This window comes from Streptomyces sp. LaPpAH-108 (assembly GCF_000373625.1).
Classification (GTDB): Bacteria; Actinomycetota; Actinomycetes; order Streptomycetales; family Streptomycetaceae; genus Streptomyces.
Genome location: NZ_KB891987.1, coordinates 1124162 through 1237496 on the forward strand (window position 1 = coordinate 1124162; position 113335 = coordinate 1237496).

General features: G+C 71.6%; 109 protein-coding genes, 5 tRNA genes, 1 pseudogene and 1 riboswitch (1 of these 116 only partly in view). Of the genes and pseudogenes, 78 read left to right on the forward strand and 37 right to left on the reverse strand.

Features of this window, described 5'->3' with window-relative positions; genetic code table 11:
- The 4 genes and pseudogenes from B079_RS35730 to B079_RS0105120 form a co-directional block, all read right to left on the reverse strand.
- Positions 1-131: pseudogene (locus tag B079_RS35730) on the reverse strand (ATP/GTP-binding protein); the annotation flags it as partial.
- On the reverse strand, positions 112-510 hold the full coding sequence (locus B079_RS0105110; protein WP_018544705.1) for a DUF742 domain-containing protein: 399 nt from the start codon (positions 508-510) through the stop codon (positions 112-114). The pseudogene B079_RS35730 and the gene B079_RS0105110, both read right to left, overlap by 20 nt.
- Before the next feature lie 110 nt (positions 511-620).
- Positions 621-1034: a roadblock/LC7 domain-containing protein gene (locus B079_RS0105115; RefSeq protein ID WP_018544706.1), complete on the reverse strand. Its 414-nt coding sequence runs from the start codon at positions 1032-1034 to the stop codon at positions 621-623.
- 9 nt (positions 1035-1043) lie between these two features.
- Complete coding sequence (locus B079_RS0105120) at positions 1044-4961, reverse strand: nitrate- and nitrite sensing domain-containing protein (protein ID WP_026248375.1); 3918 nt, start codon at positions 4959-4961, stop codon at positions 1044-1046.
- Between the two features lie 585 nt (positions 4962-5546).
- Here B079_RS0105120 and B079_RS0105125 point away from each other — a divergent pair.
- The 9 genes from B079_RS0105125 to B079_RS0105165 all read left to right on the forward strand — a co-directional run bounded on the left by B079_RS0105125 (position 5547) and on the right by B079_RS0105165 (position 9848).
- The gene (locus B079_RS0105125) at positions 5547-5729 is read left to right on the forward strand and encodes a hypothetical protein (protein ID WP_026248376.1); all 183 of its coding nucleotides are present in this window, start codon (positions 5547-5549) and stop codon (positions 5727-5729) included.
- A gap of 422 nt (positions 5730-6151) precedes the next feature.
- A complete protein-coding gene (locus tag B079_RS0105130; protein WP_018544709.1) occupies positions 6152-6937 on the forward strand; it encodes a fumarylacetoacetate hydrolase family protein in 786 nt (261 codons plus the stop codon).
- On the forward strand, positions 6930-8411 hold the full coding sequence (gltX, locus tag B079_RS0105135) for a glutamate--tRNA ligase (RefSeq protein WP_078495834.1): 1482 nt from the start codon (positions 6930-6932) through the stop codon (positions 8409-8411). The genes B079_RS0105130 and gltX overlap by 8 nt, the downstream gene beginning before the upstream one ends.
- A 108-nt stretch (positions 8412-8519) precedes the next feature.
- Entirely contained in the window at positions 8520-9191 is a 672-nt protein-coding gene (locus tag B079_RS0105140; protein ID WP_018544711.1) for a DUF4241 domain-containing protein, read from the forward strand.
- A 180-nt stretch (positions 9192-9371) separates the two neighbouring features.
- Positions 9372-9443: transfer RNA gene (locus B079_RS0105145), tRNA-Gln, on the forward strand.
- 38 nt (positions 9444-9481) lie between these two features.
- Positions 9482-9554: transfer RNA gene (locus B079_RS0105150), tRNA-Glu, on the forward strand.
- Between the two features lie 28 nt (positions 9555-9582).
- Positions 9583-9655 (forward strand) — tRNA-Glu (locus tag B079_RS0105155).
- 20 nt (positions 9656-9675) lie between these two features.
- Positions 9676-9747, forward strand: a tRNA-Gln gene (locus tag B079_RS0105160).
- Between the two features lie 28 nt (positions 9748-9775).
- Positions 9776-9848 (forward strand) — tRNA-Glu (locus B079_RS0105165).
- 80 nt (positions 9849-9928) lie between these two features.
- On the opposite strand, the gene B079_RS0105170 is transcribed toward B079_RS0105165, so the two are convergent.
- Positions 9929-10573: a MerR family transcriptional regulator gene (locus B079_RS0105170; protein WP_018544712.1), complete on the reverse strand. Its 645-nt coding sequence runs from the start codon at positions 10571-10573 to the stop codon at positions 9929-9931.
- Positions 10574-10717: 144 nt separating this feature from the next.
- Here B079_RS0105170 and B079_RS0105175 point away from each other — a divergent pair, with 144 nt between their 5' ends.
- Positions 10718-11218: a DUF4188 domain-containing protein gene (locus B079_RS0105175; protein WP_018544713.1), complete on the forward strand. Its 501-nt coding sequence runs from the start codon at positions 10718-10720 to the stop codon at positions 11216-11218.
- A gap of 85 nt (positions 11219-11303) precedes the next feature.
- Here B079_RS0105175 and ndgR read toward each other — a convergent pair whose 3' ends face one another.
- Positions 11304-12020 (reverse strand): IclR family transcriptional regulator NdgR, encoded by a 717-nt coding sequence (gene ndgR, locus B079_RS0105180; protein ID WP_018544714.1) that lies wholly within the window; start codon positions 12018-12020, stop codon positions 11304-11306.
- A gap of 196 nt (positions 12021-12216) precedes the next feature.
- Here ndgR and leuC point away from each other — a divergent pair, with 196 nt between their 5' ends.
- The 4 genes from leuC (at position 12217) to B079_RS0105200 (ending at position 15519) form a co-directional block, all read left to right on the forward strand.
- Entirely contained in the window at positions 12217-13647 is a 1431-nt protein-coding gene (gene leuC / locus B079_RS0105185; protein WP_018544715.1) for a 3-isopropylmalate dehydratase large subunit, read from the forward strand.
- 19 nt (positions 13648-13666) lie between these two features.
- On the forward strand, positions 13667-14260 hold the full coding sequence (leuD, locus tag B079_RS0105190) for a 3-isopropylmalate dehydratase small subunit (protein WP_018544716.1): 594 nt from the start codon (positions 13667-13669) through the stop codon (positions 14258-14260).
- A 265-nt stretch (positions 14261-14525) separates the two neighbouring features.
- A complete protein-coding gene (locus tag B079_RS0105195) occupies positions 14526-14756 on the forward strand; it encodes a hypothetical protein (protein WP_018544717.1) in 231 nt (76 codons plus the stop codon).
- A 139-nt stretch (positions 14757-14895) separates the two neighbouring features.
- Positions 14896-15519, forward strand: coding sequence for an HU family DNA-binding protein (locus tag B079_RS0105200; RefSeq protein WP_018544718.1), 624 nt, complete (start codon positions 14896-14898; stop codon positions 15517-15519).
- A gap of 135 nt (positions 15520-15654) precedes the next feature.
- Here the strand turns inward: B079_RS0105200 and B079_RS0105205 are convergent, their stop codons facing one another.
- Both B079_RS0105205 and cofC read right to left on the reverse strand, forming a co-directional pair.
- On the reverse strand, positions 15655-15876 hold the full coding sequence (locus tag B079_RS0105205; RefSeq protein ID WP_018544719.1) for a hypothetical protein: 222 nt from the start codon (positions 15874-15876) through the stop codon (positions 15655-15657).
- Between the two features lie 9 nt (positions 15877-15885).
- Positions 15886-16536 (reverse strand): 2-phospho-L-lactate guanylyltransferase, encoded by a 651-nt coding sequence (gene cofC / locus B079_RS0105210; RefSeq protein WP_018544720.1) that lies wholly within the window; start codon positions 16534-16536, stop codon positions 15886-15888.
- Positions 16537-16756: 220 nt separating this feature from the next.
- Here cofC and B079_RS0105215 point away from each other — a divergent pair, with 220 nt between their 5' ends.
- From B079_RS0105215 to B079_RS0105225, 3 genes are all read left to right on the forward strand, one after another.
- On the forward strand, positions 16757-17572 hold the full coding sequence (locus B079_RS0105215) for a lysophospholipid acyltransferase family protein (protein WP_018544721.1): 816 nt from the start codon (positions 16757-16759) through the stop codon (positions 17570-17572).
- Positions 17569-18579, forward strand: coding sequence for an NAD(P)H-dependent glycerol-3-phosphate dehydrogenase (locus tag B079_RS0105220; RefSeq protein WP_018544722.1), 1011 nt, complete (start codon positions 17569-17571; stop codon positions 18577-18579). The genes B079_RS0105215 and B079_RS0105220 overlap by 4 nt, the downstream gene beginning before the upstream one ends.
- 72 nt (positions 18580-18651) lie before the next feature.
- Positions 18652-19812 carry a D-alanine--D-alanine ligase family protein gene (locus B079_RS0105225; RefSeq protein ID WP_018544723.1) on the forward strand — a complete coding sequence of 387 codons (1161 nt, stop codon included), beginning with the start codon at positions 18652-18654 and terminating at the stop codon, positions 19810-19812.
- Between the two features lie 7 nt (positions 19813-19819).
- On the opposite strand, the gene B079_RS0105230 is transcribed toward B079_RS0105225, so the two are convergent.
- Together B079_RS0105230 and B079_RS0105235 are read right to left on the reverse strand one after the other, a co-directional pair.
- A complete protein-coding gene (locus B079_RS0105230; RefSeq protein ID WP_018544724.1) occupies positions 19820-20338 on the reverse strand; it encodes a DUF3515 domain-containing protein in 519 nt (172 codons plus the stop codon).
- Positions 20339-20358: 20 nt separating this feature from the next.
- Positions 20359-20592, reverse strand: a complete 234-nt coding sequence (locus B079_RS0105235) for an Lrp/AsnC family transcriptional regulator (RefSeq protein WP_018544725.1) — start codon at positions 20590-20592, stop codon at positions 20359-20361.
- 221 nt (positions 20593-20813) lie between these two features.
- Between B079_RS0105235 and B079_RS0105240 the strand changes: the two genes are divergently transcribed.
- Together B079_RS0105240 and thiD are read left to right on the forward strand one after the other, a co-directional pair.
- Positions 20814-21779 carry a thiamine-phosphate kinase gene (locus B079_RS0105240; protein WP_026248377.1) on the forward strand — a complete coding sequence of 322 codons (966 nt, stop codon included), beginning with the start codon at positions 20814-20816 and terminating at the stop codon, positions 21777-21779.
- 11 nt (positions 21780-21790) lie between these two features.
- A complete protein-coding gene (gene thiD / locus B079_RS0105245) occupies positions 21791-22576 on the forward strand; it encodes a bifunctional hydroxymethylpyrimidine kinase/phosphomethylpyrimidine kinase (protein WP_026248378.1) in 786 nt (261 codons plus the stop codon).
- Between the two features lie 136 nt (positions 22577-22712).
- Here the strand turns inward: thiD and rpmB are convergent, their stop codons facing one another.
- Complete coding sequence (gene rpmB / locus B079_RS33640; protein WP_004924906.1) at positions 22713-22898, reverse strand: 50S ribosomal protein L28; 186 nt, start codon at positions 22896-22898, stop codon at positions 22713-22715.
- Between the two features lie 261 nt (positions 22899-23159).
- Here rpmB and B079_RS0105255 point away from each other — a divergent pair, with 261 nt between their 5' ends.
- Entirely contained in the window at positions 23160-24887 is a 1728-nt protein-coding gene (locus B079_RS0105255; RefSeq protein WP_018544729.1) for a DAK2 domain-containing protein, read from the forward strand.
- A gap of 28 nt (positions 24888-24915) precedes the next feature.
- On the opposite strand, the gene B079_RS0105260 is transcribed toward B079_RS0105255, so the two are convergent.
- Positions 24916-27843, reverse strand: a complete 2928-nt coding sequence (locus B079_RS0105260) for a hypothetical protein (protein WP_051095001.1) — start codon at positions 27841-27843, stop codon at positions 24916-24918.
- Positions 27844-27881: 38 nt separating this feature from the next.
- Positions 27882-29711 (reverse strand): HSP90 family protein, encoded by a 1830-nt coding sequence (locus B079_RS0105265; RefSeq protein WP_018544731.1) that lies wholly within the window; start codon positions 29709-29711, stop codon positions 27882-27884.
- Positions 29712-29958: 247 nt separating this feature from the next.
- Between B079_RS0105265 and B079_RS0105270 the strand changes: the two genes are divergently transcribed.
- From B079_RS0105270 to mutM, 8 genes are all read left to right on the forward strand, one after another.
- The gene (locus B079_RS0105270) at positions 29959-33171 is read left to right on the forward strand and encodes a helicase-related protein (protein WP_026248379.1); all 3213 of its coding nucleotides are present in this window, start codon (positions 29959-29961) and stop codon (positions 33169-33171) included.
- 129 nt (positions 33172-33300) lie between these two features.
- Positions 33301-33888, forward strand: coding sequence for a 16S rRNA (guanine(966)-N(2))-methyltransferase RsmD (rsmD, locus tag B079_RS0105275; RefSeq protein WP_018544733.1), 588 nt, complete (start codon positions 33301-33303; stop codon positions 33886-33888).
- A gap of 26 nt (positions 33889-33914) precedes the next feature.
- Entirely contained in the window at positions 33915-34394 is a 480-nt protein-coding gene (gene coaD, locus B079_RS0105280) for a pantetheine-phosphate adenylyltransferase (RefSeq protein WP_018544734.1), read from the forward strand.
- A 153-nt stretch (positions 34395-34547) separates the two neighbouring features.
- A complete protein-coding gene (locus B079_RS0105285) occupies positions 34548-35687 on the forward strand; it encodes an ATP synthase F0 subunit B (RefSeq protein ID WP_018544735.1) in 1140 nt (379 codons plus the stop codon).
- A 143-nt stretch (positions 35688-35830) separates the two neighbouring features.
- Positions 35831-36475, forward strand: coding sequence for a YceD family protein (locus tag B079_RS0105290; RefSeq protein ID WP_018544736.1), 645 nt, complete (start codon positions 35831-35833; stop codon positions 36473-36475).
- A gap of 2 nt (positions 36476-36477) precedes the next feature.
- A complete protein-coding gene (gene rpmF, locus B079_RS0105295; protein ID WP_003951102.1) occupies positions 36478-36651 on the forward strand; it encodes a 50S ribosomal protein L32 in 174 nt (57 codons plus the stop codon).
- A gap of 7 nt (positions 36652-36658) precedes the next feature.
- Positions 36659-37543 carry a ribonuclease III gene (rnc, locus tag B079_RS0105300; protein WP_234016740.1) on the forward strand — a complete coding sequence of 295 codons (885 nt, stop codon included), beginning with the start codon at positions 36659-36661 and terminating at the stop codon, positions 37541-37543.
- 93 nt (positions 37544-37636) lie between these two features.
- The gene (gene mutM, locus B079_RS0105305; RefSeq protein ID WP_018544738.1) at positions 37637-38497 is read left to right on the forward strand and encodes a bifunctional DNA-formamidopyrimidine glycosylase/DNA-(apurinic or apyrimidinic site) lyase; all 861 of its coding nucleotides are present in this window, start codon (positions 37637-37639) and stop codon (positions 38495-38497) included.
- Here mutM and B079_RS0105310 read toward each other — a convergent pair.
- From B079_RS0105310 to B079_RS0105320, 3 genes are all read right to left on the reverse strand, one after another.
- The gene (locus tag B079_RS0105310; RefSeq protein ID WP_037801275.1) at positions 38470-38883 is read right to left on the reverse strand and encodes a winged helix-turn-helix transcriptional regulator; all 414 of its coding nucleotides are present in this window, start codon (positions 38881-38883) and stop codon (positions 38470-38472) included. The two genes, mutM and B079_RS0105310, sit on opposite strands and share 28 nt — an antisense overlap.
- Positions 38884-38969: 86 nt before the next feature.
- Positions 38970-39254 (reverse strand): hypothetical protein, encoded by a 285-nt coding sequence (locus tag B079_RS0105315; protein WP_234016741.1) that lies wholly within the window; start codon positions 39252-39254, stop codon positions 38970-38972.
- A gap of 65 nt (positions 39255-39319) precedes the next feature.
- Positions 39320-40348, reverse strand: a complete 1029-nt coding sequence (locus B079_RS0105320; protein WP_018544741.1) for a CAP domain-containing protein — start codon at positions 40346-40348, stop codon at positions 39320-39322.
- A gap of 205 nt (positions 40349-40553) precedes the next feature.
- Here B079_RS0105320 and B079_RS0105325 point away from each other — a divergent pair, with 205 nt between their 5' ends.
- From B079_RS0105325 to B079_RS0105340, 4 genes are all read left to right on the forward strand, one after another.
- Entirely contained in the window at positions 40554-40835 is a 282-nt protein-coding gene (locus B079_RS0105325; protein ID WP_026248381.1) for an acylphosphatase, read from the forward strand.
- Positions 40836-41212: 377 nt separating this feature from the next.
- The gene (locus tag B079_RS0105330) at positions 41213-41416 is read left to right on the forward strand and encodes a hypothetical protein (RefSeq protein WP_018544743.1); all 204 of its coding nucleotides are present in this window, start codon (positions 41213-41215) and stop codon (positions 41414-41416) included.
- A 250-nt stretch (positions 41417-41666) separates the two neighbouring features.
- Positions 41667-45380 (forward strand): AAA family ATPase, encoded by a 3714-nt coding sequence (locus B079_RS0105335; protein ID WP_018544744.1) that lies wholly within the window; start codon positions 41667-41669, stop codon positions 45378-45380.
- Positions 45381-45607: 227 nt separating this feature from the next.
- Positions 45608-47026: a sugar porter family MFS transporter gene (locus B079_RS0105340; protein ID WP_018544745.1), complete on the forward strand. Its 1419-nt coding sequence runs from the start codon at positions 45608-45610 to the stop codon at positions 47024-47026.
- A gap of 1027 nt (positions 47027-48053) precedes the next feature.
- Here the strand turns inward: B079_RS0105340 and B079_RS0105345 are convergent.
- Both B079_RS0105345 and B079_RS0105350 read right to left on the reverse strand, forming a co-directional pair.
- Complete coding sequence (locus tag B079_RS0105345) at positions 48054-48566, reverse strand: hypothetical protein (RefSeq protein ID WP_018544746.1); 513 nt, start codon at positions 48564-48566, stop codon at positions 48054-48056.
- A 40-nt stretch (positions 48567-48606) separates the two neighbouring features.
- Entirely contained in the window at positions 48607-50073 is a 1467-nt protein-coding gene (locus B079_RS0105350) for a cytosine permease (RefSeq protein WP_018544747.1), read from the reverse strand.
- Between the two features lie 180 nt (positions 50074-50253).
- Between B079_RS0105350 and ftsY the strand changes: the two genes are divergently transcribed.
- A complete protein-coding gene (gene ftsY, locus B079_RS0105355) occupies positions 50254-51462 on the forward strand; it encodes a signal recognition particle-docking protein FtsY (protein WP_026248383.1) in 1209 nt (402 codons plus the stop codon).
- 132 nt (positions 51463-51594) lie between these two features.
- On the opposite strand, the gene B079_RS0105360 is transcribed toward ftsY, so the two are convergent.
- Positions 51595-52257 carry a bifunctional DNA primase/polymerase gene (locus B079_RS0105360; RefSeq protein ID WP_018544749.1) on the reverse strand — a complete coding sequence of 221 codons (663 nt, stop codon included), beginning with the start codon at positions 52255-52257 and terminating at the stop codon, positions 51595-51597.
- Between the two features lie 454 nt (positions 52258-52711).
- Here B079_RS0105360 and B079_RS0105365 point away from each other — a divergent pair, with 454 nt between their 5' ends.
- The 5 genes from B079_RS0105365 (at position 52712) to ffh (ending at position 60347) form a co-directional block, all read left to right on the forward strand.
- Entirely contained in the window at positions 52712-54190 is a 1479-nt protein-coding gene (locus tag B079_RS0105365) for a hypothetical protein (RefSeq protein WP_018544750.1), read from the forward strand.
- Between the two features lie 334 nt (positions 54191-54524).
- Positions 54525-55859, forward strand: coding sequence for an ammonium transporter (locus tag B079_RS0105370; RefSeq protein ID WP_018544751.1), 1335 nt, complete (start codon positions 54525-54527; stop codon positions 55857-55859).
- Complete coding sequence (locus B079_RS0105375) at positions 55856-56194, forward strand: P-II family nitrogen regulator (RefSeq protein ID WP_018544752.1); 339 nt, start codon at positions 55856-55858, stop codon at positions 56192-56194. The genes B079_RS0105370 and B079_RS0105375 overlap by 4 nt, the downstream gene beginning before the upstream one ends.
- A 27-nt stretch (positions 56195-56221) precedes the next feature.
- The gene (locus B079_RS0105380; RefSeq protein WP_018544753.1) at positions 56222-58693 is read left to right on the forward strand and encodes a [protein-PII] uridylyltransferase; all 2472 of its coding nucleotides are present in this window, start codon (positions 56222-56224) and stop codon (positions 58691-58693) included.
- A gap of 100 nt (positions 58694-58793) precedes the next feature.
- Complete coding sequence (gene ffh, locus B079_RS0105385; protein WP_018544754.1) at positions 58794-60347, forward strand: signal recognition particle protein; 1554 nt, start codon at positions 58794-58796, stop codon at positions 60345-60347.
- Between the two features lie 76 nt (positions 60348-60423).
- Here the strand turns inward: ffh and B079_RS0105390 are convergent, their stop codons facing one another.
- The gene (locus B079_RS0105390) at positions 60424-61302 is read right to left on the reverse strand and encodes an SAM-dependent methyltransferase (protein WP_086022320.1); all 879 of its coding nucleotides are present in this window, start codon (positions 61300-61302) and stop codon (positions 60424-60426) included.
- Between the two features lie 394 nt (positions 61303-61696).
- Between B079_RS0105390 and B079_RS0105395 the strand changes: the two genes are divergently transcribed.
- The 17 genes from B079_RS0105395 to B079_RS0105475 all read left to right on the forward strand — a co-directional run bounded on the left by B079_RS0105395 (position 61697) and on the right by B079_RS0105475 (position 74932).
- Positions 61697-62296, forward strand: coding sequence for a hypothetical protein (locus tag B079_RS0105395; protein ID WP_018544756.1), 600 nt, complete (start codon positions 61697-61699; stop codon positions 62294-62296).
- 444 nt (positions 62297-62740) lie between these two features.
- Entirely contained in the window at positions 62741-63160 is a 420-nt protein-coding gene (rpsP, locus tag B079_RS0105400) for a 30S ribosomal protein S16 (protein ID WP_018544757.1), read from the forward strand.
- Positions 63161-63165: 5 nt separating this feature from the next.
- Positions 63166-63405 carry an RNA-binding protein gene (locus tag B079_RS0105405; protein WP_005479813.1) on the forward strand — a complete coding sequence of 80 codons (240 nt, stop codon included), beginning with the start codon at positions 63166-63168 and terminating at the stop codon, positions 63403-63405.
- 83 nt (positions 63406-63488) lie between these two features.
- The gene (gene rimM / locus B079_RS0105410) at positions 63489-64034 is read left to right on the forward strand and encodes a ribosome maturation factor RimM (RefSeq protein ID WP_018544758.1); all 546 of its coding nucleotides are present in this window, start codon (positions 63489-63491) and stop codon (positions 64032-64034) included.
- The gene (gene trmD, locus B079_RS0105415) at positions 64031-64864 is read left to right on the forward strand and encodes a tRNA (guanosine(37)-N1)-methyltransferase TrmD (protein WP_018544759.1); all 834 of its coding nucleotides are present in this window, start codon (positions 64031-64033) and stop codon (positions 64862-64864) included. The genes rimM and trmD overlap by 4 nt, the downstream gene beginning before the upstream one ends.
- A gap of 136 nt (positions 64865-65000) precedes the next feature.
- Positions 65001-65351, forward strand: coding sequence for a 50S ribosomal protein L19 (rplS, locus tag B079_RS0105420; protein ID WP_018544760.1), 351 nt, complete (start codon positions 65001-65003; stop codon positions 65349-65351).
- 45 nt (positions 65352-65396) lie between these two features.
- Positions 65397-66092 carry a signal peptidase I gene (gene lepB / locus B079_RS0105425; protein WP_018544761.1) on the forward strand — a complete coding sequence of 232 codons (696 nt, stop codon included), beginning with the start codon at positions 65397-65399 and terminating at the stop codon, positions 66090-66092.
- Positions 66085-67194, forward strand: coding sequence for a signal peptidase I (lepB, locus tag B079_RS0105430; RefSeq protein WP_026248384.1), 1110 nt, complete (start codon positions 66085-66087; stop codon positions 67192-67194). Before lepB (B079_RS0105425) ends, lepB (B079_RS0105430) begins: the two co-directional genes overlap by 8 nt.
- Positions 67160-67927, forward strand: coding sequence for a signal peptidase I (gene lepB / locus B079_RS31365; protein ID WP_234016742.1), 768 nt, complete (start codon positions 67160-67162; stop codon positions 67925-67927). The genes lepB (B079_RS0105430) and lepB (B079_RS31365) overlap by 35 nt, the downstream gene beginning before the upstream one ends.
- Before the next feature lie 194 nt (positions 67928-68121).
- Positions 68122-68871, forward strand: coding sequence for a signal peptidase I (lepB, locus tag B079_RS0105440; protein ID WP_018544764.1), 750 nt, complete (start codon positions 68122-68124; stop codon positions 68869-68871).
- A complete protein-coding gene (locus tag B079_RS0105445) occupies positions 68861-69403 on the forward strand; it encodes an NUDIX hydrolase (protein ID WP_037801114.1) in 543 nt (180 codons plus the stop codon). The genes lepB (B079_RS0105440) and B079_RS0105445 overlap by 11 nt, the downstream gene beginning before the upstream one ends.
- A 53-nt stretch (positions 69404-69456) precedes the next feature.
- The gene (locus tag B079_RS0105450) at positions 69457-69765 is read left to right on the forward strand and encodes a DUF2469 domain-containing protein (RefSeq protein ID WP_018544766.1); all 309 of its coding nucleotides are present in this window, start codon (positions 69457-69459) and stop codon (positions 69763-69765) included.
- A 118-nt stretch (positions 69766-69883) separates the two neighbouring features.
- Positions 69884-70249 (forward strand): YraN family protein, encoded by a 366-nt coding sequence (locus B079_RS0105455; RefSeq protein ID WP_018544767.1) that lies wholly within the window; start codon positions 69884-69886, stop codon positions 70247-70249.
- A 1-nt stretch (position 70250) separates the two neighbouring features.
- Positions 70251-71876, forward strand: a complete 1626-nt coding sequence (locus B079_RS0105460; RefSeq protein WP_018544768.1) for a YifB family Mg chelatase-like AAA ATPase — start codon at positions 70251-70253, stop codon at positions 71874-71876.
- A gap of 53 nt (positions 71877-71929) precedes the next feature.
- Complete coding sequence (gene dprA, locus B079_RS0105465; RefSeq protein ID WP_018544769.1) at positions 71930-73102, forward strand: DNA-processing protein DprA; 1173 nt, start codon at positions 71930-71932, stop codon at positions 73100-73102.
- 365 nt (positions 73103-73467) lie between these two features.
- A complete protein-coding gene (whiG, locus tag B079_RS0105470) occupies positions 73468-74310 on the forward strand; it encodes an RNA polymerase sigma factor WhiG (protein WP_018544770.1) in 843 nt (280 codons plus the stop codon).
- 64 nt (positions 74311-74374) lie between these two features.
- Positions 74375-74932, forward strand: coding sequence for a TetR/AcrR family transcriptional regulator (locus tag B079_RS0105475; RefSeq protein WP_018544771.1), 558 nt, complete (start codon positions 74375-74377; stop codon positions 74930-74932).
- Between the two features lie 18 nt (positions 74933-74950).
- Here B079_RS0105475 and B079_RS0105480 read toward each other — a convergent pair whose 3' ends face one another.
- Positions 74951-75532 (reverse strand): M23 family metallopeptidase, encoded by a 582-nt coding sequence (locus B079_RS0105480; RefSeq protein ID WP_037801119.1) that lies wholly within the window; start codon positions 75530-75532, stop codon positions 74951-74953.
- A 270-nt stretch (positions 75533-75802) separates the two neighbouring features.
- Here B079_RS0105480 and rpsB point away from each other — a divergent pair, with 270 nt between their 5' ends.
- From rpsB to B079_RS0105505, 5 genes are all read left to right on the forward strand, one after another.
- Positions 75803-76684, forward strand: coding sequence for a 30S ribosomal protein S2 (gene rpsB, locus B079_RS0105485; RefSeq protein WP_018544773.1), 882 nt, complete (start codon positions 75803-75805; stop codon positions 76682-76684).
- A 149-nt stretch (positions 76685-76833) separates the two neighbouring features.
- Positions 76834-77670 carry a translation elongation factor Ts gene (gene tsf / locus B079_RS0105490; protein ID WP_018544774.1) on the forward strand — a complete coding sequence of 279 codons (837 nt, stop codon included), beginning with the start codon at positions 76834-76836 and terminating at the stop codon, positions 77668-77670.
- Between the two features lie 188 nt (positions 77671-77858).
- Positions 77859-78617: a UMP kinase gene (gene pyrH, locus B079_RS0105495; RefSeq protein WP_018544775.1), complete on the forward strand. Its 759-nt coding sequence runs from the start codon at positions 77859-77861 to the stop codon at positions 78615-78617.
- A 179-nt stretch (positions 78618-78796) separates the two neighbouring features.
- Positions 78797-79354, forward strand: a complete 558-nt coding sequence (gene frr / locus B079_RS0105500) for a ribosome recycling factor (protein WP_026248385.1) — start codon at positions 78797-78799, stop codon at positions 79352-79354.
- Positions 79354-80376: a phosphatidate cytidylyltransferase gene (locus B079_RS0105505; RefSeq protein WP_037801120.1), complete on the forward strand. Its 1023-nt coding sequence runs from the start codon at positions 79354-79356 to the stop codon at positions 80374-80376. Before frr ends, B079_RS0105505 begins: the two co-directional genes overlap by 1 nt.
- A 119-nt stretch (positions 80377-80495) precedes the next feature.
- Here the strand turns inward: B079_RS0105505 and B079_RS0105510 are convergent, their stop codons facing one another.
- From B079_RS0105510 to B079_RS0105520, 3 genes are all read right to left on the reverse strand, one after another.
- Positions 80496-81332, reverse strand: coding sequence for a protein kinase (locus B079_RS0105510; protein ID WP_026248386.1), 837 nt, complete (start codon positions 81330-81332; stop codon positions 80496-80498).
- A gap of 71 nt (positions 81333-81403) precedes the next feature.
- Complete coding sequence (locus B079_RS0105515) at positions 81404-81847, reverse strand: glycine-rich domain-containing protein (RefSeq protein ID WP_018544779.1); 444 nt, start codon at positions 81845-81847, stop codon at positions 81404-81406.
- A 61-nt stretch (positions 81848-81908) separates the two neighbouring features.
- Entirely contained in the window at positions 81909-82139 is a 231-nt protein-coding gene (locus tag B079_RS0105520; protein ID WP_234016743.1) for a hypothetical protein, read from the reverse strand.
- A gap of 119 nt (positions 82140-82258) precedes the next feature.
- Between B079_RS0105520 and B079_RS0105525 the strand changes: the two genes are divergently transcribed.
- Positions 82259-83002 (forward strand): helix-turn-helix domain-containing protein, encoded by a 744-nt coding sequence (locus B079_RS0105525; protein ID WP_018544781.1) that lies wholly within the window; start codon positions 82259-82261, stop codon positions 83000-83002.
- 2 nt (positions 83003-83004) lie between these two features.
- Positions 83005-83475 (forward strand): NUDIX domain-containing protein, encoded by a 471-nt coding sequence (locus B079_RS0105530; RefSeq protein WP_026248387.1) that lies wholly within the window; start codon positions 83005-83007, stop codon positions 83473-83475.
- A gap of 420 nt (positions 83476-83895) precedes the next feature.
- Here B079_RS0105530 and B079_RS33645 read toward each other — a convergent pair whose 3' ends face one another.
- A complete protein-coding gene (locus B079_RS33645) occupies positions 83896-84900 on the reverse strand; it encodes a pentapeptide repeat-containing protein (RefSeq protein ID WP_158684942.1) in 1005 nt (334 codons plus the stop codon).
- Positions 84901-85079: 179 nt separating this feature from the next.
- Between B079_RS33645 and rlmN the strand changes: the two genes are divergently transcribed.
- The 4 genes from rlmN to B079_RS0105550 all read left to right on the forward strand — a co-directional run bounded on the left by rlmN (position 85080) and on the right by B079_RS0105550 (position 90210).
- Positions 85080-86186 (forward strand): 23S rRNA (adenine(2503)-C(2))-methyltransferase RlmN, encoded by a 1107-nt coding sequence (gene rlmN, locus B079_RS0105535; RefSeq protein ID WP_018544783.1) that lies wholly within the window; start codon positions 85080-85082, stop codon positions 86184-86186.
- 68 nt (positions 86187-86254) lie between these two features.
- A riboswitch (TPP riboswitch) is annotated at positions 86255-86363 on the forward strand.
- An 84-nt stretch (positions 86364-86447) separates the two neighbouring features.
- Positions 86448-87530 (forward strand): thiamine ABC transporter substrate-binding protein, encoded by a 1083-nt coding sequence (locus tag B079_RS0105540; protein ID WP_018544784.1) that lies wholly within the window; start codon positions 86448-86450, stop codon positions 87528-87530.
- A 56-nt stretch (positions 87531-87586) separates the two neighbouring features.
- On the forward strand, positions 87587-89188 hold the full coding sequence (locus tag B079_RS0105545; protein WP_018544785.1) for an ABC transporter permease: 1602 nt from the start codon (positions 87587-87589) through the stop codon (positions 89186-89188).
- Entirely contained in the window at positions 89188-90210 is a 1023-nt protein-coding gene (locus tag B079_RS0105550) for an ABC transporter ATP-binding protein (RefSeq protein ID WP_018544786.1), read from the forward strand. Before B079_RS0105545 ends, B079_RS0105550 begins: the two co-directional genes overlap by 1 nt.
- Before the next feature lie 110 nt (positions 90211-90320).
- Here B079_RS0105550 and B079_RS0105555 read toward each other — a convergent pair whose 3' ends face one another.
- From B079_RS0105555 to B079_RS0105585, 7 genes are all read right to left on the reverse strand, one after another.
- The gene (locus B079_RS0105555) at positions 90321-91025 is read right to left on the reverse strand and encodes an LAETG motif-containing sortase-dependent surface protein (protein ID WP_037801121.1); all 705 of its coding nucleotides are present in this window, start codon (positions 91023-91025) and stop codon (positions 90321-90323) included.
- A gap of 210 nt (positions 91026-91235) precedes the next feature.
- On the reverse strand, positions 91236-91793 hold the full coding sequence (locus B079_RS0105560; protein WP_018544788.1) for a chloramphenicol phosphotransferase CPT family protein: 558 nt from the start codon (positions 91791-91793) through the stop codon (positions 91236-91238).
- Positions 91794-91815: 22 nt separating this feature from the next.
- Positions 91816-92223 carry a VOC family protein gene (locus tag B079_RS0105565; RefSeq protein ID WP_018544789.1) on the reverse strand — a complete coding sequence of 136 codons (408 nt, stop codon included), beginning with the start codon at positions 92221-92223 and terminating at the stop codon, positions 91816-91818.
- A 95-nt stretch (positions 92224-92318) separates the two neighbouring features.
- Complete coding sequence (locus B079_RS0105570; protein ID WP_018544790.1) at positions 92319-93599, reverse strand: hypothetical protein; 1281 nt, start codon at positions 93597-93599, stop codon at positions 92319-92321.
- Positions 93581-94321, reverse strand: coding sequence for an ABC transporter ATP-binding protein (locus B079_RS0105575; RefSeq protein WP_026248388.1), 741 nt, complete (start codon positions 94319-94321; stop codon positions 93581-93583). The genes B079_RS0105570 and B079_RS0105575 overlap by 19 nt, the downstream gene beginning before the upstream one ends.
- Before the next feature lie 205 nt (positions 94322-94526).
- Complete coding sequence (locus B079_RS0105580; RefSeq protein ID WP_018544792.1) at positions 94527-95891, reverse strand: aspartate aminotransferase family protein; 1365 nt, start codon at positions 95889-95891, stop codon at positions 94527-94529.
- 2 nt (positions 95892-95893) lie between these two features.
- Positions 95894-96412: an Lrp/AsnC family transcriptional regulator gene (locus B079_RS0105585; RefSeq protein WP_026248389.1), complete on the reverse strand. Its 519-nt coding sequence runs from the start codon at positions 96410-96412 to the stop codon at positions 95894-95896.
- A gap of 166 nt (positions 96413-96578) precedes the next feature.
- On the opposite strand from B079_RS0105585, the gene B079_RS0105590 reads away from it, so the two are divergent.
- Entirely contained in the window at positions 96579-98018 is a 1440-nt protein-coding gene (locus tag B079_RS0105590; protein ID WP_018544794.1) for a gamma-aminobutyraldehyde dehydrogenase, read from the forward strand.
- Between the two features lie 152 nt (positions 98019-98170).
- Positions 98171-99364, forward strand: coding sequence for an ABC transporter substrate-binding protein (locus B079_RS0105595; protein WP_026248390.1), 1194 nt, complete (start codon positions 98171-98173; stop codon positions 99362-99364).
- A 6-nt stretch (positions 99365-99370) separates the two neighbouring features.
- Here B079_RS0105595 and B079_RS0105600 read toward each other — a convergent pair whose 3' ends face one another.
- The 3 genes from B079_RS0105600 to B079_RS31370 all read right to left on the reverse strand — a co-directional run bounded on the left by B079_RS0105600 (position 99371) and on the right by B079_RS31370 (position 101750).
- Complete coding sequence (locus tag B079_RS0105600) at positions 99371-99916, reverse strand: sigma-70 family RNA polymerase sigma factor (protein WP_018544796.1); 546 nt, start codon at positions 99914-99916, stop codon at positions 99371-99373.
- 170 nt (positions 99917-100086) lie between these two features.
- Positions 100087-100935 carry a hypothetical protein gene (locus B079_RS0105605; RefSeq protein WP_158684943.1) on the reverse strand — a complete coding sequence of 283 codons (849 nt, stop codon included), beginning with the start codon at positions 100933-100935 and terminating at the stop codon, positions 100087-100089.
- Positions 100936-100946: 11 nt separating this feature from the next.
- Positions 100947-101750 (reverse strand): lytic transglycosylase domain-containing protein, encoded by an 804-nt coding sequence (locus B079_RS31370; RefSeq protein WP_018544797.1) that lies wholly within the window; start codon positions 101748-101750, stop codon positions 100947-100949.
- Positions 101751-102003: 253 nt separating this feature from the next.
- Here B079_RS31370 and B079_RS0105615 point away from each other — a divergent pair, with 253 nt between their 5' ends.
- From B079_RS0105615 to B079_RS0105650, 8 genes are all read left to right on the forward strand, one after another.
- Positions 102004-102567 (forward strand): hypothetical protein, encoded by a 564-nt coding sequence (locus B079_RS0105615; RefSeq protein WP_018544798.1) that lies wholly within the window; start codon positions 102004-102006, stop codon positions 102565-102567.
- Positions 102564-102848: a hypothetical protein gene (locus tag B079_RS0105620; RefSeq protein WP_018544799.1), complete on the forward strand. Its 285-nt coding sequence runs from the start codon at positions 102564-102566 to the stop codon at positions 102846-102848. Before B079_RS0105615 ends, B079_RS0105620 begins: the two co-directional genes overlap by 4 nt.
- Before the next feature lie 79 nt (positions 102849-102927).
- Positions 102928-103215: a hypothetical protein gene (locus B079_RS0105625; RefSeq protein ID WP_018544800.1), complete on the forward strand. Its 288-nt coding sequence runs from the start codon at positions 102928-102930 to the stop codon at positions 103213-103215.
- A gap of 49 nt (positions 103216-103264) precedes the next feature.
- Complete coding sequence (locus tag B079_RS0105630; RefSeq protein WP_018544801.1) at positions 103265-104032, forward strand: hypothetical protein; 768 nt, start codon at positions 103265-103267, stop codon at positions 104030-104032.
- A complete protein-coding gene (locus tag B079_RS0105635) occupies positions 104029-105309 on the forward strand; it encodes a hypothetical protein (RefSeq protein ID WP_018544802.1) in 1281 nt (426 codons plus the stop codon). The genes B079_RS0105630 and B079_RS0105635 overlap by 4 nt, the downstream gene beginning before the upstream one ends.
- A 41-nt stretch (positions 105310-105350) precedes the next feature.
- Positions 105351-106844, forward strand: a complete 1494-nt coding sequence (locus B079_RS0105640) for an SCO6880 family protein (protein ID WP_018544803.1) — start codon at positions 105351-105353, stop codon at positions 106842-106844.
- Entirely contained in the window at positions 106841-108604 is a 1764-nt protein-coding gene (locus B079_RS31375; RefSeq protein ID WP_018544804.1) for an ATP/GTP-binding protein, read from the forward strand. The genes B079_RS0105640 and B079_RS31375 overlap by 4 nt, the downstream gene beginning before the upstream one ends.
- Entirely contained in the window at positions 108592-110424 is a 1833-nt protein-coding gene (locus B079_RS0105650; RefSeq protein ID WP_018544805.1) for a type IV secretory system conjugative DNA transfer family protein, read from the forward strand. Before B079_RS31375 ends, B079_RS0105650 begins: the two co-directional genes overlap by 13 nt.
- Here the strand turns inward: B079_RS0105650 and B079_RS31380 are convergent.
- Both B079_RS31380 and B079_RS0105660 read right to left on the reverse strand, forming a co-directional pair.
- Complete coding sequence (locus B079_RS31380; RefSeq protein WP_018544806.1) at positions 110315-111559, reverse strand: DUF418 domain-containing protein; 1245 nt, start codon at positions 111557-111559, stop codon at positions 110315-110317. The genes B079_RS0105650 and B079_RS31380 overlap by 110 nt on opposite strands.
- Positions 111556-111948 carry a hypothetical protein gene (locus tag B079_RS0105660; RefSeq protein WP_018544807.1) on the reverse strand — a complete coding sequence of 131 codons (393 nt, stop codon included), beginning with the start codon at positions 111946-111948 and terminating at the stop codon, positions 111556-111558. Before B079_RS0105660 ends, B079_RS31380 begins: the two co-directional genes overlap by 4 nt.
- A gap of 200 nt (positions 111949-112148) precedes the next feature.
- Between B079_RS0105660 and B079_RS0105665 the strand changes: the two genes are divergently transcribed.
- The gene (locus B079_RS0105665; RefSeq protein ID WP_018544808.1) at positions 112149-113150 is read left to right on the forward strand and encodes a C40 family peptidase; all 1002 of its coding nucleotides are present in this window, start codon (positions 112149-112151) and stop codon (positions 113148-113150) included.
- Between the two features lie 59 nt (positions 113151-113209).
- A protein-coding gene (locus B079_RS0105670; RefSeq protein ID WP_018544809.1) for a DUF4913 domain-containing protein crosses the window boundary here: on the forward strand, positions 113210-113335 show its beginning. The gene runs 336 nt beyond the window's last position; only the first 126 of its 462 coding nucleotides appear in the window; the start codon lies at positions 113210-113212; the stop codon falls past the right edge of the window.

Sequence of the window (113335 nt, forward strand, 5' to 3'; positions counted from 1 at the left end):
GCCTCGGTACGCAGCGGGTTGATCTCCGAGACGGCGCCCACGAACGTGGTCTTGCCCACGCCGAAGCCGCCCGCCACCACGATCTTCGCGGAGGTCGTGGCCCGCCCTCCGTCAGAGCTTGCGAAGTCCACTGAGCACCCTTTCGAGCAGCGTCACATCGGGAGCGCCGCCGTTGTTCTCGTCGCCACCCGGCTGGTGGATGGCGACCAGGCCGGCCTCGGCGAGGTCGGCGACCAGAATCCGGGCCACACCGAGCGGCATGGCCAGGAGCGCGGACACTTCCGCGACCGACTTCACCTCGACGCACAGCTGGCAGATGCGCTGGTGCTCCGGGAGCAGTCCCATGAGCGCTGCCGGGTCGGCCGTCGTGCTGATCAGCGCCTCGATGGCGAGCTGATAGCGCGGCCGAGTCCGGCCGCCGGTCATCGCGTACGGACGTACCAGCGGCTGGTCCCCCTCGTCGCCGTACGACTCCGCGTACGGATCATGAGAGGCGGTGGGCGGGGTCATGAATCCTCCGGGCGGGACAGCAGTTGGTCAGTCGTGCCGTCTGACGGGGCCGGTGGGGGGATTGTGGCGGCCGGACGGTTGTTTTGTGAGGTGGGTGGTGCCGGGGCGGGTCAGTGGAGCAGACTGCCTTGTAGTTCGGCGCGCAGATCCGGGGTGAGTACCGCACCCGCGCGGTCGACGAGCAGCGCCATCTCGTAGCCGACGAGACCGATGTCGCACTCGGGGTGGGCCAGGACTGCCAGGGACGACCCGTCCGAGACGGACATGAGGAAGAGGAAGCCGCGTTCCATCTCGACGACGGTCTGCGACACGCTGCCGCCCTCGAAGATCCGGGACGCCCCGGCCGTGAGAGAGGTCAGCCCGGAGGCGACCGCCGCCAGCTGGTCGGCGCGGTCACGCGGAAAACCTTCGGACATCGCCAGCAGAAGGCCGTCGGCGGAGACCACCACCGTGTGGGACACCCCTGGGGTGTTGTCCACGAAGTTGGTGATCAACCAGTTCAGGTTCTGTGCCGCCTGGCTCATCGGACTCAACTAACGCTCCTGCTGGTGAGTGGGGCTGGGAAAGCTGCCGGTCTGGCCGTTGCCGGCCTGGCGGCCCTGCGCGATGCCCCGGCGGAGATTGGTCAGCCGGCCACGCACGTCGTCGGGGGAGCGCGAAACCTGCGGACCGGTCTGGTTCTGCTGCTGCTGTGCGGTGCCCGGGACGAGGTTCGCCTTGGGCACGCGACGCGGCAGACCGGAGGTGGTGATGCCACCGGCCGCGGGCTGCCGTACGCGCTCGGCCTGCCGGACGATCTCGTCGTTCGGCGAGGTGCGCCAGGAGCCCGTGGTCGACGAAGGAGAAGCGGGAGCCGCGGAACGCTGCGGAGCCGGAGCCTGGGCGGGCGCCTGCTGAGCGGGCGGGGCCGCCGGAGCGGGGGCCTGCTCGGCCTCCTGCTGGCCGCCACCGTGGAACCAGTTGGTCTCCAGCGTGTCGTACAGCGGGGTACGGCCGTCACCGGCGCCGCCACCGGCCGGGGGCAGCGCCGCCCAGCCCTCGTTCGGCGCCTGGCGCTGCGGGGCGCTCCGGTCGGTCTCGGGGGCCGCCTGGCGCTGCGGGAACTGCGGGCGCTGGGCGCCGAAGTCCCCGTGACCGCCCTGCTGCGGACGCTCGAACTGACCGGTGTGCGGGCCGCTCGCGCCGTGGCTGCCGGGCAGCGCGTGCTGACCGGTGCCGCCCGCGTCGTAACCGCCGCCGTCGTACGCCTGCGGCGCCGCGAACTGGCCGGTGCTCTGCGGGTCCTGGCCGTTCGCCTGGCCGCCGAAGCCGCCGTTCTGCGCGTACGGGTCGTGACCGCCCTGCTGGGCGAACCGGTTGCCCTGCTGGGCGCCGGGACGCTGGAACTGCCCGGTGTTCTGCTGCTCGCCCGCGCCGGGGCGCGCGAACTGACCGCTGTGCTGCTGGTCGTTCATGCCGGGCCGCTGGAACTGGCCCGTGTTCTGCTGCTCATTGGCACCGGGCCGGGCGAACTGACCCGTGTGGTGCTGCGGGTTGCCCGCGCCGGGCCGGGCGAACTGGCCGGTGTGGTGGCCGTCGTTGGCGCCGTACAGATCCTGGCGCGGGAACTCGCCGGTGCCGGACGGGTCGTGCGCGTCGATGCGGGGCATCTCGGCGGTCGCGCCCGGGCCCTGGCGGTCGTCCACGCGCGGCATCCGCGCGGTGTGCGGGGCCTGCTCGTCGTGGCCGCGCGGGGCGTCCATCGCCGCACGGTTCTGCGGGGCGTCGCCCCACTCCGGGCCGCGCTGCTGCGGGTTGCCGCCGGGCAGCTCGGCACGCGGGCCGCCACGCGGCGGCAGCTGGGCCTGACGGCCCTGGCCCTGGTCGGCACCGCCACGCGGGGCGGCCGGACCACGGCCGCCGCCGAAGGCGTCCTGCTGCGGACCGCCGGGGTGCGCGGCCTGGAGACCCTGCGGGCCACCGGGCGCCTGACCGTTCTGACCGCCCGGCGCACCGGCACCGGCGGCCTGACGGCCCTGGAACGCGGCACCGGGGCCCTGCGCTCCGCGTCCGCCACCGGGACGGCCGCCCTGACCGGCTCCGGGCAGCGCCGCGCGCGGGCCCTGGCCCGCACCGACCTGACCGCGCGGCGCGGAGCCGCCGAGAAGTCCGCCACCGGCGGGAGCGCCGCCGAGGGCACCGCCCTGGCCGCCACCGCCCTTGTTCCGGCGAGCCGCAGCGGCACCCGCCGCGGCCTGCGCGGCGGCGGGACCGCCACCGGCGCCGGGGCCACCGGCCTTGCCGGGAGCGGGCTTCTTGCCGCCCTGGGCGACGTCGACGGGCAGCATGACCAGCGCGGTCGTACCACCGGAGTCGGACGGACGCAGCTGGATGCGGATGCCGTGTCGCTGGGACAGCCGGCCGACCACGAACAGACCCATGCGGCGGGAGACGGAGACGTCCACCGTGGGCGGCGCCGCGAGGCGCTCGTTGATCGCGGCCAGGTCCTCGGGGGAGAGACCGATACCGGTGTCGTGGATCTCGATCAGCACGCGGCCGTCGGGCAGCGCGTGACCGGTCACCTTGACCTTGGTCTGCGGGGAGGAGAACGAGGTCGCGTTCTCCAGCAGCTCGGCGAGGAGGTGCACGAGGTCGTTGACGACGCGGCCCGCGACCTGGGTGCTCGGCACCGAGGCCAGCTCGATGCGCTCGTACTGCTCCACCTCGGAGGCGGCGGCACGGAGCACGTCGACGAGCGGGACCGGGCGGGTCCAGCGTCGGCCCGGCTCCTCACCGGCGAGGACGAGCAGGTTCTCACCGTTACGGCGCATACGCGTCGCGAGGTGGTCGAGCTTGAAGAGCGAGGAGAGCTGGTCCGGGTCGGCCTCGCGGGACTCCAGTTCGGAGATGAGCGAGAGCTGACGCTGGATCAGACCCTGGGAGCGGCGCGAGAGGTTGGTGAACATCGCGTTGACGTTGCCCCGCAGCAGGGCCTGCTCGGCGNCCAGCCGGACCGCCTCGCGGTGCACGTCGTCGAAGGCCGCGGCCACCTGGCCGATCTCGTCGCTGGAGTGCACGCCGACGGACTCGACGGAGGTGTCGACGTCCTGCGGGTCGGACTCGGAGAGCTGCTTGACCAGCTCGGGCAGGCGGTCCTGGGCGACGCGGGTGGCGGTCTCCTGGAGGCGGCGCAGCGAGCGGATCATGGAGCGGGCCACGACGAAGGCGCCGACCAGCGAGACGCCGAGCACGAGCAGGATCAGCGCACCGGAGAGGATCGCCTCCTGCTCCGAGGTCGACTTCAGCTCACGGGCCTTCTGCTCCATGTCACCGAGCAGCTCGTGCTCGATGTTCTTCATCTGCTGGAGCTTGTTGGTGCTGTCGTCCAGCCAGTCGAGGTAGGAGCGGTTGGGCAGGTTCGCGAAGCCGTTGGGCGCCAGGGCACGCTTGGCGTACTTGTCGGCCGCCTCGATCTGCGGGCTGTCCCCCTCGATCGGTTCGAGAGTGGCCTCCGCGTCGGAGCCGTCGATCTTGCGGAAGATCTTGAGTTCGGACTGCTCGCTGTCGTAGGCCGACTCGCCGTAGAGGCGGTCGTTCGTGGAGAGCTTGCCCTTGCTGCTGGTGTTGGCGGGCAGCGCGGCGGCGATGACGGCCCGCTGCACCGAGGCGTACTCCTTGGCGCTGGAGAACGCGGACAGCGCGCGGGTGCGCTGGATCATCTCCGGGTTGCTGGTCGCCTCGGCCATGTCCTGGGAGAGGTCGATCAGCTGGGTGATCAGCCGGTGGTACGACTCGATGGTCTGGCTGGAGTTGCCCTCGGTGGTGTACGCGTCGCCGCGCACCTTGTTCAGGGTGTCCAGCTGGGCCACCAGGGCGACCACGGTGTCGCGGACACCCTTGAGGTTGCCGTCCTTGCTGGCCGCGTCGATCTGCTCGGCGGTGTCCTCGAAGTTGGTCTTCGCGCGGTCCGACTTGTCGCGGAAGCCCTTGAGGGTGAAGTTCGAGGCCTTGACGCCGTGCGACATCGGACCGGCGGACTGGTCACGTTCGTCCTGGAGCGCCGCGGCCAGCTCGGTGGCGCGCTGGGTCATCTCCGTCAGCAGCTTCATGTTGTCGAGCTGCTTGATGTTGTCCATCGAGTCGCCGATGCGCAGGCCACCGAGCGTGGTGGCCGCCACGACCGGCAGCGCCAGCAGCGACACCAGCCGGGTCGAGATGCGCCAGTTGCGCATCGCCAACCGCGAACCGGGGCCCTCGACGTCCTTGGCGGGCTTCACCGTCGGCGTCGGGGTCACCGAACCAGGCGTCCCCGACAGCGCGGACGCGCCCGGGCCGCCGGCGCGCTCACCGTTCTCGCCGGACGAGGCCGGAGTCGGGTTCTGGGCGTGCTGGGGCGAGGCACCGCGGCCGGTCCCGCCGTGCGGCTCCGGCTCGGCCGAAGCGCTGCCATCCCTCTTGAAACGTCCCTGCACTAGCGTCGCAACCTCTGGACCAGGCGCCCCTCCGCGCGAACGGCGGGACACGGTGTCGGCGTCTCGGAGAGCGCCCTGAATACGCCCCCCGTGTTGGTCTTGAAGTGACCGGCGCTGGATTCCCCCCTTGTTCGCACCGCCGCGCGGCGCAGTGTTCGCGCCCCCCGCGCCGGCTCGATCCTGCGGCGGTCCGTGGCATTCCAGCACAGTGCCGGATCTCCAACAAGGCACGTACCCCGAGCTGTGACCTAGGTGACAGCACGTGGCGGGTGGGACACGAAGCGTGTGAGTCGATCTCCCGCAAAGCGGGCGCATCCCGGCGAACCACCGACGGCCGACGGGTGTCCCAGTCGCCATGATCAGGAGCGGAATGGTGGCTTCAGATCACCAATGTCCGTTTCGGCATGCCGAATTGACGGTCGGGATTGACCGTTTTGTGCATGAGTAAGTGAGCAAACTCACACGTGATTCAGGCGTCGTTCACCTCGGTGGCGGTGAAACGCATGTTTAGCCTGACGCTTTACAGGATGAGCGGCTCTGCCCACCCGACCGCCCCCCACCACCCGAGGCCACAGGAAGACAACGGTGAAGACGACTCAGATGTTCCAGAAGACCGCCAACCCGCGCCGCACCACGCTGGCGCACCTGGAGGACGCCACCGAGCTGTGGGCGCCCGAGCCGCAGGAGCACACCGGCGAGCTGCCCGCGAGCACCGCCAACCCCCGGCGCACCATCCTGATGGAGCTGCCCGCCTCCGCCGCCGTCTGACGAGAGCCGCGGACCGCGCACTGAGCGCGGCCGGGAAGACCACGCACAGCCGTGTTCTTCCCGGCCGCGCTCAGTCATTTCCGGGCCGCCCCGACGCAGCGGACACGGCTCCGAAAACCGCTAATCCCGCACCCGTGGCCGCGCACCGCATTTTCCCCGCCGCCGACCGGAAAAGCCACGGAATTTCCCCGCGCCCCCGACGCGTACCCCGGACCCGCGTCCCGCCCCCGCCGGGTACGGCCCGGACCGGCGCCCCCTGCGGCCGGTGACCGCTCCCGGCCCGCCGAATTCGCAATTCCCCCGGCCCGCTATTCGGCGCCGATAAACTCCACCGCCGCGGGCCACCGGCGAACACCGTGCCGCCGGAGCGGTTAACCTGGGACGACAGTACGCCGGTTCTCAATGAGAGGCGCAGGAATCCCGTGCGCATCGCCAGGTTCTCCATCGACGGGAACGTAGCCTTCGGCGCGGTCGAGGGCGACAAGCAGGACGAGCTGGTCCTCGACATCATCAAGGGCATCCCGTTCGCCGACCACGAGCTGTCCGGGACCAAGGTCCCGGTGAGCAAGGTCAGGCTGCTCCCGCCGGTGCTCCCCAACAAGGTCGTGGCCTTCGGCCGCAACTACGCCGAGCACGCGAAGGAACTGGGCCACGAGGTGCCCGACGTCCCCTTCGCCTTCCTCAAGCCCTCCACCTCGGTGATCGGCCCGGGCGACGACATCCAGTACCCCTCCTTCACCGAGGACCTCCAGTACGAGGCCGAGCTGGCCGTCGTCATCGGCCGCATGTGCCGCGAGGTGCCCCGCGAGCGCGTCAAGGACGTCATCCTCGGCTACACGTGCGCCAACGACCTCACCGCGCGCGACGTGCAGCGCCGCGAGAAGCAGTGGGCCCGCGCCAAGGGCTTCGACACCGCCTGCCCGCTCGGCCCGTGGATCGAGACGGACATCGATCTCGCGCGCGCCAATGACCTCACCGTGCAGCTCACGGTGAACGGCGAACAGCGGCAGCTCGGCCGCACCAGCGAGATGATCCGTCCCATCGAGGACCTGATCGTCAACATCTCCGAGGCGATGACCCTGCTCCCCGGCGACGTCGTCCTCACCGGCACCCCCGCGGGCGTCGGACCCCTGAACGTCGGCGACGAGGTCGCCGTCACCATCGAAGGCATCGGCACTCTCACCAACAAGGTTGTCAAGCGTGGCTAGCGCACCTGCCCCCGTACGCGTCCGTTTCTGTCCCTCGCCCACCGGTAACCCCCACGTGGGCCTGGTGCGCACCGCCCTGTTCAACTGGGCCTTCGCCCGGCACAACGAGGGCACCCTGGTCTTCCGTATCGAGGACACCGACGCGGCCCGCGACTCCGAGGAGTCGTACAACCAGTTGCTCGACGCCATGCGCTGGCTCGGCTTCGACTGGGACGAGGGCCCGGAGGTCGGCGGCCCGCACGCGCCGTACCGCCAGTCGCAGCGGATGGACCTCTACCAGGACGTCGCGAGCAAGCTCCTGGACGGCGGCTACGCCTACCACTGCTACTGCTCCCAGGACGAGCTGGACACCCGCCGCGAGGCCGCCCGCGCCGCGGGCAAGCCCTCGGGCTACGACGGCCACTGCCGCGACCTCACCGCCGAGCAGGTCGAGGAGTACCGGGCGCAGGGCCGCGAGCCGATCGTCCGCTTCCGGATGCCGGACGAGACGATCACCTTCGACGACCTGGTGCGCGGCGAGATCACCTACCTCCCGGAGAACGTCCCGGACTACGGCATCGTGCGCGCCAACGGCGCCCCGCTGTACACCCTGGTGAACCCGGTCGACGACGCGCTGATGGACATCACCCACGTCCTGCGCGGCGAGGACCTGCTCTCCTCCACCCCGCGCCAGATCGCCCTCTACAAGGCGCTGATGGAGCTGGGCATCGCGCAGCGGATCCCGGCCTTCGGCCACCTGCCGTACGTGATGGGCGAGGGCAACAAGAAGCTCTCCAAGCGCGACCCGGAGTCGTCGCTCAACCTCTACCGCGAGCGCGGCTTCCTGCCCGAGGGTCTGCTCAACTACCTTTCCCTGCTGGGCTGGTCGTTCTCGGCGGACCAGGACATCTTCTCGATCGAGGAGATGGTCGCGGCCTTCGAGATCTCGGACGTGAACCCCAACCCGGCGCGCTTCGACCTGAAGAAGTGCGAGGCGATCAACGCCGACCACATCCGGCTGCTCGACGTGAAGGACTTCACCGAGCGCTGCGCGCCGTGGCTGAAGGCCCCGTTCGCGCCCTGGACGCCGGAGGACTTCGACGAGGCCAAGTGGCAGGCGATCGCCCCGCACGCGCAGACCCGTCTGAAAGTGCTCTCCGAGATCACCGACAACGTCGACTTCCTCTTCCTGCCCGAGCCGGTCTTCGACGAGGCGAGCTGGACCAAGGCGATGAAGGAGGGCTCCGACGCTTTGCTGCGCACCGCCCGCGAGAAGCTGGAGTCCGCGGACTGGACCTCGGCGGAGTCGCTGAAGGAGGCCGTCCTGGCCGCCGGTGAGGCCCACGGCCTCAAGCTCGGCAAGGCCCAGGCCCCGGTCCGGGTGGCGGTCACCGGCCGCACGGTCGGCCTGCCGCTGTTCGAGTCCCTGGAGGTCCTGGGCAAGGACACCACGCTGGCCCGGATCGACGCGGCGCTGGCGAGGCTCGCCGCGTAACGCGCGCCACACCCGGCGAGGGGCGGCATCCGGTCACCGGGTGCCGCCCCTCGCTGTCGGTGGCGGGGCCTACGCTGCGGGAGACTGATCCCGTGGAAAGGCGCCCTCATGCCGATGCCCGCTCGTGACTACACCTGGCTGTTCACCCCCGGAAGCGCGTTCGCGTACGAGGACTCCGGGCCGACCGGTGTGATCCACGTCGTGGACGGCGGGGAGCTGTCGCTGCCCACCGGCCGCGTGGTCGCCTGCGACCCGTTCGTTTATCTGGGCTCCGGCGACGTCGAGCCGTTCACGGTCACGGCCGAGCCGGGCCGCTACCGCGTCGAGGCGGCCGTGGCGACCCTCACCGGGCCCGGCGAGGAGCCCTCGGGCACCCCGCACCTGCGGGTGGCCGCCGCCCGCCTGGTCATACGCGACGAACCGGCCGCCACCTGGGAACCCGCCCTGCTCCCCGGCCAGGACCCCGCCGAACTGGGCGACGACGAGTTCTACGGCTACGGCGTCGACGCGGGCACCGGCTGCTTCTACGACGCGTCCGCCGACGGTGCCTTCCCCACGTGCGAGGGCGACGAGGGACCGCTCTGGGACGCCTTCGAGGACAGCGCGTGGGCCCCGGGGCCGCACCGGGTCGCCTCCCCGGACACCGGCCACGACCTGATCGCCTTCTCCTCCGGCTGGGGCGACGGCGCCTACCCGACCTGGATCGGCCGCAACGACCGGGGCGAGATCACCTGCTTCCTCACGGACTTCTTCGTGGTCCCGGACCCGGCGGCGTCCTGAGTCCGTCCTGGTCCGTCCCGAGCCCCGGCGAACTCCCCGCGCTGGTCCGTGGGGATACCCGTTTTGGAGCCCCGTCCACCTTCGGGTAATGTTCTTCCTGCGCCGAGGGGAACAGGCCGAAAGGCCGGGCCCCCAGCGCACAAACTAGAACAAGATCCCCATCCGGGGCTTGCGTTCCAGTGGCCTATGGTGTAATTGGCAGCACGACTGATTCTGGTTCAGTTAGTCTTGGTTCGAGTCCAGGTAGGCCAGCTCGCAGAGCTCATCTGCACCGCGGATCACATCCGCAAGCCCCCGTTGTGTAGCGGCCTAGCACGCTGCCCTCTCAAGGCAGTAGCGCCGGTTCGAATCCGGTCGGGGGTACTGGTTCCGATCACTCGGAATCGCTAGGGCCCCCGTTGTGTAGCGGCCTAGCACGCCGCCCTCTCAAGGCGGTAGCGCCGGTTCGAATCCGGTCGGGGGTACGACTGGTCTAAACCATCATTGGTCTATGGTGTAATTGGCAGCACGACTGATTCTGGTTCAGTTAGTCTTGGTTCGAGTCCAGGTAGACCAGCTCGGACCTGCGGAAACGCAGAGTCCAGGCCCCCGTTGTGTAGCGGCCTAGCACGCCGCCCTCTCAAGGCGGTAGCGCCGGTTCGAATCCGGTCGGGGGTACGCAGTTCGAAGGCCCTCCACTTCGGTGGGGGGCCTTCGGCGTATCCGGAGGCCCTGCGGGGAGGGCCCCGCGAGCGCCGTCACTTCCCCGTGAACCGGCGCCGCGACTCCTCCGCCTCGGCCAGCCGCCTGAGGCTCAGCAGCACCGGCTCGTACAGCACGGTGAGTGCCACCGCCGCCTCCATCTGCTCCTCCGCCGAGCCGCCGTAGCGCTCCACCAGGTCCAGATCGGAGCCGGCGATGTCGCCCATCGCCCGGCCGTACGGCTCCAAGTCCTCGACGGTGCACGGGTATCCGAGCCGGGTGAGTGCCGCGATCGCGCCCACCAGCATCCCGTAGGCGGGCGCCTCGGCGAGGCCTTCGCCATGACCCCAGCCGAGCCGGCGCACCAGTTCGCCGGCGCGCCGCTCCGCCTCGGCTGCCGCCGGGTCGTCCGCGGCGGGTGCGGGGCCGTGGGGGAGCGCCCAGACGGCGGTGCCCAGGCGCTCGTTGTGGTCGAGGCCCTCGTCCTGGAGCGCGGCGAGCACCTCGCGGGCCGAGGCCACCGTGATGCCGCCCACCTGGATGAGCGCCCGCACCAGACGCAGTCGGCGCAGATGCTCCTCGTCGTACTCCGCCCGGGTCGCCGTGACCCGGCGTCCGGCCGGGAGCAGCCCCTCGCGCAGGTAGTACTTGATCGTGGCCGTGGAGACCCCGCTGCGCTCGCTCAGCTCCGCCAGTCGCATATCCGCCTCGCCTTCGCGCTTCCTCTTGCGCCCTCCGTTGGAGAGTGTCACTATCCAAGCATGGATAGTTCAGCTATCCAATGCGTGCACGGCAAGAAGGACAGGCGAAAGACAGGCGAGACACCGACAGGGAGTGGGGACGTCATGAGCGAGCCGGTCGAGGGGCGTGTGACCGCCGCGGCGGAGGACGAGATCGTCGTCTTCCTCATCGGGCTGCGGATCAACAGCTTCACCGCGCTGCGGAGTTGGGTGCCCGCGGCCCGCGCGATGCGGCCGATGATCAAAGAGCTGGAGCGCGAGAAGGAGAACGGACTGCTGGGATACCAGGCCCTGCTGGGTTTTCCGCGGGTGGTGTACGTCGTGCAGTACTGGGAGTCCAAGGAGAAGCTGCTCGCCTACGCGTCGGCGCCGGACAAGGAGCACCGGCCCGCGTGGGGCGAGTTCAACCGGCGGCTGAGGCAGGGCAGGGGCAAGGTCGGCATCTGGCACGAGACGTACGTCGTACCGGCCGGGTCCTACGAGTCCGTGTACGTGAACATGCCCGCCTTCGGCCTTGGCGCGGCCACGGGTGTCGTGCCGGTGGGGCGGCGGGGCGAGCGTGCGGCCGAGCGGCTCGGCCTGAAGCGGGAGCCGTCGGCGCCGTGAGCGGTGTCCGGTGCGGGGAGGGCCTGCCGCGGCGTTGAGGCGGGCCCTCCCCGGCCGGTCCGGTGGAGAAGGCGGAGGGAAACGGTCAGCCCGAGCGGCGCAGCGCCTCGGAGAGACGGGCGGCGGCGTCGATGACCGCCTGCGCGTGCATCCGGCCGGGGTGGCGGGTCAGGCGCTCGATCGGTCCGGAGACCGAGACGGCGGCCACCACGCGGTTGGAAGGCCCCCGCACCGGCGCCGAGACCGAGGCGACGCCCGGCTCGCGCTCGCCGATGGACTGGGCCCAGCCGCGCCGCCGTACGCCCGACAGGGCCGTCGCCGTGAAGCGGGCGCCCTGGAGGCCCCGGTGCAGCCGCTCCGGCTCTTCCCAGGCCATGAGGATCTGCGCCGAGGAACCGGCCTTCATCGTGAGTGTCGAGCCCACCGGCACCGTGTCCCGCAGTCCGGACAGCCGCTCGGCCGCCGCCACACAGATCCGCATGTCGCCCTGGCGCCGGTAGAGCTGCGCGCTCTCGCCCGTCACGTCCCGCAGATGCGTGAGCACCGGGCCCGCCGTCGCCAGGAGACGGTCCTCACCGGCCGCCGCGGCCAGCTCCGAAAGGCGCGGGCCGAGGATGAACCGGCCCTGCATGTCCCGCGCCACCAGCCGGTGATGTTCCAGAGCCACGGCCAGCCGGTGAGCCGTGGGCCGTGCCAGTCCGGTGGCCCCGACCAGACCCGCGAGGGTGGCCGGACCGGACTCCAGAGCGCTCAGGACAAGGGCCGCCTTGTCCAGAACGCCGACGCCGCTACTGTTGTCCATGAAACGATACTCCCGTCTCACTCTGTGAAACGCAAGTTCAATTTTCTCCGGAACGCGCCACCCTTGAAGCACACGGCGGCCCGCGGACGGCGGGCCCGGTGTCGGACGCTCGTCTGCCCTCAAGATCACGGCGCGGGCGTCGCTTCCTCAGGATCTAGATGTGTCGGCGGGACCGTGGCCGGCCGGAGGGAAAGCGATGGGTAGGACACTCGCGGAGAAGGTCTGGGACGACCATGTCGTCCGGCGCGCCGAGGGCGAGCCCGACCTCCTCTACATCGATCTGCACCTGCTGCACGAGGTGACCAGCCCGCAGGCCTTCGACGGACTGCGCAAGGACGGCCGCCGGGTGCGCCGTCTCGACCTCACCATCGCCACCGAGGACCACAACACCCCGACCCTGGACATCGACAAGCCCATCGCCGACCCGGTCTCCCGGGCCCAGCTGGAGACGCTGCGCAAGAACTGCGCGGAGTTCGGCGTCCGGCTGCACCCGCTCGGCGACGTCGAGCAGGGCGTCGTCCACGTGGTGGGACCGCAGCTGGGCCTGACCCAGCCCGGCACCACCGTCGTCTGCGGCGACTCGCACACCTCCACGCACGGCGCCTTCGGCGCGCTCGCGTTCGGCATCGGCACCTCCCAGGTCGAGCACGTCCTGGCCACCCAGACGCTGCCGATGGCCCGCCCGAAGACGATGGCCATCACCGTCGAGGGCGAACTGCCGGACGGCGTCACCGCCAAGGACCTGATCCTCGCGATCATCGCCCGCATCGGCACCGGCGGCGGCCAGGGCTATGTCCTGGAGTACCGGGGCCCGGCCATCGAGAAGCTCTCGATGGAGGCGCGGATGACCATCTGCAACATGTCCATCGAGGCGGGCGCCCGCGCGGGCATGATCGCCCCCGACGAGACCACCTTCGCTTACCTCGAGGGCCGCGCCCACGCCCCCGAGGGCGCCGACTGGGACGCGGCGGTGGAGTACTGGCGGACCCTGCGCACCGACGAGGACGCGGTCTTCGACGCCGAGGTCGTCATCGACGCCTCCGCGCTCTCCCCGTTCGTCACCTGGGGCACCAACCCCGGCCAGGGAGCGCCCCTTTCGGCGCACGTCCCCGACCCGGCTTCGTACGAAGACGCTTCGGAGCGGTACGCCGCCGAAAAGGCCCTGGAATACATGGGGTTGGCGGCCGGGCAGCCGCTGCGCGACATCCGGGTCGACACCGTCTTCGTAGGTTCCTGCACCAACGGCCGCATCGAGGACCTGCGCTCGGCCGCCGAGATCCTGCAGGGCCGCAAAGTCGCCGACGGCGTACGGATGCTGGTCGTCCCCGGCTCCGCGCGGGTCGGTCTCCAGGCCGTCTCCGAGGGCCTGGACGTGGTCTTCAAGGACGCCGGTGCCGAATGGCGGTACGCGGGTTGCTCGATGTGCCTGGGCATGAACCCCGACCAGCTGGCGCCGGGGGAGCGTTCCGCCTCCACCTCCAACCGCAACTTCGAGGGCAGGCAGGGCAAGGGCGGCCGGACGCACCTGGTCTCGCCGCAGGTCGCCGCCGCCACCGCCGTCCTCGGCCATCTGGCCTCGCCCGCCGACCTGTCCGACGCCACCGCGCCCGCCGGTGCCGGAGTCTGAGAACCGGAGCCCGAACACCATGGAAGCCTTCACCACCCACACCGGCCGGGCCGTACCGCTGCGCCGGAGCAACGTCGACACCGACCAGATCATCCCGGCGCACTGGCTCAAGAAGGTCACCCGCGACGGCTTCGAGGACGGCCTCTTCGAGGCGTGGCGCAAGGACCCCTCCTTCGTCCTCAACCGCCCCGAGCGGCAGGGTGCCACGGTCCTGGTCGCCGGTCCCGACTTCGGCACCGGCTCCTCCCGCGAGCACGCGGTCTGGGCGCTGCAGAACTACGGCTTCAAGACCGTGATCTCCGCCCGCTTCGCCGACATCTTCCGGGGCAACTCGCTGAAGAACGGCCTGCTCACGGTGGTGCTCGACCAGAAGGTCGTGGACGCGCTGTGGGAGCTGACCGAGAGCGACCCGACGGCCGAGATCACCGTCGACCTCGAAGCCCGCGAGGTGCGCGCCGAGGGCGTCACCGCCTCCTTCGAACTGGACGAGAACTCCCGCTGGCGGCTGCTGAACGGCCTCGACGACATCTCCCTCACCCTGCGCGACGAGGACGACATCGCGGCCTACGAGGCGGAGCGTCCCGCCTTCAAGCCCCGGACGCTGCGGGGCTGATCCGCGGCCGTCCGGCAAGACAGGTTTCGGCCACCTCAACGTCCCCTCTGTACCCCCGATCACCACGATTGGGGGTACAGCCATGTCCGGGTCCTGACGCTCCCGGGACGACCGGCCGATTTCTCCAACTCCCTTTCATTCGCGCGTAGTTGCAGGTCAGAGAGCCTGCCGAAGGCGGGTCCGCGAAGGGCCCTCGCGCGGCACGCGGAGGCGGCAGTTGCCCCCTGCGCAGGCGACAACTCGCCCCAGATGGCACAATCTGTGCATGGAACGCGACGGCCAACTCGAGCTCTATGCGGTGGTCGCGGACCAGCTCAAGGAAGCGCACACAACCGTGCGCGCACTGCAAGTCCCGGAGGGCGTACGGATGGCGCTGACCCGGAAGCTGCTGGTCATCACGGCCATGGCCAAACACGATCTCGCCGGTGCGGCAAGGCGGCTGGAGCGGTTCACCGAAGACCTCGACGCGGGCCGAGTGCCCGAAGAGGACAACTGAACTCTCCGGAGAAAACGCCGATTCCGTTGCGGCACAAGGGTGAGAAGCCCGTTTCGTGTTTGATTTGCGGTATATATCTGCCTAACGTGCGAAAAAGCTTGAACACTTTCGTTCTGGCGATGTCTCCGAAGGGGAAGACGTGAACAAGGCGCAGCTCGTAGAAGCGATTGCCGACAAGGTGGGGGGCCGCCAGCAGGCCGCCGATGCTGTCGACGCGGTCCTGGACGCCATCGTCCGCGCCGTCGTCGCGGGTGACCGGGTCTCGGTCACCGGCTTCGGGTCCTTCGAGAAGGTGGACCGCCCCGCCCGCTACGCCCGTAACCCGCAGACCGGCGAGCGGGTCCGGGTGAAGAAGACCTCCGTGCCGCGCTTCCGCGCCGGTCAGGGTTTCAAGGACCTGGTGAGCGGTTCGAAGAAGCTGCCGCGCGGTGGCGAGGTCGCCGTGAAGAAGGCGCCCAAGGGCAGCCTCAGCGGCGGCGCTTCCGCGACGGTGAAGAAGGCCGCGGCCAAGAAGACCACCAAGGCCGCCGCCGCGAAGAAGGCCACCGCCAAGAAGGCGGCCCCGGCCAAGACCGCAGCCGCCGCCAAGAAGACCACGGCGAAGAAGGCGCCCGCCAAGAAGAGCGCGGCGACCGCCAAGACCGCCACGGCGAAGAAGACCACCGCCAAGAAGGCCCCGGCGAAGAAGGTCACCGCGAAGAAGGCGCCCGCGAAGAAGTCGACGGCGCGCAAGACCGCCGCCAAGAAGGCCACCGCCCGCTAGGCGTCAGGCCCGCTGGGCCGGCCAGGACGCCCGAGGGCACCACACACGCCGGGCCGGACTCCCACCGGGAGTCCGGCCCGCGGTGTGTCCCCAGGGAAGGGCGTGCCCACCGGGAAGGGTGTGGCCACGGGGAATTCAGAACGTCTGGAGCGTCACCAGCGTGATCCGGCGCCCCTCGGACGCCCCTTCGGCGCCCTGGGCCGTCTCGGTCTCGATCCGCACCCGCTGCCCCGGCCGCAGCAGCCGCAGCCCGCCCGCGTCGAACGCCGCCGCGTCGAAGGGCAGCGGGGTGCCGTCGTCCAGCAGCACCTGTCCGCTGCGGGTTTCGGGGTCGTACGTGTAAGCGGTCGCCTGCATGACGGCAGCCTACTGGCCGGGTGCGGGCACCGCCGAAGGCCGCAGCGCCGCCGCCTCGGCGGTGTAGCGGCCCACCCCGAGCGCGAGTGCCGCCCGCAGATCCGCGCCCGTGTCCACGTCCTGCCGTACCGAGTCCACGTCCGCGAGCAGCAGTTCCGCCGCTCCCGAGGCGCGGTGCCGGTCGCGGGAGGCGCCGCCGAACGCGGGCGCCAGGGTGTGACCGGGCGCCGCCGTGAGCAGCGTGGTGCCGATCCCGGCCGCGTCCGCGAGGAAGGCGCGCGGGAAGGCGGCGGCGGCCTCCAGCACCCGGGCCAGCTCCGCCGGGCGCAGCGCGGGCAGATCGGCGTTGAGCGCGGCGACGGCGGCACCGGGCGCAGCGGCGCGCACCGTGGCCGCACCGTGCGCCAGCGCGGCGTTCAGACCGCCCCCCGGCGCGTCCGGGACGATCCGCGCCCCCAGCGCCGCCAGTTCCCGGGCGGCCACCGCGTCGTCCGTGACGACCGCCACACCCTTCACTCCCGCACACGCCAGCACCGCCGCCACCGTGTCCCGCGCGAACGCCAGGACCAGTCCGGCCCGCACCCCGTCGGGGACGGCCGCCGCGAGCCTGCTCTTGGCCTGCGCCAAGGGTTTCAGGGGGATCACCAAGGTCCACTGCACCGGCGTACCGTCCCTCTCTCGTCGCGATCATTGTCACCCGCGGACCCGGGAGTCTTCCGTCCGGCCGGTTTTGGGGGAATGCTGTGAAGCCCCGTCCGGGGGCGGTGCGTACTGACGTGCGGGCGTACGGTGTTCTCGACAGACCGGCGGCCTCAAGTGAAACTTGTGCGACCACCGGCCGAGATGACGGCCCTCAGAGGCCCTGGAGGAAGGTGTCCGCGTGTCCCGCCGCAGAATCGGCTTCTGGTACCGCTTCGCCGCGGTGATCTGCAAACCGCCGCTGGCGGTTCTGATCAAGCGTGACTGGCGTGGAATGGAGCACATTCCGGCCGAGGGCGGATTTATCACCGCGGTGAACCACAATTCACACGTCGACCCCTTCGCGTACGCGCACTATCAGTACAACACCGGCCGGGTTCCGCGATTCCTCGCGAAGAGCGGCCTTTTCAAGAAGGGATTCGTGGGCGCCGCGATGCGCGGCACCGGACAGATCCCCGTGTACCGCGAGAGCACCGACGCGCTGAGCGCGTTCCGCGCCGCGATCGACGCCGTGGAGCGCGGCGAGTGCGTCGCCTTCTACCCCGAGGGCACCCTCACCCGCGACCCCGACGGCTGGCCCATGACCGCCAAGACCGGTGCCGCCCGCGTCGCCCTGCAGACCAAGTGCCCGGTCGTCCCCGTCGCGCAGTGGGGCTGCAACGAACTCCTGCCGCCCTACGCGAAGAAGCCGAACCTCTTCCCGCGCAAGACCCATCACGTCCTGGCCGGGCCGCCCGTCGACCTCTCCCGCTTCTACGACCGGGAGATGACCGCCGACCTGCTCAAGGAGGCGACCGAGGTCATCATGGCCGCCGTCACCCGCCAGCTGGAGGAGATCCGCGGCGAGAAGGCGCCCGCCACCCCCTACGACCCGCGCCGCGAGCGGATCGAGCAGCGCCGCAGGACCCGCGCCCAGTCCGGCACGGAGACGACGGCCGTCAAGGAGCCCGCTCCCGCCGCCGAGGCCGCGCGTGGTGAAGGGGGGAGCGGCAAGTGAGCACTCCCGTCCGCGCCGCCGTCATGGGCACCGGCTCGTGGGGCACCGCCTTCGCGATGGTGCTCGCCGACGCGGGCTGCGAGGTGACCCTGTGGGCCCGCCGCCCCGAGGTCGCCGAGGTGGTCAACTCCACGCGCACCAACCCCGACTACCTCCCCGGTGTCGAACTCCCGGACACTCTGCGCGCCACCTCGGACGCCGCCGAGGCCCTGCGGGACGCGGACTTCACCGTCCTGACGATCCCCTCCCAGACGCTGCGCGCCAACCTCGCCGAGTGGGCCCCGCTGCTCGCCCCGCACACGGTCGTCGTCTCCCTGATGAAGGGCGTCGAACTCGGCTCCGCCATGCGGATGAGCGAGGTCGTCGAGGACGTCGCGAAGATCCCGGCCGAGCGCGTCGCGGTGGTCACCGGACCCAACCTCGCCCGTGAGGTGGCCGCGCGGATGCCGGCCGCCGCCGTGGTCGCCTGCACCGACGAGGCCGTGGCCCGGCGGCTCCAGGCGGCCTGCCACACGCCGTACTTCCGGCCGTACACCAACACCGACGTGATCGGCTGCGAACTCGGCGGCGCGGTCAAGAACGTGATCGGGCTCGCGGTCGGCATCGCCGACGGCATGGGCCTCGGCGACAACGCCAAGGGCTCGCTCATCACGCGCGGCCTCGCCGAGACCACCCGGCTCGGCATGGCGCTGGGCGCCGACCCGCTCACCTTCTCCGGTCTCGCCGGGCTCGGGGACCTGGTCGCCACCTGCTCCTCGCCGCTCTCGCGCAACCACACCTTCGGCACCAACCTCGGCAAGGGCATGACGCTCCAGGAGACCATCGCGGTCACCAAGCAGACCGCCGAGGGCGTCAAGTCCTGCGAGTCCGTGCTCGATCTGGCCCGCCGCCACGGTGTCGAGATGCCCCTCACCGAGACGGTGGTCGACATCGTGCACGAGGGCAAGCCGCCGGTGGTCGCCCTCAAGGAGCTGATGTCGCGCAGCGCGAAGCCCGAACGGCACTGAGCGACACGGCCCCCGAAGACGCCCCGGTCAGCGCTGTCGCCATGGGGTACTAACGGGTACGCTCATCGCGATATGAGCACCGAGAACCTCCCCCAGAGCCCCGAGCCGCAGCAGCCGCGCAAGCCGCGGGTGGCCGTCGTCTTCGGCGGTCGCAGCTCCGAACACGGGATCTCCACGGTCACCGCCGGCGCCGTCCTCGGTGCCGTCGACCGGACCAAGTACGACGTCCTGCCCATCGGCATCACCCGGGACGGGCGCTGGGTGCTGACGGCCGACGAGCCGGAGCGCATGGCCATCACCGACCGGCGCACCCCCGAGGTCGCGGACGTGGCCGAGTCCGGCGAGGGCGGTGTGGTGCTCCCCGTCGACCCGGCCAACCGCGAGGTCGTCTACGCCGAGCCCGGCGCGGTCCCGAAGGCGCTCGGCGAGGTCGACGTTGTCTTCCCGGTGCTGCACGGCCCCTACGGCGAGGACGGCACCCTCCAGGGTCTGCTCGAGCTGGCCGGTGTGCCGTACGTCGGCTGCGGTGTGCTCGCCTCGGCCGTCGGCCAGGACAAGGAGTACATGAAGCGGGTGTTCGCCTCCTTCGGGCTCAAGGTCGGCCCGTACGTGGTGATCAGGCCCCGCGAGTGGGAGCGGGACGAGTCCGCCGCCCGCAAGAAGATCGTGGACTTTGCGGGGGAGCACGGCTGGCCGCTGTTCGTGAAGCCCGCCCGTGCGGGCTCCTCCATCGGCATCACCAAGGTCGACGGCCTGTCCGGCCTGGACGAGGCGATCGCGGAGGCCCAGCGCCACGACCCGAAGATCATCGTGGAGGCCGCGCTGACCGGCCGCGAGATCGAGTGCGGGGTCCTGGAGTTCGAGGACGGGCCGCGCGCCTCCGTCCCCGCGGAGATCCCGCCGCCGAGCGCGCACGCGTACTACGACTTCGACGCCAAGTACATCGACTCCACGCCCGGTGTCGTCCCGGCGCCGCTCACCGACGAGCAGACCGCGGAGATCCAGCGGCTCGCGGTCGACGCGTTCGAGGCGGTCGGCTGTGAGGGGCTGGTCCGCGCGGACTTCTTCCTCACCGAGGACGGCGAGTTCGTCATCAACGAGATCAACACCCTGCCCGGCTTCACGCCGATCTCGATGTACCCCAAGATGTGGGAAGCCTCCGGCATCTCCTACCCGGAGCTGGTGGACCGCCTGATCCAGGCGGCGCTGCGGCGCTCCACCGGGCTGCGTTAGCCCGACCTCAATGCCGCATGGAGGCGATCCCCTCGGGGATCGCCTTCTTCACGGCCGGGGCCAGGGCGATCAGTGCCGGTGAGGCGTCGTCCGGGCCCGACAGACCGCGCAGGGTCAGCTCCACGTAGGCGCGCCGGTTGGCCGTGGTGAACCGCCAGACGCCGTCGCCCTGTTTCTCCATCAGCCAGTCCACGCCCTCGACCCCGCCCGCGATCGCGTTCGGGTCGTTTCCCTGGGCCACCTCGGGGTCGATCATCTTCGGCGGCCGGACCACCCCGCAGCGCAGTATGATCGCCGAGCCTCCCCAGCCCGCCGTGTACACGGACCGGGGACCGGGGTCGCTGCGGCGCTCGCCGTCCACCTTCCCGGGCAGCACCTCGTGCAGCTTCCGGCACAGGGGGGCGGTCCGCGCGTCGGGGCGGGGAGCCTCGACCGAACCGCCGTCGTGCGCCGGGGAGCAGCCCGCGACCGCGATCAGCAGCGCGGGCGCGAGCAGGCCGAGGGACCGGTGACGGAAGAAGTTCACCGGCCAAGGGTAGACGGGGGCTACAGATGGACGACCGGGCAGGTCAGGGTGCGCGTGATGCCGTCCACTTGCTGGACCTTCGCGACCACCATCCGACCCAGCTCGTCGACGGTGTCGGCCTGCGCGCGCACGATGACGTCGTACGGACCGGTGACGTCCTCGGCCCGGATCACTCCGGGAATCTTGCCGATCGTCTCGGCGACGGCCGACGCCTTGCCGACCTCCGTCTGGATCAGGATGTACGCCTGTACCACGGAACCTCCAGGGTGCGGCCACGAGGATCATGTGGGGGAAAGGAACGCCACGGTATCGCGTCGCCGGTCCTCGCGGGGAGACCTCCGCGACCGGGGCCGCGTGCCGGGGTGCGAGCGGGACGAAAGTTGACGGCCGGAGTCCCCGGGAGGGCCGTCCGGACCGTATCGGGGACACTGAAGACGCGACCGGGCACGGACGGGCAGAGAAGGGGCTTGACGCCATGAAGGGCACAGTGGGTGAGCTGGGTGAGTTCGGGCTCATCCGGGAGCTGACCTCCCGCCTGACCACCACCCCGGCGGTCCGGGTCGGCCCCGGGGACGACGCCGCGGTGGTCGCCGCTCCGGACCGCCGGGTGGTGGCGAGCACCGACATCCTGCTGGAGGGCCGGCACTTCCGCCGCGACTGGTCCACGGCCTACGACGTGGGCCGCAAGGCCGCCGCGCAGAACCTGGCCGACATCGCCGCGATGGGCGCCGTGCCGACCGCGCTGCTGCTCGGCCTGGTCGTCCCGGCCGAGCTGCCGGTCACCTGGCCCAGTGAGCTGATGGACGGCCTGCGCGACGAGTGCCGGGTCGCCGGGGCCTCCGTGGTCGGCGGGGACGTCGTACGCGGGGACACGATCATGGTGTCGATCACCGCGCTCGGCGATCTGCGCAACCAGGAGCCGGTCACCCGCGGGGGCGCGCAGCCCGGCGACCTGGTGGCCGTCACCGGCTGGCTCGGCTGGTCCGCCGCCGGGTTCGCGGTGCTCTCCCGGGGCTTCCGTTCGCCGCGCGCCTTCGTGGAGGCCCACCGCCGCCCCGAGCCGCCGTACCACGCGGGTCCGGCCGCCGCCGCGCTCGGCGCCACCGCGATGTGCGACGTGAGCGACGGGCTGATCGCGGACCTCGGGCACATCGCCGAGGCCAGCAAGGTGCGCATCGACATCCGCTCCGGCGCGATCGACATCCCCACCCAGATGAACGACATCGGGCAGGCCGTGGGCGTGGACCCGCTCCAGTGGGTGCTCACCGGGGGAGAGGACCACGCGATCGTGGCCACCTTCCCGCCGGACGCCAAGCTGCCCGCCCGCTGGAAGATCATCGGCGAGGTCCTCAACCCCTCGGCGCTGCCCCAGGTGACCGTGGACGGGGCGCCCTGGACGAACAAGGGCGGCTGGGACCACTTCGGGGACGTGGAGGCGTGAGCGAGTCCCGGGTGCCGCCGCGTGTCCTGACCGTCGCGGGCTCGGACTCCGGCGGAGGCGCCGGTGTCCAGGCCGACCTCAAGACGATGCTGGCGCTCGGCGTGCACGGCATGAGCGTGATCACCGCCGTGACGGCCCAGAACTCGCTCGGCGTGCAGGGCGCCTGGGAACTGCCGGTGGAGGCGGTGCGGGCGCAGTACCGCAGCGTGGTCGACGACATCGGCGTGCAGGCCGTGAAGACCGGGATGCTGGCCTCGGCGGAACTGGTCGAGGCGGTCGCGGAGTTGATCTCCACCACGGACGCGCCCGCCGTGGTGGACCCGGTGGGCGTCTCCAAGCACGGCGACCCGCTGCTGGCCGCCTCCGCGCTGGACTCCGTGCGCACCCGGTTGCTGCCGGTGGCCACCGTGGCCACCCCGAACCTGGACGAAGTGGCGCAACTCACAGGAATCCGGGCCGAGTCGGAGGGGGATCTGCGCCGCGCGGCCGACGCGATGCTGGAGTTCGGGCCGCGCTGGGTGCTGATCAAGGGCGGTCATCTGGCCGGGGACGCCGTGGACCTGCTCACGGACGGCTCCGCGGAGCACTGGCTGCGTGCCCCGCGCCACGACAACCGGCACACCCACGGCACGGGCTGCACGCTCGCCTCGGCGCTCGCCTCCGGGCTGGCCAAGGGGCTCTCCGTGCCGGAGGCGGCCACGGAGGCCAAGGCGTACGTCACCGGGGCGATCGAGGCCGGGTTCGCGCTGGGCGCGGGGATCGGGCCGGTCGACCACGGGTGGCGCTTCCGGGACTGAGAGCAGCCCGGGGCCGCCGGGCTCCGGGCCTTGAAAGATGTCAAAAGGGCCGTACGGGCAACGCGAAGAGCCGGCCCACCCGAAGGTGGACCGGCTCGACGCAGCAACCGACTATGGCCGCGCGCTTAGCTGTGCGTCAGCGCGAGACCTTGCCGGCCTTGATGCACGAGGTGCAAGCGTTCACGCGCTTCGGCGTCCCGCCGACCACGGTACGGACGCGCTGGATGTTCGGGTTCCAGCGACGAGGCGTACGGCGGTGCGAGTGCGAGATGTTGTTGCCGAAGCCCGGCCCCTTGCCGCAGACGTCGCAGTTGGCAGCCACGGGTCACTCCAAAGACTTCAGATGCACTTACGGTTGATCCCGGCAGGCCGGGATCGAGACCCGGAGGTCCGAGATCTTGAGTGGCGTTGCCAGGGGGAATGGCCCGACCGGGGTCGGGCAACCGAAGCAGCATACAACGGCTGCTTCCGTACAACGAAACTACCACGGTCACGGGGGAGGCCCGCTCCCGGTCCCTGCTCCGGCGGACCCGGCCGCGGGGTCTACGCTGCGACCCACGGCCGGCCAGTCAGGGAGGCGCAGGTGGCGCAGGTGCCGCTGACATTCCTCGATGCTCTCGCGGTGCGCACCTGGTGCGGTGGGGCGCTGCGGGCGCTCGGACGCGCACGCGAGGAGATCGACGCGATCAACGTCTATCCCGTCGCCGACGGGGACACCGGCACCAACCTCTACCTGACCATGGAGTCGGCCGCCGCCGCCGTGGAGGCGGTCTTCGCCGGGTACGAGACCGGCACCGGGCGGCCCTCGCTCGCGGACGCCGTGCGCGCGATGGCCCATGGGGCGCTCATCGGGGCGCGCGGCAACTCCGGGACGATCCTGGCGCAGCTGCTGCGCGGGATGTCCCAGGTGCTCGCGGAGAGTGACGGCGACGGCACGCACGTCGACGGGGCCCGGCTGCGACTGGCGCTGCGGCACGCCGCCGACTCCGCCCGCGCGGCGGTGGCCCACCCGGTCGAGGGCACGGTGCTGACGGTCGCCTCCGCGGCGGCCGACGCCGCCGACGTGGCCGGGACGGCCGACGAGGACTGCGGGGCCGTCGCCCGGGCCGCCCACGAGGGCGCGCGGACCGCGCTGGCCGAGACCCCGCGCCAGCTGGCCGTGCTGGGCCGGGCCGGGGTCGTGGACGCGGGCGGCCGGGGCCTGGTCGCGGTGCTGGGGGCGCTGGTGGAGGCGCTGACCGGCGAGACGGTCGAGGAGGGCGCCTTCGCTCCCGCCGCCGTCGCTCCCGCCGTCCCGGTCGGGCCGTCTCCCGCCGGGCCGTCTTCGGTCGGGGCGTCCCCGGTCGGGGCGTCCCCCGTCGAGACGTGCCCCGAGAGCGCGGAGCCCGGTGGCCCCGCCTACGAGGTCATCTACCTGCTGGAGGCCGGGGACGCGGCCGTGGCCCGGCTGCGTGAGCGCCTGGACGCGCTCGGGGACTCCCTCGTGGTGGTCGGCGGCGACGGGCTGTGGAACGTCCATGTGCACGTCGACGACGCCGGAGCCGCCGTGGAGGCGGGCGTGGAGGCCGGGCGGCCGTACCGGATCCGGATCACGCACTTCGCGGCCGGGGACGTCCACACCGGCGGTGAGCGGCCCGCGCGCGAGCGCGTCCAGCGGGCCGTCGTCGCCGTCGTACCGGGGGAGGGCCTGGCCGGGCTGTACGCCGAGGCCGGGGCCACCACCGTCCTCGCCCGGCCCGGGGAGCCGCCCGCGAGCGGGGAGCTGACCGAGGCGCTGCGGCGCGCGCACGCCCGCGAGGTGGTGCTGCTGCCCAACGACGCCGAGCTGCGCCACACCGCCGCAGCCGCCGCCGAGGAGGCCCGCGCCGAGGGCATCCGGGTGGCCCTCATCCCGACCCGCTCGGCGGTGCAGGGCATCGCCGCGCTCGCCGTGCACGAACCCGGCCGCCGCTTCGACGAGGACGTGGTCCAGATGACCTCGGCGGCGGGCGCCACCCGGCACGCGGAGCTCGTCGTCGCCGAGCGCCAGTCCTGGACCACGGCCGGGATCTGCCAGGCCGGGGACGTCCTCGGCCTGATCGACGGCGACGTGGCGGTGATCGGCCCCGGCCTCACGGCCACCGCCGAGACCGTCCTGGACCGGATGCTCCAGGCGGGCGGCGAGCTGGTCACCCTGGTGGTGGGCGACGAGACCCCCGAGGAGGTCGCCGACCGCCTGGAGTCCCGGGTGCGCGAGTCCTACCTGGCCGTGGACACGGTGGTGTACCGGGGCGGCAGGCAGGGGTCGCTGCTGCTGATCGGGGTCGAGTAGCGCCCTGGCCCCGGCGGGGAGCGGGGCCTCAGGCGTCCGGGGGCGGCTCGGCCAGGTGGTCGAGCAGGTGCGCGGCCTCCGTACGGCGGGCACGGGCCACCTCGTCCGTGTCGTCGGCGTCGGCGTAGAGCGCCAGGACGGTACGGGCGCGGGCCAGTGCGTCCTCCTGGCGGCCGAGGTCGAACTCCAGGCGCCCTGCGGCCAGTTCGGCGCTCGTGCGACTGTGGAGGCCGTCGGTGCCGAGGGCCGCGAAGACCGTCGCCGCCTGTTCCAGCTGCTCCAGCACCCCACCCAACGCGGCCCGGACCGCGCCCTCTTCGGCCGCCTCGGTGGCCAGCCGGAACAGCAGATCGCCGAACTGGCGGTGGGTGTGGCCCAGTTCGGCGGTGAGTTCCGTGTGCTCCACCGGGTCGGCCGCGTTCTCCCGTGCCTCCTCGCAGGCGCGCACCGCCTCCGTCATCAGCCGCCGCGCGTCCTCGGCCCCGCCCTCCTCGCCCGCCGCCAGCCACGCGCGGGCGCGCAGCGAGCGGACGAGGAAGCGGGTGTTGCCCAACTGCCGCCACAGCTCGGCTGCTTGGACATAGGCGCGGTCGGCCTCGACGGTCAGACCGGCGTGGCCCAGGGACTCGCCCGCGAGGTGCGCCAGCGTGGCGTGGTCCTGCTGCTCGGGCCAGTGCCGGGCGATCTCGGCCGCGAGCAGCCGCTGTTCGGCCGCGTCCCGGTGCTCGCCCAGCTCGCTCAGACAGTCCCCGAGCCACCAGCGGGTCTGCACCACCGTGCCGTCCCCGTGCCGCTCCACCGACAGCTCGGCGAGCGCCGACTCCAGCACCTCCGCCGCCTCCGCGCAGCGGCCCTGGCGCAGCAGGGCGCCGCCCAGCAGATGCCGGGCCCAGGCGCCCAGCGTGCCGCTCTCGCCCGCCTCGTCCGCCCAGTGCGCGGCGTCCAGCGCGTGCCCGGCCGCCTCCTCGGCCGCGCCCCGGCCGCCGGTCACCTCGGCCAGCTGGAGGTGCAGCTGCGCCCGCGCGACCGGTTCGAGGTACGGCCCGCCGTGCGCCAGGGCGTCCCGCAGCGCCTCCTCGGTCTCGTCCGTCCGCCCGAGCCGGTGCGCCAGCGCCGCGACCCGTACGTCGTACTCCGGCGTGAACCAGGGCAGCCCGGCGGCCGTGAACTCCTCGGTGGCCTGCCGGAACAGCGTCACCGCCTGCTCCAAGTCGCCGCTGAGCTCGGCCAGTTCGGCCAGCATCGCGTGCGCCTCGGCGGCCCGCGCGGCCATCCGCACATCGTCCCCGGTGTGCCCGTCGACCAGCGCCAGGATCTCCCGCACGAGCCGTACGACGGCCTCCGCCGCCTCCGGATCGGGATCCGCCGCCCGCTCGTCCTCGGGCGCGTCCCCGAGGACGGCCGCGCCGCCGTGCACCGCGCGCATCAGCACCCGGGCCCGGCTCATCAGCACCGAGGCCGTCTGCCGTACCCCGGTGGCGTCCTCGGCGTACAGCGCGAGCGCCCGGTCGTACAGCTCCTCGGTCGCCGCCAGGGCCGCATCGACCTCGCCGGTGAGGGCGCGGATGTAGGCCGCCCGGCCCCGGGCGGCCAGCGCCTCGCCGGGGTCGCCCGCCTCCAGGTACAGCTCCGCGGCCCGCTCGAAGAGCGCGCTGCCCTCCGGGCCCCGGTCCATCGCCTCGTGGTCCGCGATCTCCGCCCGGTCGCGGGCGTCCAGCTCCACACCCTCGGCGGCCCGCGCCACCGCCGCCCACGCCTCGGTCGCGTGCGGGCGCAGCCCGTCCGACAGCCGCCGCGCCTCCGCGAGCAGCGCGGGCAGCCCCGCCGGGTCCGGTACGGCGGGAGCCTCGGGCGGCGCGGCCACCGGCGCCGGAGCGGCCCGTACCGTCCGCACGCCCAGCGGCAGCCGCTCCACCAGCGGCTCCTGCGCCATGCGCGTACGGGCCTGGTCGCCCACGTGCGCGGTGCCGTTGCGGGCGTCGAAGCGCCCGGCCAGCTCCAGCGCCTCGGCCCGCGCCCAGCCTGCCAGCTCCCGCGCGGTCCAGGTCCGCCCGGCGGGCCCCGGCACCTGCCGCTCACCGAGACCCAGCCCGGTCAGCCGGTCCATCAGCAGCGTCACCACCGCCAGGAAGTCCAGACGGCTGCGCGGATGCCCGCTGTCCGTGAAGTACGCGGGCCGCTGCGCGAGCAGCTCCAGACCGCGCGCCTCGTTGCCGGTCAGCGCGCAGAACTCCACATGGTCCGCGTAGGCGTCCCGCATGCTCTCCATCGGCCGCACCAGCCGGAAACCCCGCAGATGATGGGCGCGCGCCTCGTCCAGGCGGCCCAGCCGCACCAGCGGCAGCAGCGAGGACCCCAGCACCTGGTGCGGCTCGTGCGCACAGCTGAACTCACCCTCGAGCACCGGGCGCCACAGCTCCAACGCCTCCGCGTCCCGGCCCAGTTCGGCCTGCCACACCCCCTGCCCATGCAGCTCGCAGGCGTGGCAGTCCGCCATCGAGTCCCGGTCGGCCGCCAGCCACGCCGCGTACGCCCGCTCCGCCCGCGCCCGGTCACCGACATGCGCGGCGATGCTGAACTCCGCGCTGCGCACCGCCCGTTCGGAGTGACCGGCGATCCGGTACCGGTCCTCCATCTCGCCCAGCCACGTCTCCACCGACGCCAGCGGGATGTGCGGCTGGCCCAGCATCCCCGCCGACATCCACTTGAACACCCAGTGCAGCGAGTGCGCCTCGTACGCGTCGAAGTCCTCCGGGCGTTCGTCCCACATCCGCAGCAGCCGCGCGAAGGGCACGAACATGCGGTCCTTCTCGGAGCTGTAGTTGTAGACGTTCAACTGGTGGCCCAGCGCCTCGATCACCGCCAGCGGAATGCCCAACTTCTCGGCCTCCACGAGCAGTTCCTCCGCGCGGGCGTTGCGCGCCGGGCCCTCCGGCCGCTCGGCGTTCTCCGCCATGGCCCGGCGCAGCGCGTCGAAGTCCCCGATCACGTCCGTCACTTGCCGTCCTCCCCGTGCGTCGCCCACTCCAGCAGCCCGATGAACGCCCGGTTCAGCAGCGCCGTGTCGGCGGCCCTGAGCGGGCGCCGCGCCATCAGCAGCGCCTGCCCGTACAGCGACTCCGTCGCCGTGCCGATCAGCTCGGCGTCCTTCAGCGAACCGATGCGCCGGATCAGCGGGTTGAGATGGTTCAGCACCAGCCGGGCCCGCGGCGCGCTGCCGCGCAGCGAGCCCAGGATGCCCGCCCACAGCTCGTCCGCCCGCTCCTCCGCCTCCGCCCGCGCCTGCTCGTGCCGCGCCGCCCGGTCGTCCAGATGCAGCGCGGGCACCGACAGCGGATGGAACGCCCGCAGCACCACGTCACAGCCCAGCGGGTCCAGCTTCGCCCGCGCCGCCGCCAGGAAGGCGGACAGCGCCAGCTCCTCCGCCGGATCCACCGTGTCCAGATGCGCGGTCACCGTGTCCGGGTCCAGCTCCGCGACCACCGTCCCCGGCCGCACCGACGGCAGCGCCTCCACCAGCTCGCTGTCGTAGGTGTAACCGCCGTTGATCACCCCGATCCCCTGCGCGGAGGCGATCGCCGCGACCTGCCGGTACTCCTCCACCGTCCGCGTGAAGTGCACCACCGGGTGCCGCTGCGCGAACTCCTCGAGCGACAGCCGCCCGTCCGTCGTCTCGAACGGCAGCCAGGGCAGCATGATCCGCAGCATCTCGGCGTCGTGCCGCGCCAGCGACTTCACGCCCAGGTGATGCACCGCGAGGAACGCGCTCAGCCGCTCCGGATCGCCCGCCGCGAGCCCCGTCAGCCAGCCCCGGATGCGCTCACCCAGCGCCTCCCGCACCGCCGCAAGCGTCTCGTCCTCGTACAGCGCCTCGCGCGAGGCCGTCGGCCGCAGACTGTCCGTGTCCAGCACACAGCGCACGAAGAACGCCCAGTCGGGCAGCAGCTGTTCGGCCCGCTCGGTCAGCAGCATCCCCTTGAGGTGCACCCGGTGCGTGGCCCGCTGCGCCGGACTCACCGCCGAGGGCAGCACGTACGCCACCCCGCGCACCCCGGCCAGCGGCACGTCCAGCGTGATCGAGTCCAGCGGGGTGAAACCGAACAGCTCGTGGCAGTGCCGGGCAAGGCCCGCCCGCCGCTCGGCCGGGCTCGGCCAGACGCGGTCCCAGGGTGCGGGCAGCTCCGTGACCGGCTCCTCGCCGACCCGCACGTCGTACGGCAGCAGCGCACCGAAGTCCCGGGCCAGCGCCCGCACCCGCTCCGGCGACAGCCACTCGGCCGCGCCCGCCCGCGCCACCAGGTGCACGGTGGTGCCCGGCTCGGTCCGCGCCGAATCGGGCAGCGTGCGCACGGTGTACGAGCCGTCGTCACGCGCCGTCCACTCCACCGGCGGTGCCTGCGGATCGAGGGCGCTGCGGCTGACCACGCGGACCCGCTCGGCCACCACGAAACAGGCCAGCAACCCGATGCCGAACTGCCCGAGGAACCCGGACCGGGCCTCCTGCAGCCCCTCGGCCCGCTTGGAACTGCGCCCGATCGTCGCGAGCAGGCTGTGCACGTCCGGCTCGGTGAGCCCGACGCCGCTGTCCTCGATGCGCAGCCCGCCCTCGCCGTCGGCGTACAGCCTGACGGTCGCCGGGGCGCCGGGGTCCTGCTCCCGGCGGGCGGTGACGGCGTCCACGGCGTTCTGCAGCAGCTCGCGCAGATAGACCCTGGGACTGGAGTAGAGGTGATGGGAGAGCAGGTCCACCAGACCACGCAGGTCGACCTGGAACGTATGGGGCGACTGGGAAGCCTGGGATGACTGTGAGGTCTGGGAGTCCATCGTCACGGCGCCGGTTGGGGGGAACGGAGTCCGGCGCGGGGTCGGGCGGTCCGGGTGGGGCGGTGACCGCGGGGGATGGCTGGGGCGCGCCATCCTAGGCCCGAGCCGATGACCTGACCAGGGGATTCCCCGATGTCCCTGACCAGCGGGCCGACCGCCGTATACGGCCGCGGGCGGCAGGGGACCGTTCGCGCTCCGGTACGGGGGCGGGGCGGCGGGTGGGGCATTGTCGGTGGCGTGGTGTGCAATGGATCGCGTGCCCGCACTGCGAGAACCACTGAAGAAAGTGCTCGGCCCCGCCACCGCGAAGGTGATGGCCGAGCACCTCGGCCTGCACTCCGTCGGCGATCTGCTGCACCACTACCCGCGCAGATACGAGGAGCGCGGCCAGCTCACCCACCTCGCCGACCTCCCCATGGACGAGCACGTCACGGTGGTCGCCCAGGTCGCCGACGCCCGGCTGCACACCTTCGCCTCCGCCCGCGCCCCACGCGGCAAGGGACAGCGCCTGGAGGTCACCATCACGGACGGCATGGGGCGCCTCCAGCTGGTCTTCTTCGGCAACGGCGTGCACAAACCGCACAAGGACCTGCTACCCGGCACCCGCGCGATGTTCTCCGGCAAGGTCTCCGTCTTCAACCGCCGCCTCCAACTCGCCCACCCCGCCTACGAACTCCTGGACAAGGACGACGACAGCGAGGACGCGGCCGAGAACTGGGCCGGCGCCCTGATCCCGCTCTACCCGGCCACCGCCAAACTGGAGTCCTGGAAGATCGGCAAGGCCGTCCAGACGGTCCTGCCCAGCGCGGCCGAAGCCCTGGACCCCCTCCCGCCCGCCCTGCGCGAGGGCCGCGGCCTGGTCACCCTCCCCGAAGCCCTCCTCAAGATCCACCGCCCCCGGACCAAGGCCGACGTGGCCGACGCCCGCGCCCGCCTGAAATGGGACGAGGCATTCGTCCTCCAAGTAGCCCTCGCCCGCCGCCGCCACGCCGACACCCAACTCCCCGCCGTCCCCCGCGAACCCCGGCCCGACGGCCTGCTGACCGCCTTCGACGCCCGCCTCCCCTTCACCCTCACCGAAGGCCAGCAACGCGTCTCCGCCGAAATCTTCACCGACCTGGCAACGGCCCACCCGATGCACCGGCTCCTGCAGGGGGAGGTCGGATCGGGCAAGGCGCAGCCCCTGGACTCGCTGGTGCTTACACCGAGCGGCTTCCGGCGCATGGGCGACATGCGCGTGGGGGACGAGATCGTCGTCCCCTCCGGAGAGATCGCGGTGGTGGACGGCGTCTTCCCGCAGGGCCGGCGTGAGGTGTGGCGCATCGAGCTCTCGGACGGAAGCTCCGTCGAATGCGACGACGAGCATCTGTGGATCGTCGGCACCAGTTGTGGCTGGCACCGGGGACAGTCGCCCAAGGTGCTCACCACGCGGGAGATCCGGGGCGATCTCCACAAGGCCAACGGCTCGTCGAAGTGGTACATCCCGGCCGCGACGCCCGTCGATCTCGGTGGCGACGCAGGGCTGCCACTCGACCCCTACCTGTTCGGGCTGCTGCTGGGGGACGGCTCGTTCCGGCACAATCTGCGGCTGTCCACCATGGACGCCGAGATCCGCGAAGCGGCGGCCCTGGCTGTCGCCCCGGAGTGCCGTCTCGTACCGGTGTCGGGCTCTCGGTGCGACTACACCGTTCAGCTCGCCCAACGCACGGGAGGCAAGCGGAACCCGATCATCCAGACCCTGCGTGACCTGGGCCTCTGGGGTGCCACATCCCACGGGAAGTTCGTCCCCGCCGAGTTCAAGAACACGTCGGTCAAGAACCGTCTGGCGCTGCTCCAGGGGCTCCTGGACACCGACGGGACCGTTCAGCAGGACGGACTGAGCATCTCCCTGTGCTCGGCGTCGTGCAGGCTGGCGGACGACGTGGCGTGGCTCGTCAGGTCGCTCGGCGGCCGAGCCCGGGTGCTGCCGAAGAAGGCATCCTTCAACGTCTCCGTGGCGCTGCCGGACGCGTACGCCCCGTTCCGCCTCACCCGGAAGGCGGAGCGGGTGCGGCCCCGCCCGAAGTACAACACCTTCCGGCGGGGCATCCGAGCGGTCTCCTACGTGGGGCGCAAGGAAGTTCAGTGCATCAGTGTCGCCCACCCCAGCCATGCCTACGTGACCGACAACTTCACTGTCACCCACAACACTATGGTCGCCCTGCGCGCCATGCTCGCCACCGTCGACGCGGGCGGCCAGGCGGCCATGCTCGCGCCCACCGAAGTGCTCGCTCAGCAGCATCACCGGTCGGTCACGGAGATGATGGGGGAGCTGGCCGAGGGCGGGATGCTGGGCGGGGCCGAGCACGCCACCAAGGTGGTGCTGCTGACCGGGTCGATGGGGGCTGCCGCCCGCCGCAAGGCGCTGCTCGACATCGTCACCGGGGAGGCGGGCATCGTCATCGGCACGCACGCGCTGATCGAGGACGTGGTGCAGTTCCACGACCTCGGCCTGGTGGTCGTGGACGAGCAGCACCGGTTCGGCGTCGAACAGCGCGACGCCCTGCGCGGCAAGGGCAAACAGCCCCCGCATCTCCTCGTCATGACGGCCACCCCGATTCCGCGCACCGTCGCGATGACCGTCTTCGGCGACTTGGAGACCTCCGTCCTGGACCAGCTCCCGGCCGGGCGCTCCCCGATCGCCACCCATGTCGTCCCGGCCGCCGACAAGCCCCACTTCCTCGCCCGCGCCTGGGAACGCGTCCGCGAGGAGGTGGCGGGCGGCCATCAGGCGTACGTCGTCTGCCCCCGCATCGGCGACGAACAGGACACCGCCGCCGAGAAGAAGGCCACCGAGGGCGACAAGCGCCCCCCGCTCGCCGTCCTCGACATCGCGGACCAGCTCGCCAAGGGCCCCCTCCAGGGCCTGAGCGTCGAGGTCCTGCACGGCAGGATGCACCCCGACGACAAGGACGCGGTGATGCGCCGCTTCGCGGCAGGGGAGACGGACGTCCTGGTCGCCACCACGGTCATCGAGGTCGGTGTCAACGTCCCCAACGCCACCGCCATGGTCATCATGGACGCCGACCGCTTCGGCGTCTCCCAGCTCCACCAGCTCCGCGGTCGCGTGGGCCGGGGCTCGGCCCCCGGCCTCTGCCTCCTGGTCTCCGAGATGCCCGAGGCCAGCCCCGCCCGCCGCCGCCTCGCCGCCGTCGCCTCCACCCTCGACGGCTTCGAACTCTCCCGCCTCGACCTGGAGGAACGCCGCGAGGGCGACGTCCTCGGCCAGGCCCAGTCCGGCGCCCGAACGAGCCTGAGAGTCCTGGAAGTGATCGAGGACGAGGAGATCATCGCGGAGGCGAGAAAGGAAGCCACGGCAGTGGTCGAGTCCGACCCCGACCTGGAGAACTACCCAGCCCTACGCACAGCCCTGAACGCCCTCCTGGACGAGGAGAGAGAGCAGTACCTGGAAAAGGGCTGAAGTTTATTCACCTGAGGGGCGCGGGGAACTGCGCGAGCAACCACGAAGGACCCGCACTCGCCAACGAAGCACACGCACCCCCCACCACCTGCGAAAATAAAGCGACCCCAAAAAAGAAGGACCGCTCACATGACCCGCGTGATCGCCGGCACCGCAGGCGGACGGCGCCTCTCGGTGCCGCCCGGCACAGGAACCCGCCCCACCTCGGACCGCGCACGCGAAGCCCTCTTCTCCACCTGGCAGTCCCTCCTCACCACCCCCCTGGACGGCACCCGGGTCCTGGACCTCTACGCCGGTTCAGGAGCCGTAGGGCTGGAGGCCCTCTCCCGGGGCGCGAGCCACACCCTCCTGGTCGAAGCAGACGCCCGCGCGGCGAAAACCGTCCGGGAGAACGTCAAGAACATCGGCCTCCCCGGCGCCGAGGTCAGAACGGGCAAAGCGGAGCAAGTCATCCGCACCGCACCCCCCGCCGAACCGTACGACCTGGTCTTCCTCGACCCCCCGTACGCCGTCTCCGACGACGATCTCCGCGAGATCCTCCTCACACTCCGCGCCGGGGGCTGGCTGACCGAGGAAGCCCTGGTCACCGTGGAGCGCAGCACCAGAGGCGGTGAATTCCGGTGGCCGGAGGGCTTCGAGCCGATCCGGTCCCGGCGTTACGGCGAGGGAACGTTTTGGTACGGTCGCGCCGCCTCTACGTGCGAAGACGCACGATGACCGGACCGGAGAGCGAGGGATCTCAAGTGCGCCGCGCCGTCTGTCCCGGGTCGTTCGACCCGATCACCAACGGACACCTGGACATCATCGCCCGGGCCTCCCGCCTCTACGACGAGGTCTACGTCGCGGTGATGGTCAACAAGTCCAAGCAGGGACTGTTCGACATCGACGAGCGGATGGCGCTGATCCGCGAGGTCACCGCCGAATACGCCAACGTACGGGTCGAGGCCCACCACGGCCTCCTCGTCGACTTCTGCAAAGAACGCGACATCCCCGCCATCGTCAAGGGACTTCGCGCCGTCAGCGACTTCGACTACGAACTCCAGATGGCCCAGATGAACAACGGCCTCACCGGCGTCGAAACGCTGTTCGTGCCCACCAACCCCACCTACAGCTTCCTCTCCTCCTCCCTGGTGAAGGAGGTCGCGGCCTGGGGCGGCGACGTCTCCCACCTGGTGCCCCCGGCCGTGCTCAGCGCGCTCCGCGACCGGCTGAAGCGGGACTGACCGCCCCGGCGCGCCCGCGTCCGCGCCCCACCGGCACGCCTCCGCGCCCCCTGGGGAAGGTGACAAGACGTCACCCCGTGTCGGACGGCCGCCCCAGGGCCGTACAGTCGTGCCGTCCGTCTCCAACACAGCTGTAGAGAGTGGCGAGCACAGGTGGACATCCAGAACAAGCTCGACGAGATCGTCTCCACGGTCTCCACCGCCCGGTCCATGCCGATGTCGGCCTCCTGCGTGGTCAACCGCGCCGAGCTGCTCGCGCTGCTCGAAGAGGTCCGCCAGGCGCTGCCCGGCTCCCTCGCGCAGGCGCAGGAGCTGATCGGGGACCGTGAGCAGCTGGTCGAGCAGGCCCGCCTGGAGGCCGACCGGATCATCGAGAGCGCGCACGCCGAGCGCGGTTCGCTGATCGCGGGCACCGAGGTCGCCCGCCAGTCGCAGGCCGAGGCCGACCGCATCCTGCACGAGGCCCGCACCGAGGCCGAGCAGGTCCGCGCGGACGCCGACGACTACGTGGACTCCAAGCTCGCGAACTTCGAGGTCGTCCTCACCAAGACCCTCGGCTCGGTCGGCCGCGGCCGGGAGAAGCTGCTCGGCACCGGACCCGGCCTGGACGAGAACGGCTACGAGGACGAGGACGCCCCCGAGCGCAGCCAGGACCCCGAGACCCTGCGCCACACCGCCGACTCCTACGTCGACGCCAAGCTCGGCGCCTTCGAGGCTGTCCTCGCCAAGACCCTGGACGCCGTCCACCGGGGCCGCCAGAAGCTGCACGGCCGGATCGCCACGGACGACCTCGGCGCCCTCGCGGACGACACCACGACCTTCCAGCACTCCAGCGACGCCGACTACCTCGCCGACCTCGCGGCCCTCGCCGACACCCCCGCCCCCCCGGCCCAGCGCACGCAGACGGCCCCCGTCGCCCAGGAACCGGCGTACGACCCGGCCGCCCAGGAACCGGCGTACGAGCCGCAGGAGGCGTACGGCTACCAGCAGCAGCCCGACGCCTACCCCGGCTACCCGCAGCAGCCCGGCTACGCCCCGCAGGAGGCGTACGGCTACCAGCAGGACCCGTACGCGCCCAACGGCTACGCCCCGCAGACCGACGGCGCCTTCCACGGCTACGACCCGCAGCAGGGGGCGTACGACCCGAACCAGGGGCAGGCCCAGCAGCACCAGCAGGCCCCGCAGCATCAGGGGCAGCCGCAGGACTACGCGCTCGACGAGGCCAGCCTCTTCGACACCAGCATGATCAGCGCGGAGCAGCTGCGGGCGTACGAGCAGGGCCGGGGAATGTAGGAGGCGCCGGGGCCGGGGGACCGGATTGGGCCCTGAGCGAAAGGTCCAGTATCCTGGCTCTTCGGTCGCGTGTATGTCTGCGATCACCGCTGCCCGGAACACCTGCGGGCGGCGTCCCCCGAGCTCGAAGACCGAAAGCGGCCATGGCCTCCAACGCACGCCTCGACCACCGCAACCCCCTCGTGATCGACACGCACGAGCTGGGCCGGCGTCCTGGTGCGATGCAGCGCCTGACCCGTGAGGTCGACGCCCCCCGGGACCTCGGTATCGAGGGTGTCATCGGAGTGCCGGAAGGCGCGCCGATGGAGCTCGACCTCCGCCTGGAGTCGGTCATGGAAGGGGTGCTTGTCACAGGCACCGCCCGTGCATCGGCCAAGGGGGAGTGCGTAAGGTGTCTGGAGCCGGTCGGGCTGGAGCTCGAAGCGGACTTCCAGGAGATGTTCTCGTACCCTGACGCCGACGACCGTGGCCGCGTGATCGCGGAACCGGGCGACGACGCCGAGGACGACGAGGACAGGCTCTACATCGAGGACGGTCTGATCGACCTCGAACCCGTGCTGCGGGACGCGGTGGTGCTCGCACTGCCGATGCAGCCGGTGTGCCAGGACGACTGTGCGGGCCTGTGCTCCGAGTGCGGAGCGCGGCTCACGGACGACCCGGACCACCACCATGACGCCGTCGACATCCGTTGGGCGGCTTTGCAGGGACTCGCCGGTTCACTCGAAGACGGCGAGAAGGACGAGATGAGCGGCGCCGAAGCGGGCGTCGACGAGAAGCAGGAGAAGTAGCCGTGGCTGTTCCGAAGCGGAAGATGTCGCGCAGCAACACGCGCCACCGCCGGTCGCAGTGGAAGGCTGCGGTCCCCACCCTGGTTGCGTGCGAGCGCTGCCACGAGCCCAAGCAGCAGCACATCGCGTGCCCGTCTTGCGGCACCTACAACAAGCGCCAGGTCCTCGAGGTCTGAGCGGCTGGTGAGAGGCACTGTGTCCACTGCCAAGAAGGTGGAAGACGCCGAAGCAGGTACGTCCCGCCGACGCGGGAACGGCTCGGCGGACAACAAGGCCTCGTCCCACACGCTTCTGGAAGGGCGGCTCGGCTACCACGTCGAGTCCGCCCTTCTGGTGCGTGCGCTGACCCACCGCTCCTACGCCTACGAGAACGGCGGTCTGCCGACGAACGAGCGGCTGGAGTTCCTCGGGGACTCCGTGCTCGGCCTCGTCGTCACCGACACGCTGTACCGCATCCACCCCGACCTGCCTGAAGGCCAGCTGGCCAAGCTGCGGGCCGCGGTGGTCAACTCGCGTGCGCTTGCGGAGGTGGGCCGCGGTCTCGACCTGGGCTCCTTCATCCGGCTCGGCCGTGGTGAAGAGGGAACGGGCGGCCGGGACAAGGCATCCATTCTCGCCGACACCCTTGAAGCGGTGATCGGCGCGGTCTATCTCGATCAGGGCCTCGACGCGGCCTCCGAACTGGTGCATCGCCTGTTCGACCCGCTCATCGAGAAGTCCTCGAACCTCGGCGCCGGCCTGGACTGGAAGACCAGCCTCCAGGAGCTGACCGCGACCGAAGGACTCGGCGTGCCCGAGTACCTGGTCACGGAGACCGGCCCCGACCACGAGAAGACCTTCACTGCTGCTGCCCGCGTCGGGGGCGTCTCGTACGGCACCGGCACCGGCCGCAGCAAGAAGGAGGCGGAGCAGCAGGCCGCCGAGTCCGCCTGGCGGGCCATCAAGGCCGCCGCGGACGAACGCGCCAAGGCTGCCGCCGAGGCGAAGGCGGCCCCGGCCGCCGTGGACGGCACCCCGCCGCCCGCCGAGGCGACGGAGGACGACACCGCGTCGTCCGCCACCGCCTGACCGAGCGTTTCCCCGAGCGCCCGCACCCGTACGACGGGGGCGGGCGCTCGGTCCTTCCACCAGGTCACCAGGTTCTTTCCCAGGGGGTTGTCGATGCCCGAGCTGCCCGAGGTCGAGGTCGTCCGGCGGGGTCTTGAGCGGTGGGTGGCCGCGCGGACCGTCGCCGAGGCGGAGGTGCTGCATCCGCGTGCGGTGCGCCGCCATCTCGCGGGGGCCGACGACTTCGCGCACCGGCTCAAGGGGCACACCTTCGGGGTGCCGAGCAGGCGGGGCAAGTATCTGTGGCTGCCGCTCGCGGACACCGGGCAGTCGGTCCTGGCGCACCTCGGCATGAGCGGGCAGCTGCTGGTGCAGCCGCTCACCACGCCGGACGAGAAGCACCTGCGGGTCCGGGTCCGCTTCGCCGACGGGCTCGGCACCGAACTCCGCTTCGTCGACCAGCGCACCTTCGGCGGGCTCTCGCTGCACGACAACACCCCCGACGGGCTGCCGGACGTCATCGGGCACATCGCCCGCGACCCGCTCGACCCGCTCTTCGACGACGAGGCATTCCACCAGGCACTGCGCCGCAAGCGCACCACCATCAAGCGGGCCCTGCTCGACCAGTCCCTGATCAGCGGCGTCGGCAACATCTACGCCGACGAGGCGCTGTGGCGCTCCCGCCTCCACTACGAGCGTCCCACGGCGGGCTTCACCCGCCCGGTGACCACGGAACTCCTGGGTCACGTCCGGGACGTGATGAACGCGGCCCTCGCAGTCGGCGGCACCAGCTTCGACAGCCTCTACGTCAACGTCAACGGCGAGTCCGGCTACTTCGACCGCTCCCTGGACGCCTACGGCCGCGAGGGCCTGCCGTGCCGCCGCTGCGGTACGCCGATGCTGCGCCGCCCCTGGATGAACCGCTCCAGCTACTTCTGCCCGAAGTGTCAGCGGGCGCCGCGCGCCGCGTCGTAACGCTCGCGCGCGGCGAGCACGTCACCCATGGCGCCCTCCACACAGTGGATGAGCGCCAGCAGCCGCTCGGCCACCTGACGGCCGAGCGGGGTGAGCTCGTAGTCGACGCGGGGCGGATTCACCGGCTGCGCCTCTCTGTGCACCAGCCCGTCCCGCTCCAGCGCGTGCAGCGTCTGGGACAGCATCTTCTCGCTCACCCCGTCGACCCGCCGCCGCAACTCGTTGAACCGCAGCGACCCCTCGGCCAACGCCCCGAGCACCAGCGCCCCCCACCGCCCGGTCACATGCTCCAAGGTCCCCCGCGACGGACACGCCTTGGCGAACACATCGAACGCGTCCACCGCCTCCGGCTCCGCCTCCACCGACTCCCGGGTGATCCCACTCATACGCCCAGCGTAGGCGAGCGGAGCACTGACCACCAGGTAGCGCTGTGGGTGGGTTAGTGCCGCCTGTTCCTGGCGAGGAGGTGGGGTCAGAGACCGCGCAGCGCCTCGTACAGACCGGCGTGGGCCGACCAGCAGTCGACGCTGCCGTCCTCGTACAGACTGCCCATGTACCAGTCGTCGTCATCAACGGGCTTCACGAGGCACAGGCCGTGGAACCCGAGAACGATCTCCGGGCGCAGCACCTCCGGCAGCCCGCCCCCGCCCACCCACTTCACCGCCCGGTCCGGACCCAGCGCCAGAGCGCCCCGGTCCCCGGACACGTCACGGATCCGCTGGAGGGTCCATCCGGGCGGTAGCGGTGCGTCGGTCACCCGCCGATGCTCTCACCGCTCTCACCTGCCGGGCGACAGCGGTTCACGGCCCAGCGCGCGCGGGCTCAGTAACCGAAGTCCTGCGTCCACCAAGGGCCGCCCTCGCCGAAGTGGACGCCGACGCCGAGGGTTTTGAAGTCGCAGTTGAGGATGTTGGCGCGGTGGCCGGGGCTGTTCATCCAGGCTTCCATGACGGCGGCGGGGTCGGTCTGGCCGCGGGCTATGTTCTCGCCGCCGAGGCCGGATATGCCCGCCTTGGAGGCGCGGTCCCAGGGAGTGGCGCCGTCCGGGTCGGTGTGGTCGAAGAAGTCGCGGGAGGCCATGTCGCCACTGAATGCCTCGGCGAGCTTGGTGAGGGCGGAGTTCGCCGTCACCGGCGTGCAGCCGACCTTGGCGCGCTCCTCGTTGACGAGCGCGAGCACCTGGGCCTCGGCGTCGGCCTGGGCCGAGACGGACGCGGAGGCGGAGGCCGAGGGGTCCTTCGCCGCGGGCTTCGAGGAACTGTCCGACGGGGCCGAGGGCTTGGGCGCGGCCGGGGCGGGCTTGTCGGCGCTCTGCGACGGCGCCGAGGGCTTCGGCTTGGCCGGGGCGGGCGCCGGGGACGCCTCGGAGTCCGAGTCGGACGGGGTGGGCGCCGGTGCGGCCGGCCGCGTGGACTGGTCGCCCGTGGAGGCACCGCCCCCGGCCTGCGTGTCCGCGCTGCCCGCCGCGCCGCCCTGCTCGCTGGCCGCGTTGCCGGGCAGGTCGGCCGCCTGCACCTGCTCGCCCTCGCTGGCGGTCGTGCCGCCGCCGAGACGGTAGTTCTGGAGTCCGGGCACCACGCCCGCGCCCACCGCGGCGGTGCCGAAGGCGACCGCGGCGGAGACACCGAGCAGACCCGTACGCACCGGCGTCGCGGCCTTCTTGGCCCGGCGGCGCCCGCGCTGGGAGCCCCGGCCGTCCATCGGCTCGTCACCGGTCAGATAGACGGGCCCGCGCGGGCCGACCGAGTACGCCTCGGGGTTCAGATACGGCGCGGTCCCCCTGGGCTCGTGCCCACCCGCAGACGAGTGCGGCGCTTCGCTCCCCGCCCCGGCGCGTCGGTGGCGTCCCATCCCCTGCCCTCTTCCTCGTGCTCGCGGTCGGCCGGGCGCCGGAACGGGCCCGATGCCTCCCCCTGGCCAACCCGGCTCACTCGATCGAGTGAGTTTCATATGAGATTCATTGGGTCGGGACGGTACCGCATGGCGCGGGGGACGGGTGTGCCGCGAGCGACATTGGCGGTTGGGTTGCCCCCATGCGTCCGGTTAGGTTGCACCCATGAGCGAGGATGCGAGGCTGGTCGCCTGGGTACGGGGACACGTCCAAGGTGTGGGTTTCCGCTGGTTCACCCGGGCACGGGCCCTGGAGATCGGCGGACTGAGTGGCTTTGCTCTCAATCTCGCCGACGGCCGGGTCCAAGTGGTCGCCGAGGGCCCCCGTACCGGCTGCGAGGGGCTGCTCGACTGGCTCCAGGGCGATGACACGCCCGGGCGGGTGGACGGAGTCACCGAGATCTGGGACACACCGCGCGGCGGCTACGACGGCTTCGCCATCCGCTGACCGAGCCCCGCGGAACCCCTCCACCGGGGCCGCCGGTACGTGCCAGGGGCACCTGCCCGGGGGGAAACGGCCTGGTGGTTGCCAAGAAGGGCACGTCGTGAAAGGCTCCCGGTGTACAGCTGATCGACACACCTCCAGGGCCCCGCGAAGACGCAGCGCCGCCGGCCACCGGCCGCGCGCCCCGGGTTCGCCCGCCGATACGGGGTGTGATCGTGTTGACCGTCAAACTTTTTGGTGAGACGCTGAAAGCCCCGCGCACCTTAGCTGTTTGGCATGGCGACGCAGAGCAACACTCGAGTGTGCCAAGCACCGCGGGTGCGAATCCCTCACGACCCACACCGCATCGGTCGGTCACTCAGTGTGGAGGACCATCCATCATGGCAAAGGCGCTTCTCGGTTACGTCGGCGGCTCCGACCCTCGACTCCTCGCCGAGATGCGACGGCTTCAGCAGCGCGTCCAGGACCTGGAGTCCGAGCTCGTACGGATCCAGGCGGAGAACGACGCGCTGGCGGCTGCCGCCTCTCAGGACAGGATCATGGAGAGCATCGACGCACACCAGGCGGAGCCTGCGCTCACCTGATCGCTGCATCAGCTCCACGAAAGCACACGCAGCGGTCGGGCCGCCCGTTGACAACCGCTCAGGAAGGTTCGGGCACAGGCCAGGACCCGGCTGTCCGAGCCGCAAGGGACGCTTCGGCGTCCCTTCGTACTTTCCCCCGCATCCTTTCAACCGCTTCACCATCTGGTGTGCCCTTCTCGTTCATGGACGAAACCGTGGGGTTGCGAGTGTCCGTGGAGTGAGATAGCCGCTGCCGGTAAAGTCCGATTGCGTGCATCTCAAGGCATTGACCCTGCGCGGCTTCAAGTCGTTCGCCTCGGCGACCACGCTCCGGTTCGAACCGGGCATCACGTGTGTCGTCGGCCCGAACGGCTCCGGCAAGTCCAACGTCGTGGACGCGCTCAGCTGGGTCATGGGCGAGCAGGGCGCCAAGTCGCTGCGCGGCGGCAAGATGGAGGACGTCATCTTCGCCGGCACCACGGGCCGCCCGCCGCTGGGCCGCGCCGAGGTGTCCCTGACCATCGACAACACCGACGGCGCCCTGCCCATCGAGTACGCCGAGGTCACCCTCACCCGCATCATGTTCCGCAACGGCGGCAGCGAGTACCAGATCAACGGCGAGACCTGCCGCCTGCTCGACTTCCAGGAACTCCTCTCCGACTCCGGCATCGGCCGCGAGATGCACGTCATCGTCGGCCAGGGCCAGCTCGACTCCGTCCTGCACGCCGACCCCATGGGCCGCCGCGCCTTCATCGAGGAGGCCGCCGGAGTCCTCAAGCACCGCAAGCGCAAGGAGAAGGCGCTGCGCAAGCTGGAGTCGATGAAGGCCAACCTCGCCCGCGTGCAGGACCTCACCGACGAACTGCGCCGCCAGCTCAAGCCGCTCGGCCGCCAGGCCGCCGTCGCCCGCCGCGCCGCCGTCATCCAGGCCGACCTGCGCGATGCCCGCCTGCGCCTGCTCGCCGACGACCTCGTGACCCTGCGCGAAGCCCTCAGCGCCGAGATCGCCGACGAGGCCGCCCTCAAGGAACGCAGGGAGAGCGCGGCACGCGAACTGCGCGACGCCCTCCAGCGCGAGGCTCGCCTGGAGGACGAGGTACGCCGCCTCGCCCCGCGCCTGACCCGCGCCCAGCAGACCTGGTACGAACTCTCCCAGCTCGCCGAGCGCGTCCGCGGCACCGTCTCCCTCGCCGAGGCCCGCGTCACCAGCGCCACTTCCGCACCCCCGGAGGAGCGGCGCGGCCGTGACCCCGAGGACCTGGAGCGCGAGGCCGCCCGCGTCCGCGAACAGGAGGCCGAGCTGGAGGCCGCCCTCGACGCCGCCCGGCACGCCCTGGACGACACGGTCGCCCACCGTGCCGAGCTGGAGCGCGCGCTCACCGTCGAGGAACGCCGCCTCAAGGACGTCGCCCGCGCCATCGCCGACCGGCGCGAGGGCCTGGCCCGGCTCTCCGGCCAGGTGAGCGCCGCCCGCTCCCGCGCCGCCTCCGCCCAGGCCGAGATCGACCGCCTGGCCGCCGCCCGCGACGAGGCGGCCGAGCGCGCCGCCCACGCCCAGGAGGAGTACGAGACCCTGAAGGCCGAGGTGGACGGCCTCGACGCGGACGACGCCGACCTGGCCGTACGGCACGAGGAGGCCCGCCAGCGGCTCGCGGCGGCGGAGGACGCGCTGAGCACGGCCCGCGAGGCCGCCGCCGACGCCGAGCGTCGCCGCGCCGCGACCCGCGCCCGCCACGAGACGCTGGCGCTGGGCCTGCGCCGCAAGGACGGCACCGGCGCCCTCCTGTCGGCCCGCGACCGGCTCACCGGCGTCCTCGGCCCGGCCGCCGGACTCCTCACCATCGCCCCCGGCCACGAGACAGCCCTCGCCACCGCCTTCGGCACGGCCGCCGACGCCATCGCCGTGACCGGCCCCACGGCGGCGATCGAGGCGATCGAACTCCTCCGCAAACAGGAGGGCGGTCGCGCGGCACTGCTGCTGGCGGGGGCGCCGGAGGAGGCGCCCGCCATACGCGGCACAGTCGGCGCCGATGCGACGGGAGCGGGCGCCGCACCCGGCGCTCGCGCGAGCGCCACGGAAGCCGGGGCGGGGGAGACGACCGGCGGGCCCGCCATCGGCGGCGGTTCCGCCGCGGACGCCCGCCCGCAGGGCGTCCCCGGCTTCATCGCCGCCCAGCGCAGCGGCCCCCCCTTCGCCGCCGACCTCGTACGCGGCCCCGAGGAGCTGATGCCCGCCGTACGGCGGCTGCTGCGCGGGATCGTCGTCGTCGGGACGCTGGAGGAGGCGGAGAACGTGGTGCGGGCGCGGCCCGCGCTCACCGCTGTCACCGCCGAGGGCGATCTGCTCGGCGCTCACTTCGCGCAGGGCGGTTCGGCCGGGGCGCCCAGCCTGCTGGAAGTCCAGGCGTCCGTGGACGAGGCCGCCGCCGAGCTGGCCGAGCTGGCCGTGCGCTGCGAGGAGCTGGAGCGGGACCGGCAGGTGGCGGCCGAGGAGCGGACCGCCGGTGCCGCGCTCGTGGAGGAGCTGGGGGAGCGGCGCCGGGCCGCCGACCGGGAGAAGTCGGCCGTGGCCCAGCGGCTCGGCCGGCTCGCCGGGCAGGCGCGCGGTGCCGTGGGCGAGGCGGAACGCTCGGCAGCGGCGGCGGCCCGCGCGCAGGAGGCGCTGGAGCGGGCCGTACAGGAGGCGGAGGAACTGGCCGAGCGGCTTGCCGTGGCCGAGGAGATGCCGGTGGAGGAGGAGCCGGACACCTCCGTACGGGACCGGCTCTCGGCGGACGGCGCCAACGCGCGGCAGACCGAGATGGAGGCGCGGCTCCAGGTCCGTACGCACGAGGAGCGGGTCAAGGCGCTCGCCGGGCGGGCCGACTCGCTGGACGGGGCCGCCCGCGCGGAGCGCGAGGCACGCGCGCGGGCCGAGCAGCGCAGGGCCCGGCTGCGGCACGAGGCCGCCGTCGCCGGGGCGGTCGCCTCCGGCGCCCGGCAGCTGCTCGCCCACATCGAGGTCTCCCTCGCCCGCTCCGAGCGCGAGCGCTCCGCCGCCGAGACCGTGAAGGGGCTGCGGGAGCGGGAGTTGGCGGACGCGCGCACGGCGGGACGTGAACTCAAGGCCGAGCTGGACAAGTTGACGGACTCGGTGCACCGGGGCGAGGTGCTGGGGGCCGAGAAGCGGCTGCGCATCGAGCAGTTGGAGGCCAGGGCGCTGGAGGAGCTGGGCGTGGAGCCGGAGGGGCTGGTCGCGGAGTACGGCCCGCACCAGCCGGTGCCCCCGTCGCTCCCGGCCGAGGGGGAGACGCTGCCCGAGGACCCGGAGCACCCCCGCAACCGGCCACGCCCCTTCGACCGCGCCGAGCAGGAGAAGCGGCTGCGGGCCGCCGAGCGCGCCTACCAGCAGCTGGGCAAGGTGAATCCGCTCGCCCTGGAGGAGTTTGCCGCGCTGGAAGAGAGGCACCAGTTCCTCAGTGAGCAGCTGGAGGACCTGAAGAAGACCCGCGCGGACCTCCTGAAGGTGGTGAAGGAGGTGGACGAACGGGTGGAGCAGGTCTTCACGGAGGCGTTCCGGGACACCGCGCGCGAGTTCGAGGGCGTGTTCTCCCGGCTCTTCCCCGGGGGCGAGGGGCGGCTGATCCTGACCGACCCCGACGACATGCTGGCCACCGGTGTGGACGTGGAGGCCCGGCCGCCGGGCAAGAAGGTCAAGCGGCTGAGCCTGCTCTCCGGCGGGGAGCGCTCGCTGACGGCGGTCGCGCTGCTGGTGTCCATCTTCAAGGCCCGCCCGAGCCCCTTCTATGTGATGGACGAGGTGGAGGCGGCGCTCGACGACACCAACCTCCAGCGGCTCATCCGCATCATGCGGGAGCTGCAGGAGTCGTCCCAGCTCATCGTCATCACCCATCAGAAGCGCACGATGGAGATCGCGGACGCGCTCTACGGCGTCTCCATGCAGGGCGACGGTGTGTCCAAGGTCATCTCGCAGCGGCTGCGGTAGCTCCCACTTTCAAGATCAACAAATCTCTCGTTCACTTCTTGAACAACTGAAGGCTCGGCGTATCTCTTACGTCACAGTCATCTGGGTATTGACTTCGAAACTTGAACGCATATTCTCTGCAACGTTGCATTTACCTTCAGGTGTGAGCGGTGCCAAGTTGTGCGCCACTGGAACCTGGAAGGGCTCGCCCCCACCCGGCAGCGTTGCCGTGGCCCGAGGAGTTACACGTGACCAGCACAGCGCAGGCACCCCAGCCAGGAGCCGGGACGGCTCACCCCGAACATCTCGGGCACGTCATCTTCATCGCGGCCGCGGCCGCCATGGGCGGCTTCCTCTTCGGCTACGACAGCTCCGTCATCAACGGCGCCGTCGAGGCCATCCGTGACCGTTACGACGTGGGCTCCGCCGCCCTCGCCCAGGTCATCGCCATCGCGCTCATCGGCTGCGCCATCGGTGCCGCCACCGCCGGCCGGATAGCCGACCGGATCGGCCGTATCCGCTGCATGCAGATCGCCGCCGTCCTCTTCACCGTCAGCGCCGTGGGCTCCGCCCTTCCGTTCGCCCTGTGGGACCTCGCGTTCTGGCGCATCATCGGCGGTTTCGCCATCGGTATGGCCTCGGTCATCGGCCCGGCCTACATCGCCGAGGTCGCCCCGCCCGCCTACCGCGGCCGTCTCGGTTCCTTCCAGCAGGCCGCGATCGTCATCGGCATCGCCGTCTCCCAGCTCGTCAACTGGGGCCTGCTGAACGCCGCCGGCGGCGACCAGCGCGGCAAGCTCATGGGCCTCGAGGTCTGGCAGGTCATGCTGGGCGTCATGGTCATCCCGGCCGTCCTCTACGGTCTGCTCTCCTTCGCGATCCCCGAGTCCCCGCGCTTCCTGCTCTCCGTCGGCAAGCGTGAGCGCGCCCGCGAGATCCTGGCCGAGGTCGAGGGCAAGGACGTCGACCTCGACGCGCGGGTCGACGAGATCGAGCACGCGATGAAGTCCGAGCACAAGTCGTCCTTCAAGGACCTGCTCGGCGGCAGCTTCTTCTTCAAGCCGATCGTCTGGGTCGGTATCGGCCTCTCGGTCTTCCAGCAGTTCGTCGGCATCAACGTCGCGTTCTACTACTCCTCGACGCTGTGGCAGTCGGTCGGCGTCGACCCCTCGGACTCGTTCCTCTACTCCTTCACGACGTCGATCATCAACATCGTCGGCACCGTGATCGCGATGATCTTCGTGGACCGCATCGGCCGCAAGCCGCTCGCCCTCATCGGCTCCGTCGGCATGGCCGCCGGTCTGGCCCTGGAGGCCTGGGCGTTCAGCTACCACCTGGTCGACGGCAAGCTGCCCGCCACCCAGGGCTGGGTCGCGCTGGTCGCCGCCCACCTGTTCGTCCTCTTCTTCGCCCTCTCCTGGGGTGTCGTGGTCTGGGTCTTCCTCGGCGAGATGTTCCCGAACAAGATCCGCGCCGCCGCCCTCGGTGTGGCCGCCTCCGCGCAGTGGATCGCCAACTGGGCCATCACCGCGAGCTTCCCGTCCCTGGCCGACTGGAACCTCTCCGGCACCTACGTGATCTACGCGATCTTCGCCACCCTCTCCATCCCCTTCGTCCTGAAGTTCGTCAAGGAGACGAAGGGCAAGACCCTGGAGGAGATGGGCTAGCCACCCCCTCGACCCGAGGAGAAGGGCCAAGTCCCCGCTGCCCCTCTCCTCGCACCCTCCACCGCCCCCATCCCGGCCACTGCCGGGGGTGGGGGCGGTGGCATTGCATTGGGCTTCGGCGGGGTGGGGCTGGGCTTGTTGCGGACGTGACGAGGGGGCCCTTGTGCGGGTGGCGGTGGGTGCTTGGCGTACGGGGCGTGGTGGGCGTTGGCCGGTCCACCGCCGGGTGGGGCTGGGCTTGCTGCGGATGCTGAGATCGGTTCGGGGTGCCCATTGCGGCCGGTTGGGGCTTGGCGTACGTGGGTGGCCGCCGACTGATTCCCCTCCGGGGCGATGGCATCTGAGGTCTGGCCTGGGGCGACGGGTGCGCTGCCGTGGGCACGGGCTGTTTCGCGTTCGGCGTGTGAGGGCTGTCAGCCGGATCGCGGGCGGGGGCCTGATCGGTCACGGCCAGCAGGGAAGTCGCCCGGGGGTACAGACGTCGGGGCGCCTAGGCCCGCACGGGTCGGGATGACCTTGCACGCCTCGGCTGGAGCTTCGGCCGGGGGAGTGCTCGGTGAGGCGGGGGCGCGGCCAGGGGCCGACGGCTGTATGCCGACACACCTGCCGGGACTGCTCGTGGCTCAGACCGAGTACCGCTGGTGCCCATACCCGTCAAGCGGCCGACGCGACCCGCCCGGAGCGTGCGAGCCCCCTCGGATCGATCGCGGCGAGGGCCATGTGCGCCGGGTGCTGATCTCCGTGCACGACGATCCCCCGGCGGCGAAGCTGCCGTCGGAGGCGTACGCCAAACCCCAGGTCAGTCCCGCTGTCGGCCGGAGACCGATCTCGTACCGCCGGTCGTCCCGGTCGCTCCCCTGGAAGCTCTCTCCCCCCGGCAGCCCCGTCGGAGGTGCCCAGGCCAGGCCAGTTCTGGCATGGGCCGGGGACCGACTCCGTACCGTTGGTGCCGCCGGAGGTGCATACGCCCACACCAAGTCAGCCGGGAACCGATCTCGGACACAGGCCACCCCGCAGGGCGCCCGTGTCAGCCCCGTTTCCAGCGAGGCGCCTCGTCGTCCGGGGTGTCGGGGGAGGCGAAGTGGAAGGGGATGTCGAGGTGGGCGGCCAGGGCGCGGCCGGCCTCGGTGGCGCGGGCGGCGGGGGAGGGGGTGCCCCGGCGGTGGTAGACCGTGGCCAGGCGGGACTCGCCGGGTGGGGTGTCCAGGACGGCCAGGAGGTCGACGAACCAGTCGTGGACCGTGTCGCCGTCCCAGACGGCCTCGATCGCGATCACCCGGCCGGGGAGGGAGGCGGCGCGGGCGGCGAGGGCGGGGGTGTCGAGGGGATCGGGTGGGCGTATGCGAGGGGCGAGGGACACGTAGCGGGTGCGGATCATGGTCTCGGCCTCGTGGAGGCCCAGGCCCGAGGGACGCAGCGCTTCCCACACCGTCTTGACCGCCGTCAGGTAGTGGTCGCGCAGGACGTGGGTGTCCGCTTCCCGCCTTGTTTCCTCGTCCAGGCGGGACCACCAGTCGGGCATCGGCGCGGGGAGTTCCATGCGGGCACCGTAGTGCCGCCGGGGAACTCCCCGTACGACGTCAGACCGTGGCCGGGACGCGCTCCTCGGCCGCCACCGCACCGGGCTCCGCCGAGGCCGACGCCGGGGCCGGGACCGCGGGCTTGGGCAGCAGCAGGTACAGCGCGCCCGAGATCACGATCGCCGCGATCCAGCCGAGGCCGTACTCGCCGATGAGGTTGTTCTTGGCCAGGGGGCCGGTGAACCAGTCCGACGTGGTGAACATCAGGCCGGAGACCAGGCCGATCGCCCAGGAGGCGACGGCGGCGGGGGAGAAGCCCGCCTGGTACCAGTAGGCGCTGGTGCGGCCCGTGTCGGCCAGGGCGCGGGCGTCGTACTCCTTGCGGCGGAACATGTCCGCGCCGAAGACGCCCGTCCACGCGGAGAAGGCGACCGCGAGCATGGAGAGGAAGGCGATGAAGGAGCCCATGAAGCTCGTCGCCACCAGCATCAGCACGCCACCCAGCGCCAGCGAGATCACCGCGTTCACGGAGACCGCCCAGTGGCGCGGGATCTTGAAGCCGAGGGTCTGCGCGGTGAAACCGGCCGAGTACATCGACATCGAGTTGATCAGCAGCATGCCGACCACCGCGATCAGCAGATACGGCACCGTGATCCACAGCGGCAGGATCGTGCCGAGGAAGGAGACCGGGTCGGAGGCCGAGGCCAGGTCGGGCGTGCCGACCGCCATGACCGCGCCCATCAGCACCAGCGGTAGCACGACGATGCCCGCACCGCCGACCGTGTTCCCGACGATCGCCTTGGAGGAGGCCGTACGCGGCAGATAGCGCGTGAAGTCCGGCGCGGACGGGATCCAGCTCACGCCACCCGCCGCGATCATGCCGACGGCGGTGATCAGCGAGGCCGTGGACCCGGCGCCCTGGTGCATCACCTTCGACCAGTGCGTGTGCACCGCGAGATACCCGAGCACCAGCACCGAGAAGACACCGAAGAGATACGTCGCGTACTTGCTGCACTTCTGCACGGCGTTGATGCCGAGCCCCGATATCGCGAAGGTCGCGATCACGAAGAGCAGCAGCGTGACCATGTCCAGCACGCCGTTCGCCTTGATCCCCAGCCCCAGGTCGAGGATGGTGAGCAGCGCGTACGCACCGGTCACCGCGTTGATCGTCTCCCAGCCCCAGCGCGCGACCCAGATCAGCGAACCGGGCAGCAGATTGCCGCGCTGTCCGAAGACCGCCCGCGACAGCGCCATGCCGGGCGCGGCACCCCGCTTGCCCGCGATGCCGAGGAGACCGACCAGGCCGTAGGAGACGACGGGCGCGACGCCCGCGACGACGAGGGCCTGCCAGAAGTTCAGGTGATACGACACCACCAGGCTCGCGCCCATGGTCAGCAGCAGCACGCTGATGTTGGCGCCCACCCAGGTGGGGAAGAGCCCGCGCGTGCGCGCGGTGCGTTCGTGATCGGGGACCGGCTCGATGCCACGGGTTTCCAGCGCGCTCTCGCGCGCGGCCGTCTTGCTCATGAAAAAGGGGTGTCCTTGCGGTGGGGGACGAGGACGACGGGCTCAACGCGCGCGGCGGAGCCAAACGTCATCGTAGTTTAATCCGACTCCGTTGCTCCTGTGGCATTTGTCTCTTGGAGGAAGCGACAAGCGTCCGCAAGCCTCTTCGGCGGATACCCCATGGCCGATACTGGACGCGTTATGGAAACCATCATCCTTGCTGTAGTCATCGCCGTGGTCGTGCTCGGCGCGCTCGGCGGGCTCCTCATCGGCAGCACACTCAAGAAGAAGAAGCAGCTGCCGCCGCCACCGCCCGCCGCGCCCGATCTCACCGCCCCACCGGCCGAGCCACAGGTCGGCGAAGAGGCCGAGACTCCGCGCGACGAACCGCGCCGGACGATCGAGGAGGTGGACCTCCCGGGCGGCGGGACCACCACCGTCGAGGAGCCGCCCGCCGCCGAGAAGGCTCCCGAGATCGAGATCCCGGAGCCCACCGCGGGGCGGCTCATCCGCCTCCGCGCCCGTCTCTCCCGCTCCCAGAACGCCCTCGGCAAGGGCCTGCTCACGCTGCTCTCGCGTGAGCACCTGGACGAGGACACCTGGGAGGAGATCGAGGACACCCTCCTCACCGCCGACGTCGGCGTGCAGCCCACCCAGGAACTGGTCGAGCGGCTGCGCGAGCGCGTCAAGGTGCTCGGCACCCGCACCCCCGAGGAGCTGCGCGGCCTGCTCCGCGAGGAGCTGCTCAAGCTCGTCGGCACCGACATGGACCGCGAGGTCAAGACCGAGCCCGAGGGCCGCAAGCCCGGCATCGTCATGGTCGTCGGCGTCAACGGCACCGGCAAGACCACCACCACCGGCAAGCTCGCCCGGGTCCTGGTCGCCGATGGCCGCACCGTCGTCCTCGGCGCCGCCGACACCTTCCGCGCCGCCGCCGCCGACCAGCTCCAGACCTGGGGCGAGCGCGTCGGCGCCTACACCGTGCGCGGCCCGGAGGCCGGTGACCCCGCCTCCGTCGCCTTCGACGCGGTGAAGGAGGGCAAGGAGATGGACGTCGACGTGGTGCTCATCGACACCGCGGGACGTCTGCACACCAAGACCGGCCTCATGGACGAGCTGGGCAAGGTCAAGCGCGTCGTGGAGAAGCACGCGCCGCTCGACGAGGTGCTGCTCGTCCTCGACGCCACCACAGGGCAGAACGGCCTGGTGCAGGCCCGCGTCTTCTCCGAGGTCGTGGACATCACCGGCATCGTGCTGACCAAGCTCGACGGCACCGCCAAGGGCGGCATCGTCATCGCCGTCCAGAACGAGCTGGGCGTGCCGGTCAAGCTGATCGGCCTGGGCGAGGGCCCCGACGACCTGGCGCCCTTCGACCCGGAGGCGTTCGTGGACGCGCTTCTCGGTGACTGAGGTCCCGGACGCGACCACCCCTCCTGCACGGCGAAGCGCCCGTCCCCACGCAACGGTGGGGGACGGGCGCTTCGCCGTATGCGCTCCGGCTCAGCCGTACGCGATCCGGCTCAGGAGTCTTTCGACGGCTCCTTACGCCCCGGCCCGCGACCGGTGCGCCACATACGCCAGCGTCCCCAGCAGCAGCCGGGCCGCCGGAGGCCGCGTCGCGCTGTCCAGCGCCGGAGGGCGCAGCCACCGCACGGGTCCGAGGCCGCCGCGGTCGGAGGGCGGGGCGGTGATGTACGTACCCGGGCCGAGGCCGCGCAGGTCCAGGGCGGCGGGGTCGTCCCAGCCGAGGCGGTAGAGCAGCCGGGGCAGCTCCGCGGCGGCGCCGGGGGCGACCAGGAAGTGGGCGCGGCCCTCGGGGGTGGCGGCGACCGGTCCGAGGGGCAGGCCCATGCGCTCCAGGCGGACCAGGGCGCGGCGCCCGGCCGGTTCGGCCACCTCGATCACGTCGAACGCGCGGCCCACCGGCAGCATCGCCGAGGCGCCCGGCACCTCGGCCCAGGCCCGGCCCACCTCGTCCAGCGTGGCCCCGGCGGGCACCGGCGCGGCGAACTCCAGCGGATGCGCGCCCGGCGCCGGACACGTGGCGTGACCGCAGGAGCAGGCGCCCCCGGCGGTCCGCGCGCCCGGCACCACGTCCCAGCCCCACAGGCCCGTGAACTCGGCGACGGCCGTGCACTCCGACGAGCGGCCGCGCCGACGCGTGCCGGAGCGGATCTCCCGAATGCCGCCGATCGTGAAGCCCATGCCCCCTCCAACGGGTCCAGCGCTCCGGTGGTTACGAAACGGAGCGAGATGGAAGCGGAACGTGACGCTACGACATCCGCCTTCCCGGGGTGCCCCGGGAGCAAGGCGGCGCGTCGTGGCGCGGCGGGTGGTGCGCGGGGCTTCATGCGCCCCCGAGTGCACCGCTCCGCCCACTTCCGTCCGTCCTATGTCAAGTGAATCGCGTGGGTGCGATCGTGAGTTCATTCGAAGGGGTGGCGAATGGTGGCGTTTCAAGGATCGCCGTGGTTGGAAGGGTGATCGTGGGGTTACTGTGAGTATGCGAGCCCCGAGGGCATTTGCCTTCGTGGGTATGCCGGAGGCAAGTCGTCAGCTCGTTCGAAGGGTGAGAACCGCCGGACGGGAGGCCGTATTTACCGGCATTCTGATAGGGCTTGGCGCACGGCGACAGGGTTTCAGGGATGGGGGCGTTCCAGTGGGCGGCAACGGCGGAGGCGGGACGAACGCTGACAAGCGCCCCAACGAGCTGCTCGGCTCGTGGTTCGTGCGCAGCGGCTGGTCGAAGGGCGAGCTGGCCCGGCAGGTGAACCGCAGGGCCCGCCAGCTCGGCGCCAACCACATCTCGACCGACACCTCGCGCGTGCGCCGCTGGCTCGACGGGGAGAACCCGCGCGAGCCCATCCCGCGCATCCTCTCCGAGCTGTTCTCCGAGCGCTTCGGCTGCGTCGTCTCCACCGACGACCTCGGGCTGCGCGTCGCCCGCCAGTCCCCGTCCGCGACCGGCGTCGACCTGCCCTGGACCGGCCCGCAGACCGTCGCCCTGCTCAGCGAGTTCTCCCGCAGCGACCTGATGCTCGCCCGGCGCGGCTTCCTCGGCACCTCGCTCGGCCTGGCCGCAGGACCCGCCCTCGTCGAACCCATGCAGCGCTGGCTGGTGCCCTCGCCCTCCGCCCCGCTGCCCCCGGGCCCCGACCCGCTGCACGACTCCCGCAGGCCGGGGCGGCTCTCCCGGCCCGAGCTGGAGCTGCTGGAGTCCACCACCCGGATGTTCCGCCAGTGGGACGCCCAGTGCGGCGGCGGACTGCGCCGCAAGGCGGTCGTCGGCCAGCTCCACGAGGTCACCGATCTCCTCCAGGAGCCCCAGCCCGAGGCCACCACCCGCCGCCTCTTCAAGGTCGCCGCCGAACTGGCCGAGCTGGCCGGCTGGATGTCGTACGACGTGGGCCTGCAGCCCACCGCGCAGAAGTACTTCGTCCTTGCCCTGCACGCCGCCAAGGAAGCCGGTGACAAGCCCCTCGGGTCGTACATCCTCTCCAGCATGAGCCGCCAGATGATCCACCTCGGCAGGCCCGACGACGCCCTGGAGCTGATCCACCTCGCGCAGTACGGCAGCCGCGACTGCGCCGGACCCCGCACCCAGTCCATGCTGTATGCGATGGAGGCCCGCGCCTACGCCAACATGGGCCAGCCCGGCAAGTGCAAACGCGCCGTCCGCATGGCCGAGGACACCTTCTCCGAGGCCGACGAGTGGGACGAGCCGGACCCCGACTGGATCCGCTTCTTCTCCGAGGCCGAGCTGTACGGCGAGAACAGCCACTCCTTCCGCGACCTCGCCTACGTGGCGGGCCGCAGCCCCACCTACGCCTCCCTCGCCGAACCCCTCATGGGGCGCGCGGTCGAGCTGTTCGCCAAGGACGACGAGCACCAGCGGTCCTACGCGCTCAACCTCATCGGCATGGCCACCGTGCACCTGCTCCAGCGCGAGCCCGAGCACAGCACCGAGTACGCCAAGCGCGCCATGGACATAGCCCGCAAGGTCCGCTCCGAGCGGGTCAACACCCGCATCCGCAAGACGGTCGACACGGCCGTACGCGATTTCGGGGACCTCGCCGCGGTGGCCGACCTCACCGACCAGCTCGCCAGCGACCTCCCGGAGTCCGCCGAGGCCGTCTGAGCCCGGCACCCCCCATGCCCCGGCCGCGGCCGGTCCTCCCGAACTGCCCGACTCGGCTCCCCCATGCCAGGTCATCGAGAGGCCGGACGCGGCCGGTTCCTCATGTGCGGACGCCCGCGCCCGATGGTTGCGTCACGATAACGATCGCCGCGCCCCGCATCCGGCAATTCATCCACGCGTAACACGCGAGGTGCCTTCGTCACCCGGGTGAAACAGCGAGGGGCGCCCACCGAAACCGCGCTGCGTCAGTCTCGTGGCCCATAACCGCCCCCCTCAACCGACCGGACCGCTCAGGCACCCGCACGGGGCCGTACCCACCGATGAGGAGACGCCGATGGCTCCAGCCATCACGCTTGCGGCGGAGGCACCCAAACTGTCCTCCGCGAACACAGGCTTCATGCTGATCTGTTCCGCCCTGGTGCTGCTCATGACCCCGGGCCTGGCCTTCTTCTACGGAGGCATGGTCAGGGTCAAGAGCACCCTCAACATGCTGATGATGAGCTTCATCAGCATCGGGATCATCACCATCCTCTGGGTGCTCTACGGCTTCTCCCTCGCCTTCGGCTCGGGCTCCCCGTTCATCGGGTGGAACGCCGACTGGATCGGCCTCAGCGACATCGGCCTCACGGAGCTGTGGCCGGGCTACACCATCCCGGTCTTCGTCTTCATGGTCTTCCAGATGATGTTCGCCATCATCACCCCGGCCCTGATCAGCGGCGCCCTCGCCGACCGCGTCAAGTTCACCGCCTGGGCCCTCTTCGTCGCCCTGTGGGGCACGATCGTCTACGTCCCGGTCGCCCACTGGGTCTGGGGCGGCGACGGCTGGGCCTACAAGCTCGGCGTCATCGACTTCGCCGGCGGTACGGCCGTCCACATCAACGCGGGTGCCGCCGCCCTCGGCGTCATCCTCGTCATCGGCAAGCGCGTCGGCTTCAAGAAGGACCCGATGCGCCCGCACAGCCTCCCGCTGGTCATGCTCGGCGCCGGTCTGCTGTGGTTCGGCTGGTTCGGCTTCAACGCGGGCTCCTGGCTCGGCAACGACGACGGCGTCGGCGCGCTGATGTTCGTCAACACCCAGGTCGCCACCGCCGCCGCCATGCTCGCCTGGCTCGCCTACGAGAAGATCAAGCACGGCGCGTTCACCACCCTCGGCGCCGCCTCCGGCGCGGTCGCGGGCCTCGTCGCCATCACCCCGTCCGGCGGAGCCGTCTCCCCGCTCGGCGCGATCGCCGTCGGCGCCATCGCCGGTGTCGCCTGCGCCGCCGCCGTGGGCCTGAAGTTCAAGTTCGGCTACGACGACTCCCTCGACGTCGTCGGCGTCCACATGGTCGGCGGCATCGTCGGCTCCCTGCTCATCGGCTTCTTCGCCACCGGCAAGGGCCAGTCCGACGCCACCGGCGTCTTCTACGGCGACCACAGCTTCGACCAGCTCTGGAAGCAGTGCGCCGGAGTCTTCGCGGTCCTCGCGTACTCTCTCGTCGTCTCCGCGGTCCTCGCCTTCCTCCTCGACAAGACCATCGGGATGCGCGTCCCCGAGGACGTCGAGGTCTCCGGCATCGACCGCGCCGAGCACGCCGAGACCGCATACGACTTCAGCGGAGCGGGCGGCGGAGTCGTCGCCGGAGCCCCCGCCCCGGCCGCTTCGCCCAACAAGAAGGTGGACGCATGAAGCTGATCACCGCGGTCGTCAAACCGCACCGCCTCGACGAGATCAAGGAGGCCCTCCAGGCCTTCGGCGTCCACGGACTCACCGTCACCGAGGCGAGCGGCTACGGCCGACAGCGCGGCCACACCGAGGTCTACCGGGGCGCCGAGTACACCGTCGACCTCGTCCCTAAGATCCGCATCGAGGTGCTGGCCGAGGACGACGACGCCGAACAGCTCATCGACGTCATCGTCAAGGCCGCCCGCACCGGCAAGATCGGCGACGGCAAGGTCTGGTCCGTGCCGGTCGAGACGGCCGTACGGGTCCGCACCGGCGAGCGCGGCCCGGACGCGCTCTGACACGACGACACGAACAGGAGCCGCTGGGTGACGCGCACGGATGACCGGGATGACCGGAAAGAAGCGGACGACTCGGGACGACCCAGCGGCTACGCGGCGGCCCGGCTGCACCTCCTCACCGAGGGGGAGCGGCCCGGGCCGCCGCGCCGTGCCGCCCTCGCCGGACTGACCGACGACTGGCTCGCCGGACTCTTCACCGCCGCCGCCCCCGGCATCAAGGGCGTCTCCCTCGTCGCCGTCGGCGGCTACGGACGCGGCGAACTCTCCCCGCGCAGCGATCTCGACCTCCTGCTGCTGCACGACGGCAGCGACCCCAGCGCCGTCGCCGCCCTCGCCGACCGCCTCTGGTACCCCGTCTGGGACCTCGGCCTCACCCTCGATCACTCCGTGCGCACCCCCGCCGAGGCCCGCAAGACCGCGGGCGACGACCTCAAGGTCCACCTCGGCCTCCTGGACGCCCGCCATCTCGTCGGCGACCTCGGCCTCACCGCCGGACTGCGCACCGCCGTCCTCGCCGACTGGCGCAACCAGGCACCCAAACGCCTGCCCGAACTCCAGGAACTGTGCGCCGAACGCGCCGAACGCCAGGGCGAGTTGCGCTACCTCCTCGAACCCGACCTCAAGGAGGCCCACGGCGGACTGCGCGACGCCACCGCCCTGCGCGCCGTCGCCGCCTCCTGGCTCGCCGACGCCCCCCGCGAGGGACTGGCCGACGCCCGCCGCCGCCTCCTGGACGCCCGCGACGCCCTCCACCTCGTCACAGGGCGCGCCACCGACCGCCTCGCCCTCCAGGAACAGGACCAGGTCGCCGCCGAACTCGGCCTTCTCGACGCCGACACCCTGCTCCGCCAGGTCTACGAGGCCGCCGGGATCATCTCCTACGCGGGCGACGTCACCTGGCGCGAAGTAGGCCGCGTCCTGCGCTCACGCGCCGTACGACCCCGGCTGCGCGCCATGCTGGGCGGCGGCAAACCGTCCGTCGAGCGCTCACCGCTCGCCGAGGGCGTCGTCGAGCAGGACGGCGAGGCCGTGCTCGCCCGCACCGCCCGCCCCGAACGCGACCCCGTCCTCCCGCTGCGCGCCGCAGCAGCCGCCGCCCAGGCCGGACTCCCGCTCTCCCCGCACGCCGTGCGCCGCATGGCCGCCCTCGCCCGCCCGCTGCCCACCCCCTGGCCCGCCGAGGCCCGCGAACAGCTCGTCACCCTGCTCGGCTCCGGGCGCCCGACCGTCGACGTCTGGGAGGCCCTGGAGTCCGAGGGCCTGATCAGCCGCCTGCTCCCCGACTGGGAACGGGTCCGCTGCCGCCCGCAGCGCAACGCCGTCCACGTCTGGACCGTCGACCGGCACCTCATCGAGACCGCCGTGCGCGCCTCCGCGCTCACCCGCCGCGTCAGCCGCCCCGACCTGCTCCTCGTCGCCGCCCTGCTGCACGACATCGGCAAGGGCTGGCCCGGCGACCACTCGGTGGCCGGCGAGATCATCGCCAAGGACGTCGCCGCGCGCATCGGCTTCGACCGCGCCGATGTGAGCGTGCTCTCCACCCTGGTCCGCCACCACCTGCTGCTCGTCGACACCGCCACCCGCCGCGACCTGGACGACCCCGCCACCGTCCGCGCCGTCGCCGAGGCCGTCGGCACCCAGAGCACCCTGGAACTCCTGCACGCCCTCACCGAGGCCGACGCCCTCGCCACTGGGCCCGCCGCCTGGTCCTCCTGGCGCGGCTCCCTCGTCGACGACCTCGTACGCCGCGTCTCCGCCGTCCTCGCCGGGAACACCCCCGACGAACCCGACCCCGGCGCCCCCACCGCCGAACAGGAACGCCTCGCCATCGAGGCCCACCGCACCGGCAGCCCCGTCCTCGCCCTGCGCGCCCAGACCGAGGCCGCCGTCGCCGACGAGCACTCCGGCGAACCCGAACCCCTCGGCGTCGAACTCCTCATCGCCGTACCCGACCAGCCCGGCGTGCTGCCCGCCGTCGCGGGCGTCCTCGCCGTGCACCGCCTCACCGTCCGCACCGCCGAGCTGCGCGCCCTGCGCCTGCCCGACGCCGTCGAGGCCGGTGACGAGGGCTCCGTCCTGCTCCTGGACTGGCGCGTCGCCGCCGAGTACGGCTCACTGCCCCAGGCTGCCCGGCTCCGCGCCGACCTGGTCCGCGCCCTGGACGGCACCCTCGACATCACCGGCCGCCTCGCGGAGCGCGACGCCGCCTACCCCCGCCGCCGGGGCTGGCCCGCCCCGCCCGCCCGCGTCACCGTCGCCCCCGCCGCCTCCCACCACGCCACGGTCATCGAGGTCCGCGCCCAGGACGCCCCCGGCCTGCTGTTCCGCATCGGCACGGCCCTGGAAAAGGCGGGGGTACGGGTACGGAGCATGCATGTGAGCACGCTCGGCGCGAACGCCGTGGACGCCTTCTACGTCACGACGGGGACGGGCGCGCCGCTGCCGGGGGAGGACGCGGGGTCGCTGGCGGGGGTGCTGGAGGAGACGCTGCGCGCCTGAGCGCATACCGGTTGTCTGTGGGCGGGGGTGATTTGCCTGCGCGGCCGGATACCCTGGAGGGCAGCCCAGAACGACTCCGACCCCGAGGACCGACGCCGCCGTGTTCGATACTCTCTCCGACCGCCTGTCAGCGACTTTCAAGTCTCTCCGGGGCAAGGGTCTGCTGACCGAGGCGGACATCGACGCCACGGCCCGCGAGATCCGCATCGCCCTCCTTGAGGCCGACGTCGCGCTCCCTGTCGTCCGCTCGTTCATCAAGAACGTCAAGGAGCGGGCGCTCGGCGCCGAGGTCTCCAAGGCCCTGAACCCGGCGCAGCAGGTTCTCAAGATCGTCAACGATGAACTCGTGACGATCCTCGGCGGGGAAACCCGCCGTCTCCGCTTCGCCAAGCAGCCCCCCACCGTGATCATGCTGGCCGGTCTCCAGGGTGCCGGTAAGACCACGCTCGCGGGCAAGCTCGGCCGCTGGCTCAAGGAGCAGGGCCACTCCCCGCTGCTGGTCGCCTGTGACCTCCAGCGCCCCAACGCCGTCAACCAGCTGAGCGTCGTCGCCGAGCGCGCCGGTGTCGCGGTGTACGCGCCGGAGCCGGGCAACGGCGTCGGCGACCCGGTCAAGGTCGCCAAGGACTCCATCGAGTTCGCCAAGGCCAAGGTCCACGACATCGTGATCGTGGACACCGCGGGCCGTCTGGGCATCGACCAGGAGATGATGCAGCAGGCCGCGGACATCCGCGACGCGGTCCGCCCCGACGAGATCCTGTTCGTCGTCGACGCGATGATCGGTCAGGACGCCGTCAACACCGCCGAGGCGTTCCGCGACGGCGTCGGCTTCGACGGCGTGGTGCTCTCCAAGCTCGACGGCGACGCCCGCGGTGGTGCCGCCCTGTCGATCCGCCAGGTCACCGGCAAGCCGATCATGTTCGCGTCCAACGGCGAGAAGCTGGACGAGTTCGACGCGTTCCACCCGGACCGGATGGCCTCCCGCATCCTTGACATGGGTGACCTGCTCACCCTGATCGAGCAGGCGGAGAAGACGTTCAGCCAGGAAGAGGCCCAGAAGATGGCCTCCAAGCTGGCGTCGAAGAAGGGCCAGGACTTCACCCTGGACGACTTCCTGTCCCAGATGGAACAGGTCAGGAAGATGGGCAGCATCTCCAAGCTGCTCGGCATGCTCCCCGGCATGGGCCAGATCAAGGACCAGATCAACAACATCGACGAGCGCGACGTCGACCGCACGGCCGCGATCATCAAGTCGATGACCCCGGCCGAGCGCCAGGACCCGACGATCATCAACGGCTCCCGCCGCGCCCGTATCGCCAAGGGCTCCGGTGTCGAGGTCAGCGCGGTCAAGGGCCTGGTGGAGCGCTTCTTCGAGGCCCGCAAGATGATGTCCCGCATGGCCCAGGGCGGCGGCATGCCGGGTATGCCGGGGATGCCGGGCATGGGCGGCGGCCCCGGCCGCTCCAAGAAGCAGCCGAAGAAGGCCAAGGGCAAGCAGCGTTCGGGCAACCCGATGAAGCGCAAGCAGCAGGAGCTGGAGGAGGCCCAGCGCCGCGAGGCCGCCGCTCAGGGCGGAGGCGCCTTCGGTGTCCCGCCGCAGCAGGGCGGCCAGGACTTCGAGCTGCCGGACGAGTTCAAGAAGTTCATGGGCTGACCGAGCCCGCCTGCGACGTCCCCGAGGGCGCCCTTCTCCACGAGGGGCGCCCTCGCGCGTCGTCCGCGAGCGCGTCTCAGGGCACGCGGGCTATCAGATACCGGAAGACGTTCGGCATCCACACGATGCCGTCCGCGCGCTGATACGGATGCAGCGCCTCCGCCAGCTCCTTCTCCACCTGCTTGCGGTCGGTCGCCGCGATCGCCGCGTCGAACAGCCCGGTCGACAGCAGCCCGCGTACGGCGCTGTCCGCGTCGGCGTAGCCGAAGGGGCAGGCGACCCGCCCCGAGCCGTCAGGGCGCAGTCCGGCGCGCTGGGCGACCTCCTCCAGGTCGTCGCGGCGGCCCGCGTGTGGCCCGCGTACGCCGTGCAGCGGGTCGGCCAGCTTGGTGGCCACGCCCAGGACGGCGGAGGTGGCGCACCGCTCCGGCGGCCCCCAGGCGGTGAGCACGACGGCCGCGCCCCGTGCCGCGAGGGGGAGGGCGTCGGCCAGCAGGGCGCCGAGGGCGTCGGTGTCGCCGGGGCCGCAGCCGATGGGGTCGAAGACGGTGATCAGGTCGTAGCCGGGCGCGTCCGCCTTCGTGGGCAGGGCGTCCAGCAGCCGGATGCCGGTGGCGGACGCGCCCGTACCCGTCGTACCCGCTGTGCCCGTGCCGTGCTCCGGGTCCGGGGACAGGCGGTCGCGGGCGAGCGCGAGCCGTTCCGGGCAGGAGTCGGCCCCGGTGACGGCGGCTCCCCGGACCGCCGCCAGCAGCAGGGCGAGCCCGGAGCCGCAGCGCAGGCCCAGCAGCCGGGTGGCCGGTCCGACGTCGAGTCGTTCATGGACACTCTCGTAGAGCGGTTCCCACATGCGCTCCTGGATCTCGGCCCAGTCGCGCGCGCGTGCTCGGGGGTCCGCGCCGGGTGGTGCGGAACCCGCGTGGGACAGGTGCTCCCGCACGAGCGTAGGTGTCATAGGTAAGCGCCCCAATCGCCGACAGTTCGCGTACGTGCCCGTGGGCGTGGCCCCCCGTGGTCGTGCGCGCACTCCACGTATGCCAGGTAACTCCGGGCGCGCGGCGGCGTCCAGTGGTTGCGGCGTCCGGCTTGGGGGGGTGTGGGCGTGTGTGGCGAGATTTCACGCCCCCGCAACCTGAGGGGCGGGTGCGGGGCGGTGAGCGGGCACCGGTAACGTCGCGGGGGCCGGGAGCCCTGCTGAGCACCGGCTTGGTACGAGCTGTGCGGCTTCTTCCGCAGATCGCCGTACCCGCCCCGGGTCAGCCGCATCGGCGGCAACTGACGGGTAGGTGCAAATTATTTGAGATGCCCTGGAATAGGAACACGAGGGCACCCACGCTCGTTGTCATTACGTGAGCACGACACAGACAACACCTGTCCTCGCCGCGGAGCTGGCGCAGGCGTGGGCCGACATTCAGCGGTACCACCCCGAGCTGCCTGATCTCGCCGCGCCGGAATCACTGATCGGGGAGTCGTCGTCCGCGTGCGGGCACGAACTCTCCTTCGAGCGACTGCTGCACGAGGCAGTCCACGGCATCGCCGCCGCCCGGGGTGTCCGTGACACCTCCCGCGCCGGCCGCTACCACAACCGCCGCTTCCTGGCCATCGCCGAGGAACTGGGCCTCGACCACCCCGAGGAGCCGCACCCCAGTAGCGGGTTCTCGCTGGTCACGCTCAACCCGGAGGCCAAGCGGCGCTACCGTCCGACCATGGAACGCCTCCAGCGCGCCCTGAAGGCGCACACGGTGGCCACTTCCGCCGACACCGCCAGTTCGTTCCGGGGCCCGGCCGCCCGGCACGGTTCCTCCGGCGGCGGCGTGCGCGTCAAGGCCGTCTGCGACTGTGGCCGCAACGTGCGCGTCGTCCCCTCGGTCCTGGAACAGGCCCCGATCGTGTGCGGCGGCTGCGGCAAGCCGTTCCGCATCCCGGAGCCGGTAGCAGCGGCCAGCTGATGACACGGCTGCTCGTGGCAGCCGCGTCATCGGGGCACCCTCTGCGGGCAGTCGTGCCGCCGAGCGGTGCACCCACCCCCTGCGGGCGGTCGTACCACCGAGCGACATACCCACCCACCCCCTGCGGGCGGTCGTGTCGCCGAGCGGCGTACCCCCTTGCGGGCGGCCGTGTCGCCGAGCGGCATACCCCCTGCGGGCAGTCGTGCCGCAGGGCGGCACGGGTGGGCGCAGGGCCGCAGCGCCGGGCGCCTTGCAAGCATGCCCAAGATCACCACCCGGACCCAAGGGCCCCGCAGGGTATGGCACAATGGCTAGCTGTACTCGACAGTCGCACAGGACCCCTCTCTCCTCCGGCTGACGCGTCCATCGGGCACTCGGGTACCGCAACCCCACGCGGCACCATCCGCCGTGCCCAACACGTCAAAACCAGGAGAACTCACTCCCGTGGCAGTCAAGATCAAGCTGAAGCGTCTGGGCAAGATCCGTTCGCCTCACTACCGCATCGTCGTCGCCGACTCCCGTACCCGCCGTGACGGCCGGGCCATCGAGGAGATCGGCAAGTACCACCCGACGTACAACCCGTCGGTCATGGAGGTGGACGCCGACCGCGTCGCCTACTGGCTGGGTGTCGGCGCGCAGCCGACCGAGCCGGTTCTCGCCATCCTGAAGAAGACCGGCGACTGGCAGAAGTTCAAGGGCGAGCCGGCTCCCGCGCCGCTGCTCGTCGCCGAGCCGAAGCCGGCCCGTCCGTCGTTCGAGGCGCTCGGTGGCGACACCGAGGGCAAGGGTGAGGCCATCACCCAGAAGAAGAAGGCTGAGAAGAAGGACGAGGCCGCTGCCGAGTCCGAGTCGACCGAGGCCTGAGCACCATGCTCGAAGAGGCGCTTGAGCACCTCGTGAAGGGCATCGTCGACAACCCTGACGACGTGCAGGTCGCCTCGCGCGACCTGCGCCGCGGGCGCGTGCTGGAGGTCCGGGTCCACCCCGACGACCTCGGCAAGGTGATCGGCCGCAACGGCCGCACCGCGCGGGCCCTGCGCACCGTCGTGGGCGCCATCGGCGGCCGTGGTGTCCGGGTCGACCTGGTCGACGTGGATCACGTCCGCTGACGCATCACAGCAATCCGGCTCGGGCCGGGGAGGGCCACTGGGCCGTCCCCGGCCCGTAGTCGTATGACAGGAGAATTGGACTCGTGCAGCTGGTAGTCGCACGGATCGGCCGTGCTCATGGCATCAAGGGCGAGGTCACCGTCGAGGTGCGTACCGACGAGCCGGAGCTGCGGCTCGGGCCGGGCGCCGTCCTGACCACCGACCCGGCCTCGGCCGGGCCGCTGACCATCGCCACGGGCCGCGTGCACAGCGGCCGTCTCCTTCTGCGCTTCGAGGGGGTGAACGACCGGACCGGCGCCGAGGCGCTGCGCAACACCCTGCTGATCGCCGACGTGGACCCGGACGAACTCCCCGAGGAGGAGGACGAGTACTACGACCATCAGCTGATCGACCTCGACGTGGTCACCGCGGACGGCACGGAGGTCGGCCGGATCACCGAGATCTCCCATCTGCCCTCGCAGGACCTGTTCATCGTCGAGCGCCCGGACGGCAGCGAGGTGATGATCCCCTTCGTGGAGGAGATCGTCAGCGAGATCGACCTGGCGGAGCAGAAGGCCGTCATCACGCCGCCGCCCGGCCTGATCGACGACCGCGCCGAGATCGCCTCCTCCCGGGACGAGGACGCATGAGGCTCGACGTCGTCACGATCTTCCCGGAGTACCTGGAGCCGCTGAACGTCTCCCTCGTGGGCAAGGCGCGGGCCCGGGGCCAGCTCGGCGTGCACCTGCACGACCTGCGCTCCTGGACGTACGACCGGCACAACACGGTCGACGACACCCCCTACGGCGGCGGCCCCGGCATGGTCATGAAGACCGAGGCGTGGGGCGACGCCCTGGACACCGTCCTGGCCGACGGCTACGAGTCCGGCGCCCAGGCCCCCGCGCTGATCGTCCCCACCCCCAGTGGCCGTCCCTTCACCCAGGAACTGGCCGTCGAGCTGTCGACGCGCCCCTGGCTGATCTTCACCCCGGCCCGGTACGAGGGCATCGACCGGCGTGTGATGGACGAGTACGCGACCCGGATGCCGGTCTACGAGGTCTCCATCGGCGACTACGTGCTCGCGGGCGGCGAGGCGGCCGTCCTGGTCATCACGGAGGCCGTGGCCCGGCTCCTCCCCGGTGTCCTGGGCAACGCCGAGTCCCACCGGGACGACTCCTTCGCGCCCGGCGCGATGGCGAACCTCCTGGAGGGGCCCGTCTACACCAAGCCGCCGGTGTGGCGCGACCGGGAGATCCCCGAGGTGCTGCTCAGCGGCCACCACGGGAAGATCGCCCGCTGGCGCCGCGACGAGGCCCTGCGCCGTACGACCCTCAACCGGCCCGATCTGATCGAGCGCTGCGATCCGAAGGTCTTCGACAAGAAGGACCGGGAGATGCTCTCCATCCTGGGCTGGGCGCCGGATCCGGAGGGGCTGCCGTACGGGCGATTTTGGCGCAGGACCGAGAGCGTGGAAGAATAGTCCGCTGTTGTGCGTCCGTCCGGCGTGCGCCCCTGCCACAGGGGGACACGACGCCCGTTCCGACCCGCACGGCGACCCTGTTGTTCCACCTAACTTCCGTTGATGACCTGTGGCATCAGCGAAGAAAGCAGACGAAATGTCTCACCTGCTCGACACCGTCGACGTCGCGTCGCTGCGCAGCGACATCCCGGCCTTCCGCCCGGGTGACACCGTCAACGTCCACGTGCGCGTCATCGAGGGCAACCGCTCCCGTGTGCAGCAGTTCAAGGGCGTCGTGATCCGCCGCCAGGGCTCCGGTGTCCGCGAGACCTTCACGGTCCGCAAGGTCTCGTTCTCCGTCGGCGTCGAGCGCACCTTCCCGGTGCACACCCCGATCGTCGAGAAGATCGAGCTCGTCACCCGTGGTGACGTGCGCCGCGCCAAGCTGTACTACCTCCGTGAGCTGCGCGGCAAGGCCGCGAAGATCAAGGAGAAGCGCGACAACTGAGTGCCTTCCCGGAGTCCCATCGGGGCCGGATAGCATCTGGCCCCGATGGACACCGAAGCACAGCAGACGGAACGCGACCGCACCTCCCCGCCCGGGACTCCGGGTGAGGAGGCGCGGTCGCGTTTTACGTGGGTGGAGCGGACCGCCGGGTGGCTGCCGGGCGGCCGGATCACCTTGACCGCCCTGGCCTGTCTGGTCTTTCTCCTTCTCCTCAACACGTTCGTGGTGCGCCCCTTCCAGATTCCGAGCGGATCCATGGAGCCGGGATTGAGGATCGGGGACCGCGTGCTCGTAGATAAGTTGGCGTACCGTTTCGGTGCCCAGCCGCACCGCGGCGACGTGGTCGTCTTCGACGGCACCGGGTACTTCGGCGACGCCGACTACATCAAGCGCGTAGTGGGGGTGGGTGGCGACCATGTCGTCTGCTGCGACAAGAAGGGGAGGATCGAGGTGAACGGCCGGGCGGTCGACGAGACGGCGTTCCTCCATCCCGGGAACGCACCGTCCGGTGTGCCCTTCGACGTCGTGGTGCCCGGGGGAAGGCTGTTCCTCCTCGGCGACCACCGCAGCCGCTCCAGCGACTCCCGCGACCATCTCGGTTCGCCGGGCGGCGGCATGATCCCGGTCGGCGCCGTCGTCGGCCGGGCCGACTGGATCGTATGGCCGTACGACCGCTGGACGCGTCTTGAGCGTCCCGCCGCCTACGCGCGCGTGCCGGCCGCGGAGGGCACGCATGGGTAATCGTGGAAGGCCGCGCGGGGTGCCGGGCAGCTCCGCCGAGGAGCTGCTGCCCACCGGGGTGCGGCGGGCGAGCAGGCCGAGTCCCGGCAGATCGCGCGCGGAGCGCCGCAAGCTCCAGCGCAAGGTCAAGCGCAAGCGCAGGCGCTCGGCCGTGCGCGAGATCCCGCTGCTGATCGGTGTCGCCGTCCTGATCGCGCTGGTCCTGAAGACCTTCCTGGTGCAGGCGTTCGTGATCCCGTCGGGCTCCATGGAGCAGACGATCCGGATCGGTGACCGGGTGCTGGTCGACAAGTTCACGCCGTGGTTCGGCTCCCAGCCCAAGCGCGGGGACGTGGTGGTCTTCCACGACCCGGGCGGCTGGCTGAACGACGAGCAGACGCCGAAGAAGAACGACCCCGTCGGCGTCAAGCAGTTCAAGGAAGGGCTCACCTTCATCGGTCTGCTGCCCTCCGACAACGAGAAGGACCTGATCAAGCGGGTCATCGGGGTCGGCGGCGATCACGTCAAGTGCTGCGACGCCGAGGGCAAGGTCACGGTCAACGGCGTCCCCCTGTCCGAGACCGACTACCTCTATCCCGGCAACGCCCCCTCCACGATGCCCTTCGACATCACGGTGCCCAAGGGGCGCCTGTGGGTGATGGGCGACCACCGGGGCAACTCCGCCGACTCCCGCTACCACCAGAACACCTCCTACGGCGGCACGGTCGCCGAGACCTCGGTGGTCGGCCGCGCGATGGTGATCGGCTGGCCGTTCGCCCACTGGACGCGCCTGGAGGAACCTAAAACCTTCGCAAGCGTCACCGACTCCGTGTCGGGAACGGCTGCCGCCCCTCGCCCGTCGCATAGGGTTGCCTCGGACGACCCGAACGGAATGACCCGGCTCCCGACCCCTGCGGAACTCCCGCTCGTTATGGGAGTGGTGGGCCTGCACCGGCTCCGGGGCAGGCGGTGGCAGAGAGTGAGGAGTTGGCGTGGGGGATGTGGCGGTTGGCGCACGGTCCGGGCACGACGGCGAGGAGCACGGCGGCCAGTCCGCGGCGTCCGGAGCCGGGGCCCAGGCCGGCGCGGTGAACTCCGCGAACGGCTCCGCGGCGGACGGTGACGGCACCCCGCCCCAGGGCCGCTCGCACGGCGGGGACGAGGCCGGACGCCGGCCGAGCAAGCCGCGCTCGTTCTGGAAGGAACTGCCGATCCTGGTCGGCATCGCGCTCGTCCTCGCTCTGCTGATCAAGACGTTCCTGGTGCAGGCGTTCTCGATCCCGTCCGACTCGATGCAGAACACCCTCCAGCAGGGTGACCGCGTCCTGGTGGACAAGCTCACGCCGTGGTTCGGCTCCGAGCCCGAGCGCGGCGAGGTCGTGGTCTTCCACGACCCGGACCAGTGGCTGCGCGGCGAGCCGACGCCGGAGCAGAACGTGATCCAGAAGGGCCTCAGCTGGATCGGCCTCATGCCGTCCGCCGAGGAGAAGGACCTCATCAAGCGCGTCATCGGCGTCGGCGGCGACACCGTCGAGTGCAAGAACGACGGACCGCTGACGGTCAACGGCAAGGCGCTGAACGAGCCGTTCGTCTACCCGGGCAACACCCCGTGCAGCGTGGACGACGAGGGCGGCCAGTTCAAGGTCAAGGTCCCCAAGGGCTACATCTGGGTGATGGGCGACCACCGCCAGAACTCGCGCGACTCGCGCTACAACCAGGACGACAAGCACCACGGCATGGTCCCGGTGAAGGACGTCGTCGGGCGGGCGATCGTCAAGGCGTGGCCGATCAACCGCTGGGGTACGCTGCCCATCCCGGACACCTTCGACCAGCCCGGGCTCGGCGACCAGAAGTAGCCGCGACGGCGGCAGGCGGCACCACGGCCGGGACCTCGATCGCAGGTCCCGGCGGCCGAGGGCGGTGCGCCCCGGACACCGGATCTTCACCGGTTCCGGGGCGCACCGCCCTCGCGGTGTCCGGGGCCGGTGTGCTATCCAGGCCGGATCGTGTTCCGCCGGGCAGGCGGCGGGCCAGAGCCGGGAGACGACTCATGGGAAGTGCCGCACGCGGCGGCGAAGGCTCGGGCGGCGGGGTCGGCGGGGTGCTCTCGGGCATCGCGGTGGCCCTCGGCCTCGTGCTCTTTCTGGCCGGGTTCGGCTGGGCGGCGCTGGTGTACCGGCCGTACACCGTGCCGACCAGCTCGATGACCCCGACCATCGACGCGGGCGACCGGGTGCTGGCCCAGAGAGTCGACGGCGCCGACGTCCGGCGCGGTGACGTGGTCGTCTTCCGCGACAAGAACTGGGTGACCAACGCCGACGTGGTCAAGCGGGTGGTCGCGGTGGGCGGCGACAAGGTCGCCTGCTGCACCGACGGCAAGCTCACGGTGAACGGCAAGCCGATCGAGGAGCCGTATCTGCCCAAGGGCACCCAGGCGGAGATCGGTGGCATCCCGACCGTCACCGTGCCCAAGGGCCGCCTCTTCCTCCTGGGCGACGAGCGGCAGGGTTCGCTGGACTCCACCGCCCATCTGACCGACGCGGCCGGTGGCACGGTGGCCCGCTCGGCCGTCTCGGCCCGGGTGGACTCCGTGATCTGGCCGATGAAGGGCATGATCGCGCGGCCCACGGGGTTCGAGACGCTGGGGAAACTGTCGCAGCCGGGGCCGCTGTGCTCCATCGAGCTGATGATCGTCGCCGGTGCGGTGCTGGTGCTGGCGGGCGGCGCGTACGGGCCGATCGCGGCGCGCCTCGGCCGCTCGCGCGCCCGGAGCGGGACGGAGACCGTCGGTGCCGTCTGAGAGCGGCGGGCGGGGCGAGGAGCGGGTTGTGGAGGACGGCTCGGTGGGCGGGCTGCGGCGGGTGGCGCGGGTGGTGCTGCTCGATCCCGAGGACCGCATCCTGCTGCTGCACGGCCACGAGCCGGATGATCCGGCCGACGACTGGTGGTTCACCCCGGGAGGCGGCCTGGAGGGCGCCGAGACGCGTGAGCAGGCCGCGCTGCGGGAACTGGCCGAGGAGACCGGGATCACCGACGTGGAACTCGGGCCGGTGCTGTGGCGGCGCCGCTGCTCCTTCCCGTTCGCGGGGCGCCGCTGGGACCAGGACGAGTGGTACTTCCTGGCGCGTACGGCCACGGCGGCCGAGAGCGTGCCGGGCGGTCTGACGGAGCTGGAGCGGCGCAGTGTCAGCGGAGCGCGCTGGTGGACGTGCGGAGAACTGGCACGGGCCCGTGAGACGGTGTATCCGACCAGACTTGCCGGGCTGCTGCGCACGCTGCTCGACGAAGGTCCCCCGGCCGGACCCGTGACCCTGGACACCGAAATCGTCTGAGGGCCCGCGGGACTGGCGCACAATGGGGGGATCGCACGGCTGAAGGGGATGCCATGAGCGCCGAGGACCTCGAGAAGTACGAGACCGAGATGGAGCTGAAGCTCTACCGGGAGTACCGAGACGTCGTCGGTCTGTTCAAATACGTGATCGAGACGGAACGGCGCTTCTATCTCACCAACGACTACGAGATGCAGGTGCACTCGGTCCAGGGTGAGGTGTTCTTCGAGGTGACCATGGCGGACGCCTGGGTCTGGGACATGTACCGCCCGGCCCGGTTCGTCAAGCAGGTCCGCGTCCTCACCTTCAAGGACGTGAACATCGAGGAGCTGAACAAGAGCGACCTGGAGCTGCCGAGCGGCTGACGGACGGGGGCGTGTCCCCCGCACGGGTGGCGGAGTTTTCCACAGCCGCCGGACGGTCCACCAAGATCCACTTCACTTCGGGATCTGCGTGACGGTGGTCCCCGGAGGTGGTGCCGACATGAGCAAGGCACGCAGTGGACTCGGCAGGTACGGCGAGGATCTGGCCGCGCGGCGGCTGACCGAGGCCGGGATGAGCATCCTGGAGCGCAACTGGCGCTGCGGACGCTCCGGTGAGATCGACATCGTGGCCCGGGACGGGGACACGCTGGTCGTCTGCGAGGTGAAGACCCGCAGGGGCGGCGGCTTCGAGCATCCGATGGCCGCCGTGACCCCGCGCAAGGCGCGACGGCTGCTCGGCCTGGCCGAACGCTGGGTCCACTCGCACGGAGGGGCCCCGCCGGGCGGCGTCCGCGTCGATCTGGTCGGTGTCCTGCTGCCCCGCCGGGGCGCGGCAGCCGTGGAGCACGCGCGGGGGGTGGCCTGAGATGGGTTTCGCCCGTACGTGCTCGGTGGCCCTGGTCGGCGTCGAGGGCGTCGTCGTGGAGGTCCAGGCCGACCTGGAGCCCGGGGTCGCGGCCTTCGCCCTGGTCGGGCTGCCGGACAAAAGCCTCTCGGAGAGCCGGGACCGGGTGCGCGCCGCGGTGGTGAACTCCGGCGGGGAGTGGCCGCAGAAGAAGCTCACCGTCGGCCTCAGCCCCGCCTCGGTGCCCAAGGGCGGCTCCGGCTTCGACGTCGCCGTGGCCTGCGCGATCCTCGGTGCCGCCGAGCGGATCGATCCCCGGGTCCTGGCCGACATCGTGATGATCGGCGAACTCGGTCTGGACGGCCGGGTCCGGCCGGTGCGGGGCATCCTGCCCGCCGTGCTGGCCGCCGCCGAGGCCGGATACCAGCAGGTCGTGGTGCCCGAGTGCGCCGCCGCCGAGGCCGCCCTCGTCCCCGGGGTGTCGGTGCTCGGGGTGCGCACCCTGCGGCAGCTGATCGCGGTCCTGGCCGACGAACCGGTGCCCGACGAGGAACCCGACACCGAGGGCCGTCCCGACCCCCTCCTCGCCGGACTGCGGATGCCCGGCACCGGTGCCTCCGCCGCCATGCACAGCGCCGGGGCCGCCCAGCAGGACCAGGGCCACGACCTGGCCGACGTGGTGGGCCAGACCTCGGCCCGCACCGCCCTGGAGGTGGCCGCCGCCGGAGGGCACCACCTCTTCCTGGAAGGGCCGCCCGGCGCGGGCAAGACCATGCTGGCCGAGCGGCTGCCCGCCGTACTGCCCCGGCTCAGCCGCGAGGCGTCCCTGGAGGTCACCGCCGTGCACTCGGTGGCCGGGCTGCTGCCCCCGGGCAAGCCGCTGGTCGATGTGGCGCCGTACTGCGCCCCGCACCACTCGGCCACGATGCAGTCCCTCGTCGGGGGCGGTCCCGGCATCGCCCGGCCCGGGGCGGTGTCCCTGGCGCACCGAGGCGTGCTTTTCTTGGACGAGGCCCCGGAGTTCCACAGCCAGACCCTGGACGCGCTGAGGCAGCCGCTGGAGTCCGGTCACGTGGTGATCGCGCGCAGCGCCGGGGTGGTCCGGTTCCCGGCCCGGTTCCTGATGGTCCTCGCGGCCAATCCCTGCCCCTGCGGGCGCTTCTCGCAGCGCGACTCGCTGTGCGACTGCCCGCCGTCCGCGATCCGGCGCTACCAGTCCCGGCTGTCCGGCCCGCTCCTGGACCGGGTGGACCTGCGCGTCGAGGTCGACCCGGTCACCCGCGCCCAGCTCACCGGCCCCGGCGCCCGGGGCGAGTCCACCGCGAGCGTGGCCGAGCGGGTGCGGGCGGCCCGGCAGCGCGCGGTGGCCCGGCTCACGGGTACGCCCTGGCAGACCAACAGCGAGGTCCCCGGCCGCGAGCTGCGCACCCGCTTCCACGCGGAGCACGGCGCGATGGACGAGGCCGAGCGCGGCCTGGAGCGCGGTGTCCTCACCGCGCGCGGGATCGACCGGGTGCTCCGGGTGGCCTGGACCATCGCCGATCTGGCGGGCCACGACCGCCCCACGGCGGACGACGTACGCCTCGCCCTCCAGCTGCGCACGGGCGTGCCCCGGGGTGTGCCGATGGCGATCGGGGCGATGGCGTGAGCGGAGGAGAGGACGGTCTTCGGGACGCGGGGGAGGGGGACGACCTCTCGGGTGTGCCACCCGAGGGGGTTCGCGAGGAGGCCGCCGGCGACGACCGCCTCGCGCGGGTCTTCCTCACCCGGGTCGTCGAGCCCGGTGACGAGACGGCCGGGCGCTGGCTGCGGGCGTTCGGGGCGCCGGAGGTGGCCCGGCGGCTGCGGGGCGGCGGCAAGCCGTTGCCCGGGGTCAGCCCGAAGCGCTGGCAGGGGCTGCTCGCCCGCGCCGAGGGGGCCGGGCCCGAGCGGGACCTCGCCGTCGCGGGCGAGGCCGGGGCGCGGTTCGTGTGCCCCGGGGACACCGAGTGGCCCGCCCAGCTGGACGACCTCGGGGACGCGCGACCCGTGGGGCTGTGGGTGCGCGGGCATCCTGGCCTGCGGATATGGGCGCTGAGATCGGTCGCGGTGGTGGGCGCGCGGGCCTGCACCGAGTACGGCGCCCACACGGCCGCCGCCCTCGCCGCCGGGCTGGCCGAGCGCGGCTGGGTGGTGGTCTCCGGCGGCGCCTACGGCATCGACGGCGCCGCCCACCGGGGCGCCCTCGCGGCCGACGGGGCCACCGTCGCCGTCCTGGCCTGCGGCGTGGACCGGCCCTATCCGCGCGGCCACACCGCGCTGCTCGACCGGATCGCGGAACAGGGGCTGCTGGTGGGGGAGTTGCCGCCGGGCGACCATCCGACGCCGAGCCGGTTCATCGTGCGCAACCGGGTGATCGCCGCGCTCACCCGGGGCACCGTGGTCGTGGAGGCCGCCTGCCGCAGCGGTTCGCTGGTCACGGCGCGGGCCGCGCAGCGGCTGGGCAGACCGACGATGGGAGTTCCCGGCCCGGTCACCAGCGCCCTGTCGGCCGGGGTGCACGAGCTGCTGCGCGGCGAGGCGTTCCTGGTCACCGACGCGGCCGAGGTGACCGAACTCGTCGGCGCGATGGGGGAGCTGGCCCCGCCCCGGCGCGGCCCGGTCCTCCCGCGCGACCTGCTGGAGCCGGCCGCCCGCGACGTGCTCGCCGCGCTGCCCGGCGACCGCACGGCGGGAGCCGGGGAGATCGCGCGCGGCGCGCGCACCACACGGGAGGAGGCGGTCGCGAGACTGTACGAACTTCGAGCGCTTGGCTATGTCGAACGACACGACGACGGCTGGAAGTTGACACGCCAGGCGGTGATCGCGGTCCGGGCCGGGCCCGGACCGGGCTGACCGGCGGGTTCGGCCGTCCGGGGGAATGGCCCTACACCCTTGGGTTTTCCCGGAGTTGGCGCCCCGGACGGCGTGCGGCGAGCGGGGCCCGGGTGCGGGGAAGCGGCCGGTGGAGGGGGTTCGCGCACGGGTGGTGCCTCGCTGTTCGCACACCGCGACAGCTCAGTCACGCTACGCTCACGAGGTCTCGGGTGAGGATCGCGCGACCCGGCACCGGTCCGGCATCCCCACCCGGGTGGCCCACGCTCCTGTCCCCGCACACCCCGCACCCCATCCGCACCCCACCCACTCCCGCACACCCCGCACCTCCTTCACCCCGCACGGCACTTCACGGCACTTCACGGCAGAACGGCACTAGGCGACGAATGCCCCAGCACACCTCCGGGTCCGACCGGGCGGCGATCCCCCCAGCCGCCCGCGACGGTGGCAGCGCGAGGCCGCCCGCTCCCTCGACACTCGACGAGCTGTGGCGGTCGTACAAGGCGACGGGGGACGACCGGCTGCGGGAGCAGCTGATCCTGCACTACTCACCGCTGGTCAAGTACGTGGCGGGCCGGGTGAGCGTCGGTCTGCCGCCCAACGTCGAGCAGGCGGACTTCGTCTCCTCCGGGGTGTTCGGGCTCATCGACGCGATCGAGAAGTTCGACATCGACCGCGAGATCAAGTTCGAGACCTACGCGATCACCCGGATCCGGGGCGCGATGATCGACGAACTGCGGGCGCTGGACTGGATCCCCCGCTCGGTCCGGCAGAAGGCGCGCAACGTCGAGCGCGCCTACGCCACCCTGGAGGCGCGGCTGCGGCGGACCCCGAGCGAGGGGGAGGTCGCCGCCGAGCTGGGCGTGGAGGTCGAGGAACTGCACGCCGTCTTCAGCCAGCTCTCCCTGGCCAACGTGGTCGCCCTGGAGGAGCTGCTGCACGTCGGCGGCGAGGGCGGCGACCGGCTCAGCCTCATGGACACCCTGGAGGACACCGCCGCCGACAACCCGGTGGAGGTGGCCGAGGACCGCGAGCTGCGCCGGTTCCTGGCACGGGCGATCAACACGCTGCCCGACCGGGAGAAGACCGTGGTCACGCTGTACTACTACGAGGGCCTGACCCTCGCCGAGATCGGCAATGTCCTCGGGGTCACCGAGAGCCGGGTCAGCCAGATCCACACCAAGTCCGTGCTCCAGCTCAGGGCCAAGCTCGCGAGCTTCGGACGCTGACGATCTCCCCTTGCGGGCGGCGGGTCCGTAAAGTGGTGGGGTGCCAAGGATTCGAGCGGCCTCCGTGGCCGAGCACCGGTCGATGCAGCGAGCCGCCCTGCTGGACGCGGCCCGGACGCTGCTGTCCGAGGGCGGGACGGAGGCGCTGACCTTCCCCGCCCTGGCCGAGCGCACGGGACTCGCGCGCTCGTCGGTGTACGAGTACTTCCGGTCGCGGGCCGCCGTGGTCGAGGAGCTGTGCGAGGTCGACTTCCCCGTCTGGGCGGCCGAGGTCGAGGCCGCGATGGCCGAGGAGCCGTCCGCCGAGGGCAAGGTCGAGGCGTATGTCCGCCGCCAGCTCGCACTGGTCGGGGACCGGCGGCACAGAGCCGTGGTGGCGATCTCCGCGAGCGAACTGGACGCCGGGGCCCGGGAGAAGATCCGCGCCGCGCACGGCGGCCTCGTCGCGATGATCGTCGAAGCGCTCGGAGACCTGGGTCACGCCCAGCCCCGCCTCGCCGCGATGCTGCTCCAGGGCGTCGTGGACGCGGCCGTACGCCGGATCGAACTGGGCGCGGCCGAAGACCCGGGGGCGATCACCGAGGCGGCCGTCGCCATGGCCCTGCGCGGCGTCCGGGGCTGAGGCCGCGCAGCGGTTCGCTCAGCCGGACGGCACCGGAACCCCCAGCACCGGCAGCAGCCGGGACGGACCCCGGGCCAGCAGCCACGGCGGCAGCAGGTCCAGCGGATTCAGATAGGTCTCCCCGTCCAGCAGGCCCCAGTGCACGCATGTCCCGGGGCAGTGCGACCCGGTGTCCTCCACCGTCCCCACCACCTCCCCGGCCCGGACCTCCGCGCCCTGCTCCACCTCCGCGCGCACCGGCTCGTACGTCGTCCGCAGGGACGTGCCCGCCAGCCGTACCGCCAGCACGCCCCGTCCGGCCACCCGCCCCGCGTAGGACACCCGGCCCGCCGCCACCGCCCGCACCGGGGCGCCCGGCGGCGCCGCCAAGTCCACGCCCCGGTGCCCGGCGGCGTACACCGAGGCGGGCGGCTCCCAGCCCCGCAGCACGGCCGGACGCGTCCCCACCGGCCAGGTGCGGGCCAGCGCGGGCACCCGCTCACCGGGCGGTCCCTCCGCGGGAGGCGGGTCGTCCGCCCACGCCAGGGGCGTGAGCAGCGCGAAGGCCAACAGCAGGGGCGGGAGTGCCCAGTTCGTCACGTATCGCACCAGAGATCGCATGCGAGAACCCTGCCGCTCACCGGCCGATCATGGCGCGAACTGTGGACGGCCGCCCGGTTGTGGACAGGGGCGTCACCCGGTGCCCTGCCCGTCCCGTACACTTCTTACGGCGATCCGGGTCACCGGGTCGACTTCGCACGCCCCGGTACGAGGCCGGTCATCCGACTCGTATCAGCGCCCCTCGGTCCTTCGCGGCTGGGCGCACGCGGGCGTCAGGCGCGACCGCCGTCCGGCGGACGCGGCACAACCGAGAAACTCAAGGAGATGGCCATGGCCGTCGTCACGATGCGGGAGCTGCTGGAGAGCGGCGTCCACTTCGGTCACCAGACCCGTCGCTGGAACCCGAAGATGAAGCGCTTCATCTTCACCGAGCGCAACGGCATCTACATCATCGACCTGCTCCAGTCGCTGTCGTACATCGACCGCGCCTACGAGTTCGTAAAGGAGACCGTCGCCCACGGCGGCACGGTCATGTTCGTCGGCACGAAGAAGCAGGCGCAGGAGGCCATCGCCGAGCAGGCCACCCGCGTCGGCATGCCCTACGTCAACCAGCGCTGGCTGGGCGGCATGCTCACCAACTTCTCGACCGTCTACAAGCGTCTGCAGCGCCTCAAGGAGCTTGAGCAGATCGACTTCGAGGACGTCGCCGCCTCCGGTCTGACCAAGAAGGAGCTGCTGGTCCTCTCCCGCGAGAAGGCCAAGCTCGAGAAGACCCTCGGTGGTATCCGCGAGATGTCCAAGGTGCCCAGCGCCGTCTGGATCGTGGACACCAAGAAGGAGCACATCGCGGTCGGCGAGGCCCGGAAGCTCAACATCCCGGTCGTCGCCATCCTCGACACCAACTGCGACCCCGACGAGGTCGACTACAAGATCCCGGGCAACGACGACGCGATCCGCTCCGTCACCCTGCTCACCCGCGTGATCGCCGACGCCGTCGCCGAGGGCCTCATCTCCCGCTCGCGCGTCGCCACCGGTGACAAGGGCGAGAAGGCCGCGGCCGAGCCGCTGGCCGAGTGGGAGCGCGACCTGCTCGAGGGCGAGAAGAAGGACGAGGCCGTCGAGGCCGCCGCCGAGACCCCCGCCCCCGACGCCAAGGTCTCCGAGGCCGTCGAGGAGGCCGCCGCCGAGGTGGCCGAGGGCGAGCAGGCCTGACACCCACGGCGCTGACGGTGGGGGCGGTCTGAACCCCGCCCCCACCGCTCACCCGTAGGACCGACACGACGCCCGCGATCCGGCCACGCCGATCGCGGGCCCGTGCGGATCTCCGATCTTTCAAGACCTCCAGAAAGACTCACAGACTCATGGCGAACTACACCGCCGCCGACGTCAAGAAGCTCCGTGAGCTCACCGGCGCCGGCATGATGGACTGCAAGAAGGCTCTGGACGAGGCCGAGGGCAACGTCGAGAAGGCCGTCGAGGCGCTGCGCATCAAGGGCCAGAAGGGCGTCGCCAAGCGCGAGGGCCGCTCCGCCGAGAACGGCGCCGTGGTCTCCATCATCGCCGACGACAACTCCTCCGGCGTCATCGTCGAGCTGAAGTGCGAGACGGACTTCGTCGCCAAGGGTGACAAGTTCCAGGCCGTGGCCAACACCATCGCCGAGCACATCGCCAAGACGAACCCGGCCGACCTGGAGGCGCTGCTCGCCTCCGAGATCGAGCCCGGCAAGACCGTCCAGGCGTTCGTGGACGAGGCCAACGCCAACCTCGGCGAGAAGATCGTCCTGGACCGCTTCGCGCAGTTCTCCGACGGCTTCGTGACCGCGTACATGCACCGCACGATGCCCGACCTGCCCCCGCAGATCGGTGTCCTCGTCGAGCTGGACAAGCCGAACGCCGACGTCGCCAAGGGCATCGCCCAGCACATCGCCGCGTTCGCGCCGAAGTACCTCTCCAAGGACGACGTCCCGGCCGAGGTCGTCGAGACCGAGCGTCGCGTCGCCGAGGAGACCACCCGCGCCGAGGGCAAGCCCGAGGCCGCGATCTCCAAGATCGTCGAGGGTCGTCTGAACGGCTTCTTCAAGGACGCCACGCTGCTCGGCCAGCCGTACGCCCTGGACAACAAGAAGTCCGTCCAGAAGGTCCTGGACGAGGCCGGTGTCACCCTGAAGCGCTTCTCGCGCATCAAGGTCGGCATCTGAGTCCGTACCGCGCTCGACGCGAGACCCGGATAGGGTCGACAGCAGTCGTCCGCGCACACCGCCAGCCGGGCGTGTGACGGACGGCAGCAGATCTGACGAGGAGGCCATTGCCGCGCAAGGGAGCGAGAAGCGACCCCACCGGCAATGGCCTTCTTCGTATGTGCACCACGTGAAAGACGGGATTCCCCATGACCACCAAGGCCCAGAAGAGCGACGACGGCAAAGTAAGCGGCCGGTTTCTGCTGAAGCTGTCCGGAGAGGCCTTCTCCGGAGGTGGGGGCCTCGGCGTGGACCCGGACGTGGTGCACAAGATCGCCCGTGAGATCGCCTCCGTCGTGCGCGACGGCGCCGAGATCGCGGTCGTCATCGGCGGCGGCAACTTCTTCCGCGGCGCCGAGCTGCAGCAGCGCGGCATGGACCGCGCCCGCTCCGACTACATGGGCATGCTCGGCACCGTCATGAACTGCCTCGCCCTCCAGGACTTCCTGGAGAAGGAGGGCATCGACAGCCGCGTGCAGACCGCCATCACCATGGGCCAGGTCGCCGAGCCGTACATCCCGCTGCGCGCCGTGCGCCACCTGGAGAAGGGCCGCGTGGTCATCTTCGGCGCCGGTATGGGCATGCCGTACTTCTCCACCGACACCACCGCCGCCCAGCGCGCCCTGGAGATCGACGCCGAGGCGCTTCTCATGGGCAAGAACGGCGTGGACGGGGTCTACGACTCCGACCCCAAGACCAACCCGGACGCCGTCAAGTTCGACGCGCTCGGCTACGGCGAGGTCATCACCCGCGACCTCAAGGTCGCCGACGCCACCGCCATCACCCTGTGCCGGGACAACCGCCTTCCCATCCTCGTGTTCGAGCTGCTTGCCGAGGGCAATATCGCGCGGGCCGTCAAGGGTGAGAAGATCGGCACGCTCGTGGGTGACCAGGGCAGCCGGGACTGACCGGCACGCCCCGCCCAGCGGTGCGACTTGTCCGGGTGCCGGACCGGACGCACCCTGGCCGGGGGATGGACAATGTCCTGCCGGTGGGGAACCGTGCAGGAAGCAGACGCGACGCAGCCGGCCGCCGCCCGATCGGGGAACCGCAGCCGGGCCTTACTCAAGACACGCAGGAGCAAGTGGTGATCGAAGAGACCCTCCTCGAAGCCGAGGAGAAGATGGAGAAGGCCGTCGTGGTCGCCAAGGAGGACTTCGCCGCGATCCGCACCGGGCGTGCGCACCCGGCGATGTTCAACAAGATCGTGGCCGACTACTACGGGGCCCCGACGCCGATCAACCAGCTGGCCTCGTTCTCCGTGCCGGAGCCGCGCATGGCCGTCGTGACCCCGTTCGACAAGAGCGCGCTGCGCAACATCGAGCAGGCCATCCGCGACTCGGACCTGGGCGTCAACCCCAGCAACGACGGCAACATCATCCGTGTGGTGTTCCCCGAGCTGACCGAGGAGCGTCGCCGCGACTACATCAAGGTCGCCAAGCACAAGGCCGAGGACGCCAAGGTCTCGATCCGCTCCGTGCGCCGCAAGGCCAAGGACGCCATCGACAAGCTGATCAAGGACGGCGAGGTCGGCGAGGACGAGGGCCGCCGCGCCGAGAAGGAACTCGACGACCTGACCGCGAAGTACGTCGCGCAGGTGGACGAGCTTCTCAAGCACAAGGAAGCGGAGCTGCTCGAAGTCTGATGAGCGACTCTTCCTGGGGGGCGCCGCCGCAGGCGGGGCAGGCCGGCTACTGGGGGCCCACCGACGGTGGGCCCGTCCAGGGGGCTGCCCCGGCGGGTCCGGCGTACGACGGGGCCTTCGCCCCGCAGCACGGCAGCCCGTATCCGAGCCTTTCGCAGAATCCGGAGCCCATGCCCGACTCCCCGCAGCCGGCGCCCGCGCCGCAGAAGAAGAGCGCGGGCCGTGACCTGAGCGCTGCCATAGGGGTCGGCGTCGGGCTCGGCGCGGTGATCATCGCGTCCCTGTTCGTCGTCAAGGCCGTGTTCGTCGGCGTGGTCGCGGTCGCGGTGGTCGTCGGGCTCTGGGAGCTGACCAGCAGGCTGCGGGAGCGCAAGGAGATCAACGCGCCGCTCGTGCCGCTCGCGGTGGGCGGCGCGGCCATGGTGGTCGCCGGGTACGCGCGCGGTGCCGAGGGCGCCTGGGTCGCCATGGCGCTCACCGCGCTCGCGGTCCTGGTCTGGCGCATGACGCAGCCGCCGGAGAACTACCTCAAGGACGTCACGGCCGGTGTCTTCGCCGCGTTCTACGTGCCGTTCCTGGCCACGTTCGTCGCGCTGCTGCTCACCGCGCAGGACGGGGCCTGGCGGGTCCTGACCTTCCTGATCCTGACGGTGGTCAGCGACACCGGCGCCTACGCGGTCGGCTGGCGCTTCGGCAAGAAGAAGCTCGCCCCGCGCATCAGCCCCGGCAAGACCCGCGAGGGCCTGGTCGGCGCGGTGCTGTTCGCCATGGTCGCGGGCGCGCTGTGCATGCAGTTCCTGATCGACGACGGCGCCTGGTGGCAGGGCCTGGTGCTCGGCCTCGCGGTCGCCGTGAGCGCCACGCTGGGCGACCTCGGCGAGTCCATGATCAAGCGGGACCTCGGCATCAAGGACATGGGCACCCTGCTCCCCGGCCACGGGGGCATCATGGACCGCCTGGACTCCCTCCTGCCGACGGCTCCGGTGGTGTGGCTGCTGATGGTGGCGTTCGTGGGGTCTTGAACCCTGACCTACGGTCTTCGGGGCCCGCTCTGCTTTGGCAGGGTGGGCCCCGAGGGCGTTGTAGGGCTGGAGTTCTGTTCGAATCACCGGTAACAGGCACTCCACGGTTGGCGGATGGTTCAGCTCAGGGCCTTACCGACTTCGTCGATCGTGGGCCTGTCCTCGGGTGCGGGGCTGAGCATGGCGTCGATCAGCTCACCCAGTTCGCCACCCACCTTCACAGGCCGCCGCTTGCCGCTTGCCACGGCCCTTCTCTGCTCAGGACGTGGTGCGTCGTCCGGGTATTCGACGGCCCGCCAGCCCGTGGCGGAGATGAGCAGGGAGGCGCCCAGGGCGTAGATGTCGGCTTCCCGGGTGGGCTCGGCCTCTCCGGTGGCGAGCACGCTGCGCGCGATCTCCGGCGCCTCGTAGTGGACGAGGCAGCCGCGGAACGGGAAGTCGTACCCCTCGGGGATGCGTCCGCCGTGCGCGAGGGCCAGGTCGATGAGGTGCGTCCGTTCCGGGCCGATGATGAAGTGCGCGGGCTGGACATCACCGTGGGCCCAGCCCTTGGCGTGCAGTTCGGCTAGCGCTTCCACGCAGCCCAGGGTCACGCTGATGTGCGGCTCGATGCGCGAGTTCGGCGTGCGGCAGGGCTCCCACAACTGGTAAAGATCCGGTCCCTCGTGCCACGGCTGGAAGTTCCACGTGCCGCCCTCCCACTCGCCGTACGCGACGTCATGGAACCCGAGGCGGTACAGCACGGAGCCTTCCCGTGCGGGGGCGAGCGCCGTCCACGGCTGGGAGGGCCAGTCAGCCGTTGCCTCGATGGGGTAGCCGACCTTCACGGCGTAGTGACCGCGACGGCTCCTGACCTCCCAGACCATGGAACCCCGGCGGTTGAGGACCAGGCGCTGAGCGGTGGGCATGAGCGCATCGAGCACGACGATCGGCAGTTCAGGAGGTGTTCCGGGCAAACGTCTGTTCTCCTTCCGGACGGCGTGGCCGACACTGCATCGAGGTAGGCCACGCCGCTGGGCTCTTGTCGCTACGCCTGACCGTACGGACGGCCGCAGTCAGAGTCGCACTGTGCAAGGTTCGTGCCGTCCACCGTCCACAGGTCGTCGAAGACCATGAACCCGGCCGCCTTCATCGCGTGTGCGGAGGCGGCGACCCTCTCCGGGTCACGTTCCCCTCCACCCGGCTTCGGGTTGTGGTGGAGGAAGCGGCCCGCGAACCGCTCGCACAGCTCGGCGTACTCCTTCGTGTGCAGGATGAGCGTGTGCAGGCCGAGGTCCACGTCGTCCGAGGGGGTCATGGGCACGGTGGCGGTCGCTGCGGTGACCACGAAGGCCACCGCCTGGTCCGCGATCCGCTCGGCGCGCTCGTGCGGCTGTCCGTTGTGAGCCACCACGAAGTGGGTGAGGCTGTCGAACAGTTCCTCGCCGACCACCGCGCGGCCGGTCCTCTGGTCGTTGGCCGTTGCCGTCATGCGAATCTCCTTGATTGTCGCTGTGCTCCGGCACTTGCGTCGTACCGGCCGATGGCGCGCGTCACAGGCCGTTCCGGCTGTTGCCGTTCTTGATGGCCAGGCGGGCGCTCAGTTCTTCCCGCGCGGTCGGGGCCACCACGTTGTCCGGCATGGCATCCCACTCGACGCCGCCGCCGAGCGGCCTTATCTGCACCCGAGCGCCGACGTCACCCATGACGACGCCGATACGCCCACGGGCAGTGTCCTTCGCCAGTTCACCGATACCTGGTCCGGTCTGCTGGTTGCTCGCCATGCGGACGAGCATCCTGCCATCCATCAGGACGTCGGAACCTCCGACAAACCCCACTTCGGGACGTCCCGTGTCGGGTAGAACGTCCCTAGTGCCGTCCCCGGGTATTGGGAGAGATTGGGATGTCGAACGAGAGGTTACGTGCCGTCATGGCGGCCGGCGGCTGGACGTACACCGCCCTCGCGGACCGGGTCGAAGTCGATCCCAAGTCCGTCGAGCGATGGGTCAATCTGGGGCGTACGCCGCGCCGTGCCACGGCCATGCTGGCAGCGGAAACGCTAGGAGAAGACGTGCACGCTCTATGGCCAGCGCTCCGACAGGCACGCCCCGCCCGCGCCGTCAGTCCCGAACTTGTGGCTCTCTACGACCAGCGGGCGGACGTCCCCGTGTCCGCCTTGGTGGACATGCTCACCCAGGCCCGCGAGCACATCGACGTGTTGGTGTACGCGGCCGTCTTCCTGCACGAGGCGTACCCACGGCTCAACGATCTGTTGCGAGAGCGAGCTGCCGATGGGTGTGCGGTCCGTATCGCGATCGGCGACCCGGACAGCACGAACGTCCAACAGCGCGGCAGCGAAGAGAGGTTCGGCCATGGGATCGAGTCCCGTTGCCGACTCGCCCTCATGCACTATCGCCCTCTCGCCGCGGTACCTGGCATCGAGGTGCGGACCCATGCCACTACGCTCTACAACTCGATCTACCGTGCGGATGACCAGGCGATGGTCAACGCTCATGTCTGGGGCGTGAACGCCTACGGTGCTCCCGTGTGGCATCTTCGGCGCAGCGGCAGGGGCGGCCTGTTCGACACCTACGCCGACAGCTTCGAAGCGGTGTGGGAGACCGCGACGGCGGTACGAGAAGGGTGACCATGGCACGGACCGAGTACTACGACGACCCGGCGGCTCCGGAGCCGAACAGCTTGGTGGTCGCCGCGTCCGCCGTCGTGACGGACGACGAAGGGCGGGTGCTTCTGCAGCGCCGTCGCGATAACGATCTCTGGGCGCTACCTGGCGGCGGCATGGAGATGACCGACTCGCTCCCGGGCACAGCCGTCCGCGAGGTGAAAGAAGAAACCGGTCTGGACGTAGAGATCACCGGGCTCGTGGGCACATACACCGACCCTCGCCACGTCATCGCCTACTCGGACGGTGAGGTGCGCCGACAGTTCAACGTCTGCTTCACCGCCCACGTGATTGGGGGTCGACTCGCCATCTCTGACGAGTCCACGGAGCTGCGGTTCGTTCCTCCGCAGGAGATCGATCTGCTGCCGATGCACCACACGCAGCGGCTCCGGATCCGTCATTTCCTGGAAGACCGCGAGCGGCCTTACCTCGGCTGATCGAGATCTACGCGAGGTGACCGCAACCGGCCCCATCAGGAGGGGAACGACTCCGATCCGGCCGACCTGAGTTGTTACAACTTTCCCTACTTCATCAAGAGCCCGCGCACAGCGCGGGCGCGCGCCGCCTCTGCGGCGCGGCCTGCCTCCTGTCTGCGCCCCGGCTGGCCGCGCCCGGCGACGCGCTCGCGGCTGCGGGCATGAAGTGGGGGAGACACCCTCTATGGCTGGGGCGGTCGGCTCCGCGGCTTTAGGCAGCCACTTTGGGGCGAGCCTCTAAGATCATGGCCCCAACGTCGTGCTTTACGGGCAGGTCCACTGACTGCCCGACTCGCCATGAGCTTACGGGGCCATGATCACTCGCCCCAAAGCAGCTCCAGCCCAAAGCCGCTCCGCCGACCTCGACCGCCACCCTCGCTCTCAGGTGTGGGAGTCGACTGACACCAAACGCCCGTTCTCCAGCCGCTTGTTATTCGGCCAAACGGGAGGCGTGGCCGAACTAAAGGAAACGTTTTCAAACGAGGCAACTTCCTTAAATTCGGCGTTTGAGAAGTCCGCCTCAGCCTCGAAGGTTACATCATTGAAATGCACTATAGCATGCCGAAAGAAGGCGGAAGTGAAACGCGCTTGATTGCGAAATTTGACGCCATTGAATGTTGTTTGGTCTGAAAATCTAGAATGCCCAAACCAGACTGTGCCATGAAATACCGCTTCATCGAACCACGTGCGCCAGGTGAATTTCGTGACGCCAAATAGCGTAACACCGTAAAACTGGGCGCCGTTGAACAGGGCCTTCTTGAAAACGGCCCGTGAGAATGCTGCGTCTAGGAGGGTGGCACCGCTCAGGTCTACGTCTGCATCCCTCCAACAGTGCGGATGATCCGGACGTAGCCGCTCCTGCAGGATCCTCTGTGCCGTTCGCCTCACGTTTTCCTCAGCGCGATCAACTTGGCTTGACGTTGGATCGTATGGCATCCGCAGGTATGCGCAAATCACGTTCATGCATGTCTCTCGATCCCGCTCGGAATCGTCTGCAATTCGCGCTAGGGCATACATTCCGGCTAGTCTTACAGCCGCCGCATCGTGTCCCAGTTGCTCAGCGGCTTTTGTGAAGCGATCCGTGAAAAGCCTGTCTCGCTCGCGGTCGCTATTCGCCTCATCATTCCGCTGCTTCCTGTAGCTCACATACAGGGCGGCGACGGCTCCGCATCCAGCGACTACCGTTAGTGCCGTCTTGGCGACTTCCAAGCTATCTTTCTTCGCTCCCGGCACCCAGGAGTAAAGTGCCATATAGGCGATATAGGCTCCAGCTGCGCCAACGATGAGCATTGCGATGTAGCTGGCGAAGAATGGCTTGGGTTGATATGGGCGTGACTGCATCTTGCGCCACTTGGCTATGAACCTTCGATTGAGGCTTGCTCTCACAGCTTCAGACCGTATCCGATAAGGCGTGGCCCTTGTGCGATATGGCTGTAAGCGCCGGGCCTGGGCCGTCCCTGGGCCGTCCGAGGTCGACCAACGCTGACAGTCGGCACTCGAGGGTGACCACCCCCACCCCGCTCTGGCCTGGGCCCCTGGAGATGATCTGCCACACTGGACGTGTTATGCCTGCACCCGGAGAACTCACTTTTGTCGCGCCGCGCGGAGCCAAGAAGCCGCCGCGGCATCTTGCCGATCTCACGCCTGCGGAGCGTAAGGACGCTGTCGCGGAGGCCGGGGAGAAGCCGTTTCGCGCCAAGCAGCTGTCGCAGCACTACTTCGCCCGGTTCGCGCACGACCCCGAGGAGTGGACGGACATTCCGGCCGGTTCCCGGGAGAAGCTGCGGGAGGCGCTGTTCCCGGAGCTGATGTCGGTGGTCCGGCATCTGGCCACCGACCAGGGGACCACCCGTAAGACCCTGTGGCGGCTGTTCGACGGCACGCTCGTGGAGTCCGTGCTGATGCGGTACCCGGACCGGGTCACCATGTGCATCAGCTCGCAGGCCGGGTGTGGGATGAACTGCCCGTTCTGTGCCACGGGCCAGGCCGGGCTCGACCGGAACCTGTCCACCGCCGAGATCGTGCACCAGATCGTGGACGGCATGCGGGCGCTCAGGGACGGGGAAGTGCCTGGTGGGCCCGCTCGGCTCTCCAACATCGTCTTCATGGGGATGGGCGAGCCGCTGGCCAACTACAAGCGGGTCGTCCAGGCCATCCGAGCGCTCACCGATCCCGCTCCCGACGGGCTCGGGCTGTCCCAGCGTGGGATCACCGTCTCCACCGTCGGTCTCGTCCCCGCCATCCACCGCTTCGCGGACGAGGGCTTCAAGTGCCGGCTCGCGATCTCCCTGCACGCCCCCGACGACGAGCTGCGCGACACCCTCGTCCCCGTGAACACGCGGTGGAAGGTGCGCGAGGTGCTGGACGCCGGGTTCGAGTACGCGGAGAAGTCGGGCCGACGGCTGTCCATCGAGTACGCGCTGATCCGGGACATCAACGACCAGGCGTGGCGTGGCGACCGGCTCGGCCGCCTGCTCAAGGGCAGGCCCGTGCACGTCAACCTGATCCCGCTGAACCCGACCCCCGGCTCCAAGTGGACCGCCTCCCGCCCCGAGGACGAGAAGGCGTTCGTGGAGGCCATCGCCGCGCACGGCGTGCCGGTGACCGTGCGGGACACCCGGGGCCAGGAGATCGACGGGGCGTGTGGTCAGCTCGCCGCCACCGAGCGGTAACCTGGGCCGGTCGTACAACAGTCGTACAACGCGATACCAGTACAACTTCATACGAGACATACATCTGCATATTCCGACAGGGGAGCGCCACAGCGCTGAGAGTGCGGCACCAAGGCCCGCAGACCCTCTGAACCTCGCCCAGGTCATTCTGGGTAGGAAGTTCGGTCATCACTCAAGCTGTTGCGCCCTGCCCGGGCTCCGTCCGCGGAGACCGGGCAGGGCGCCGCGTCTCTTCCTGGCCAGACCCAGGAGGAACATCCAGTGCACACCAAGACCCTCGTGGCCGCGGCGGTCGGCCTCGGCATGGTCACGCTGTCCGCGTGCGGCTCCGGCGGCTCCGGCGCCGGGCACACCGCCGCCGACACCAAGACCGTCACCCTGGTCAGCCACGACTCGTGGGCCGCGTCCAAGAGCGTCGTCCAGGACTTCGAGAAGCAGTCCGGCTACAAGGTCCGCGTCCTCAAGGACGGCGACGCCGGTCAGGCCGTCAACAAGGCGATCCTCACCAAGGACCACCCCCAGGGCGACGTTCTCTTCGGCGTCGACAACACCCTGCTCTCCCGCGCCCTCGACAACGGCCTCTTCGAGCCGTACACCGCCAAGGGCCTCGACCAGGTCGACGCCGCCTTCCAGCTCGATGGCGCCAAGCACCGCGTCACGCCCGTCGACTACGGCGACATCTGCGTCAACTACGACAAGGCGTACTTCACGAAGCACAAGCTCACGCCCCCGCGGACCTTCGCCGACCTCGCCGACCCGAAGTACAAGAACCTCCTGGTCACCGAGAACGCCGCCACCTCCTCGCCCGGCCTCGGCTTCCTGCTCGGCAGCGCCGCGCAGTACGGCGACAAGGGCTGGACGGGGTACTGGAAGAAGCTCAAGGCCAACGGCGTGAAGGTCGTCGACGGCTGGGAGCAGGCGTACTACCAGGAGTTCTCCGGCTCCTCCGAGGGGAAGAAGGCGGGCGGCGACCGTCCGCTCGTCGTCTCCTACGCCTCCTCGCCGCCCGCCGAGGTCATCTACGCCAAGAAGCGGCCCTCGACCGCCCCGACCGGCGTCGCCGAGGGCACCTGCTTCCGGCAGACCGAGTTCGCCGGACTGCTGAGCCACGCCAAGAACCCCCAGGGCGGCAAGGCGTTCCTCGACTTCCTGCTGACGAAGAAGTTCCAGCAGGACATGCCGCTGAACATGTTCGTGTACCCGGTGGTCAAGGACGCCGAGGTGCCCGCCGAGTTCACCGAGTACGGCCCGGCCGCCAAGGACCCGGAGACCATGGCGCCCGCCCGGATCGCCGCCAACCGCGACCAGTGGGTCAGCTCGTGGACGTCGCTCGTACTCAAGTAGCCGCGCGGCGGGCAGCCAGGCGGCGCGTCCGCGCGAACGCGGCCCGGCTCGGTCTCATGGCCGTGCCGGCCGCGTTCTTCGCGGTGTTCTTCGCCTGGCCCGTCGCCGCGATCGTGCTGCGCGGCCTGAAAGCGGACGGCAGCTGGCACCTCGGGCGCATCGCGGACGTGCTCACCCGCCCCGACATCCGCCATGTCCTGTGGTTCACCACCTGGCAGGCGCTCGCCTCCACCGCGCTCACCCTGCTGCTCGCGCTGCCCGCCGCCTATGTCTTCGCCCGGCTCGACTTCCCCGGCAAACAGGTGCTGCGGGCCGTGATCACCGTGCCGTTCGTGCTGCCGACCGTCGTCGTCGGCACCGCCTTCCTGGCCCTCGTCGGCCACGGCGGGCTCCTGGACGAGCTGTGGGGCGTACGCCTGGACACCACGGTGTGGGCGATCCTGCTCGCGCACGTGTTCTTCAACTACGCGGTCGTCGTGCGCACCGTCGGCGGCCTGTGGGCCCAGCTCGACCCGCGCCAGGAGGAGGCGGCCCGGATGCTCGGCGCCTCTCCGCTGAACGCCTGGCGCCGGGTCACGCTGCCCGCGCTCGCGCCCGCCGTGGCCGCCGCCGCGCTGATGGTCTTCCTGTTCACCTTCACCTCCTTCGGTGTGGTGCAGATCCTCGGCGGACCGACCTTCTCCACCCTGGAGGTGGAGATCTACCGGCAGACCTCCGAGGTCTTCGACCTCAGCACCGCCGCCGTCCTCACCCTGCTCCAGTTCGCGGCGGTCGGTGCGATCCTCGCCGTGCACGCCTGGACCGTACGGCGGCGCGAGAGCACCCTGCGGCTGGTCGACGCCTCGGTCACCGCCCGCCGCCCGCGCGGCGCCGGACAGCGGGCGCTGCTCGCCGGGGTCCTCGCCACCGTCGCCCTGCTCCTGGTCCTGCCGCTCGCCGTGCTCGTCCGCCGCTCCCTGGACGCGCCCGGCTTCGCCTACTACCGGGCGCTGACCGACGCCGACGGCGGTACGTTCCTGACGGCGCCGCTGAACGCGGTGTGGACCTCGCTGGAGTACGCGGTCGCCGCCACCGCCATCGCCCTGGCGATCGGCGGACTCGCCGCCGCCGCGCTGGCCCGCCGGGACGCGGGACGGCTGGTGCGCGGGTTCGACGCGCTGCTGATGCTGCCGCTCGGCGTCTCCGCCGTGACCGTCGGCTTCGGCTTCCTGATCGCCCTGGACCGGCCGCCGCTGGACCTGCGCGAGTCGTGGATCCTGGTCCCGCTCGCGCAGGCCCTGGTCGGCGCCCCCTTCGTCGTACGGACCATGCTGCCCGTGCTGCGCGCGGTGGACCTGCGGCTGCGGGAGGCGGCCTCCGTGCTCGGGGCGTCGCCCTGGCGGGTGTGGCGGGAGGTCGATCTGCCGCTGGTGCGCCGGGCGTTGCTGATCGCGGCCGGGTTCGCGTTCGCCGTCTCCCTGGGCGAGTTCGGGGCGACCGTCTTCATCGCGCGCCCCGACAACCCGACCCTGCCCGTCGCGGTGGCCCGGCTGCTGAGCCGTCCCGGGGAGCTGAACTACGGCCAGGCGATGGCCCTTTCCACGATTCTCATGGTCGTCTGCGCGGCGGCCCTGCTCCTCCTGGAGCGGGCCCGCGTGGACCGGACGGGGGAGTTCTGATGCTGCTGAGCCTTCGGGAGGCGACCGTACGTCTCGGCGGACGGCCGGTGCTGGACGGCGTGGACCTCGATGTGGCCGAGCACGAGGTGGTGTGCGTGCTCGGGCCGAGCGGCAGCGGTAAGTCCACGCTGCTCAGGACGGTCGCCGGACTCCAACCGCTCGACGCTGGGCGGGTGTTGCTCGACGGCCGCGACCAGGCGGGCGTGCCCGCGCACCGGCGGGGCGTGGGGCTGATGTTCCAGGACCACCAGCTCTTCCCGCAGCGGGACGTCGGCGGCAACGTCGCCTTCGGACCCCGGATGCACGGGGTGCCGAGGGCCGAACGGGACGCCGAGGTACGCCAGTTGCTGGAGCTGGTCGGGCTGCCTGGCGCCGAACGGCGGGCGGTGGCCGGGCTGTCCGGCGGCGAGCAGCAACGCGTCGCGCTCGCGCGGGCTCTCGCGCCCCGGCCCCGGCTGCTGATGCTGGACGAGCCGCTGGGCCAGCTCGACCGTTCGCTGCGCGAACGCCTTGTGGTCGAACTCCGTGAACTCTTCGGCCGGTTGGGCACCACCGTGCTCGCCGTCACGCACGACCAGGGCGAGGCGTTCGCCCTGGCCGACCGGGTGGTGGTGATGCGGGAGGGGCGGATCGCCCAGTCCGGTACGCCCCTTGAGGTGTGGAAGCGGCCCGCCGACGCGTTCGTGGCCCGCTTCCTCGGCTTCGACAACGTGGTGGCGGCGACCGTCACCGACGCGGTCGCGGACACCCCGTGGGGCAAGCTGCCGGTGCCGGAGGGCTCGCCCCAGGGCGGGCGCGAACTGCTCGTACGGCCCGCCGGGGTACGGCTGGTGGCCGAGGACGCGGGGCTGGCGTGCACGGTGGTCGCGCGCACCTTCAAGGGCACCCATGTGTCGGTGCGGCTGCGGCCCCGCGACGGCGGGCCCCTGCTGGAGGCGGCCTGCGCGCTGGCCGACGCCCCGGAGACGGGTGCTGGGGCCGGTGTGGTGTTCGACGCGGCGGATGTGGTCGTCCTCGGCTGACCGTGAGAAGGAACGCGGCCGGAAGGGGGACCGGAAACGCGACCGCGGCCCGCCCCCGTGGATTCGGGGACGGGCCGCGGTTGTGCAGCGGTGGTGGGTGAAGCCCGGCGTCAGCTGCCGGTCTTCGCGCCACGGCGGCGCATACCGAAGTACACGGCGCCGCCGCCGACGACCACGAGGGCGCCCGCGACACCGGCGATCAGGCCGGTGTTGGAGTTGGCACCGGTCTCGGCGAGGTTCGAGTCACCGATGGCCGCGGACGGCGCGTTGCTCGGGACGTCGGACGCCGGGGCCGCGGCGCTCTCGGACGCCGAGTCGGACGGGGAGGCGCTCTCCTCGGCCGGCTCGGTCTCCGACGGAGACGGCTTGGCGGACTCGGAGGCGGACGCGCTCGGAGCGGGCGAGTCCTCCTTGCCGCACGCCGTGGCCGGAGCGGTCAGGTTCGGCGTGATGTCCTTGTTGTTGATGAACCGGGGCACGTTGACGCTGACGCGGTAGACGGCGCCGGGCTTCCAGTCCTCGTCGAAGGTGATCTTGGCGCCTTCCCGGGTGCCGGTCACCTCCTGCTCGCCGATCTTCTTCTCGTCGGCGCCGTTGTTCTCCAGGAACACCGTGACGGTGGCCTTCTGGCCGGAGAAGTCCTTGTCGGTGACGACGATGGAGCCCTTGCCACCGGTGCAGACGGCCTCGGCCGAGAACTCGCTGATGTTGCAGGCGAGAGCCTGACCGGAGACGCCCAGGACCAGCGCGGCAGACGCGGAGGCAAGACCCAGGATGCGCACGGAACGGCGTGCGTTGCGGCGGGATATGGACAAGTCCTGTCCTTTGCTGAGTGCAGAACTGCGGGGGGTAGTGGGGGAGTTGGGGCGGGGTGAGGCGGAGCCCCGGCACCCCCACGAGACACACAGGTTTATAAGCGCTCCATAAGGAGTGTCAATGCGTAGGCGCCTGTGAGCCGCTGACTTTACTGTCTTATTAACTGAAGAGACGTTTCAACGCCTCGGGCGCCGACTCTATCCGGTCGCTCATCTGGGCAGGTAACGCCCCCGCAAGCGGGAGAAGGCTGTGGGAGTCGGCCAGTGGGCCACCAACTTCTTGATGTCCTCGGCGCATTGACGCGGACTCGCCTCGTCCGTGTCGCACTCCAGGTCGTAGTCGCCGTGCGCGTGCACCACGTCGTACTGCTGGGCGGCGAGGCCCAGCGGCCGGTCGCCCCGGGCCCGTTCCCGGCGCTCCAGTTCGGCCGGCGGGCAGTGGACGCCGACGAAGAGCACCCGCTCGGCGGGCAGGACCTCCAGACAGTCACGCAGGCGCCAGGGCTCGCTGAGCACATGGTCGACGACGAGATCGTTGCCCGCCGAGGCCATGGCGGCGATCGCTCGGTGGAAACCCGCCCGCGTGCGGCGCAGCACGGCGTCCAGCTGGTCCGGGGGCAACTCCCGCCGGGTGCGCATCGCGTTGAAGTCGTCGACGGCCAGATGGAAGAAGGCGCCGTCGTCCAGGATGTCGAGCAGCGCGCGGGCGATGCTCGACTTCCCCGAACTGGATGTGCCGTTGAGGAAGATGATCCGGCTGCTCGTCATCCGGGCATCTTCACACCGGAGTTCAGCCCTGGATCGCCGCCGGGTCCATCCACACGACCTCCCAGGTGTGCCCGTCCAGGTCGTCGAAGGCGCGGCCGTACATGAAACCCTGGTCCTGCGGCTCGCCGTGCGCCGTGCCGCCCGCCGCGATCGCCTTGTCCACCAGCTCGTCCACCGCCGCCCGGCTCTCGGCGCTCAGACAGAGCAGCACCTCGCTGGAGGTCCGCGCGTCCACGATCTCCTTGTCGGTGAAGCGGGCGTAGTGCTCGCGGGTCATGAGCATCGCCACGATGGTGTCGCTGATGACGACACAGGCGTTCTCGTCGGTGCAGAACTGCGGGTTGATCTCGTAGCCCAGCTCGGTGAAGAACTTCCGCGCGGCCGGGACGTCGGCGGTGACCAGGTTGACGAAGATCATCTGGCGGTACATGAGGCCCTCCGGGGTCCGTGTGCTCGATGGTGTCCGCCAGGTAGACGGCGGAGCGCCCCGGAACTCATCGGTGCGCTCGGCACGCGTCGGTGCCCTCAGCGGCCCGTGGGCAGCGCGGACAGATAGGCGATCAGCAGGGTCAGCGGGACGAACACCGCGAGCAGGGCGCCCGCCCGCAGCGCGGCGGCACTGCGCAGCATCGTCGCCGGGGCGCCCAGGCGCAGCAGCGCGGCGGTGGTGTCGGCGCGGGTCTGGCGGGCTTCCACCGCGGCGGTCAGCAGTGTGGCCAGCGTGCAGCCCGCCACCACGAGCGTGCCGAGCAGCGTCAGCGGGCCGAAGGGCGGGGCGGAGCGGTCGTACAGCACGGTCATCGAGAACGCGGCCGACACCACCGCGCAGAGCACGCCGAGCGGGCGCCCGATCCGGGTCGCCTCGGCCATCAGGACCCGCCCGGCCAGCAGCCTGAGCGCACCGGGCTGCGCGCTCTGCAGCAGGCGTCCGGCCAGATACGTCAGCCCGGGCGCGGCCAGGACGAGACCGAGGGCGGTGAGCATCCAGCCCGCGAGCACCGCCGCGCCCTCGGCGGGCAGCGCGGCGAGCGAGGGCGCGGGCGTGACCCGGCCCGCGTACGCCTGGACCGCGAGACCGCCCGCCAGCGCGGCGACGCCCCAGGGGAATCCGGCCGGTGCCTCGCGCGGGGCGGGCGGCACGGCGACGGTCTCGGGCTCACCGACAGCCGTACCGGCGCCCGTACCGAAGCCCGTATCGGCAGCCGCACCGGCGTTCTTGCCGTCGGCCGGGGGCTCGGGGGCCCCGGCCGGACGGCGTCCGAGCGCCGTGTCGTACCAGCGCGCCCCCGCGCGCCCTTCCCGGGGGCGCAGGGCGAGGGCCACCGTCAGCGAGGCGACGGCCGGGGCGAGGGCGAGCAGGGTCAGCGTGGCCGGTACGGGCAGTGACTCGTCGGCGGCGAGGAGCTTCGCCCCGTCACCGTCGAACGGCATCCCCGTGATGTCGCCGCGCAGATGCAGGAAGAACATCAGCGCCACCAGCGAGCCCAGCACGCAGGACAGCGCCGTGGTGAGCGCCGAGATCGCCATCAGCCTGCCGGGGCCGAGCCCGACCGCGGAGAGCCCCGGGCGCGGCCGGGTGCCGGGGTCGGTGCGGGCCACCGCGAGCGCGAGATACGCGGTGGCGGCCAGCGGCACCACGCACCAGGCCAGGCGCAGCGCGCCCGCGCCCGGGGTCGCGGGGTGGCCGAGCGCGTAGCCGAGGGAGCCGAGCAGCAGGAACCCGGTGCCCGCCGAGGCCGCGGCCACCAGCAGGCGGCGCAGCTGGACGGCGGGCCGGGCCGCACGGGTCAGGCGGAGAGCGAGCACGCGGCCCGGCCCTCCTTCTCCTCCACGTCCGGCAGATGCACGGTCTTGACGCGCCGGCCGTCCAGCAGGGAGACGGTGCGGTCGGCGAGGGCCGCCGTCTCGGGGTCGTGGGTCGCGAGGACCACGGTGATGCCGTGCGAGCGGGCGGCCGTGGTGAGGGTGCGCAGGACGTGGCCCCGGTCGGCGCGGTGCAGCGGGGCGGTCGGCTCGTCGGCGAAGAGGACCGTCGGTCCTGTGGCGAGCGCGCGGGCGATGGCGACGCGCTGGCGTTCGGCGTGCAGCAGCGCGTGCGGGCGCTTGCGGGACTTGTCGCCGATGTCCAGGCGCTCCAGCCACTCCATGGCGGCCACCTTGGCCCGGCGCCGGGTGGTGCCGCGCAGCATCAGGGGGAGCGCGGCGTTCTCCCAGACGTTCAGCTCGGGGACGAGGGCCGGGGCCGGGTCGATCCAGCCGAACCGGTCGCGGCGCAGCCGTTCGCGCGAGAGCGGGCCCATGGTGTGCACCGGGGTGCTGTTGAACCAGACCTCGCCGTCACGCACGCGCACCTGGCCGGACAGACAGCGCAGCAGGGTGGTCTTGCCGCTGCCGCGCGGACCGCCGACGGCAAGGATCTCGCCCTCCCGCACGCCGAGCGAGATCCCGGCGATGCCGGGCGAGCCGTCGGGGTGCCTGAAGGTGAGCGAGCGTGCCCAGAGCACGTCGTTGTCCGGCGGGGCCTCCATGGCGTACACCTCGGTTCTGATCCGTTTTCCCGTGTCCCGTCCCCCGTCCGGGGGAACGAAACGCCGGGCCGATCGGTCACTGGGCACGCTAAGGAGCCGTCGCCCCGAGGCCGGACAGCACACGGCACCGGGCCGCCGTTCTCACTCGAACGGGCGGCGCCGGGGCCGGGGCCGGTCGACCGACCGGAGGCATCCGCGCGGGAGGTCAGAGCTTGGTCCACGCCTCCGTCAGGGTGGCGCGCAGGATCTGCTCGATCTCGTCGAAGGTCTCCTGGTCGGAGATCAGCGGCGGGGCGAGCTGGATCACCGGGTCGCCCCGGTCGTCGGCGCGGCAGTACAGGCCGTTCTCGAACAGCTTCTTGGAGACGAAGCCGTAGAGGATGCGCTCGATCTCGTCGCCGTCGAAGGACTCCTTGGTGTTCTTGTCCTTGACCAGCTCGATGCCGTAGAAGAAGCCGTTGCCGCGCACGTCGCCGACGATCGGCAGGTCGTACAGCTTCTCCAGGGTCGCGCGGAAGGCGCCCTCGTGGTCGAGGACGTGCTGGTTGAGGCCCTCGCGCTCGAACAGGTCGAGGTTGGCGAGGCCGACGGCGGCGGAGACCGGGTGGCCGCCGAAGGTGTAGCCGTGCAGGAAGACGTTGTCGCCCTGGTAGAAGGGCTCGGCGATCCGGTCGGAGACGATCGTCGCGCCGATCGGGGAGTAGCCCGAGGTCATGCCCTTGGCGCAGGTGATGATGTCCGGGACGTAGCCGAACTTGTCGCAGGCGAACATCGTGCCCAGGCGGCCGAAGGCGCAGATGACCTCGTCCGAGACGAGCAGCACGTCGTGCCGGTCGCAGATCTCGCGCACCCGCTGGAAGTAGCCGGGCGGCGGCGGGAAGCAGCCGCCGGCGTTCTGCACCGGCTCCACGAAGACCGCGGCGACCGTGTCCGGGCCCTCGAACAGGATCTGCTGCTCGATCTGGTCGGCGGCCCAGCGGCCGAACGCCTCGGGGTCGTCGCCGAAGAGGGGGGCGCGGTAGATGTTGGTGTTCGCGGCCTTGTGCGCGCCGGGCACCAGCGGCTCGAACGGCGCCTTCAGCGCGGGCAGACCGGTGATGGAGAGGGCGCCCTGCGGGGTGCCGTGGTAGGCCAGCGAGCGGGATATGACCTTGTGCTTGGTGGGCTTGCCGACCAGCTTGAAGTACTGCTTGGCCAGCTTCCAGGCGGTCTCGACGGCCTCGCCGCCGCCGGTGGTGAAGAAGACCTTGTTGAGATCCCCGGGCGCGTACCCGGCCAGGCGCTCGGCCAGCTCGATCGCCTTCGGGTGGGCGTAGGACCACACCGGGAAGAAGGCCAGCTCCTGGGCCTGCTTGAGGGCGGTCTCGGCCAGCTCCGTCCGGCCGTGCCCGGCCTGCACCACGAACAGGCCCGCGAGGCCGTCCAGGTACCGCTTGCCCTGGTCGTCGTAGATGGAGGTGCCCTCGCCCCGGACGATGGTCGGGACGGGGGAGTTCTCGTACGAGGACATGCGGGTGAAGTGCATCCACAGGTGGTCGTACGCGCTGCGGCTGAGGTCCTTCTGGGTCACGGTTATCGGGTTCCCCACATGTAGGTCTGCTTCTTGAGCTTCAGATAGACGAAGCTCTCGGTGGAGCGCACGCCGGGCAGCGCCCGGATGCGCCGGTTGATCACGTCCAGCAGGTGGTCGTCGTCCTCGCAGACGATCTCGGCGAGGAGGTCGAAGGAGCCCGCGGTCATCACCACGTACTCGACGTCCGGCATGGCGGTCAGCGCGTCGGCGACCGTCTCCACGTCGCCCTCGACATGGACGCCGACCATCGCCTGGCGGCGGAAGCCCACGGTGAGCGGGTCCGTCACGGCGACGATCTGCATCACGCCCTGGTCGAGGAGCTTCTGCACGCGCTGGCGCACGGCCGCCTCGGAGAGGCCGACCGCCTTGCCGATCGCGGCGTAGGGCCTGCGGCCGTCCTCCTGGAGCTGCTCGATGATGGCGAGGGAGACGGCGTCCAGCTGGGGGGTGCCGTTCCTGGACTCGCGGGCGGAGTCCCTCTGTTCTGCGCTTCGACTGGCCACGGCTTCACTGTGCACCAGGGATCGACAGTTTCGCAAGGTCGATGCGATGAAATCCGTTGTTTCGATCGCGTGAAGCTGCGGATATCGCACCGATGAGGCGATCGGGGGTGTTGAAAACGTCGCATCTGCGTCTAGGGTGGGTGTCTCAGTGATTGGGACACCCGAACTTGGAGGGCCGGCAGTGAGCACCGAGCTGCGTCGTCTGCGCAACTACATCGACGGTGAGTTCCGGGACGCCGCCGACGGACGGACCACCGAGGTGGTCAACCCCGCAACCGGCGAGGCGTACGCGACCGCGCCGCTGTCCGGGCCGGCGGACGTGGACGCCGCCATGGCGGCTGCCGCCGCGGCCTTCCCGGCCTGGCGCGACACCACCCCCGCCGAGCGGCAGAAGGCCCTGCTGAAGATCGCGGACGCGTTCGAGGAGCGGGCCGAGGAACTGATCGCGGCCGAGGTGGAGAACACGGGTAAGCCGGTCGGGCTGACCCGCACCGAGGAGATCCCGCCGATGGTGGACCAGATCCGCTTCTTCGCGGGCGCGGCCCGGATGCTGGAGGGACGCTCCGCCGGTGAGTACATGGAGGGCCTGACCTCCATCGTCCGCCGCGAGCCGGTCGGCGTCTGCGCGCAGGTCGCGCCGTGGAACTACCCGATGATGATGGCCGTGTGGAAGTTCGCCCCGGCCCTCGCGGCGGGCAACACGGTCGTGCTCAAGCCGTCCGACACCACCCCGGCCTCCACCGTCCTGATCGCGGAGATCCTGGGCTCGATCCTGCCCAAGGGCGTCTTCAACGTCGTCTGCGGCGACCGCGACACCGGCCGTCTCATGATCGAGCACCCCGTCCCGGCGATGGCCTCCATCACCGGCTCGGTGCGTGCGGGCATGTCGGTCGCCGAGTCCGCCGCCAAGGACCTCAAGCGGGTCCACCTGGAGCTGGGCGGCAAGGCGCCGGTCGTCGTCTTCGAGGACACCGACATCCCCAAGGCCGTCGAGGACATCTCGGTCGCGGGCTTCTTCAACGCGGGCCAGGACTGTACGGCCGCCACCCGCGTCCTCGTCCAGGAGTCCATCCACGACGAGTTCGTCGCCGCGCTCGCCAAGGCCGCCCAGGAGACCAAGACCGGGCAGCCGGACGACGAGGACGTGCTCTACGGCCCGCTGAACAACCCCCACCAGCTCCAGCAGGTCTCCGGCTTCATCGAGCGGCTGCCCGCCCACGCCAAGGTCGAGGCGGGCGGCCACCGGGTCGGCGACAAGGGCTACTTCTACGCCCCGACCGTCGTCTCCGGCCTCGACCAGGACGACGAGATCATCCAGAACGAGGTCTTCGGTCCCGTCATCACCGTCCAGTCCTTCACCGACGAGGACCAGGCCGTCGAGTGGGCCAACGGCGTCGACTACGCGCTGGCCTCCTCGGTGTGGACCAAGGACCACGGGCGCGCGATGCGGATGTCCAAGAAGCTGGACTTCGGCTGTGTGTGGATCAACACGCATATTCCGCTGGTCGCGGAGATGCCGCATGGTGGCTTCAAGAAGTCGGGGTACGGCAAGGATCTGTCGGGGTACGGGTTCGAGGACTACACGCGGATCAAGCATGTGATGACTTCGCTGGACAGCTAGTCGCTCTGCTGGGTTCGGCTGGTTTTCCGGCTGCGGGTGCGTGGGGGCTGGTCGCGCTCACGCGGCGGTAGCCGCATATCGACACAGCCCCGCGCCCCTGGGGGGCGGACCTCGGATTGTCTCTTTCGCGGGTCGGGCGGCACACTTTCCGGGTGCTTCACACCTCTGTTCGTGGTTCCGCTCCCTCCCGTCGGACCCTGCTGCGTGCCCTCGGGGGTACCGCCGCGCTCGGCGCTCTGGCCGGGTGCGGGGTGCCCTCGGCGTATGTACGTGCCGGTGAGCGGTCGGCGGTGGATCGTTCGGCGAGTGATCACCGGCTGGTCTGGGCGAACTGGCCGTTGTACATCGACACCGATGACGACGACCCGAACAAGCGGCCCACGCTGGACGCCTTCGAGAAGCGCACCGGGATCTCCGTCGACTATGTCGAGGAGATCAACGACAACGACGAGTTCTTCGGCAAGATCAGCCCGGCGCTGATGAACCACCGGCCGACCGACCGCGATCTGATCGTCATCAGCGACTGGATGTGCGCGCGGTACGTCCGCCTCGGCTGGGTCCAGCGGATGGACCGCGCCCACCAGCCCAACGTCGCGAAGTACCTGGACCCGCTGCTGCGCTCGCCCGCCTTCGACCCGGGCCGTCTCTCCACCGTGCCGTGGCAGTCCGGCATCACCGGCATCGCCTACAACCACCGCAGGCTCGGCCGGGAGATCCGCACCGTGAAGGACCTCTGGGCGAGCGATCTCAAGGGCCGGGTGACGCTGCTCTCCGGTCTGGACGAGGCGTTCGCGCTGCTGATGCAGTCCAACGGCGTCGACATCACCCGGTGGACCGCGCACGACTTCCACACCCTCTGCGACCAGATCGAACACCAGGTGCGCCGGGGCCAGATCCGCCGTTTCACCGGCAACGACTACACCAAGGACCTGGTCAGCGGTGACGTCCTCGCCTGCCAGGCGTACTCCGGCGACGTGATCCAGCTCCAGGCCGACAACCCCGACATCCGCTTCGTCGTTCCCGAAGAGGGCGCCGAGCTGTGGTCCGACTCCCTGATGATCCCCGACCTCGCCGCCCACAAGACCAACGCCGAACGCCTGGTGGACTATTACTACGCCCCCGAGGTCGCGGCGAAGCTCGCCGCCTGGGTCAACTACGTCTGCCCGGTCCCGGCCGCGCAGGACATCCTGGCGTCCTCCCGGGACAAGGACACGGCGGCCCTCGCCGAGAACCCCCTGATCTTCCCCGACTCGACGATGCGGTCCCGGCTCGCGATAGCCCGGGACATCACGTCCACGGAGCGGGTGGAGTTCGCGCGGCGGTGGAACCGGATCGTGGGGCTCTGAGAGCCCTCAGCCCAGCCCCCGCTCCTCCAGTGCCGTCCGCAGTGAGCGCAGGGCGTAGTAGACGCGGGACTTCACGGTGCCCTGGGGGACGCCGAGGTCGGCGGCGGCCTGCTTGGTGGTGCGGTCCTCGAAGAACGTCGCCTCCAGGACGTCCCGGTGTGCGGGGGTCAGTGCCTCCAGGGCGTCGTGGACCACGATGGCCGACAGCATGCGCTCCATCTGGTCGGCCTCGGCGCCCAGTTCGGTCAGCCAGGTCGCGCCGCTGACCTCCGGCGGCCGGGCCCGGCGGGTGCGGTGGGCGTCGATGACGAGGTTGCGCGCGACCCGGAACATCCAGGGGCGCACTTCCATCCCCTCGCGGTCGGTCAGGTTCCGCTTGTTCCAGCAGCGCAGCAGCGTCTCCTGGACGATGTCCTCCGCCCGGTACGTGTCGCCGCTCAGCAGCCGCAGCACGTACGCGTAGAGCGCCGGGCCGTGCTCGACGTAGAGGTCGCCCAGCGCCTGCTCCTCCGGGGTGGTCGCGCTCGCCGAACCGATCACCGTCACGTTCATGGTGTGCTCCCGCTCCTCGTGCTCCTCGCGAGGCAGTCCCGGCCCGGAAACGGCCGGGGCTGCCGGGACTCGGGAGTGTTCCGAGGGCGGTTCCACACTGGATTGACGGACGTTCTACGACGGCGTACATGCGTTCTACGGCGGCGTACACGCGGGTGCGCGGCGCCGGGTCAGGCGTACGCCTCCAGGGACTCGACCTGGCCGCGCACCCGCTCGGCGAGTTCCGCGTGGCCGGGCGGGAGCGGGCCCAGGCTGCCCAGGCGGTCCCACATGTGCAGGAGTTCGCGCCCGTGCACGACGGCCGCCCGCTCGTCGTCGAGCCGCTGCCAGGCCGCCGCCGCCCGCACCACCTCGGCCGGTGCCTGCGCGTCCCCGGCCCCGCAGCGGCTCCGGGCCACGGACAGCGCGAGCACGGTCGCCTCGCGGTGCCGCCCGCTCAGGTGCGCGAGGTACGCCTCCACGGCCCGGGCCTGGAGGGTGTGCGGATGCTCGGGCCCGGCCGAACCGGCCAGGCGCTCGCGCAGTGCGGTCGCCTCGGCGAGCGCTTCGTCCAAGTGCCCTGTCCGCGCGAGGGTGTTGATGCGGGTCACGGGCTCCGCGAGCTGCGGCGGGACGGCCGCGTCGGGGTCCGGGGCGGGTGCGGGGGGCGCCGGGGGAGTGGCGCGGGCGGCGGCGGTCGCGCGGGCTCGGGCGAGTGCGGCGGCGACGGCGGAACGGTCCTGGGTCTGGCCGGGCTCCGGCTCCCTGGGTGCGACCTCGGGCGCCTCGGGCGTGTCCGCCGTCTCCTCGGACGCCTCGGACGGCAGTACGCGGCTGGAGCCGTCCGGGGAGACCTCCAGGACGAAGCGGCCGGTGTCCTCGGCCACGGCCGCCGCCACGGCCGCGCCCCGCCGTTCGGCGTACCGCTGCAACCGGTCGAGGACGGCGTCGTGCACGGAGCCGCCGGGCCCCGCCGTGACGGTCTCCCCGTCGATGACGGCGAACTCCCCGCCGGACACGCGTACTTGGTGACTGATCATGACCATCCTCCTCAGAGGGAACCGTCGGTGGGGGTGGGGGTGACGCCGGGGGTCGCGCCGTCGGGCGGGGCGGCGACGCCCGAGTACTTGGCGAACTGGGCGCGGATCGCGGCGACATAGCCCTGTGCCTCCGCGGTGTTCGGCACGCCCTTCGCCGCGAGGACGGAGTCCATCCCCACGTCGTAGGCGGCCAACGCGAGGTCCAGCACGGTGCCTTGGGCCCGGCCGTCGTCGATCGCCTGCTGGGCCTGGTCGGCCAGGTCGCACAGGTAGCGGCCCTGGGCCATGACGGAGTCCGCCGCGTCCAGTGCGGAGACCTTGTCGTTGTCGTCGTCGTCCTTGCCGTACTTCTCGAAGATGTCGGGCGGGAGCTGGGAGAGGCCCTTCTCGCCGTCCGGGCCCAGCAGCGAGGCGTTGAACGAGGACTCCTTCTCCACCTGCGAGGCGATGACGATCGGGCCGATCGCGTCGCACAGGGCACCGGCCTTCTCGATGGGGTCCACGAGGTCGTCCGGGACGGTGTCCTCGTCGAGTGTGCCCTTGCCGTCGCCGTTGAAGATCTCGACCGCCTGGCTCGCCTGGTCCTCGGGCGAGGAGCCGCCGGAGTCGCTCCCGCCCCCGCCGCCGAACAGCAGGATCAGCGCGATGAGCGGGGCGAGCAGCACACCGAGCCCACCGAAGACGATCACCACCACGATCGTGCCGAGCAGGGCCACGGGCGACAGCAGACAGCCGCAGCCCGCCCCGGCCGCCATGGTGTTCCTGACGGCGTTCGAGGCGCTCTGCTCCCCGCCCTCTCCGTTCTCCGCGCTCATCGCGCCCGCCTTCTTCCCCTCGCCTTGAACCGCTGTGCCCGCACGGCCCGTTGTGCTGTCCGTCGGACTCGGCACACCCAACGGGTCCTGGAGCGAAGAAGTTCAAACCGGTGGAAAACAGATGAGCCAGAGCAGCGGAAGCACGAGCGGAGAGGGAGGCGGGGCACACATGGGCACCGAGTCGGCGACACCGCCGGGTCCACGGGCCTGGGAACGGGGCCCGAAGGCCGCGTCCGGAACCGCGCCAACACCCGTGGCCCCGCAAGGGGTCCGGCCCGCGACCGCGGTCGCGCGCACCACACCCCGCTCGGCGCCCCCCGCGCGCCGTACCGGGGGAGCCCCCTGGGACGAGCCCCGGCGCGCCGTCCCCGCGCGCGCGGAGTCGAAGGACGCCGTCGGCTGGGTCAAGGCGCACGGCGGGGCCGGTGCCACCTCGCTGGCCGACCTGCTCGGCGGGGTGGACGTGGGCGCCCGCTGGCCGGAGCCCGCACGGGGCGAACCGCGCCAGATCGTGCTGGTCGGCCGGACCAGCGCCCACGGGATGCGGTCCGTCTCCCGGGCGCTCGGCGCGCTGCACGAGGGCCGGGCCCCGCACGGGCTCGAACTGCTGGCCGTGGTGCTCGTCGCCGACGCCCCCACCCGGCTGCCGCTCGGCCTGCTGCGCCGCGTCCGGGTCCTGCGCTCGGCCGCCCATGTGCACCGGGTGCCGTGGATACCGGCGTGGCGCGTGGGCGCCGAGCCGAGGTCCGTACCCCGTCAACTGACCACGCTCGCCCGCCTGGTGGGCGCCGACCTGGACTCCGGGGTGAGCGCGTGACGAGCCACCGCCTCCTCGCGGGTCCGCTCCTGGCCGCCTTCGACCCGGGCGGCGACGCCGGAACCCTCATCAACCTGCTCGCCTGGTGCGCCTCGGCCGCCGGGGTCGGCGGGCTCATCATCGTCGGCACCCGGATGGCCCTCCAGCTGCGCCGGGGCGACCCCGGAGAGGGCGGCGAGCACTTCCGCGGCGTCTTCTTCGTCACCCTCGGCTGTCTGCTCGCCACGTGCGCGGGACCGCTCGTCGCGGCCCTCGGCTCGCTGCAACTGCTCGGCCCCTGAGCGCCGTACCCCGTCATCGCACCGCATGTCCCCGCCGCCCGCCGCTCGCGCCGGGCGCCCCGAACTCCCGGAGATCCCCATGTCCTCACTGCTGTTCGAAGCCTCCAGCCTCCTGGCCTCGGGCGTGCCCCAGCCGACCCGGCAGGCGCCCGGCGAACTGACCGCGAAGGTCGACACCGTGCTCGGCATCGCCGCCTGGGCCGGTACGGCCGCCGGAGTCGCCGGGGTGCTGATCACCGGCGCGATGATGGCCATCTCCCTGAAGCGGGGCGAGAGCTCGGAGCACATGAGCCGCCTCGGCATGGTGCTCGGCGGCTGCGTCCTGGTCGCGACGGCCGGACCGCTGGTCGGCTTCGTCTTCAACTGACTTAGCCCAGCGTCGACTTCGACGGAACCGCACACAGGGAGCACTGGTGATGTTCACACGCAGACGGCGCCGGACCGTGCAGGAGGGGCCGTACTGGAAACAGCGCGGCTGGCAGATGTCGGCGGGCTTCCTCGCGGCCGTGGTCGTCCTCGCCGGGATCGTCGCGCTCACCTCGGGGGGCGACGACGGCGCGGGCCACACCGAGGCCGCCGCCTCCGGCGGCCCGCCGACGGGGGGCACCCTCACCTCCGACGGCCGCCCCCCGGGGTGCCACACCGACGAGGCGCCCGGGAACACGGTGCCCGCGACCGCGCCGCACGACGTCAGCTGGCGCGCGATCGGCGTCGTCCGCGTACCGGTGTCGGCGGCGGCCGGGCCCACCGTGACCGACCGGGCGCCGTGGTGGTGCTTCGCGCACACGCCCGTCGGCTCCGTGCTCGCCGCCCAGGTCATCACCTCCCAGATGAGCGAGGCCCACTGGCGGACCGTGGCCGACCGGCAGCTCGTGCCGGGCCGGGGCCGCGACCGGTTCGTCTTCCACCGCTCCACCGTGGGCTCCACCGGCACCGAGCGGCGCCCGGACAGCGCCTCGGTCTCGTCGTACGCCGGGTTCGCCGTGACCCGCTACGACGGCAAGGACTCCACCGTGGACCTGCTCATCAAGAGCAGCCAGGGATACGCCGCGACCAGCATCGACCTGCGCTGGAGCGGCGGCGACTGGAAGGTGGTGCCCTCCGGGGACGGCTCCCTGCACAGCCCGGTGCGCTCGGTGCAGAACGCCAACGGCTACGTCGTGTGGGGAGGGACGCGGGCATGAGCTGCGACGACGGCAATCCGCTGCTGAACGCCCTGGTCGGGTTCTTCAGCTTCCTCGGCGACCCCATCGGCACGATCATGAAGGGGATCGCGGACTTCGTCCTCGCCGCCGCCGTCGAGGTGTTCGGCGACCTGATCACCAGCATCCCGACCCTGCCGAACACGGACACCTCCAAGGACATCAACAACCAGTCCCAGTGGATCGTGGTCTATCTGGCAGTGGGCTCGCTGCTGTTCGCCGCCGCGCGGATGGCCGTCGAGCAGCGCGGGGACGCGGGCAAGACCGCCCTCAAGGGCATCATGCGGGTGATCCTGGTCTCCGGCGCGGCCACCACCATCGTCACGGCGGCGGCCAGCCTGTCGGACCGCTACTCGGACTATTTGTTCCAGCAGGGCGCGCAGAAACAGCTCGACGCGATCGGCCAGTGCTCGGACGGCGGCGGCATCCAGGCGTTCCTGCTGATGGTGCTCGCCTTCCTGCTGCTGCTCGCCGGGATCGTCCAGACCGTCCTGCTCTACATCCGGCTCGGCGTGATGATCCTGCTGCTCGGCACCCTGCCGCTGGCCGCTGCCGCCTCCATGACGGACTGGGGCGCGGGCTGGTGGCGCAAGCACGTCGGCTGGATGATCGCCTGGCTGCTGTACAAACCGGCCGCGGGGCTCGTGATGTACGCGGGCTCGGTGATGACGACGTACAGCTCGGGCGACGGTGACGGCAGCGACGTCAACGTCCGGATCGCGGGCATCGGCGTGATGCTGCTGTCCGCCGTCGCGCTGCCCGCGCTGCTGAAGCTCGTGGTGCCCGCGACCGCCGCGCTCGGCACGAGCGGCGCCCTGTCCGGCACCCTCTCGTCGGTGGGCGGCAGCCTCGCGACCGGCGCCCGTTCGCTCGGCGGCGCGAGCGGGGGCAGCGGCAGCGCCGGATCGGGCGGCCGGGGCGGCCCGGCAGGACCCTCCGGGGCGTCGGGCACCTCCGGCGGAGGCGGCTCGGCCGGGCGGAGCGGCATGTCCGGGGCATCGGGCGATCCCGGGTCGTCCGGGTCGTCCGGGTCGTCCGGCGCGTCGGGTGCCCGGCCGGCGGCGGCCACCGGTGCGGGCGCGGGCGGCGGCGCGGGCGGCGGTTCGGGCGCGGCAGCCGGGGCCGGACGCGCGGCGGCTGCCGCCGGGGGCCCGGTCGGTGCCGCGGTCGTCGTGGCGGCGAGCGCCGCGCAGGCCCTCGGCAGGACCGCGGCCGGTGCCGTGGACGGCGCCGACGGCAACCACGGCCACAACACCTGACCCCCCTTCGAACCACCGTCAACGAAAGGAGACCGGACCCCATGTCCACGGAAGCCGTGACCCATCCGACCTACGGCAACTGGCGTCGGCCGAGGCGGCCGGGGCTCGGACCGCTCGGACTCGTCGGCACCTTCGGTGTCTTCGGCGGGCTCGTCATGACCCTGCTCGCCTCGCTGATCTCGCTGTACGCCGCGCTGGTCGTGCTCGTGCCGACCGTCCTGTTCCTGGTGCCGCTCGCCGTGCGCACCCAGGACGGGCGCAACGTCTACCAGCTGCTCGCCCTGCGCGTCGGCTGGCGCCGCCGCCGGGCCAAGGGCGCGCACCTGTACGTCTCCGGGCCGCTGTCCGCGCGCCCGGGCGGCCGGTTCCGCCCGCCAGGGCTGCTCAACAAGGTGACCGTGTCCGACGGCCGCGACGCCTACGACCGGCCCTTCGGCGTGCTGCACCACCCCGCCCGCAACCTGTACACCATCGTCCTGGGCTGCGACCCCGACGGCGGCTCCCTGGTCGACGCCGACCAGGTCGACGTGTGGGTCGCGCTGTGGGGGGAGTGGCTGGCCCGGCTGGCCCACGAACCCGGGCTGCGCGGGGCGAGCGTCGTCGTGGAGACCGCGCCCGACACCGGCACCCGGCTCGCCCACGAGGTGCTGCCCCGCATCCACCCGGACGCGCCGGACGCCGCCCGCGCCGTGATGGAGGAGGTCGTCGAGCGCTATCCGACCGCCTCCTCCGAGATGCACACCTACGTCACCCTCACCTACGGCGTCTCGCCGGGCCAGCGGCGCAAGAAGGAGGACGTGATCGCCGACCTCGCCGTGCGCGTGCCCGGTCTGCTCAGCGGCCTGGTGGCGGCGGGCGGCGGGGCGGCCTACCCGCTGACGGCCGAGCGGATCGCCGAGGTCGTCCGCGTCGCCTACGACCCCGCCGTCGCCGCCGACGTCCTCAACGCCCGCGCCCAGCACGGCGGTACGGGCCTGGAGTGGGACGACGCCGGACCGGCCGCCGCGGTCGAGACGGTCGGCAGCTACCAGCACGACTCGGGCGTCTCCCGCACCTGGCTGATGACCCTGGCCCCGCGCGGGACCGTACGCTCCTCGGTGCTGCGCGGGATGCTGGAGGCCGCGCCCGGCACCCGGCGCAAGAGGGTCGCGCTCGTCTACCGGCCCATCGACCCGGCGACCTCGGCCCGCATCGTGGAGTCGGACCGGCGCAGCGCCCAGTTCATGGCGACCTCGGGCCGGGGCATGGTGCAGGCCCGCGCGGCCTCCGAGATGCGGGCGGCGGAGCAGACGGCGGCCGAGGAGGCGTCGGGCGCCGGGCTCGTGGAGTTCTCCCTGATGCTGACCGTCACCGTGGACGACGTGGGCCAACTGGCCGACGCCAGTGTGGCGGTGCGCAATCTGACCGCCGCCTCACGGGTGCTGATGCGGCCCGCCGACCGGATGCAGGCGGCGGCGTTCAGCTGCACCCTGCCGGTCGGCGTCCTGCCCTGGGAGCAGACCCTGATCCCGCACGAGCTGCAGGAGGCGCTGTGAGCCGCCGCGCGGAGAAGCGGGCCGAGCGGGAGGACCGCGCGGCCGAGGAGCGGGCCCGCGCGGACCTCCTCGCCGGGGGCTCCGGACAGGACCCGTCCTGGACGGGGAAGCCGGGGATCGAGGGCGCCACGGGTGCCGGTCCCGCCGCCGAGGACCGGGGCGGACGTGATGGTGCGCGCAAGCGGCCGTCCGCCGCCCGGGAGCCGTTCGTGCCGCCGCGCGGCTGGTACGGCGTCGGCGGCGGCCGGGTCGGCTACATGGACCCGCCCACCATGTGGCGGGCCACCACTGTCCAGGCGTGCGGCATGTGGCCGTTCGCCGCGGGCTCGGGTTCGCCCATGACCGGAGTGCCGCTCGGCCAGCACCTGTTCACCGGCGCCACCGTGTGCGGCGACCCGCTGAACTGGTTCACCCGGGCCCGCTTCATCTCCAACCCGTCGCTGTTCATGCTCGGCATGCCGGGCCTCGGCAAGTCCACGCTCGTCAACCGGATGCTGATCGGGCTCGCCGCGACCGGCGTCGTCCCGCTGGTCCTGGGCGACCTCAAGCCCGACTACGCCGACACCGTACGGGCGCTCGGCGGCCAGGTGATCTCCATCGGCCGGGGCCGGGGCGGCATCAACGTCCTCGACCCCGGGGCCATGGGCGCGGCGGCGGCCCGGATCGGCGGCGAGGCGGGGGAGGTGCTGAAGGCCGAGACCCACGGCCGTGTGCTCAACATGGTGGCCGCCCTGGTCACCATCGTGCGCGGGCGCCCCATGGACGACCACGAGCAGTCGGTGCTCTCCGCCGTCCTGCACCATCTGCGCGAGCGCACCGCGCCCGGCCGGGCCCCGCTCCTGCCCGACGTGCTCCGCGTCCTGGCCGAGGGCCCCGACCGGGTGCGGGCCGTCACCCTGGACCGGGGCGACGACGCCCGCTACCGGGACGCCGTCGACCCGCTGCACCGGTCGCTGCTCGGCATCCTGGACGGCCCGCTCGGCGACACCTTCGCCTCGCAGACCTCCACCCGGATCGACCCGGACGCCCCGGCCGTGTGCATCGACATCTCCGGCATCGGGGAGGCCGACACCCAGCTGACGGCCGCCGCGATGCTGGCCGCCTGGTCCGACGGGCTCGGCACGGTCGCCGCCTCGCACGCCCTCGCGGACGCCGGACTCGCGCCCCGGCGCTGGTTCTTCACCGTCCTGGACGAGCTGTGGCGTCCGCTGCGCGCCGCCTCCGGCATCGTCGACCGCATCGACGCCCTCACCCGGCTCAACCGCTCCCTCGGACTCGGCGACGCCAAGATCACCCACACCCTGAAGGACGCCGAGGCCCTGGGCACCGACGCCGACCGGGCCAAGGCGCGCGGGTTCGTGGAGCGCGCCGGGATGGTGGTGTGCGCGGGGCTGCCCAAGGCCGAGATGGAGGACCTGGGCAAGGTGGTCGGGCTGTCGCGGCGCGAGATCGAACTCGTCTCGTCCTGGTCCTCGCCGCCCGGCTGGGGCGTCACCGGCGACCACGAGGAGCCGCCGGGCCGGGGCCGCTTCCTCATCAAGGTCGGCGGCAGGCCCGGCATCCCCATCAAGGTCGCCATCACCGACGCCGAACGGCGGCTGCACAACACCAACACCCGCTGGACGGACGTCGAGGACGCCGTCGAGCAGGCCGTACGCGCCAGTGCCGCGCAGGTCGCCCTGGCGGCGGGCGAGGGGCCCCGCGCCCTGCCCGCCGCCGGGCTGCCCGGGGCGGCCGAGCCGGGGCGGTGGACGGCGTGAGCCGCGCGGGCTCCAGCGGCGGAGCGCACGACCAGGTGCCGTGGGCGCTCGCCGCGCTCGCCGGGAGCGGCCTCGCCCTGTTCACCGTCGCCTGGGCGGGCGGCACACTCGGCGCGGGCCTCGCCGGACACGGCTGGCACACCCCGCCGTTCGCCCTGTCCACCGCCGCCCGGCTGACCGGCGACGGCCCGGGCGCCCTGTGGCCCGGCGCCCCGGCCGGTGCCGTCTACGCCGGGATGCTCGGTCTGCTCGTCCTGCTCACGGCCCCCGTCGTCGTCGCCGTACGCCTGCTCGGCGGGCGGTGGAACCGGCCCAAGGGCCTTGCCGGGCGCCGGGAGCTGGCCGCCATGTGCCCCAAGGGCATCGAGGCGCGCGCCCGCGAACTGCGGCCCTCGCTCAAGGGCCGCGAGCGGCTGCACCCGGACGAGACCGGCAACCTCCTCGGCGACCTCGCCCCCGACGGCCCCGAACTGCGCAGCAGCCACGAGGACGTGGAGCTGGACCTGATGGCGCCGCGCGCGGGCAAGTCCACCGGGATCGCCGTCCCGCGCGTGCTGCGCGCCCAGGGCGCGGTCCTGCTCACCTCCAACAAGTCCGACGTGTACGCCGTCACCCGCGCCCTGCGCGCCGAGGCGGGCACGGTGTGGACCTTCGACCCGCAGGGCATCGCGCACTCCCCGCGCGCCATGTGGTGGAACCTGCTCGGGGAGTGCCACACGATCGAGGGGGCGCGCCGCCTGGCCGGTCACTTCGTCGCGTCCGTCAACGACGACACCGCGAAGAAGGACTTCTGGATCTCGGCCGCCCAGAACACCCTCACCGCGCTCTTCCTCGCCGCCGCGCGCGGCGGCGCCCCGGTCCACGAACTGCTGGGCTGGCTCGCCGACCCGGCCGACCGCACCCCCGTGGACCTGCTGCGGGAGGCCGGGATGACCGCGATGGCCGAGCAGTTGCAGGGCACCGTGCGCGGCGCGGTGGAGACCCGGGACGGCATCTACGAGACGGCCCGGCAGACCGTCTCCTGCCTCCTCGACCCCGAGATCCTCGCCTGGGTCACCCCCGATCCGGCACTGCCCGAGTTCCGGCCCGACCGGCACGTCCTGGGCAGCGACACCCTCTACCTGCTGTCCAAGGACGGCGGCGGCTCGGCCGCGGGCGTCATCGCGGGCCTCGCGGACGCGACGATGCGGGCGGGCGTGGTCGCCGCCGAGCGGATGGGCGGCCGTCTCGACCCGCCGCTGACCGCCGTGCTCGACGAGGCCGCCAACGTCTGCCGCATCTCCGATCTGCCCGACCTGTACTCGCACTTCGGCTCGCGCGGCATCAACGTCGTGACCCTGCTGCAGAGTTACCGGCAGGGCGCCCGGGTGTGGGGCGAGGTCGGGATGGACGCCCTGTGGAGCGCGGCGACCGTCAAGCTGCTCGGCGCGGGCCTGGACGACGCCGACTTCGTGCAGAAGATCTCCACCCTCGTCGGCCAGCACGACGTCCGCACCCCCAGCATCTCCCGCAGCAAGGACGGCACTTCACGGTCCTACTCCTACCGGCAGGAGGCCGTCCTGCCGCCCGACCGCATCCGCGCCCTGCCCAAGGGCACCGCCCTGCTGCTCGCGACCGGCGTCAAGCCCGCGCTGATCCGGCTGCGGCCCTGGTACAAGGAGCCCGGTGCCGGCGCGATCTCGGCGGCGGCCAGGGCGGAGACGGAGGCCATCACCGCACGGGCCGTGAGCCGGCTGGCGCCCGTGACGCTGGAGAAGCCGCCCGCGCCGACGCTGGAGAGGCCGCCCGCGCCGTGGCGGCGGGACGCCGCGCCGAGGTGACCGTACGCAGCAGCCACTCGGCGGGGCCGTACCGGAACCGCCTCACCAGGCGCGTGTTCAGGGCGAGTTGGGTCGAGTACAGCACCGCGCAGCCCAGCAGCAGCGGCGCGGTGCCGACCCGGTCGTACAGACCGAGGCCGTAGCCGGTGAAGACGAGGGCGAGGACCAGGGACTGGGTCAGATAGGTGCTCAGTCCCAGGCGCCCGGTGGCGGCGAGCACGTCCGCCGCCGGGCCCCGCTCGCCGAACAGCAGGAGCAGCCCGCAGGCGTACGACACCGTCAGCGCCGGGCCGGTCAGCACCGCGCACGCCTGCCCGACCAGGAACCACCGGTCGTCCAGCGGCCCCGCGGTGCAGCACGCGGAGACCACCGCCCCGGCAAGACCGAGCGGCAGCCACCGCAGCGCCGTCCGCCGCAGCCAGACCCGGTCCCGGCCGCGCCGCCCGGCCAGCCCGGTGCGCGCCGCCACCAGCCCGGCCAGAAGGGCGGCCAGCATCTGCGGGGCGTACAGCAGATCGGCGCCGAGCGCGGGGCCCAGGTCCCGCAGATGCGCGCCCAGCACGGCCAGCACGCCGCCGCGATGGGCGGCGACCGCGTCCGCGACCCGGGGCGCGTACTCCGCTGCCGTGACCGGCTCGGTCAGGGCGACGGTCAGCAGCCCCTCGGTGAGCAGCAGCGCGAAGAGCCCCACCACCAGCCCGGCCGCCAGCCGCAGCGCCGTCCGCGCGCGCAGCCCCCGCAGGCCGTACAGCACCAGCCCGAGGACGGCGTACGTCATGAGGATGTCGCCGGGGTACAGCAGCACGGCGTGCACGGCGCCGAGCGCGAACAGGCCGATGCAGCGTCGCAGATGACGCGGTGCGAAGGCGTGCCCGGACCGCCGGGCCGAGCGCTCCTGGAGGACGAGGCTGTAGCCGAAGAGGAAGGCGAACAGCGGGTAGAACTTGGCGGTCACCAGCGCGCTCACCAGCCAGGCGGCCACCCGGTCCGCCCCGCTCGCGTCCGGCGCGCCGCCGAAGGCCGTGTAAGGGCCCGCCATCAGCTGGGCGTTGACCAGCAGAATCCCGAACAGGGCGCAGCCGCGCAGGACATCGGGTCCGGCCAGGCGCGCGGAGCCGATGCCGGGCGTCCTCACAGCGCCACCACCACCCCGGCGCCGCACACCAGCGCCGAGGACAGGAACCAGCCGAACGACGGGGCGAGCAGATGCCGCATCGTCCAGAGCCGGGCCACGACCGGCCGCTCCCGCGCGTACACCACGGGCACGCTCCGGCCCACCGGCGGCAGCCCGCACAGCGGCCCGCACCTGCCCGGGTCGAGGAGCAGGTCCCGGCCGAGGTGGTCGCGGAACAGCACCAGGCCGCCGGGGCGCCGGTCGGCCGCCGCGCGGGCCGTCACGATCCCGGTCACCCGCAGCCCCCGCGCCCACAGCCGTACGGCCGTCAGCAGCGCCCGGAGCGCGAGCGCCAGACAGCCCAGGCCGAAGCCCGTGCACAGCGCCAGCACCAGCAACCCCGCGTTCATACCGCCCCTTTCGCCGCCCGCGTGCTCCGCAGGCACAACGGGCGCGGCCCGTACGGCGGTTCACGTCGGGGCTGAACCGCCGTACGGGCCAGTGCCGTTGTACGGGCGCCCGGTCCGCGCAGCCCGCGCGGGCGCCTCACGAAGGGAGCTGTGGCCCGATGAGAGGGACACCCCGGACGAGACGGCCGTCCCGTCACCACGTGACCGCCGCCGTCGCGCTGGCCTGCGCCCTGACGGCGGCCGTCCAGCCGCCCGCGCACGCCGACCCCGAGACGCTGTCCCAGGTGCAGGCCCGGCTCCAGCGCCTCTACCACGACGCCGAGGTCGCCACCGACCAGTACAACGCCGCCGACGAGAAGGTCACCGCACAGACCGCGCGCGTGCGCGCCCTCAAGCGCCGGGTGAGCACCACCGAGACGAAGCTCGCCCGGCTCACCGCGCTGGCCGGGGCGGCGGCCCGCGCCCAGTACCGGGGCGGCGGACTGCCCGCCGAGATGCAGTTCGTGCTCTCCTCCGACCCCGAACGCGCCCTGGACGACGCCTCCGTGGCCCGGCGCGGCCAGCAGGCGACCCAGGACGTGCTGACCGCCCTGACGAGAGCCCGCACGACGCTGCGCACCCGCTCCGCCGACGCCTCCGCCGAACTGCGCCGCCTGGAGGAGAGCCGCCGTACGCGCGCGGCCCGGCGGAGCACCGTACAAGAGAACATCGCGGTCGCACGGCGGCTGGAGTCCCGGTTGGCCGAGAAACAGCGCCGGGAGCTGGCCGCGCTGGAGAAGCGGCAGGCCGAGCGGGCGCAGGCCGCGTGGGAGAAGACCGGCGTCCCCAAGAAGCTGAGCACCAAGGGCGGCACGGCGGGCCGCAAGGCCATCGCCTACGCCACCCGCCAGCTCGGCAAGCCCTACGTCTGGGGCGCCGAGGGCCCCGACTCCTTCGACTGCTCCGGGCTCACCTCCCAGGCATGGCTGCACGCGGGCGTGACGATCCCGCGCACCTCCGAGGAGCAGTGGCGGCAGCTGACCCGTGTCCCGCTCGACCGCATGCGCCCGGGCGACCTGATCATCTACTTCTCCGACGCGAGCCACGTCGCCCTCTACATCGGCGACGGCAAGATCATCCAGGCCCCGCGCCCCGGCCGGTGGGTGTACGTCTCCCCGGCCGCGTCGATGCCGATTCTCGGCGTGGTGCGGCCGGACGCCTGAGCCGTGCCATCGCCCTCGAACTACCTGCCGTACCAATGCCGTTGACTCAGGAGAGTGCCATGACGACCGCGCAGACCGAGAGCCCCGAGGTGGGGGCGAGCGAGTCCACCGGCGGTCAACCGCCCCCCGAGCCACCGAGGTTCATCCTCTATCTGGAGGGGGCCGCGTACGCGGGGGAGCTGCGG

Coding starts and splice junctions, on each gene's coding strand:
- B079_RS0105110 (WP_018544705.1), bottom strand. CDS start 510: ATGACCCCGCCCACCGCCTCTCATGATCCGTACGCGGAGTCGTACGGC.
- B079_RS0105115 (WP_018544706.1), bottom strand. CDS start 1,034: ATGAGCCAGGCGGCACAGAACCTGAACTGGTTGATCACCAACTTCGTG.
- B079_RS0105140 (WP_018544711.1), top strand. CDS start 8,520: ATGCCGATGCCCGCTCGTGACTACACCTGGCTGTTCACCCCCGGAAGC.
- B079_RS0105170 (WP_018544712.1), bottom strand. CDS start 10,573: ATGCGACTGGCGGAGCTGAGCGAGCGCAGCGGGGTCTCCACGGCCACG.
- B079_RS0105175 (WP_018544713.1), top strand. CDS start 10,718: ATGAGCGAGCCGGTCGAGGGGCGTGTGACCGCCGCGGCGGAGGACGAG.
- ndgR (WP_018544714.1), bottom strand. CDS start 12,020: ATGGACAACAGTAGCGGCGTCGGCGTTCTGGACAAGGCGGCCCTTGTC.
- leuC (WP_018544715.1), top strand. CDS start 12,217: ATGGGTAGGACACTCGCGGAGAAGGTCTGGGACGACCATGTCGTCCGG.
- leuD (WP_018544716.1), top strand. CDS start 13,667: ATGGAAGCCTTCACCACCCACACCGGCCGGGCCGTACCGCTGCGCCGG.
- B079_RS0105195 (WP_018544717.1), top strand. CDS start 14,526: ATGGAACGCGACGGCCAACTCGAGCTCTATGCGGTGGTCGCGGACCAG.
- B079_RS0105205 (WP_018544719.1), bottom strand. CDS start 15,876: ATGCAGGCGACCGCTTACACGTACGACCCCGAAACCCGCAGCGGACAG.
- B079_RS0105225 (WP_018544723.1), top strand. CDS start 18,652: ATGAGCACCGAGAACCTCCCCCAGAGCCCCGAGCCGCAGCAGCCGCGC.
- B079_RS0105240 (WP_026248377.1), top strand. CDS start 20,814: ATGAAGGGCACAGTGGGTGAGCTGGGTGAGTTCGGGCTCATCCGGGAG.
- B079_RS0105260 (WP_051095001.1), bottom strand. CDS start 27,843: ATGGCGGAGAACGCCGAGCGGCCGGAGGGCCCGGCGCGCAACGCCCGC.
- B079_RS0105265 (WP_018544731.1), bottom strand. CDS start 29,711: ATGGACTCCCAGACCTCACAGTCATCCCAGGCTTCCCAGTCGCCCCAT.
- B079_RS0105270 (WP_026248379.1), top strand. CDS start 29,959: ATGGATCGCGTGCCCGCACTGCGAGAACCACTGAAGAAAGTGCTCGGC.
- rsmD (WP_018544733.1), top strand. CDS start 33,301: ATGACCCGCGTGATCGCCGGCACCGCAGGCGGACGGCGCCTCTCGGTG.
- B079_RS0105290 (WP_018544736.1), top strand. CDS start 35,831: ATGGCCTCCAACGCACGCCTCGACCACCGCAACCCCCTCGTGATCGAC.
- mutM (WP_018544738.1), top strand. CDS start 37,637: ATGCCCGAGCTGCCCGAGGTCGAGGTCGTCCGGCGGGGTCTTGAGCGG.
- B079_RS0105310 (WP_037801275.1), bottom strand. CDS start 38,883: ATGAGTGGGATCACCCGGGAGTCGGTGGAGGCGGAGCCGGAGGCGGTG.
- B079_RS0105320 (WP_018544741.1), bottom strand. CDS start 40,348: ATGGGACGCCACCGACGCGCCGGGGCGGGGAGCGAAGCGCCGCACTCG.
- B079_RS0105325 (WP_026248381.1), top strand. CDS start 40,554: ATGAGCGAGGATGCGAGGCTGGTCGCCTGGGTACGGGGACACGTCCAA.
- B079_RS0105330 (WP_018544743.1), top strand. CDS start 41,213: ATGGCAAAGGCGCTTCTCGGTTACGTCGGCGGCTCCGACCCTCGACTC.
- B079_RS0105345 (WP_018544746.1), bottom strand. CDS start 48,566: ATGGAACTCCCCGCGCCGATGCCCGACTGGTGGTCCCGCCTGGACGAG.
- B079_RS0105350 (WP_018544747.1), bottom strand. CDS start 50,073: ATGAGCAAGACGGCCGCGCGCGAGAGCGCGCTGGAAACCCGTGGCATC.
- ftsY (WP_026248383.1), top strand. CDS start 50,254: ATGGAAACCATCATCCTTGCTGTAGTCATCGCCGTGGTCGTGCTCGGC.
- B079_RS0105360 (WP_018544749.1), bottom strand. CDS start 52,257: ATGGGCTTCACGATCGGCGGCATTCGGGAGATCCGCTCCGGCACGCGT.
- B079_RS0105370 (WP_018544751.1), top strand. CDS start 54,525: ATGGCTCCAGCCATCACGCTTGCGGCGGAGGCACCCAAACTGTCCTCC.
- B079_RS0105375 (WP_018544752.1), top strand. CDS start 55,856: ATGAAGCTGATCACCGCGGTCGTCAAACCGCACCGCCTCGACGAGATC.
- B079_RS0105390 (WP_086022320.1), bottom strand. CDS start 61,302: ATGACACCTACGCTCGTGCGGGAGCACCTGTCCCACGCGGGTTCCGCA.
- B079_RS0105405 (WP_005479813.1), top strand. CDS start 63,166: ATGCTCGAAGAGGCGCTTGAGCACCTCGTGAAGGGCATCGTCGACAAC.
- trmD (WP_018544759.1), top strand. CDS start 64,031: ATGAGGCTCGACGTCGTCACGATCTTCCCGGAGTACCTGGAGCCGCTG.
- rplS (WP_018544760.1), top strand. CDS start 65,001: ATGTCTCACCTGCTCGACACCGTCGACGTCGCGTCGCTGCGCAGCGAC.
- lepB (WP_018544761.1), top strand. CDS start 65,397: ATGGACACCGAAGCACAGCAGACGGAACGCGACCGCACCTCCCCGCCC.
- lepB (WP_026248384.1), top strand. CDS start 66,085: ATGGGTAATCGTGGAAGGCCGCGCGGGGTGCCGGGCAGCTCCGCCGAG.
- lepB (WP_018544764.1), top strand. CDS start 68,122: ATGGGAAGTGCCGCACGCGGCGGCGAAGGCTCGGGCGGCGGGGTCGGC.
- B079_RS0105450 (WP_018544766.1), top strand. CDS start 69,457: ATGAGCGCCGAGGACCTCGAGAAGTACGAGACCGAGATGGAGCTGAAG.
- B079_RS0105455 (WP_018544767.1), top strand. CDS start 69,884: ATGAGCAAGGCACGCAGTGGACTCGGCAGGTACGGCGAGGATCTGGCC.
- B079_RS0105460 (WP_018544768.1), top strand. CDS start 70,251: ATGGGTTTCGCCCGTACGTGCTCGGTGGCCCTGGTCGGCGTCGAGGGC.
- whiG (WP_018544770.1), top strand. CDS start 73,468: ATGCCCCAGCACACCTCCGGGTCCGACCGGGCGGCGATCCCCCCAGCC.
- B079_RS0105480 (WP_037801119.1), bottom strand. CDS start 75,532: ATGCGATCTCTGGTGCGATACGTGACGAACTGGGCACTCCCGCCCCTG.
- rpsB (WP_018544773.1), top strand. CDS start 75,803: ATGGCCGTCGTCACGATGCGGGAGCTGCTGGAGAGCGGCGTCCACTTC.
- tsf (WP_018544774.1), top strand. CDS start 76,834: ATGGCGAACTACACCGCCGCCGACGTCAAGAAGCTCCGTGAGCTCACC.
- pyrH (WP_018544775.1), top strand. CDS start 77,859: ATGACCACCAAGGCCCAGAAGAGCGACGACGGCAAAGTAAGCGGCCGG.
- B079_RS0105505 (WP_037801120.1), top strand. CDS start 79,354: ATGAGCGACTCTTCCTGGGGGGCGCCGCCGCAGGCGGGGCAGGCCGGC.
- B079_RS0105515 (WP_018544779.1), bottom strand. CDS start 81,847: ATGACGGCAACGGCCAACGACCAGAGGACCGGCCGCGCGGTGGTCGGC.
- B079_RS0105520 (WP_234016743.1), bottom strand. CDS start 82,139: ATGGCGAGCAACCAGCAGACCGGACCAGGTATCGGTGAACTGGCGAAG.
- B079_RS0105525 (WP_018544781.1), top strand. CDS start 82,259: ATGTCGAACGAGAGGTTACGTGCCGTCATGGCGGCCGGCGGCTGGACG.
- B079_RS0105530 (WP_026248387.1), top strand. CDS start 83,005: ATGGCACGGACCGAGTACTACGACGACCCGGCGGCTCCGGAGCCGAAC.
- rlmN (WP_018544783.1), top strand. CDS start 85,080: ATGCCTGCACCCGGAGAACTCACTTTTGTCGCGCCGCGCGGAGCCAAG.
- B079_RS0105545 (WP_018544785.1), top strand. CDS start 87,587: ATGGCCGTGCCGGCCGCGTTCTTCGCGGTGTTCTTCGCCTGGCCCGTC.
- B079_RS0105550 (WP_018544786.1), top strand. CDS start 89,188: ATGCTGCTGAGCCTTCGGGAGGCGACCGTACGTCTCGGCGGACGGCCG.
- B079_RS0105560 (WP_018544788.1), bottom strand. CDS start 91,793: ATGACGAGCAGCCGGATCATCTTCCTCAACGGCACATCCAGTTCGGGG.
- B079_RS0105565 (WP_018544789.1), bottom strand. CDS start 92,223: ATGTACCGCCAGATGATCTTCGTCAACCTGGTCACCGCCGACGTCCCG.
- B079_RS0105575 (WP_026248388.1), bottom strand. CDS start 94,321: ATGGAGGCCCCGCCGGACAACGACGTGCTCTGGGCACGCTCGCTCACC.
- B079_RS0105600 (WP_018544796.1), bottom strand. CDS start 99,916: ATGAACGTGACGGTGATCGGTTCGGCGAGCGCGACCACCCCGGAGGAG.
- B079_RS0105605 (WP_158684943.1), bottom strand. CDS start 100,935: ATGATCAGTCACCAAGTACGCGTGTCCGGCGGGGAGTTCGCCGTCATC.
- B079_RS31370 (WP_018544797.1), bottom strand. CDS start 101,750: ATGAGCGCGGAGAACGGAGAGGGCGGGGAGCAGAGCGCCTCGAACGCC.
- B079_RS0105625 (WP_018544800.1), top strand. CDS start 102,928: ATGTCCTCACTGCTGTTCGAAGCCTCCAGCCTCCTGGCCTCGGGCGTG.
- B079_RS0105630 (WP_018544801.1), top strand. CDS start 103,265: ATGTTCACACGCAGACGGCGCCGGACCGTGCAGGAGGGGCCGTACTGG.
- B079_RS0105635 (WP_018544802.1), top strand. CDS start 104,029: ATGAGCTGCGACGACGGCAATCCGCTGCTGAACGCCCTGGTCGGGTTC.
- B079_RS0105640 (WP_018544803.1), top strand. CDS start 105,351: ATGTCCACGGAAGCCGTGACCCATCCGACCTACGGCAACTGGCGTCGG.
- B079_RS0105660 (WP_018544807.1), bottom strand. CDS start 111,948: ATGAACGCGGGGTTGCTGGTGCTGGCGCTGTGCACGGGCTTCGGCCTG.